The following is a 112492-nucleotide window of genomic DNA, read 5'->3' on the forward strand; positions in this document are numbered from 1 at the left end:
CGGCTCGGCGGCTCGGCGGCTCGGCGGCTCGGCGGCTCGGCGGCTCGGCGGCTCGGCGGCTCGGCGGCTCGGCGGCTCGGCGGCTCGGCGGCACCGTGCCGGAAACACCGGCACGCGGAGGACACCCGCCCGCTTCCGGCCAGCCCATCGCCGTCGCACGCGGCGCCGGCACGCCCGCCCGGCACCCATGCCAACTGCCTATACAAGCAAATCCTAATTAAGAACAAATCCTAGGCAATTCGGCGGAAAGCGTGGAAAATACAGGGTTTGCTCGATTCAGCCGAGGGGGCTGGATCGGCATCAGGACCACCAAGGAACGCTGTCATGAAAAACACCCTGAACGCCTTCTTCGCCTCGCGCGGCGGCATCGTCGCTGTCGGCGCCGTCATCGGCGCGCTCGCCGCCTGGCTCGTCTCGATGGGCAATCCGCCCAACATGGGCATCTGCGTCGCCTGTTTCGAGCGCGACATCGCCGGCGCGCTCGGCCTGCACCGCGCCGACGTCGTCCAGTACCTGCGCCCGGAAATCCCCGCCTTCGTCCTCGGTTCGCTGGCCGCCGCGCTGGTCTTCGGCGAATTCCGCGCCCGCGCCGGCTCGACGCCGCTGCTGCGCTTCTTCCTCGGCATGTTCGCCGCCATCGGCGCGCTCGTCTTTCTCGGCTGCCCGTGGCGCAGCATCCTGCGCCTCGCCGGCGGCGACGGCAACGCCATCGTCGGCATCGCCGGACTGGCCACCGGCATCTCGGTTGGCGCGCTCTTCCTCAAGAACGGCTTCACCCTCGGCCGCGCCCGCCCGGCACTCAAGCCGGCCGGCTGGCTGATGCCGGCGCTGATGCTCGGTCTGCTCGCGCTGGCGGTCGCCCAACCGGCCTTCATCTTCGCCAGCAGCAAGGGCCCCGGCTCGATGCATGCGCCGCTCCTCATCTCGCTCGGCGCCGGCCTGCTCGTCGGCTTCCTCGCCCAGCGCAGCCGCTTCTGCACGATGGGTTCGATCCGCGACGCCGTCCTGCTGCGCGACTTCCACCTGATCTCCGGCGTCATCGCCATGGCCGTCGCCGCCTTCGCCGTCAATTGGCTGCTCGGCCAATTCAAGCCGGGTTTCGCCATGCAGCCGATCGCGCACAGCAACCATCTCTGGAACTTCCTCGGCATGGTGCTCGCCGGCCTCTCGTTCGCGCTCGCCGGCGGCTGCCCCGGACGCCAGTTGATCCTCACCGGCGAAGGCGACACCGATGCCGGCGTCTTCGTCCTCGGCATGCTCGTCGGTGCCGCTGTCGCCCACAACTTCGCGCTTGCCGCGGCCGCCGACAAGCTGACCGACGCCGTGCTGCAGGTCGGCGGTCCCGGCTTCAACGGCCAGGTCGCCGTGCTCGTCGGTCTCGTCTTCTGCCTGATTCTCGGATTCTCGATGCGCGAGAAATTCGACGCCTGAAAGGACACACCATGAAAACACTCGATGTCTGCGGACTCTCCTGCCCCGAACCCGTCGTCCGTACCCAGGCCGCGCTCAAGGCGCTGCCCGCCGGCGAAAGCCTCGCGGTGCTCGCCGATACCGCCACCGCGCGCGACAACATCCTGCGCACCGCGACGCAGGCCGGCTGCCGGGTCCGCGCCGACAATGACGGCGATGCCTTCCGCATCGTCCTGACCAAAGCCTGATGCACCGCGCATGAGCGGATGCAGCACCGTCTACCTCGACAACGCCGCGACGAGTTGGCCGAAGCCGCCCGTCGTCGTCGACGCGGTCGTGCGCGCGCTCACCGAGGTCGGCGGCAACCCCGGCCGCGCCGGGCACGCCCGTTCGATCGCCGCCGGGCGCCTCGTCGATGCGGCACGCGAAGCCGTGGCCGAATTCTTCGGTGCCAACGATCCCTTGCGCGTCGTCTTCGGCGCCAATGTCACCGAGGCGCTCAATCTGGCCCTGTGCGGCCTGCTGCGTCCCGGCGATCACGTCGTCACCAGTTCGATCGAACACAATTCGATGATGCGGCCGCTGCGCCAGCTCGAAAGCGAGGGCGTCGCGCTCACCGTCGTCGCCTGCGCCGCGGACGGATCGCTCGATCCGGCGCAGGTGCTGGCGGCACTCCGGCCCGAGACCCGGCTAGTCGCGCTCAGCCAGGCCTCGAACGTCGCCGGCACGCTGCTGCCGGTCGCCGAGATCGGGCGCCGCCTGCGCGCCTGCACGCTGGCGCAACCGCTGCTGCTCGTCGATAGCGCCGCCTCGGCCGGCATCGTGCCGATCGACATCGAACGCGACGCCATCGACCTCCTCGCCTTCACCGGCCACAAATCGCTGCTCGGGCCGACCGGCACCGGCGGCCTCATCCTCGGCCGTCGCGTCGATCCGGCACAACTGCGGCCGCTCAAGCGCGGCGGCACCGGCAGCCTGTCGGAACAGGAGGAACAGCCGCGCTTCCTGCCCGACGCCTTCGAGAGCGGCACGCTCAACGTCGCCGGCCTCGCCGGTCTCGATGCCGGCCTGCGCTGGCTGCTCGCCCAGGATCACGCGGCACTACGCCAACAGCATGACGCCAACACGCGCCGGCTGATCGACGGCCTCGCGGCAATTCCCGGCGTGACGCTCCACGGCCCGCGCGATCCGGCCCGCCAGGTCGACATCGTCTCCTTCACCCTGGCCGGGCTGTCGTGTTCCGAAGCCGGTTTCCGCCTCGACGAGGAATTCGGCGTCGAATGCCGCATCGGCCTGCACTGCGCCCCGGCGGCGCACCGCACGCTGGGGACTTTTCCCGAGGGGACGATCCGCTTCGCGCCCGGCCTATTTACGCCGAGCGAGGGGCTGGAGATGGCGATCGACGCCGTCGCCCGGCTGGCGAGGAGCGCGCATGTCTGATCCGACGCCGGCCTACCTGCTCTTCCACACCAGCAACCACGCCTTCCGCGCCGAAAAATTGCTGGGCGCGCGCCAGCTCGCCGTCAAGCTCGTGCCGGTGCCGCGCCACCTGAGTTCCGACTGCGGCGTCTGCCTGCGCCTGGCCCCGGACGCGCGACATGCGGCCGCCGAGGCGCTGGCCGGCACCGGCGTCGAACTCGCCGGCGTGCATCCGCCGCTCTGATCCAACACGTTTCCGCACCGCGTTCCTCTCCTCCCGCGCCGATGCCATCGGCTTGAAGACCCACGCCTTCGCGCCTATCCTGAACGCAGCTCAACGCGTTTGGCATAGCGTCTGGCGCGAAGTTTGACGTAAGGACGGAGGCCGCATGGAAACCTGGCGGATCGACTACCGCTTCATTCTCGACAACGCCCCGGTCGCCAGTTTTCCGCTCGTTTTCGACGCGGCGACGATGCGCCCGCTGACGCCGCTGCCCACCGACGCGCCCGCGTGGTGCCGGCTCGACTGCCAGCGCTGTGCCGGTTGCCGCCAGGCCGACGACACGCCGTTCTGCCCGGCGGCGCTACGCCTCGCCGAGCTGCTGGCCTGGTCGCAGCATCTCGATTCCTGGCGGCCGCTGCACCTGGAGGTCCGTGCCGGCGGACGGACGACGACGGTCGACACCACGGCACAGCGCGCCGTCAGTTCGCTGATGGGGCTGCTGATCGCCACCTCGGGCTGTCCCGACACCGAATTTCTGCGCCCGATGGCGCGCTTTCACCAGCCCGTCGCCGACGAGATCGAGACCGCCTTCCGCGCCGTTTCGACCTGCCTGCTGGCGCAGTATGTCGCCGCCCAGGCCGGCCGTCGCGGCGACGAGACGATCGATGGCCTGCGCGCCCGCTACGGCCGGCTCCACGACATCAACCGCGCGCTCTGCGACCGCCTGCGCAACGCCGTCGACGCCGACTCGATCCCCAATGCCATGATCATCCTCGACTGCTTCGCCAAGGCAGTTCCGGGCATGATCGACGACGCGCTGTCCGAGCTCGCCGGGCTGTTCGAGGCCTATCCGCAAGACCTGCCGGGCGCCTGACGGCGGCCGGCACAAACACACGCGCTCAGCAACGAAAGCGACTGACCAGGCGCCCCAATTCGACGGCGATCTGGTTCATTTCGTCGGCCGTATCGGCGGTCGATTGCATCGCCGTGCTGGTCTCCTCCACCATCTGCGCGATCTGCTCGACGCGCTGGGCGATGGCATTGCTGGCCACGCTCTGTTCCTTCGTCGCACCGGCGACCTCGTCGATACTCGCCAAGGTCGATTCGGCACCTGCGCGGATCCGCCGCAAGGCGTCCGCCGCCTCGCCCGCCGCCTTGACGCCGGCCTCGATCTGCGGCAACGCCGTCCCCATCACGGCGACGACCTGGACCGTATCGGACTGGATACCCGAGATCATCTCTTCGATCTCGACCGTCGCCACGGAAGTCCGCTCGGCCAGCTTGCGCACCTCGTCCGCCACCACGGCAAAGCCGCGGCCCTGCTCGCCCGCCCGCGCCGCTTCGATCGCCGCATTGAGCGCCAACAGATTGGTCTGCCCGGCGATTTCCTTGATCACCCCGGCAATCGACGAGATCTGATTGGCGCGCTCCTCGAGCTTGGCAATCCGCGCCGAGGCACCGCTGACCGTCACCGAAATCTCGTTGATATCTTCGCTCGCCACCTGGATGCGCGCCACGCCGTCCTCGGACAATTCGGCCGACGCGCGCGAATGCTCCTGTGTTGCCCCGGCGCTGTCGGAAATATGATTGACGCTGACGGTCATTTCCTCGATCGCCGCCGCCATCGACTGTGTCGCATCGGCCTGCCGCTGCGCTGCAATGGCCACCTCGTGCGCCGCCGTGTTGATCCGTTCGGCACCTTGCGCCAGACGTTGCGCGCTGCCCATGATGTCGGCGACCATCGTGCGGATCGCGCTCACCATCTGGTCGGCCGAGGCGAGGATGCTGCCCGGCGTCGACGCCGGGAAGTTCACCGTCAGATCGCCGGTCGCCACACGCGACATCAGATCGATCGCCGTCGCCGGCTCGCCGCCGAGCTGCCGGACAATGCTGCGCGAAACGAAATACGCCACCACCGACACCACCGCAAAAATCAGCGCCGACAACAACAGGTCGGCGATCACCGCCTTGCGCACGGTTTCATCGACGTCATCGACATAAACACCGGTGCCGACGATCCATTGCCACTCGGGCACCGCCGCCAGATAGGCAAGCTTCGGCTTCGGCTCCTCCTGCCCGGCGCGCGGGAACCAGTACTCGACGTAGCCCTTGCCCGGCCCCTTGCCGGTCGCGACGAAGGCATCCCAGAGCTTGAAGCCCTTCTTGTCGGTCTTGCCGAGCATGATCTGGCCTTCGATCTTCGGACTGCCGGCAACCATCAAGGCGCGCCCGTCGAAGTCATAGACGAAAAAGTAATCGTCATTGCCGAAGCGCAAGGGCCGCAGCGCCTCCTTCGCCTGCTGCTGCGCTTCGTCGCGGCTCAGCTTCTTGTCCGCTTCGAGCTTCTGATACTGGAGCACCACGCCCTTCGACGATTCGACGAGATCGCGCAAGCGGACCTTGTGCGCCTCCAGCGCCTGTTCGCGCGTGTTGATTACGGTATTGGCCGCCAGCAGCGCCAACCCTGCCAGAACGACGACCCCGGCCACCAGCAAACGACCGCTGACCCGCATCTTGTCGAAATTGATCATCATTCCGCTCCTTCAGAAAGATCGCGTCCAGTTTCGCCGGCATTCATGCTGGAATGCCACCGTGATTTCGTCGCCACGATATCGGCATCGAAGGCAAAGCAACCGGAGATCGGTGCTTCCAGCCGCTTGCCGATGATTTTCAGTGTAGTCGCTTTTGCGACCCCGTCCCAAATGTACTATTTCCCGATGCCCGACTTCATTCGGAGAGCATGGCTCCGGGGACGACACCTACCGCCCCATAGCGAAAGCCATCGACATCGCCCGGGAGTCCCCTTACAGGGTGAAGCGATCGACGCTCGCCAGCGTCTGCGCGGCAATCATCTTCATGCGTTCGGCAACATCGGCCGCGCGTTGCGCCCGTTCCTGGTTATGCTCGGCCTGCTGGGCGATTTCCTCGACGTTGCGCGCGACGATTTCGCTGACCGAGGTCTGCTCGCGCAAGCCGTCCGAGATCCCGGAGACAGCCTGGCCGACCTTCTTCGACCCTTCCTGCATGTCGCGAATGCAGCTCCCCGCCTTCCCGGCAAGTGCCACGCCGGAATCGACCTGATTGACACCGTTGCGCATGCTCTCCACGGCATTGCTCGCGCCGTTCTGTATTTGCAGAACCGTTTCCGAGATCTCCGTCGTGGACACCGTCGTACGCTCGGCGAGTTTCCGCACTTCGTCGGCGACGACGGCGAATCCGCGCCCCGTCTCGCCGGCGCGCGCCGCTTCGATCGCCGCATTCAGCGCCAGCAGATTGGTCTGATCGGCAATGTCGCGGATGACACCGACGATTTGCGTAATCTTTTCGGTTTCCTTGCCGAGTTCGGATACCACCTGAGATGCCCCGCGCACTGTTTCGGCAATGGTGGTCATCGAACCGACCGCCTCGCCGATGACACGCGCGCCATTCTCCGAAACGACATTCGACTGATTGACGACGTTCTGGGTCTGCTCGGAATGGCCCGACATCTGCTCGATGCTCGTCGCCAATTCCTCGATCGCCGATGCCAGCGCCATCGACTCGTTGCTCTGATCGTGCGAACCGATCGACACTTCATCCGCCGCCTTGGCGAGTTCCACGGCTTCCGAAGAAATGCGATGCATGCCCTCTTTGACCTCGGCGATCATCGAACGCAGGTGACCGCAGGTTGTGCGGCAAGCGCTCAACAGCTGCCCGATTTCATCCCGGTTGCGAACCTCGATCGATACCGACAGGTCGCCCGCCGCCACGCGCGAAAACACCTGCTCCAGCTCGCGCAGCGGTTTGCGCAAGCAGATCCGCGTAATCAACTGGATGGCGACGCCAATCGCCAGCAACGTCACCAGGCAACTCCCGATCAAGGCGGTCGTCACAGCCCGGGCGTCCTGGGTGAACTCATCGACGAAGCTCCCCGAAATAACCAGCCAATCCCAGCGTTGGAACGTGTCGAAAACGGCGATCTTTTCCTTCGACAGGACTTGATTATCGACCGGTGTGTAGTTGACCTGCCCGGACGCCTTGTCGACCATTTCGCGGACGATGGCGCGACCCTTTTCCGCCTTGGCCTCGATAATGTTCTTACCCTCGAGCGACGGATGAATGACCACCTGCCCGGCATTGGCGCCGCGTTCGACGACAAAGACATAACCGGTATCGCCGACCTTGATTTCCCGGATTTGCTTCTTCAATGCGGCGAGGCTCTCGGTGAAATCGACCCCGATGAAACTTGCGCCGACGACAGTGCCTGCCTCGTTCTTGATCGGCACGTAGCGCGTCATGTAATTGCGCGAGAACAGCGTCGCCCGACCGGTGTAGCTTTGCCCTGTCGCAAGCGCCTTGTAGGCGCCCGAGTTCCGGTCCAGCGCGGTGCCGACGACTTTCTGGCCGGCGCTGTCACGCAGCGTACTGGCTTTCCGCACGAAATCGTCGCCCTCCTTGACGAAGATCGTGGATACCGCCGCTGCACTGCCCGAGAATTCCTCGACCAGTTTCTCGAACTGGGCCCCATTGCCGCGCTTGATCGCCTCCCCGGCATAGGCCGCGAACGCGCCGCCAAGCTGTTCCGATGAGCGCTCCAACTCGGTCGCGAAGGTATCGATCATGCGGATGATGCGCTGGTTGCTCCCCTTGAGATTTTCGGCGGCGGAAAGTTCCAGCCGGTCGGAGAGAAAGGAAATGAGAAAGGCCGTACAGAGGCCGAACACCATCGCGAACACCACCAAGGTGATGGCATTGATCTTGGCCGCAAGACTGCGATCCTGGAACCATTGATAAACCGCCGCCATCCCAGTCCCCTCTCCCATTTTTCAGTTCTCCCCTTTTGCAGCCAAGGCATCGCTACGGGTAAAAACCCGAAACTTCAATTGTTTCCAACAACGGCATACGAATGCGGCCGAAGCCGCCGCAATCAGAAAGCAAAAAGAGCACGTCAGAATTAATGCCAAACGCGTACCGATACGCCGTTTCCGCTAACACGTGTATGCGCATGTTGTTTCGCGGCTATGTTATCCATTTTCACGAATTCAACCTATAACACGCACATGGCAGAATTCACGCACTAACATGGTATTTGACCAATTCAGCTCATTGCCGAAGCCTGAAATAATGACATAGCAATGACATATCAACCGACACGACAAGAATCAGGTATAGACGATATTTGCGAGAATGACGAGCACAAAATTCGAAAAGGCTTCGGCAACAGCGAACAACACGACTGCCGGCGCCATCTGAATGACATCGCACGCAATTGTCCGGGCGGCGGCGACAAAGATGGTCTAGGATGTATTTTCGAAGCGCGGAACATCATGACAATGGCCATTCCGATGCAGAACACCTCGACCCGGCACGCACGTGGCACTGATCTTCACATAAATGTCCGGCATATTCTGTTCGCACTTTCCGATGCCCTCGACCTCGTCGGCATCGACGATGTCGCCCATGGAAAGCGCGTAGGAATCATGGCCGCCGAATGCGCGAGAAAGGCGGGCGATTCAACCGCCGAGATTTCCGCGCTCTTCGATCTCGGCCTGCTTCATGATATCGGGGTATCGTCGTCCATCACGCACGACCATCTCGTGCAAGAATTCGACTGGAACGACGCGCAGAATCACTGTGAAATCGGCTACGGCCTTCTCAACAACTATTCGCGCCTGACATGGGCGGCGTTGCCGGTCAAATACCACCATACACGCTGGGACTGCCTGCCGGTTGAACGCCTGGGAGAGTCAGTGGCGACCCGGGCGAATCTGATCTACCTGACCGACCGCGTGGACGGACTGGCCGCGGCGCATTATGCCGATGGCAGCTTGCTGATGAGCACGCAGGCGATCCGCCAGTTCATCGAAAAATGCGCAGGCAGCTATTTTTCGCCGGCACTCGTCGAGATGTTCCTCGACGCATCGCGGTCGGAAGCCTTCTGGCTGTCGCTCGAACCGCGTTCGATACAGGCCTACATGTCGGAGATGTTCGCGCTGGGAGACTATTGCTCGATGGCGCTCCCCGAACTGAAGCAGGTGGCCGAAATATTTTCCCGCATCGTCGACGCCAAGAGTCCATTCACCGCCGAGCACTCGCATGGGGTCGCCTCATTGGCAAAGCATATCGGCCAACGAATGAGCGTATCGCCGGAAAATTGCGACAAGCTCGAAATCGCCGGATTGCTGCACGACATCGGCAAGCTACGGGTGCCGGACGATGTCCTCGACAAACCGGGAAAGCTGGACGAGCGGGAACGCAAGATCATGAACTCCCACAGTTTCGAGACGTACCAGATATTGCGCTGCATCCCCGGACTCGAAGACATTTCCCGCTGGGCATCCTGTCACCATGAGGAACCGAACGGCAACGGCTATCCGTTCCACATCGACGCGAGGACACTGGAACTCGAAGCGAGAATTCTCCGCGTCGCCGACATTTTCCAGGCGATGGTGCAGAATCGCCCGTACCGGCGCGGACTCTCCCAGGCGGACGTGCGCCTGTTCATGGCGGATCTGTGCGCGCAGGGCGCCATCGAGCGGGAAATCTTCGATGCCGTCGACTCGGACTTGCCCGCCGCATACAAGGCGGCGCTTCCGTCGCTGGCGCCCGTCTGATCAGGCTCCGGGCGTCAAATTCAGCGTATCGGCGCACGCAAGGCGGCGCACCCGACAAAGCGCGTCAGCCTGCACTTTCAGGAGGGGCCGCGGATGGTTCACGCAAATCCGGCATCAGGTTTTCCTTGATGGCAAAGCGTGTCAATGCCGAAATGCTATGCATGCCCAAGGTTTTCATCAACGCCCGCCGGTGCGAGACCACCGTGGCCGTGGCCACATCGATGATGCTGGCGATTTCAGACGAGGTTTTTCCCGCCGCAATCAAGGGCAATATCTGCCGCTGACGTCGCGTCAGGCGATCGAGATCGGGCGAGCCTCGATTGGCTGTCGCAGCCGATTCCTCGGGGAGCCTGACGACATCGCGCAGGATCATTTCAATCTGCCGCAACATGTTCGCCGACTGGGTCAAGGCGCTCTTTTGCAGGCTGATATCCGAGGTTGCACCCAGCGCCATCAGCGGATTTCCATATTCATCCCGGGAGATGATTCTTCCGCGCGAATACAGCCAGACCCAGTGACCGAAGCGATGGCGAATGCGAAATTCGTTCACGAAATGACTGGTTTCGCCATTGTCGTGGGCCTGTGCCGCCGCTTCGTACTGCGGCAAATCCTCCGGATGAATCAACCGTCTGAATTCCTTGACGGAAATCAGCGTTTCTTTTTCATCGAAGCCCAGCACCTGGCTGAGCCTTGGATCGAGTCGGAACTCCGCCGTCGCAAACATCAGCTCCCACAACCCGGCCCCGGCACAACACAGGCCCAGGTCAAGACGCTCCTTCGCCTCGATCACGCTGTTTCGGGCGTCGGCCAGGGTCTGTTCCTTTTGCTTGTGTTCCGAAATATCCTGCAGGACCCCGATGCCGTGCAAGGGCGCGCCGGTTGGATCGAACTGCGTGACCTTGCCAAGCACCTTGATCCAGACCCAATGGCCTTTGGCATGCCGGACACGATACTCCCTGCCGAAATCGCTATTGCTTGCGCTCAGATTGAACTGCTGAAACCCGAGGCGGTCTTCCGGATGAATAAGCGATTGCCATAAATCGAATTCGAATACCTGATCCCGCTGGTCGAAGCCGACGAGCCGCGCCGCGCGGCTATCCAGACGTAACAAGCCGGTCGCATAATCGCGCTCGAACAGGCCGATCTCGGCGGCATTCAAGGCCAGTGCCAGTTTGGCCGCGGTCGTCTGCTGCAGATGCTGCGCCCGGACCAAGGCACTCTCGTTCTCCTGCCGCTCGCTGATGTCGATGCAGAATCCCGCCATGTATTCGGGTTCGCCGGAGTCGCCATACACGGTCTCGCCATACCCCTCGATCCATCGAATCTCGCCATCCGGACGCACGATGCGGTGTCGGGTAAACAGCGGCTTCCCGGTCTTGCGTGACTCCGCAATCTTTTCCCTTGCCGAACCGAGATCTTCAGCCGGAATGGTCGAGCACCAGCTCTCCCTGCTCGCGCTATGCTTCGAAGGATCGAGACCGTACAGCTTGAAAAATTGGTCCGACCAGAAAAATGTGTCGGTCGAAAAATCCCAGTACCAAGCGCCCGCCCGGGAGGCCTTTTCGGCAAGCGTCAGCAGTTTGTGCGTTCGACGCAGATCCTCGTCCTGCTGCTTGTGCTCGGTGACGTCGATCATGTACGAGGACACGCCGCCGAGTTTATTCTGGAAGCATCGGACGAAATACCAGGCGCCCCAGCGCGGAAAAAGATGACTCTGGCACATTTGGGCCTGACCCGCCGCGGCCGCCCGATAGGCCGCTTCGACCGGCGTCCCGACCAGTTCGGGGAACACCTCCCAAACGCACTTGCCAAGGAAAGTCGCTGCCGGCCCGCCCAGCATCTCTTCCGCTCTCTTGTTCAGGAAGACGAAGCGCCACTGTGCGTCATAGATGACGAAGCCATCGCCGATATTGTCGAGAATGTCTTTGAGCAAATCGCCGTCAACCGGCGTCGATTTGCGTTTCGCACTTGATTTCATGATGGACACAATGCCGAACTCATTCGTAATGAAAACGCCAGGGACACACCCCACGACAACACGCTTCAGGCATCAACGGAGGTGTCGTTCCGGTGCAAGGGTCACTACCATCCCACTCGAATCGAATGAATTCGGGAAGTCGACGAAACACGAAACTCCAGCAGCCATTTCTTTCGTTATTTTATGACGTAGCAAGATAGTTACGGGCGCTACTGTAGATCATTCCATACGCTTAGATAAATCCCCCAAACAGAGTAGTCATCACACCATACCATGGTAATTTTCGAAAACTTGCCCATAACACGGGGGCACACGCGCTAACGCTACCACGCGTGATCGACCTGTCATGGGCTACTCGCATGACGGTCGAGCCGACTGGCGCGCCGACCCGACTGTCTTGCCCGGGCCGATCAGGAATAGGCGGCGCTCAGGATGTCGACGGTTTCGTCGAACGACAAACGGTACCGGTCGAGATCGAACAAGCCGCCCATCGTCTCGCGCGCATTGCGCGCAAGCGTCGGCAACTCTTCACGACGAATGCCGAATTCCGACATCTTCAGGTTCGCCAGTCCGCACTCGGCGATGAGTTTCCCGAGCGCCACGAGGAAAGCCTGCGGCCGCTCGCTTTCGGGCAGCGCATCGACGTCCTGGCCCATCGCCCGGGCCATGTTTTCGTACAAGGCGCCGGGAATCTTGCCAAGGAAAAAGCCGAAATACGCCTTCGACAACATGGTCAGGCCGGCGCCGTGCGGCAGTTCGGGGTGATAGGCGCTCATGGCGTGCTCGATCGAGTGCTCCGAGGTGCAGCAGGAGGTCGTTTCGACCAGCCCGGAGAGCGTATTGGCAAAGGCCACCTGCGCGCGCGCCGCGACGTTGCTGCCGTCGTTCACGGCTAGCGGCAGCCATTTGGCCAGAAGCTCGATGCTCTTGAGCGCATAAAGATCGCTGATCGGCGAGGCACAGGCGGCGATATAGCCTTCGGCGGCGTGGAAAAACGCATCCATGCCCTGGTATGCCGTCAGCTTCGGCGGCACCGACAGCATCAGTTCGGGATCGACGATCGAAAGCGTCGGGAAGGTATCGTCGAAGCCGAAGCCGATCTTCTCGTTGCTTTCTTCCTTGGTGATCACCGACCAGGGGTCGGCTTCGGTGCCGGTACCGGCCGTCGTCGTGATGGCGACGATCGGCAGGGCGCGGTTAGGAATCGGCTGCGCCTTGCCCGAGCCGCCGCCGATGTAATCCCAGAGATCGCCGGGATTGGCGGCCATGACGGCGATCGCCTTCGCCGAATCGAGACTGCTGCCGCCGCCCAGGCCGATGACAAAATCACAGCCCTCGGCCCGTGCGATGGCCGCGGCTTCCATGACATGCGACTTGATCGGATTGGGCTGGACCTTGTCGAACACGACGCTCTTGACGCCTTGTTGCCCAAGCAGATCGGTGACCTGCCCCAGGTAGCCCTGTTTCCTCATCGAGGGGCCGGCCGAGATGACGATCAGCGCCTTGCAGCCGGGAAGTTTCACCTCGCCGAGTTTCTTCAACGATCCGGCGCCGAAAAAGACGCGCGTCGGCATGTAATAGCTGAATTGCATGTATTTCTCCTTTTTTTATTCGAAAATTGCAGTCCCACGAAACCGAACTCATGCCATTGCGACACGCCGAAGAGACACGCGAGCGTCATGGTTCGCGCTGGCGCAACGCATCGCTGCGAACAGCGCCAACCACGACAGGATAGACCAGGCGCAACTCCGGCGTGGATCGCAGCGACTTAGAACTCCTGCACCGTCGGACGCAGCACGATCTCGTTAATATCGACGTCGGCCGGCTGCTCGATGGCATAGGCAATGGCGCGGGCGATGGCGTCCGCCGGAATGGCGATCTTGTAGAAATCCTTCACGAACGCGGCGCTCTGCGCGTGTGCGCTGCCGTGCTTGAGTTCGGAATCGATGGCGCCCGGCTCGATCGTCGTCGTCCGGATCGCCCCGCCGACTTCATGACGAAGGCCTTCCGAGATCGCCCGCACCGCGAACTTCGTGCCGCTATACACGGTGCCGCCCGGGCTGAAGACCTTGAGGCCGGCAACCGATGCGATATTGATGAAATGGCCGCTGCCCTGCTTCTGGAAAACCGGGAGCGCGGCGGCGATGCCGTAAAGTACGCCCTTGATATTGATATCGATCATGCGGTCCCATTCCTCAACCCGGGTTTCGGACAGCGGCGCAATCGCCATCAGGCCGGCATTATTCACCAGCACATCGACGCGACCGAATCTGCGGATGGCTGTGTCGACCAGGGCATTGACCTCTTTCGGGCAGGTGACGTCGGTTTGAGCGATTTCGGCGTTTCCACCGGCGGCACGAATGTCATTGGCTATGGCCTCCAGCCGGTCGAGACGACGGGCGCCGAGCACCACCGAGGCGCCCAGCGACGCCAGATGACGTGCTGTGGCTTCTCCCAGCCCGCTGCTGGCACCGGTGATGACAACGACTTTTCCTTCAATATTCCTGCTCATGCATTTCTCCTATGGATGGGGCAGGCCGAACGGCCTTACAGGCGGGAGTATGGGGACGGCACTGCTCGAAATAAATGGAAGTAGTATGCTTTCACAATTCCAATTTATGGAATTGTGGAGAACGCATGCTGAACCGACTGGAAATGCTCAGGATCTTCTGCACGGCGGCCGAGACGGGAAGTTTCAAGGGTGCCGCCGCCAAGCTCGGGACCTCGCCGCAGGCGGTCACACGGGCGATTCAGGAACTGGAAGCCTTGCAAGGCGAGTTGCTGTTTCATCGCAACACCCGCGGCATTCGCATCACGGCGTTCGGCGAACAACTGGCGCGCCGCGCCCGCGAGGGGGTTCAGCAGATCGATGTCCTCTTCGCCCAGGAAAGCGCGCCGAGCGAGGCCGATCTGCAAGGCGTCGTCAGTCTGACGGCTCCGAATGCCTTCGGCCGCCATCACCTGATGCCCATTCTGACCCGGATCGCCAAAGACCATCCCCAGATCGCCTTCAACCTGCGTTTCAATGACCAGCGTCTGGATGTGGTCGACGAAAAAATCGACATCGGCCTGCGCATGGGATTCATCCGCGACAACCGCTTCGTTGTCCGGCCGGTCGCGAAGATGCCCTTCTGCGTCGTCGCCGCGCCGGAATTACTGGCCCGTCAGGGGGTACCGAGCGCCATCGAGGATCTGGATCGTTTCCCCTTGTCGGCCATGCACGACCGTACCACCGGTCGTCTGTGGCCATGGTTCTTCAAAGCGGGACAGCAACTGACGCCGCAACGTCCGGCCTTTGTCTGCGACGATGCGGAAGTCGAGTGTTCGGCGCTGCTGGCGGGAATCGCCATCGGTCAGGTCCCGGGATTCATGGCCATGCCCCATATCGCCGCCGGACGTCTGGTGGAAGTCCTGCAACGCTTCGCGCCAGACCCCTGGGATCTCTATATCTACCGCCCCCAGCGCACCCCCACGCCGGCCCGGATCCGCCTCGTTTTCGACACACTGACGCAGGCGCTGTCCGTCGATCAAATTCCCGAAGACAAGGCCCGCTGGCGGGATTGGACTTGATGTGAGCGCAACCGATGGCCCGGCATCACTGTGACGACCGGGCCATGACACTTATGAGCCTATCTCGATAGGGCTCGTGGGCCGCGAGCCCTACCGAAATAGGCTCTAAATCTACAGGCGATAGGCAGCGACGACCGCTTCGACCTTGCCGGCGACCTCGTCGAGATTCATTGCCAATGCGGCGCTGTTCTGGGCGGCCGCGCTGGACTCTTCGGCCATGTGCGCGATGTTCTCGACGCCGCTGGAGATCGTGTTGCTGGTCTGGCTTTGTTCCCGGATCGCCGCCGCAATTTCTTCGACCATCGCGACCGACTTCCGGCTCGCTTCGCTGATCCGGCGCACGGCAACGCTCGCGTCGTCAGCGCGCGCGACGCCCGAAGCGACCATCGCAACGGCGGCTTCCATACTCGCCGACGCCCCTCTGGAGACCATCCGGATCGAATCTATCGTTGCCGCAATTTCCCGTGTCGATGTTGAAGTCCGCTCTGCCAACTTGCGCACTTCGTCGGCAACCACCGCAAAACCACGTCCCTGCTCGCCAGCGCGCGCCGCCTCGATCGCTGCATTGAGCGCCAGGAGATTGGTCTGTTCGGCCACCTCCCTGATGACCGCCACGATCGATGATATCTGCTCGCTGCTCGCTTCGAGCTCGCTGATGCGATGCGACGCCTGATCGACCGATGCGGCAATCTGCTTGATATTATCGACCGTTTGCGCAATGACGGCTTCACCCTCGGCAGCGTACGTGCCTGATTCGGTCGACAAGGCATGCGCCTCAACCGAACGATCGCTGACGTGCGAAATGCTGACCGTCATCTGCTCGACGCTCGCCGCCATATCGGCGGCAGAATCTCTTTGTTGCGAGGAGGCGCCGGCGACCTGTGTCGAAGCCTGAGCCAAGTGGTTCGACGCCTCGGAAACGCGCCGCGTATTCTCCGAAATTACCGACAGGCTGGCTCGGAGTCGGTCCACCAATCGGTTGAGCGCGACGGAGACGGAAGCGATCTCGTCCTTGCCGATCACCTCGGCACGCGTTGTGAAGTCCAGATTACCCTCGATTTGGGCGATCGCGACCTGTACCGAATTCAACGAACGATTGACGCCGCGGGTCACCAGCAGGCTGACCGCACCGACCACAATGGATCCGGCCAAGGTAATCGCGAGCATCAGCATATTGCCCTGGCGCGACGTATCCTCGGCCTCCTTGGCCTGGCTACCCGTCAATGAGATATTGAGTTCGATGTGTTCGTTGACGAGTTTGGAAAGGATGTTGCGCTGTTCCGCCATGTTTTTGGTTTCGGCATAGGCGCTGGCCTTGTCGCCACTGCGCGACAGGCCGAGCACGCTCGGCAGGAAGCCCAGGTACTTGGCCGCGGCGGACTTCTCCGCCTCGAGCATTTCCCGACCTTTAGGCGTACGGACATACTTCCCATACTCCTCGAGACCAGCCTTCAACTCCGTCGCAGCGGCTTCGATGGCCTTCTCGTGTTCCGCCATCGCTTCCTTCTGTGTGCTGTTGAGGTGGCGGTAGAGACTCAGCCCGACGTCCTGCTGCGCCGACTTGATCCGGTACATGGTTTGTACGGCCGGCAAGGCCTTGCCGTTGGTGTACTCGAGCGCCTGCCCGTTCTGCTGGGCGACGTAACGCCCTAGCAGTCCGATCATCGCCAGAGTAGCCATCGAAAAAGCCGCCATGAGCTTCAGCTTGAGTGCGATATTCATTTTCCCCCCCAGAGGATGTCCCCACTTCGCGTGGAGATTATTTTCATGTATGTGATAAGCACATTCGCGTCATGTCATCGACAAGTAACAATCCCCATGCCATAAAAATGGCGCAGGGTGTTCGTCGAATTTGACGTCGAGTGTGATACCCCCAAAAAAACATCAATTTTATTGTTATGGACTATTACATGTACTACAGAACACCTGCTTCCGCCGGTTCATCAACACCGGCGAGAACCTGCCTGAGTCATATTGTTATGCAAAACGCGGAAGCGAATGTGCATCGTTTTCCACCAAGGCAGAATTCATATTAGTGCAAGGTTACTGATTTGTCGCTACATCAAACCACAATCGCGTATTTTTTCCGGGTATCTGCCACCCGATCGCTCACCGATACGGAACCGGGACACGCGGGCCAATGCGCCGAACCACGAATACCACCGGTGTAATCGCCTCCAAGCAACATCGACTCGGGTAACGAGAGTCGGCCCGCTTCGCTGCATACGGCAAGGCCAATGCCCACGGCCTGGTTGCTCACGGCCAGGGAAATCTGCCGTTCGGAACAGCCGAGACTCGCAAGCGCGGCAGCCGTCGTATTGGGACAAGCCGTTGGCGAAGCGGGCTGGGCGGTCAGCGGCGAACTCGTCGATCCAAGCACCGTATCAGCCGCATCGGCGATCGCCGGAGTGCCATCGGCGCCACACTACTGCATGTCACGCAGGCACCGGACCCATCGAGGGCGTTCCCGGCGAAGAACCAGCTGTCATCGAATCCATTCGGGCACCATACCCGAGGCACATACACCGGACGTCATAATCTTCCAGTCATAACATGCCAAGAAATTGCAAACCGCCGTCCAGTCGTGAAGCTGTCCCGCACGCCGCACCGGGCGCCTGCAATTTACAAGGCATTTCGGGGCGGCAGAGCGGTCCGGCACAGACATCCGGCAATTCCGCCGGCGTTCCGGACGCCCCGCCGCCGGGTACTGTTGCATTTCAGCCATACCCGGCCCGATGATGACGCGCGCTGAAACAACTTCGCGGCGCCAGCAGCGTTATGATGCGGGGTCCTCAAAAGCTGTCTCGAAACAGTGCCGAGCGCAGCAAACGGCGCGGAGGATGAAACCGCAACCGCATTACGGCAGGGAACTGGCACCGCGCAAAGCCCAAGGGCAAGCGCAGTAAATATTGAAACGGCTTCTTCGTTCGGAGCTTCACTGTGTCATTGGTTCAGATCGCGCTGCGTCGCCCCTACACCTTCATTGTCATGGCGATGTTGATCGTTCTCGCGACGCCATTCGCCCTGCTCAACATGGCGACCGACATCTTTCCCGAGATCAACATCCCGGTCGTCAGCATCATCTGGAACTACAACGGCCTGCCGGCACAGGAGATGGGCCAGCGCATCGCCGGACAGAGCGAACGCGGACTGACGACGACGGTCAGCGACATCGAGCACATCGAGTCGCAGTCGCTGGCCAGCATCACCGTCATCAAGGTCTTCTTCCAGCCGAACGCCAATATCCAGACGGCCATCGCCCAGGTCGTCGCAGCCATGCAGACGCAGGTGCGGCAACTGCCGCCCGGCATCACGCCGCCACTCGTCATCAAGTATTCGGCGTCGAGCATCCCGGTGCTCCAGTTGGGTCTTTCCAGCCCGACGCTGCCCGAGCAGGCCGTCTTCGACGCGGCCATCAACCAGTTGCGGCCGCAGCTGATCACCATTCCCGGCGCCGCCATCCCCTTTCCCTATGGCGGCAAGAACCCGCTGATCTCGGTCGACCTCGACCTGACGGCGCTGCAGGCGCGCGGACTGTCGCCGGCCGACGTGGTCAACGCCGTCAACCTGCAGAACCTGATCCTGCCCTCCGGCACGGCCAAGTTCGGCAGCACCGAATACGTCGTGCGCATGAACGGCTCGCCCGAGGTCGCCAACGAACTCAACGACCTGCCGATCCGCACCGCCGGCGCAACCACCACCTACCTGCGCGACGTCGCCCAGGTCCGCCAGGGCTTCGCGCCGCAGACCAACATCGTGCGCCAGGACGGCAACCGCGGCGTCCTGCTCTCGATCCTCAAGAACGGCGGCGCCTCGACGCTCGACATCGTCGGCAACCTGAAGGCGCTGCTGCCGCGCGTCACCCAGATCCTGCCGCAGGACGTCAAGGTCTCGCCGCTCTTCGACCAGTCGGTCTTCGTCAAGGCGGCGATCAAGGGCGTCGTCATCGAGGCGCTCATCGCCGCCGCGCTGACCGCGGCCATGGTCCTGCTCTTCCTCGGCAACTGGCGCAGCACGCTGATCATCGCCATCACCATCCCGCTCTCGATCCTGGCCTCGATCCTCGTCCTCAAGATGCTCGGCGAGACGCTCAACCTGATGACATTGGGGGGCCTCGCGCTCTCGGTCGGCATCCTCGTCGACCAGGCCATCGTCACCATCGAGAACGTCGAGCGCCATATCCACATGAACAAGCCGATCATCGAGGCGATCGAGGCCGGCGCCGGCGAGATCGGCGTCGCCAACTTCGTGTCGACGCTGTGCATCTGCATCGTCTTCGTGCCGATGTTCTTCCTCACCGGCGTCTCGCGCTTCCTCTTCGTGCCGCTCGCCGAAGCCGTCGCGCTGGCCATGATCGCGTCCTACATCCTGTCGCGCACGCTGGTGCCGACGCTGGTCATGCTGATGATGGGCAACCTGCAGCCGAGCAGCGGCACCAGCCTGCTGCAACGCCTCTACCGCGCCTTCGACAGCGGTTTCGAGCGCGTCCGCCGCGCCTATGCGCTGGTCCTGTCGGTGATGCTGGCGCACCGGCGCAACTTCTCCTTCGCTTTCATGGGCTTCTGCCTGCTCTCCTGCCTGCTCTACCCGGTGCTCGGCCGCGACTTCTTCCCGAGCGTCGATGCCGGCCAGATCCGCCTGCACTTCCGCGCCCCGACCGGCACGCGCATCGAGGAAACCGCGCGCCTTGCCGACGCCATCGAAGGCGTCATCCGCGAAGTCATCCCGGCCGACCAGCTCGAAACCATCCTCGACAACCTCGGCGTGCCCAACAGCGGCATCAACCTCTCCTACAGCAACGCCGGCACGATCGGCACGCTCGACGGCGAGATCCTGCTCTCGCTGCATGAGGACCATGCGCCGACCGAGGACTTCGTCACGACGCTGCGCGCCGAGCTGCCGCGCCGCTTCCCCGGCGTCGAATTCTTCTTCCAGCCGGCCGACATCGTCACGCAGATCCTCAACTTCGGCCTGCCGGCGGCGATCGACGTCCAGTTCTCCGGCCCCGACATGGCCGGCAACGCCCGCCTGGCGGCCGAACTGACCGAGGCGATCAAGAAGATCCCCGGCGCCGTCGACGCCCACATTCACCAGCGTCTCGACGCGCCGGCGGTGGCCCTCAAGATGGACCGCACGCGCCTGCAGCAAGTCGGCCTGTCGGCGGCCAACGTCGGCCAGAACGTGTTGATCTCGCTCTCGGGCAGCTCGCAGACCGCGCCGGCCTTCTGGCTCAATCCCAAGAACGGCGTCGTCTATAGCGTCGCCGTGCAGGCGCCGCAGTACTCGGTCGATTCGCTCAACGCCCTGCTCAACATGCCGGTCGGCACCGGCTCGGCGCTGACGCCGGCGGCCGGCGGCAACCAGCTGCTCGGCAACCTCGTCGACGCGGTGCCGGCGCGCATGATGTCGGTCGTCTCGCGCTACAACATCATGCCGGCCGTCGACATCTTCGTCGGCGTCCAGGGCACCGACCTCGCCTCGGTCGCCACCCGCGTCCGCGAACTCGTCGAGGAGATCCGGCCGAAGCTGCCGCGCGGCAGCCAGATCGTGCTGCGCGGCCAGGTCGAAACGATGCAGTCGTCCTTCATCGGCCTCGGCGTCGGCCTCGCCATGGCGATCGTCCTCGTCTATCTGCTCATCGTTGTGAACTTCCAGTCCTGGATCGACGCGCTCGTCGTCATCGCCGCGCTGCCGGCGGCGCTGGCCGGCATCGCCTGGATGCTCTTCATCACCGGCACGACGCTGAGCGTGCCGGCGCTGACCGGCGCGATCATGACCATGGGCGTGGCGACCGCCAACAGCATCCTGCTCATTTCCTTCGCGCGTCAGCGCCGCGAAGTCGGCGTGCCGCCGCTGGCCGCCGCGCTCGAAGCCGGCGCGACGCGTATCCGGCCGGTGCTGATGACGGCGCTGGCGATGATCATCGGCATGATCCCGATGGCGCTCGGACTCGGCGAAGGCGGCGAACAGAACGCCCCGCTCGGCCGCGCCGTCATCGGCGGCCTGATCTTCGCCACCGTCTCGACGCTCTTCTTCGTTCCCGCCGTCTTCGCGGGCATCCACCAACGCCTGGCGCTGCGCCGTGCCGCCAGAACACCATCCCCGGCCATCCCGGCGCCGCAGGAGCACTGAACCATGACCGAGCAACGCCATTCGGAACTTGATCTGCACCCGATCGATACCGGCAGCGACGAAGACCACGCGAACCTCGTCAAACGCCAACAGGTGATGCGCTACACCCAGCGCGCCGGCATCGTGCTGCTGGTCGTGCTGGCGCTCGGCGCCGGCCGCACGGTGTTCAGCCGCGTCGCCAACGCGCAGGTGCTCGAAAAGCGTACGGCCGAGCAGTCGAAGATCTACCTGCGCGCGACGCAGGCGCGCATGGGCGGCGCCGAGCGCGTCCTGACGCTGCCGGCGACGCTGCAGGGCTATGTGCAATCGCCGGTCGCGGCGCGCGCCGCCGGCTACGTCAAGCGCTGGACCAAGGACATCGGCAGCCGCGTCGAGAAAGGCGAACTCCTGGCCGAGATCGCCGCCCCGGAAATCGATCAGCAACTGAGCCAGGCGATCGCTGCGCGCGACCAGGCCGCCGCCAACCTGGCGCTTGCCAGAAGCACCGCCGAACGCTGGGAAGGACTGCGCCGCAAGGATGTCGTCTCGCAACAGGACCTCGAGGAAAAGCGCAGCGCCGCCGCCCAGTCGCAAGCCAACCTGGCTGCCGCCGAAGCCAACATGCAACGGCTGCGCCAGCTTGAGGAATTCAAACGCGTCGTCGCGCCGTTTGCCGGTGTCATCACGCGGCGGAACGTCGACGTCGGCGACCTGATCGACAGCTCCCGCGTCCTCTTCGCCCTCTCGCAGACCGACCCGTTGCGCGTCTATGTCAGCGTGCCGCAGGCCTACGCGCACCTCGTCAAGACCGGCCTGAAGGTCAGCGTGACGCAGTCCGAACTCGCCGGCCAGCGCTTCACCGGCAAGATCGCGCGCACCGCCGCATCGATCGACACAGCGACACGGACGATGCAGGTCGAAGTCTCGCTGCCCAATCCCGACGGCCTGCTGCTGCCCGGCGCCTACGTCCAGGTCGGCCTGCCACTCGCCGACAACCGCGCACTGACGGCGCCGACCAACACGCTGCTGATTCGCGGCGAAGGCACGCTGGTCGCCAGCGTCGATGACAAAGGCGTGGTCAGCCTGCGCCGCGTCACGATCGGACGCAATTACGGCGCCGACTTCGAAGTCCTCGACGGCATCAGCGCCAAGGACCGCCTGATCCTCAACCCGCCCGACTGGCTGGCCGACGGACAGGTGGTGACGCTCGTCGCCGACAAGGAGCAGCCGTGAGACCGTCGCCGCGCGCGCTCGCCTGGCTGATCGTTGCAGCCGTCGCAGGACTCGCCGGCTGCGACACGATCCCCGAGCAGGTCAAGCCGACGCTCGACCTGCCGGTCGCCTGGACGCTCGATTCGCCCTGGCGACAAGCCACGCCCAGCGACGCGCTGGCCAAGGGACAATGGTGGCGGCGCTTCGACGACGCCATCCTGGACGATCTGCAGGATCGCGCCAGCCGCAACAGCCCGACGCTCGAACAGGCCAATGCGCGCCTGGCGCAGGCGCGCTCGCTGCAGGCCGCGTCCGAAGCCGGCCTGTTCCCGCAGATCGGCCTGCTGGCGCGGCCGGCACGCCAGGAAATCTCGGCCAACCGACCGCTCACCAACTACAAGTCGCCCAACTTCGCGACGATCCAGAACGACCACATCCTGTCGATGAACGCGAGCTACGAAGTGGACTTCGCCGGACGCGTGCAGGCGACGATCGAAGGCGCGCGCGCCACCGCCGAACAAACGGCGGCCGACCTCGAAAACCTGCGCCTGCTGCTCGCCGCCGACCTCGCCAGCGCCTACTTCAACCTGCGCGAAATCGACACCGAGATCGACGTGCTGCGCCGCGCCATCGGCCTGCAGGAACGCGCGCTCGAACTCATCACCGCGCGTTACGACATGGGCGCCGCCACCGGTCTCGACGTCGCCCAGCAGAAAGCGCTGCTCTCGGCGACCCGCGTCCAGCAGGAATTGCTGCGTCGCCAACGCGGCCAGTTCGAGCACGTCATCGCCACGCTGATCGGCGTGCCGGCGCCGCAGTTCTCGCTGACGCCCGAACGCCGCGACATCGGCCTGCCGGCGGTACCGCTCGGCATTCCCTCGGATATCCTCGAACGCCGTCCCGACGTTGCCGTCGCCGAACGCGCCATGGCTGCGGCCAACGCGCAGATCGGCGTCGCCAACGCCGCCTTTTTCCCAAGCGTCATCCTGAGCGCGACCGGTGGCTTCGAAGCCAACCAGATGAGCAAGCTCTACGACGAACCGAGCCTGATCTGGTCTTTCGGCGTCGCCATCGCCAAATCGGTCTTCGACGGCGGCCGCGTCAAAGCCAATGCCAAGGCCGCGCTTGCCGGCTATCAGGCGACCGTCGCCAACTACCGCAAGGTCGTGCTGACAGCGATGCAGGAAGTCGAGGACGGCATCACCGGTCTCAGCGCACTCGAACGCGCCGCCGAACATGCCGGCGCCTCGGCCCGCACCGCCGCGCACGTGCTCGACATGACGACGGCGCGCTACGAGGGCGGCGCCTCGTCATACTTCGAAGTCATTGCCGCGCAACAGGCGCTGCTGACGAGCGAACGCCAGGTCGCGCAGATCAACGGCCAGCGCCTCGTCACCACGGTCTTCCTGATCAAGGCGCTCGGCGGCGGCTGGGAACGCGTCCCGGCGACGGACGCCAAGAACGCCGTCCCCGCGGAAAAGGAAAAAGCCTCGTAGACGACGCCGGCATCCGCCGCCGCGAATCAGGAGGGACGCACTTCCGAGCGCACCAACCAGGCGGCCGGATAGCGCTGCGCGCCGGGCCGCAGGCGGCTCCACACGGCGGCGATCGCCGCCAGCATCGTGATGCCGACGAGGACTGGCTGCCACAAGGCCGCGTAGCCGGCATGGCTGTGAATCATGATGAGCGGATTGGCTCCGGCGGGTGGATGCACCGAGCCGGTCACCCGCATGAACACCAGAGCCAGCGCCTGCGCCAGTGCATAGACCCAGAGCGCATCGCCGAAGGTCTGATAGCAGGCGATGCCGATCAGCGCCGTGCCGAGATGCCCGAGAAAAAGCGCGCGCGGCTGGGCCGCCTGCGCCGTCGGCAGCCCGAAGAGGAAGACCGCCGAGCCGCCCAGCGAAGCGAGCAGGAAAGGATTCACTGGCGGCGCCACCGCATACAGCGCGGCGACAATGCCAAGCCCGATGCCGAGCGCGCTCCAGAGCAGGCCAAAGCATGCAGTTCGCATTACTTCCCCCGGGCTGGCGGGCTGAAATGATCGCTGTCGCGCCCCGCCGGCGAACCCTGCATCCGCGGCTGTTCCGGTCGATTTCCCAGCCGGTCCGCCTGCATTTTCTCGCGACGCTCGCGCCGGACACGCCGGAAAGCGCAGGCGTACAACGAACCGACCACGCCAACCAGCCCGATCAGAATGGGAGTGTGCTCGAACATGCTCTTGATCATGAATCACCTCGCTATGAAAGACCGCCCCGCCCGCCAGTTTCAGCGCTCTCGCGCCATGACCCGGTCGAGCGCGTCGAATGCGCTCTCCTGGTTACGAGCATAGGCGAAATAAAACTTGGCATTGCCTTTTCCCATCGACCGGCCCGAACCGCTCTGGCAACTGTCCATCGACCATTGCAGCTTCATCGGCCGGCCACCGGCGCAGACGATGCTGCCGTGACCGCGGGTACCGGCGCACGCATCCGGATCGGGCAATTCCTTGATATCGAGTTCGCCGGTCAGCGTGCAGGCCTGCTCGCCGCGCTTGAGGTCGTAAACAAAGCGGAAGGCATTGTCGCGCTCGGGCAAGGCGACCTTGGCGACGAAGCGCACGACGCGCGCGCCGTTGCCGAACGCGGCGACCAGCACCCCGTGGCCGCTTTCCTGGTGCCAGGCGCTGATGATGAACGGCAAGGCGCAGGCGAGAATGATCAGGACAACGATCCCGACCGGCTCGCCCTTGTAGCCATTCGGCATATCCTTCATGCCTTGCATGAAAAATCCACGCGACGCAGCCGCTGGCGACAGGCTTCGTTGCTGCAGACGAAGCTGGCGATCTTGACGCTGTTGCTGCGGTGACGGCGGATCTGGCCGCGCTCGACACCGAGCGAGCGCAGCGCCGCGCTGACCGCCGCGAGGCGCTGCTCGGCGATGGCGATGTTGTAGCTGCGACTACCGAGGTCGTCGGAATAGGCGACCAGCAGGATGCTCCGGCGCGGCGACTGCTTGAGCACGTCGGCGCAGGCGCGCAGCTTGTCGACCTCCTCGTCGCCGAGCATCGTCACATCGGGCGGAAAGAAAATGCTCTGCGCCGCATCGTTACCGGAGGGCGGCGACAACTGCAAGGACGGGATCAGTTTGACCGGCGCCGATGCCGAAGCGCCCGAATCGCTGGCGGACACGTCGGTACGCGCTGCCGACGGCGCGCTCCCGGCCTCCTGCGCAGCACTCAGCGCTATTCCCTGCACCGGCCACGACACGGCCAACCCGACACACAGACAACAACGAACGAACACCCCACGCAAGCGCTTCATCCTTTCATGTCCGACTGAACGATCTCGGCCAGCGGCGTGCGGGCAAAGGCCTCGTTCTTGCCGGGAATATGACGGATCAATTCATCAAGATTGATTTGCAATGTTTTCAGTGCCACCTCGGGCAGCGATGACAAGGCTGCCGGCAGCACCCCTTCGGCCGGTCCGGGCAGTGCCTCGATTGCCGCCTCGCCCTGCGCCGCCAGGCACAGTCCGACGCGCCGCCGATCGCGGTGCATGGCCTTGCGCTCGAGACAGCCGAGCGCGACGAGCCGATCGACCATCAGGCTGCAGGTGGACTGGTGAATCCCCATCAATCCGGCGAGTTCGCTGACGCCGATACCGGGTTGGCGCTGCACTTCCTGCAGCACCCACATCTGCGCGCCGGGCAAGCCGCAGCGCGCCTCGACCTCGCGGAAATGCTGCCGCATCGCTCCGAAGATCAGACGGAACTGCTGCAGCACCTCAAGCGTCCGCTCCGGCGCGGCCGATGGCTTTTTCACGCTGAACACCCCACGACAGGCGACTCCGCAAAGAAATAAATTGTTTTGATTGTAAATGTTTTTTGGCGGGTGGTGTCGATACGAAAAAGAGCGACAAGATGCCTCACCAGCAGGCCTGCCGCCCCGGCGCCACATTAGTGGCCTATGCTAATATTCAAACTCGTCGCCTTTCCCGACACGGTCGCGGAAAGGCCCCGGCGGACGCCGACGGCGCCCGCGCAACGCGAGGAACAGCTCATGGAAAATGTCATCGTCGTCGGCGCCAGCAGCAACGAGGAGCGCTATTCCAACAAGGCCATGAAGATGCTGAGCGACTACGGGCATACGCCGATCCCGGTCGCGCCGAAGGATGCCGAGATCCTGGGCCGCACGGTCTACGCCTCGGTCGCGGCGGTACCCGGCCCGGTCGATACGGTCACGCTCTACGTCGGTCCGCAGCGGCAGGAGGGGCTTTTCGAGCAGATCATCGGCAAGGCGCCACGCCGCGTCATCTTCAATCCGGGCACCGAGAATCCCGGCGAATACGAGCGCCTGCGCGCCGCCGGCATCGAACCGATCGAAGCCTGCACGCTGGTGCTGCTGCGCACGGGACAGTTCTGAGACACCGTTTCAGGCATTGACGCGGCAGCCACCTGGCCTGCCGCCGATTCAGAACGGGTAATGGAACTGCGTCGGATCGCTTTCCGTCATTTCCCGGATGAAATCCCAGGCGGCGCGTACGCGGCGCAGCTTGAAGAGTTCGGTCGGCGCCGCGATCCACAAGGTCAGGGTCACCTTGCCCTCGCCGGGCAGGACCGGAATCAGGTTCGGCCGGTTGTCGACGACATAGGGAATGAGCATCCCCAGACCCAGCCCGGCGGCAATGGCATCGCGCTGCGCCAGCATGCTGGTGCTGGTGAAACGACGGCGCGGACGCGGCGTCAACTGCTCCAGATAGCGCAGCCCTTCGTTCATCAATTGATCCTGAACGTAATCGACGAAGTCATGCCCGGCCAGGTCGCCGAGCCCCCGGATTGGCGGATGCGCGGCCAGGTACTCGGCCGAGGCATGCAACTGGTATTCGAGATCGGTAAGGCGCGAGACGACGTAACGCCCGGTCCGGGGCGGCGCCAGCGTCACCAGAATATCGACCTCCCGCGCCGCCAGGCTCGGAAAATGCGGCAAGGGAAGAAGCTCGACGATCAAGCGCGGATGCGCCGCGTACAAGCGGTCGAGAAAACGCGGCAGGATGCAAAGACCATAGGCTTCCGGCGTACCGATGCGGACGGTGCCGCTCGCCCCGGCATCCCGTCCGGACGCCTCGGACAACGCCGTGAGCATCGCGCTTTCCATTGATTCGGCATAGGGCACGAGCGCCTCGCCGGCCTGGCTCAGTGCATAGCCCTTTCGCGTTCGCAGGAACAGCGAGGTATCCATCTCATGCTCGAGGCGGGCGATACGCCGTGACACCGTCGTATGCTCGACGCCGAGCTTTTTCGCCGTCGCCGAGAGCTTGCCCGTACGGGCGAGTTCCAGGAAGTACCGCAGATCGCCCCACTCCGGGCTGTCACTCATTGCGCACCCCTTGTGCAAATTTGCACAACAACACTGCAAAATTTCGGATTTTCATGGCATTTTGCTTCGAGCATACTTGTTTTTGTGCACCTATGGCAATCGCGGCAAAGCTTCTCCCGAACGTCGGGTCGAGATGCCGCCGGCAAGCGCGGACTTCCCGCCGACGTCGGCAAGCCGATGCCAAACGGGTGCGTTGCCGCATCGATGACAGCAAGGCGCAGGAAAGAATTTCTCCGCGGACGGCCAGTCGCCGGGCAATGGCCGACCCGTTCGCCGGATACGGGTTTTTTTCATTACCGCAAGGGGTTACTCGCATGAACGCACTCGCCAATCTCGCCGGCAAGAAAGGATTGATCGTCGGCATCGCCAACCAGGACAGCATCGCCTATGGCATCGCCCGGAAGGTCGTCGGCGCCGGCGCCACCATCGCCGCCACCTATCTCAACGACAAGGCCGAGCCCTTCGTCCGCCCGCTCGCCGAAGGCCTCGGCGCCGAACTGATCCTGCCCTGCAACGTCATGGTCGACGGCCAGCTCGAAAAGGTCTTCGAGGCGGTCACGGCCAAGTGGGGCAAACTCGATTTCGTCGTCCATTCCATCGCCTTTTCGCCGCTGGCGGACCTGCACGGCCGCATCGTCGACTGCTCCGCCGAAGGCTTCAAGATGGCCATGGACGTCTCCTGCCATTCCTTCATCCGCATGGCCAAGCTCGCCGAACCGCTGATGACCGACGGCGGCGCCCTGGTGACACTGTCGTACTACGGCGCCGAGAAGGTCATCCCGAACTACAACATGATGGGACCGGTAAAGGCCGCGCTGGAGAGCGTCACCCGCTATCTCGGTCACGAACTCGCGGAAAAGCGCATCCGTGCCGTCTGCATCTCGCCGGGACCGCTGCGCACCCGCGCCGCCAGCGGCATCAAGAGTTTCGACGATCTGGTCGAGGCCGCCAGCGCCAAGATCCCGCACTACGACGAGGTCAATCAGGATGACGTCGGCAACTTGTGCGCTTTCCTCGTCAGCGACGAAGCGCGCTTCCTGTCCGGCTACACCTATTACGTCGATAACGGACTGAGCCAGGTCGGCATCTGACTCTTATCCAGCGACTCAAACCCTATCTCTCCGCGGGCCGCTGATGAGGTGGAGACCTTCCCGGGTCTCCACCCATCCGTCCTGTCGCGTTCGCATCGGCAGCCCGTTGGCACGGAGCATCCACGTCGGAGGCAATCATGTTTGACCCCGCCACACACTGCGGCGAAGTTCAGCTCGGCTTGACGATCAACCAGATCAAGGTCGGCGACACCGCCTCGTTCGGCAAGACGCTGACCGAGGCCGATGCCTATCAGTTCTCGGGCATCATCGGCAATTTCAACCCCATCCATGTCAACAAGGAGTTCTGCGCGTCGATCGGACTCGGCAAGCGCGTCGTTCCCTCCATGCTGGTCGCCAGCATGGTGTCGAAGATTCTCGGCACGCAGTTGCCCGGCAACGGCACGGTGCACGTCGCGCAGGAGATGGAATTCCTCCAGCCGGTATTCATCGGCGATACCGTCACCTGTCACGTCGAAGTCAGCGGCGTCGATGGCAAGGCGCAACGCGTCCGGCTCGACATCGCCTGCACCAACCAGCAGGGCGAGGTCGTCGCCCGCGGCGAATCCGAGGCGATTCCGCCGGCCTGCGCGAAGGGGAGACCATGATGGACGCCCATATCGGCAAGACCGTCGCCGAGATCCGGGTCGGCGAAGAAGCCTATTTCGCCAAGACGATGACCGAGACCGACATGATGCTGTTCGCCGGCATCACCGGCGACCTCAACCAGTTGCCGATCAACGGCGAATTCGCGCGCGGCAGCCGCTACGGCCAGCGCGTCGCCCACGGCATGCTGACGGCAAGTTTCGTCACCAACATCCTCGGCATGAAACTGCCGGGCTTCGGTACCTTGTTGCGTTCTTTCAAGGTGCGCTTCACCGCCCCGGTATTCCTCGACGACACCGTCGAGATCGGCGTCCGCGTCAGCGCAACCGATCTCGCCGGCAATACGGCGACCTTCGAAACCTGGGCCGTCAATCAACGCGGCGAGACAGTGATGCGGGGCAGCTGCGTCGTCACGCCGCCGACAGCGCTCGCACCCGCCTAAGGAGCTACCATGAGCTTTCAAAACATCCTCGGCAAAGGCATCGACGAGATCGAGGTCGGCGACAAAGCCTACTTCGCCAAGACGATCTCCGAATATGACGTTTATCAGTTCGCGTCGGTCACTTGCGACTTCAATCCGGCCCATATCAACGAAGCCTATGCCGCCGACACCTTCTTCAAGCATCGCATCGCCCACGGCATGCTGACGCTGAGTCTCGTCTCGAACATCCTCGGCACCCAGTTTCCGGGACCGGGGACCATCTTCGTGTCGCAAAACGTGCGTTTTCTCGCGCCGGTGTTCATCGGCGACACGATCGAAATGGTCGTCGCCGCCGTCGAACTCGACCGCGCGCGCAATCGCATGACGTTCAGCTGCGCGGGCGTCAATCAGAACGGCATCAAGGTGCTCGAAGGCGACGGCATCGTCATGCCGCCGAAGAAGCGGAAACCGAAGCCACCGGCGGAAGCGCCGGTCGACACGCGCGCCGGCGCCGCCGCGGTGTCGGCGGCATAAGAGCCTATTTCGGCGGGGCTCGCGGGTCGCGTTGTCGATACGGGCGGAAGGATGCAAGGCGCGAGGCGCTGCGCATGGTTGTTCCATGCGCAAGCGGAGCAACGCCGCAGACGCCGCCCGTATCGGCAACCCGGAGGGCCGTTTCGTTGCGGGCGTATCGCTACGTTGTGGCCGATTCGTGGAGAATAACTCCACTTCATCGCCCACGCCTTGCGCTACATCCCGCAACGAAACGGCGCGGCCCACGATCCCTACCGAAATAGGCTCTGAACCGCGCCCGACATCGCGACGCGTGTCGCCGCGATGTCGGGGCCTTGGTTCTTCTACCCTACTCGGCCTTCGGCGGATACACCGTGCCGCGCGTGTCGCCGACCGGGCGGCTGTTGCGCGAGGGCTTGAGGACGAGCGAGGGCAGCGTCGTCGCGGCATCGGCGAGCGGCGCCACGGCGGCCAGGCTGCCGTGCTGGCGGCGCAGCTCGGCGACGTCGCCGAACTCGATCGCCCGCTGCGGACAGGCATCGACGCAGCTCGGCTGCGCGCCGGCGCTGATCCGGTCGATGCAGCCATCGCACTTTGTCATGCGGCGGATCGCCCGGTTGTACTGCGGCGCATCGTACGGACAGGCGTCCTCGCAGTCGCGGCAGCCGATGCATTTCTGCTGGTCGATCAGCACCAGGCCGTTGTCGGCGCGCTTGGCCAGCGCCCCCTTCGGACAGACCTCGACGCAGGCCGGCTTGGCGCAGTGATTGCACGCGATCGAAACGTAATAGGCGAAGACGTCCTGCTGCCAGGCGCCGTGGACTTCCTTCCAGCTGCCGCCCGCGTATTCGCTGACGCGCCGGAAGTTGCGCCCGACTTCGAGGTTGTTCTTGTCCTTGCAGGCGACCTGGCAGGTCTTGCAGCCCGTGCACTTGGACAGGTCGACGAAAAATCCCAACTGTGTCATTTGCATATTCTCCGTGTGCGTTCTCAGGCCTTGGCGACGTCGACCAGGTTGGTGTGCTGGGGATTGGCCTTGGCCAACGGCGACGGGCGATGGCTGGTCAGCGTGTTGATGCAGCCACCTTCATCGACGCCCTTGCCGTTCGGCTTGTACCAGGCGCCCTGCGGAATGGCGACGACGCCGGGCATGATGCGCGGCGTCACCCGGGCCGGCAGCAGCACGGTGCCGCGATCGTTGAAGACGCGCACCGCGTCGCCGGTCTTGAGCTTGCGTTTCTCGGCATCGACCGGATTGATCAGCACCGCGTCGGGATGCAGTTCGCGTAGCCAGGCGACATTGTGATAGGTCGAATGCGTGCGGCCGTGGCCGTGCAGGCCGTAGAGCTGCAGCGGATACTTGGCGGCCTTGGCGTCGAGGTGGCTCTCCCAGGTCGTCACGTATTGCGGCAGCGGCGAGATCACGTCGCCGGGCGGCAATTCCCACTCGGCGGCAATCTTGGCGAGCCGCGCCGAATAGATCTCGATCTTGCCCGAGGGCGTGCCGAGCTTGTTCTTGACCGGGTCCTTGCGGAAGCCTTCGAGCGCGATGTTGGCCTTGCCCTTGCCGTACATTTTGGCGATGCCCTGCTTCTGGAACTGCGCGAAATCGGGCAGTTCCGGGTTCTTCTTGCGCGTCTCGTTGTAGCACCACTCGACCCACTGTTCCTGCGTGCGGCCTTCGGTGAACTTCTCCTCCAACCCGAAGCGCTTGGCGATGCCGCGACAGATCTCGTACGAGCTCTTTTCCTCGTAGCGCGGCTTGACCGCCTGCTGCAAGGCGACCAGGAAGCTGCCGGTGCCGGAAGCATAACCGTCGGCGGCGTAGTCGAAATTCTCCTGCGCCATCAGGTCGGGCAGCAGGATGTCGGCATAACGCGCCGACGGCGTCATCTGGTTCTCGATGACGAGCACGAATTCGCACTTCTTCTCGTCGCGCAGGATCGCGTCGGTGCGGTTCAGGTCAGAATGCTGGTTGGCCAGCACGTTGCCGGCGTAGTTCCACATGAACTTGATCGGCGCCTTGAGCTTATCGACCCCGCGGATGCCGTCGCGCTTGGCGGTCATCTCGGTGCCGCGCGCGATCGCGTCGGTCCACAGGAAGAAGGGCAGCACCGCCTTGACCGAATTCTTGCCGACCGGCAGCCCGACGGCGCCGAGTTCGACGTCGCCCTCGCGCGCGCCGGTGTTGGTGCCGGGCAGACCGATGTTGCCGGTCAGGATCGGCAGCATGGCGATGGCGCGCACCGACTGTTCGCCGTTGGCCTGGCGTTGCACGCCGTAGCCCTGCGAGACAAACAGCGGCTTGGTATCGCCGATCAGGTGCGCCAGGCGCACGATCGTCGACACCGGCACGCCGGTGATCTGCGACGCCCATGCCGGCGTCTTGGCCAACTTGTCGGCGCCGTGGCCGAGGATGTAGTTCTTGTAGTCGCTCTTCGGCGGCGCGCCGGCCGGCAGCGTCTTCTCGTCGTAGCCGACGCAGTAGGTGTCGAGGAAGGCCTGGTCGACCTTGTTCTCGGTGATCAGCACATAAGCGATGCCTTCGCAGAGCGCCGCGTCGGTACCCGGACGGATCGGTACCCATTCGTCTTCCTTGCCGAGCATCGAATCGGTATACATCGGATCGACGAGGATCGTGCGTACGCCGCCGGCATCCTTGGCGCACTGCCACTCGTAGCCCTTGCCACCACCCGACTGACGGGTGTTGAGCGGGCTGTTGCCGAAGGAAAGATAGAGCTTGGCGTTGGCCACTTCGGTCATGTAGCTGCCGTTGCCGCCGCTGCCGTAGGTGTAGGGCATCGCCTCGCGGATCTGCGCGCTCGAATAGGTGCCGTACTGGTCGAGATAGCCACCGAGCAGGTTGAGCAGGCGGAAGTTCGGGGCACGACCGGCGACAAGCTGGTAGGTGCCCGACCCGTATTGGTAATAGATCGCATCGTTACCGTACTGGTCGATCGTTTTCTTGAGCGCTGCGGCGATCGTGTCGAAAGCCTCGTCCCAGCTGATGCGTTCGAACTTGCCCTCGCCGCGCGCGCCGACGCGCTTCATCGGGGTTTTCAGGCGCTCCTCGCTGTAGAGCCGCAGGCGCATCGAACGGCCGCGCACGCAGGCACGCACATGCGGCGTCCCGCAGCTATCGACACCGGTATTCTCCGGTTCGATGCGAATCACCTGGCCGTCCTTGACGACGACCTTGAGCGGGCAGCGACTGCCACAGTTCACCACACAGGAACTCCAGGCCGTCGTTTCGCCGGCACCGGCAGCACCGGCTGCCGCCTTGCCGGCGGCGGTTTCAGCCGCCTCGGCACCGCCACTGCGCAGCAGCGCCGGCAGCGTCATCGTCGCCGTCATCACCGAACAGGCGGTCATGAACTCGCGCCGCGACACGCCCTGGCGTTCGAGGTGCTCGACCATGGAATATTCGCCGTGATCCGCACACGGCAGCGTTTTCTCGGACATGATTTTCTCCCTTTAATCCCGACATCCTACACGCTCGTCATCGTGCCATACAAGATCATGCTTATGGCATTGACACGCCTCCGGCGCCGGAAAAAAACATCGCCGTCGTGCAGGCGCAGGACGGCGATGCGGACGGCCGGCGAGCGAGCGCCCGCCTTGACGTTTCGGTGACGCCTCCTCAGTCGGGCGTGCGTTCGATCTCGGCGGCGAACTGCTCGCGGTCGAGCGAGTTCTCCCACTGCGCGACGACGAGCGTGGCGACGGCGTTGCCGATCAGGTTGGTCGGCACCAGCCCTTCGGCCATCAGGCGGTGGATGCCGAGGATCAGCGCGACGCTGGTCACCGGGATCGTGCTGACCGTCGACAAGGTCGCGGCAAGCACGACGAAGGCGGCGCCCGAGACGCCGGCGGCGCCCTTCGAGGTCAGCAGCAGCACGGCGAGCAGACCGAGTTGCTGCATGACATCGAGCGGCGTGTTGGTCGCTTGCGCCAGGAAAATCGCGGCAAAAGCCAGATAGAGACAGGTGCCGTCGAGGTTGAACGAATACCCGGTCGGGATGACGAGGCCGACGACGCTCTTCTTGCAGCCGAGCTTTTCGAGCTTCTCCAGCATCCGCGGCAGCACGACTTCGGACGAGGTCGTCGCCAGGCAGATCAGCACCTCCTCGCGGAAGTAGCGGACGATCTTGAAGATGCTGAAACCGCAGTACTTCGACACGGCGCCGAGGACGACGAAGACGAAGATGAAGCAGACGATGTAGAAATAGCCGAGCAACTTTCCGAGCGTCAGCAGCGAGCCGGCGCCGTATTTGCCGACGGTGAAGGCGATCGCGCCGAAAGCGCCGATCGGCGCGGCGATCATGACGATGTTGACGGCGCCGAACAGGGTCTTGGCCAGCAGTTCGAGCAGGTGGATCACCGGCTTGCCGGCATCGCCGAGCGCCGAGAGCGAGAAACCGAACATGCAGGCGAGGAACAGCACCTGCAGCACATGCCCTTCCGAGAGCGCGCCGAACACGGTGTTCGGGATGATCGCCATGAGGAACTGGACCGTGCCCTGGTCCTTGGCCTGCGTGACGAAATGCTTGACCGAGCCGGTATCGACCGAGGCCATATCGACGTTCATGCCGACGCCCGGTTGCCAATAGTTGACGGCGACCATACCGAGAATCAACGCGACCGTCGTCATGACTTCGAAATAGATCAGCGCCTTGATCGCGACGCGTCCGACCTTGGCCATGTCGCCCATGCCGGCGATGCCGAGAATGACGGTGCAGAAGATGATCGGCGCGATCAGCATGCGGATGCCCTTGATGAAGGCATCGCCGAAAGGCTGCATCTTCGTGCCGAATTCCGGGAACCAGTGGCCGACGACAACACCGACGACCATTGCGACGATGACATAGAACCACAGTTGCCGATACCACGGCTTCTTCACCTTGCCGGCGCCGGCCCCACCCGAACGCCTGACGACCGCCGGCGCTCCCTGACTTTCCACGACGATGCCATCGCTGCTCATTGCTTGCTCCCCTGTATTGAAATGGTATGAAGATCGACGGTTCAGACTTCTTCCGGCCAGTACAAACGCATCGGATTCCCGACCAGCAGCTTCTGCTGCAGGTCCGGCGTCGGCGCGATCTGCGGAATGAAGTCGACCAGCAGGCCGTCGTCCGGCATGTGGTCCTTGAGATTCGGATGCGGCCAGTCGGTCCCCCAGAGCACGCGCTCGGGGAATTCCTCGACGAGACGACGGGCGAAGGGCACGACGTCGCGGTAAGCGGCGCGCTCGCCATTGAGGGCGCGTGGGCCGGTAACGCTGAGGCGTTCCGGGCAGGTCACCTTCGACCAGATGTTGGTGTGCTCGCGCATCAGGCGGACGAAGCCCTCGAACTCGGGACCGTCGACGGGTTTCGTCACGTCGGGCCGGCCCATGTGATCGACGACGACCGTCGTCGGCAACGCGGTAAAGAAGTCGCGCAATTCCGGTAGATCGGCCGCCTCGAAATAGACGACGACATGCCAGCCGAGTGGCGCGATACGGCCGGCGATCTCGAGCAGTTCGTCCTTCGGCGTAAAGTCGACGAGACGCTTGACGAAGTTGAAGCGGACGCCGCGCACACCGGCCTGGTGAAGCGCCTGCAGATCGGCATCGCTGATGTCGCGCCGCACCGTGGCGACGCCGCGCGCCATGCCATTGGAATGAACGAGCGCATCGACGAGGGCGCGGTTGTCGGCACCGTGGCAAGTCGCCTGGACGACGACGTTGCGGGCAAAGCCGAGGCGGTCGCGCAGCGCAAACAACTGCTCGCGCGAGGCATCGCAGGGCGTGTATTTGCGCTCGGGCGCAAACGGGAAGCGCTCGCCGGGACCGAAGACATGACAATGGGCATCGACGGCCCCCGCCGGCAGACGGAACTGCGGGATCGACGGATTGGCGAACCAATCCAGCCAGCCCGGCGTTTTCTCGAAACTCATCAACTCACCTTCTCTCGAAAATCAGGAAAAACCCCGGCCATCGCCCGCGTTCGGCGGGCGTCAGCGACCGGATGACAGAAAGACTATTCGGCCTTGATCTGCGCCTCGCGGATCAGTTTCTCGTAGCGGACGCGCTCGTTGTGAATCAGCTCCTTGAACTGCTGCGTCGAGCCCGGCGTCACCTCGCCGCCGACCGCCGCCATGCGCTCCAGCACTTCCGGCGACTTCAGCGCCTTCTGGATCTCGCCATGCAGCTTCTCGATGATCGGCTTTGGCGTCGCCGCCGGCGCGATGAAGCCGTACCAGACCGAAGCCTCGAAGCCGGGGAAGCCCGACTCGGCGATCGTCGGCGCATCGGGGAAGATCGTCGTGCGCTTGTCGCTCATCACCGCCAGCACGCGCAGCTTGCCGGCCTTGACGTGCGGCAGCACTTCCAGCGCATTGACGGCGACCAGCGGCAACTGTCCGCCGAGCACGTCGATGATCGCCTGCGCGCCGCCGCGATACGGGATATGCAGCAGCGATATGCCGGCCGCGCGCATGAAGAGTTCGACGGCAAGATGCGGCGTCGAGCCGTTGCCCGGCGTCGCGTAGCTGAGCGCACCCGGCTTGGCCTTGGCCGCCGCCATCAGGTCCTTGAGCGAACCGATGCCGGCGTTGGCGTTGGCGGCGATCACGACGGGCACGCGGCCGATCAGCGAAATCGGCGCTACCTCGCGTTCGGGATCGAAAGGTGACGGCTGGAACAGCGTCGGATTGGCGGCGAGCGCGTTGGCCGTCACCATCAGCGTATAGCCGTCGGGCGGACTGTCGATCATCGCCCGCACGGCGATGTTGGTGCCGGCGCCGGGCTTGTTCTCGACGACGACCGGTTGCCCGAGCGCTGTCGAGATCTTCTGCCCGACCGTGCGCGCGACGACGTCGACGGCACCGCCTGGCGTATAACCGACATAAACGCGAATCGGCTTGCTCGGATAGTTCTGCGCCTGCGCGGCCGAAGCCAGACACAGCGCCGCCGCAACGGAAAGACACCACCGCATGATGCTCATGATTTCGACCCTTTCATGACGTTATTGATCGTGTTCGCGGCCCAGTGCCGCTTGAAACTCTGCTGAAATGGAGATGCCATCGCCCTGCTCCTCACGGCACCACGGCGCCGCGCAGCCCGGCACGGGATATTGCCGTGGCGACCGTTCCCCCGCGTTTGGCCTGATCGACAAAATCGCGCAGGAACGGCAGTCCTGCCTCGCGCCCCTTGGGAATCGCGATGGCATGGCGTTCGAGACCCCAGTTGCCGGCCAGCACCCGCCCGCCGGGCAAGGTATCGGCCATCTCGAACAGCGTCGACTTGTTGGTGGCATAGGCTTCGGCAGCGCCGCTGGCAAGCAGGCGAATGCCCTCGCCGACCGTCGTCGCCCGCAGCACCGTCGCCGCCTTGAGGTCGCGCGAGAGCACGCCGTCCGAGGTGCTGCCGGCGGTCACGGCAACGCGCACGCCCGGCCGGTCGATGCCGGCAATATCGGCAATCGCGACACCCGGCGCGACGAGATACCCCAATTCAATATCGAGATACGGCGGCGAGAAATCCATTTCCTTCGCCCGCGCCGGCGAAGCGTTGGTGAACGCGACATCGGCCGCACCCGATTTCACCGCCGCCAGCACATCGGCATTCTTGGCATGGACGACCGGCTCGAAGGCGACCCCCAACCGCGCCGCCAACGCCCGGCCGAGATCATGGCCGACGCCACGCGCCTCACTGCCGTTGGCGCCGGGCAGGATCGAGGTCGGTGTGCCGGGATAGAGCGCGACACGCAGACGGCCGGTCGGCGCGAGGATCGCGGCCGCCTCTGCCGCAACACCGGAAGCACGCACATCCGACGCCGGCGCGGCCGCGTCCTTGCGCGCCGGACCGACCGCGCAGGCGGCCAGCAGCACGGCGGCGGCCAGGCACGGCAGCAGGCGCTTCAAGGCGATTCCATCGTTCATGCGCTCACCTCCTTCATTCCCCGGGATGCCGGTGCGATCCTTGTCCTTCAATCGCCGAGTCAGTCGATGTACTTCAACCCGGCCTTTTCGAGCGGCTCGCGCATCTTGTAGATGTCGAGACCCAGCTCGCCGGCGGCAAAACGCGCGCGCTTGCCCGCCTCGGCCGCTTCGCGCGCCTCGCCGGCATCGGCCACTTGCGCGGCGATCGCCGCCGGCACGATGACGACGCCATCGGCATCGGCAACGACGACGTCACCCGGATTGACCAGCGCGCCGGCGCAGACGACCGGCACGTTCACCGAACCGAGCGTCGCCTTGACCGTGCCCTTGGCATGGATCGCCTTGGAGAAGACCGGAAAATCCATCGCCGCCAGTTCCTTCACGTCACGCACGCCGCCGTCGATGATCAAGCCCTTGCAGCCGCGGGCGCGGAAGGAGGTGGCGAGCAGTTCGCCGAAGAAACCGTCGTCGCTGTCCGTCGTGCAGGCGGCGACGGCGACATCGCCGGCCTGAAACTCGCCGGCAGCGACGTGCATCATCCAGTTGTCGCCGGGCTGCAGCAGGACCGTCACGGCCGTGCCGCAGACGGCCGCACCGGGATAGACCGGGCGCATATAGGGCTTCATCAGCCCGACGCGGCCCATGGCCTCATGGATGGTGGCGACGCCGAGACGGCCAAGACGTTCGACGGCGGCCTTGTCGGCACGGACGATGTTGCGTTTGACGATACCGAGATTGTTCAGGCTCATGTCATTGCCCCCGCGCCTTGAGCGCCGCGTCGAGCCGCGGATAGACGCGGCGGGCGTTGCCCTCGTAGATCTTGTAGCGCTCCTCCGCCGAGAGGTTCGGCGTCGCCTCGATGTAGCGCTTGGTGTCGTCGTAATAGTGGCCGGTCTCGGGGTCGATGCCGCGCACCGCACCGATCATCTCCGAGGCGAAGAGCACGTTATCGACCGGGATCACCTTGGTCAGCAGGTCGATGCCCGGCTGGTGATAGACGCAGGTGTCGAAGAAAATGTTGTTGAGCAGATGCTCGCTGAGCAGCGGCTTCTTGAGCTCCTGCGCCAGGCCGCGGAAACGCCCCCAGTGGTAGGGCGCAGCGCCGCCGCCGTGCGGGATGACGAACTTCAGCGTCGGGAAATCCTTGAAGAGGTCCGAGGTCAGGCACTGCATGAAGGCCGTCGTGTCGGCGTTGAGATAATGCGCGCCGGTCGTGTGGAAACAGGCATTGCAGCTCGTCGACACGTGGATCATCGCCGGGATTTCCAGCTCGACCATCTTCTCGTAAAGCGGATACCAGTGACGGTCGGAGAGCGGCGGCTCCTTCCAGTGCCCGCCCGAGGGGTCGGGGTTGAGATTGATGCCGACGAAGCCGTATTCCTTGACGCACTTCTCCAGCTCGGGAATGCAGGTCTTCGGATCGACGCCGGGTGACTGCGGCAGCATCGCCGCGCCGATGAAGTTATCCGGAAAGAGTTGCGCGACGCGATGGCACAGCTCGTTGCAGATCGCCGCCCAGGTCGAACTCGTGTTGAAGTCGCCGATGTGATGCGCCATGAAACTCGCGCGCGGCGAAAAGATCGTCAGGTCCGAACCGCGCTCCTTCATCTTGGCGAGCTGGTTGGTCTCGATGCTCTCGCGCAGCTCGTCGTCGCTGATTTCCAGCTCGGCCGCCTTCGGCGCCACGCTCGCGTCCTTGAGACCGGCGATCTGCCGGTTGCGCCAGTCTTCGAGCGCTTTCGGCGCCGTCGTGTAGTGGCCGTGAATATCGATGATCATGCGGATTCTCCTGGGGTCCAGATCGATGACGGAATCATCACCTCGCCGCGCATGATCAGGCGCGCGGTGCGCAGCAGGGCAGCGCGGGTGACGCGTTGGGGATCGTTTTCGTCGGTCTCGAGTTCGACCGAGAACTCGCCGGTCGGGTGCTCGACCGACAACCGCCGCACGCGGCCGGGCGACACCGCGGCGATGCCTTGCGTGATCGAGCCTTCGAGCACGCAGGCGGTGGCGACGGTGACCGCCGCCAATACGCCAATGGCATCGTGGCAGACGTGCGGGATAAAGCAGCGCGTGGCGATCGCGCCGCCCTGTGCCGGCGGCGCCACCAGGCACATCTTCGGATAACTCTTCGGCCCGACATCGCCGAGGCCCATCGCCACTCCAGCGGCAAGACGCAGGCGTTCGAGGCGGGCCTTGAGTTCGCTGTCGGCATTCATCGCCGTCACGCTCTCGTCGCCGCGCCGGCCGACGTCGGCGGCACGCAGCAAGACCATCGGCATACCGTTGTCGATGCAGGTGACTTCGAGGCCATCGATGACATCGCGGACGCGGCCGGTCGGCAACAGACCGGAACAGACCGAGCCGGCGGTATCGAGGAAATTGATGCTGATCGGCGACGCAGTCCCGGGCACGCCGTCGATGCGCGCCTCGCCTTCGTAGGCGACGCGGCCGCCGGGCGTGCAGACGGTGATGTCGCAGGCCATGTCGGTATTGATCGTGCGCACGCGCAGCGTCGTCGTCTCGCCCTGCACCGCCGCGAGGCCGGTTTCGAGCGCAAACGGGACGACGGCGGCAAGCATGTTGCCGCAATTGGGGGTCGTATCGACGACGTCCTTGCCGGGTTGCAACTGCGCGAAAAGGAAATCGAGATCGACGCCGGGCACGGCGCTCGGACCGACGATGCCGACCTTGCTGGTCAGCGGATGGGCGCCGCCGAGCCCGTCGATCTGGCGCGCGTCGGGCGAGCCGATCGCGGCGAGCAGCACACGGTCGCGCGTGGCGACCTCCGCCGGCAGGTCGGCCGCGCGAAAAAAGGGGCCGCGCGACGTGCCGCCGCGCATGAACAAACAGGGAATTGCCGTCTGCATCCCGGTCTCCGAAGGTTTGGAATAACTCGATGACGGTATTGTGGCGGCATTGCGGGGCAGCGCCTAGGCGCCTGCCCGACTACTAGCTATAACGTTTTGTTATGGGGTGCGTCCATCGCCTCGGCGCCACTGATGATCAGTTGGCGGAGCACGCGCTGCACATGCCGGATCAGCGGTGTCGGCTGTTTATGCGAAGAACTGACGAGGCACAGCCGGCTGATCAGCGTCGGCGCCACGATCGGCGCTAGCACGAAATGCGATGACAGCCCGCTGACGGCGACGGCCGAGCGCGGCAGCAGCGCGTAGCCGTAGCCGGCCTGCACAAGATTGAGGATCGAGGCGATGCTCGAAATCTCCCAGGCGACCTCGAGCGGGATGCCGAGCAATGCCGATTGCGTCTCGATCAGCTTGCGGATGGCATGAGTGCGCGCCGGCACGATCAGCGGCAGGCGGGCGAGTTCGGCGAAGGCGACACCGCCCGGACCGGCGAGATGCATGTTCGCGGCCGTGCCGACGAGACAGATCGATTCGTCGATGACCGGCTGGATGTCGAGCGCCGGATTCGGATCGGGATTGAGCAGGATGGCGAGGTCGGCGCGACCGCTGGCGATCCACTCGGCGAGGTGCGCCGACAGGCCTTCGACAATCGAGAGCTGCGCCTGCGGCAGGTTCTTGCGGAATTCCTCGACGAGCGGCAGCGTGCACCAGCGGCCGAAACTCGGCGGCAAGCCGACGACGATGCGCCCGCTCGGCACGTCACGATTGGCCTCGATGTCCTCGCGTACGCTCGACATCAGCTGCAGGATGCCGACCGCATGGTCGTAGAGGCGCTTGCCGGCCTCGGTCATCATGACGCCGCGCCCGTTGCGGATCAGCAGCGTCGTGCGCAGGTCGGTTTCGAGCAGGCGCACATGGCGCGACAAGGCCGGCTGCGCGATGTTGAGCACCATCGCCGCCTTGCTGAAGCTGCCGAGTTCGGCGACCCGGACGAAATATTCGAGTTGCTTGAGGTTCATGAAAGTATTGTGGGCCTGGAGCAATGAGATTCAATCGAGGAACGGCATTTCATATGCGGTGAATCTGCCCAGGACGCTTCCTGCAGATACCGGCCCCAGGCGATTATTCTCTTTGGTTTCCATGCATTTGCATAGCCAGGGGGGTGTATCGATTAAGCGCCGGAGTGCTTTGCACCCTGCCCAGGAGCGGCGGCAGGGCGCATGCCATTGACCGCCGAGTGGCAGTCGTCAGCCAGATTCCTGACGCCAGACAGAATCAGATCCGGGGACCGGCCTCGTCCCCGTATTCCTTGTCGACCCATTCCTTCAACTCGGCAAGGGATACCGGTTTTCCGAAATAGTAGCCTTGACCGAATTCAACGCCGAGTTCTGCAAGCCGGTCGGCCTGCCTTTCATTCTCGATACCTTCTGCGATCACTTCGGCGCCCACCGCACGAGCGATCTGAATGATTTCCGGAATCAGGGATGAACGAACCGTGACGTCTTCCATGTCCCACACGAACGAACGGTCAATTTTCAGATAGTGCGGCGCAATCGACCTGACGCTCGACAGGTTCGAGAATCCGGTCCCGAAGTCGTCGACGGCGATGAGATAGCCATCCCCCTTGACGGCCTCCACTTCACTCTTGATTGCCTGCGATATCTGCTGCTCGGTCACTTCGACACAAACCCGACCGCCTCGATTTGCATATGCGGCGAAATGTGTGTTCAAGAGCATGCGCGCCTGACTGCTCTGCAGCGTGTCGGGAAAGAAGTTGACCGCCACCTTGAAGTGCTCCGGTAGCGGAAGCTTCTCCAGATCTTCGGCGGCTCTCATCACGACAACCCGGTCCATCTGCGCCGTCAGTCCCTGCGCAATCACTTCGGGAATGAATTCATCCGGAAAGAGTACGCGATTTCCATAAGCCAATCTCATGAGCACTTCACACCCGGCGATTTTGCGGGTCTTGAGGCTGACGACCGGTTGGAAGGCGCAGCGGACGTTTTCCGGCCTCAGCAAGTGTTTCAGATGTGCCCTGAAGGACAGACGGCTCCGAATCACCGGCAGGGTCGCAAAGTATGTCAGTCCTCCAAGGACCAAGGACATTGCGGCCAGGACAAGGATCAGCAGTCGATAACGCGTGGTGATAGCCAACCAAGGTATTGCGCTCTGCAGAATGTTGGCGGTTTCCGGAACTGCCGTTGAAACCCAGAAGATCCCCATCTCGTAATTCCATCCTGACAGCTTGCCTTCCACGGGGAGAACAGTACTCAGGAAAGCAACCTCGGCATCGGGAATTTGCGGCGCCCTGTACATGATCAAAGGCACTCGACTGGGCAAGCGTAGTCGTATCAGGGAAACGCCGGTGTCGTGGAGTTCGCGAAGCCTGAAAGGGGAAATGACGGCGTCGAAACGACCCAATACGGTAATCGATGATTTCAGCCCCTGCTCGCTGATTTCCAGAGGTCTGTTGAGAAAGAGATTGAAGATCTCTCCGCTTCGTTGGAGGACATACACGGCGTCGGGCGCGCCAGCGTCGACAGGCACCGACAAGATCCCGTCCGTGGTCGTGCATGCAAGTTTGCGGTTGTCATCAAATACACCGAATTCGCCGATGTATGAAGAACCCAGCGTCCATCGGCGCAAGGCTCTCAGGGTCTTGTCCGAGCAATCGGGTTCCAGGTCTTTCGCGGCAGTCCGCAGATAGGTCACCGAATCCCGCACCATGCCAGCCAGCATTTTCCCTGCCGCATCATGCACTTCGCGAACTCTTGCGATTTCCATCACGCCGACCATCGCGAAGCACACCATCAGGCAGGCCAATGTGACAAGGATGCTCGCCATGGCGGCCAGCAAGGGCGGCAAAAAATTGGCTTTGGCTTGCACTCGCATGCTTACATCACAGGCTGTTGTCCGTCGAAAAAGGGAGGTCTCGGGCTGATTCACCACATTATGCAAACAACAACCTGTGCCTATTCCAGCGACTTGGAACGCTGGTTGCTCATCAATGCCGAGCGATCATCTCGATATCGCCGCAACTTGATTGTGACCACCCACTCGTCACCGATTGTACGCATTCGGAATCTCGCCGGAAAGCCACCGGTGGTAAAAACCGCATGCATTATGGATGACGGCTTCCGCTGGCGGCGATACGGGTTGGCAATCGGCCGGCAGCGGTCTGTCCCGGAATCAGCGTCGGCGACATTCGCATAACCGCTTCGCATCGGAAAGCTGACACAGCATACACTTCGGGAAATCGGCCTTGGCCGACCTTGGCCTTGCGGCGAAACTCGGGCAGCAATGGGCCGCTTATCTGCCATTCAGTCTCAAATGATGCTGAACGACCGGTTTTCTCTCACGCGAACGCTAACTCCCGACCCTGAACCGACATTTTGCTCATTAGCCAATTGGAGGCAGCTTACTGATGCTGAGCAGTCGGTCGATTGGCGGCTTACGTGAATCCGGCACGACAGTAATTTGCGTGACACCTGACTCAGAGCGCCAACAGACCGAGTGATGGGGTGGTTAGCTAATTTTCTAGCGCGAAGAACTTGAAGCGGTTGCGGCCAGCCTGTTTGGCCGCATACATTGCGATGTCCGCCTTCTTCATCAATTCCTGAGCGTCGTCCTTACCGCTAACGGGGTATACGCAGATGCCGATAGTCGTGGTGATAACGAGTTCGTTTCCCCTGGTTCTAACGGGACCTTGGACTATCTAAGTGCAATGCTGGAGCACACGAAATCAGTGAAAAAAAGCGAGCACGGGGGGGCAAAACAGCGTAGCCAGGAGGTGTACGAAATGTTGATTAACATGCATGGAAAACTGCCGACTTTAAATGAATTGGCGGCCCAGTTCGGATGTTCCGCACGCTTATTGAACGATGATTTCGTCGCCGAATTTGGTGGCTCGATTTACGCTTTCATCACCAGCCAGCGCCTGGACGAGGCGCACGAGGCGATCCTGCAGAGCAATGTCCCGTTAAAAACCCTGGCCTTCAAATTGGGCTATGCCCATGTCAACCATTTCATCACGGCATTCCGCAAGAAATATGGCTACCCACCGGGAAGTTTGCGGAAACAATGAAAAAATGACCGGAGTGTCCAACCTGCGCAAAAAAATTAAATGCACATTAACTTCCCCGCCGATAACGGGACCACCAACTTACTCACGCCTCTGGCTTTATATCAGCTGCTTTCACAACCTTCGTCCATTTAGCAATTTCACTCTCGATCTTTGCCTTAAACTCGCTCGCTGTGCTACCCACGGGAATAAAACCTTGCTCAACGAGTTTCCCCTGTAATGGCCCACTGCGCACCGCTACTGACGCAATTCCGCTAATCTTATCTAGAATTGTTTTCGGCACTTGTGCCGGTGCAATCAACCCGAATAGCGGGGTGGCGTCGACACTTGGCAGTCCGAGCTCCGCCATTGATGGCACATTGGGTAGTTGGGCAGAACGCGTTGCACCAGTTACCGCCAGAGCTCTCACTGCCCCTGAGCGAATGTGTTGCAACATGGAAGGCACCGTCGTAAAACCAAACGCCACATGCCCACCGACCAAATCTGTAAGGGCTGAATTTCCTCCCTTGTACGGGACATGAATGACATCTGCGCCTGTTGCTGCTCGTAGTTGCTCACTTGCCAAATGAGGCGCACTGGCTACACCCGCAGAACAATAACTATACTTTCCTGGCTTTGCTTTGGCCAAGTCAATCAACTCTTTCAGCGTATTGGCGGGCACGGAACTGTGGACACTCAAGACCAAAGGAGCCGTAGCCATCAGAGATAAGGGGGCAAAATTCTTGACCGTATCGTACGGAAGCGCACTTCCGAATAACGCTGGGTTAATTACGAAAGCAGTATCAATAAAACCTAGCGTCATGCCATCTGGTGTTGCATCAGCAATCGCCTTTGTTCCAATTCTCGTGCCTGCTCCGCCCTTGTTATCAACAATGTGAACGACACCAAGTGTCTGTTGCAAGTGTTGAGCCATCATGCGAGCCAGCATGTCTGTTGCTGCGCCAGGAGCATAGGGAACGATGATTTTTGCTGTCCCCGCGCTTTGCGCATGAGCGAGATTCCCGATACCCAATAAGTCTACAGCCACGCATGCGGTTGCCGCCTTTAAGATTTCACGCCGATTAAAGTCTCGCATTTGGTCAGCTCCATCAGAACTATATGAGTTTTACAAAATTCCCTTGGATCAGATCTTCCTCTGGATCTGCCCCAAGACCTGGCAAATCCGTGAGTTGAAATGCTCCGTTCTTCATTGGAATTAGATCTCGATACGGCACGAAACCAAGGTCGCAATAGATTCGTTCGACTGTAACTTCTTGTGGATGTGCCGCCAATGCGTGAAGCGTCGCGAGAAAACCGGGGCCAAAATAGGACGAATGTGGCGCTAATCTGACCGACGAGCTTTCGCATTGCTTTGCGATCTTCCACAGCGCCGATAATCCTCCACACTTCACAGCACTCGGCTGCACAAAGTCGACTGCGTGAGACGTAACCATGTTAGAAAGTTCGACGACACTGCTTGCATTCTCACCAGCAGCCATCAGCACTTCTGTCTCGCTTCGAAGAGCCTGTAGCGTACGAATGTCTTCTGGCGGCCAAGTGGGTTCCTCGATCCAATAGGGATTTGAGGGAGCCATTTCACGCACGACTGAAATTGCATCCTCGATCGTCCAGGCACAATTGACATCGACCATGAGTGGCATTTCTGCACTCATTACCGAGCGTGCTGCATTAACCGCATTTGCAGTTTTTTCATGCAGCTTAATCTCCTGATAGCCATCATTGAGCGCTCGGGAAACATTTCTCTGAACGAAATCGGTATTCCCGTAATACTGAAGCAACGAGGCATACGCTGGAATGGTCGTACGCCTGCCTCCCCCGAGTAATTCGTACACGGGAACCCCTGCCAATTTTCCTCGGATATCCCAAAGAGCGATATCAAGACCACTCAGTGCATGGATGACCGGACCTGACCGTCCCATCAAGTGCAGTGCTCGCTCAAGCGACGGCATTAGTGTTGGATCAAGGGCATCACGCCCTTCTGCAAGGGGCGCTACGCGATTGCGAAAGATCGATGACAACGCATCAAGGTCGGCACTATAAGATTCACCCCAACCAACCGTACCATCAGCGAGTTCAATACGAATCCAACCACTGTCAAGAGTGGTTCGTGCCACTCCGGCAAATAACGGTGCCGGAGCTCCATGATCAAACGGCAGACGAACTTGGAAGCAGGTCACGGATTTGATAAGACTTGATGACATTAGATATGTTTGCCTAAGAATTATATGTGCATATAAATAGTAGCCTTGCAGACTAAGTTACTATGTCTGGTCTGCGTCTTTAGCCGCATGGTAATCTAAGCCGTTTCACCGGTCTAAGCCAAAAATTGTATGTTTTGATTCATTTTTTAAATGGCACTCGATATCAGTCAATTGAACTGCTTCGTTGCGGTCGCTGAAGAGCTGCATTTTGGCCGAGCGGCGGCACGTTTATGCATGACTCAGCCACCATTGAGCCGGCAAATTCAACTACTGGAACATGCTCTTGGCGTGCAATTGCTCGAACGTGGCAATCGTAGTGTTAGCCTTACAGCAGCAGGGCGAGTCTTTTTGCCCGATGCTCGCCAAATTTTGCATCTCGCTGAACGAGCCACCAGTACGGCGCGTCGCGCCGGTCATGGCGAAATGGGCCGTATCGTTGTCGGATTTACTTCGGTGATAGGAATAGACCTGATGCCTCAAGTGGTCGCATCGGCGCGGAAGGCATTGCCCCATATTGACATCATTCTCAAGGAGATGGTCTCGATTGAGCAGATTCAGGGGCTAGAAGCGAATACCATCGACCTGGGCTTCACGCGCTCATTGCCTATTCGAGGGAATCTAACGCGAGAACAGGTTGCCAGCGAAAAAATGGTCGTGGCTTTGCCAATTGAGCATCCATTGGCTGCCAAGCAGACCATCAGTTGGCAAGATCTGCATGGACAGCCATTCATCACGTACACCCCAAAAACTGGCAATTACTTTTACACGATCATAACCCGATTGCTGAACGAACTCGGCATCGTGCCTGAGTATGTCCAGCATGTTGATGAGTCGCACACCATTCTCGGACTAGTACGTGCCGGACTCGGCATATCGATTGTGCCGGAATCTGTAAGCGTTCTCTACACCGACAAAGTGGTTTTCCGTCCCATTGGACGTAACGAACTGAGGGCTGATACCTGCATGATCTGGCGGTCCGATTGTTGCAATCCGGCTCTGGTCACCTTTCGTGACTTCGCCTCGAAGCATTTTGCCCGCTTCAGATTACCCAGTTGATCTAGCCTACCGGTGACAGCAGTCGGTGGCATATCGGTCCTTTCATCCGTGGGCTGCCAATGTCCACTAAGGCCGACGAGTGTAAATTCGCACCGCCGGATCTCAGGCAAATCCTCGGCCTCAGCGGTCATTGGCGATCCGTCCAGGCGCTGGCGGAAATGTACCGATAATTCGCCGCTCATTCGAAAGTGACTTTGAACGGCAGCGTCTCAATCGGGCGAACTCGAACTTTGGACGGCGGATTCAAGCGATCGACGCGACAGATTGATGGAATCGTTCAGCGGTCCGTTTTGCGAAAAAGCTCGTTTATAATTCGCGCGCAAAACCCTACCGAAACGAATACGAACTCCTATGAATCTTCAACAAAACGGCGAAGAGCTGAAACGCGGCCTGAAAAACCGCCATATCCAGCTCATCGCACTGGGCGGTGCCATTGGTACCGGTCTGTTTCTCGGCATCGCCGACACCATCAAAATGGCGGGCCCGGCCGTGCTGCTCGGCTACGCCATCGGCGGCTTCATCGCCTTCCTCATCATGCGCCAACTCGGCGAGATGGCGGTGGAAGAGCCGGTTGCCGGCTCCTTCAGCCACTTTGCCCACAAGTACTGGGGAGAGTCGGCGGGTTTCGCCTCCGGCTGGAACTACTGGGTGCTCTACGTGCTGGTGAGCATGGCCGAGTTGACTGCGGTCGGTATCTACGTGCAGTACTGGTGGCCCGAGATCCCGACCTGGATGTCGGCGGCCTTCTTCTTCGTGATTATCAACGCGATTAATTTGACCAACGTCAAGGCGTTCGGCGAGATGGAGTTCTGGTTCGCCATCATCAAGGTGATCGCCATCCTCGGCATGATCGGCTTTGGCGCTTACCTGCTGTTCTCCGGCGGTGGCGGTCCCGAGGCCACGATAAGCAACCTCTGGGCTCAGGGCGGCTTCTTCCCCAACGGCTTGGACGGCCTAGTGATGGCCATGGCCTTTATCATGTTTTCCTTCGGCGGTCTGGAGCTGGTCGGCATCACCGCAGCGGAAGCTGACGATCCCGAGAAGAGCATCCCCAAGGCCACCAACCAGGTGATCTACCGCATCCTCATCTTCTATATTGGCGCCCTGACCGTACTGCTCTCGCTCTACCCCTGGGGCAAGGTGGTCGAAGGAGGCAGCCCCTTCGTGATGATCTTCCATGCCCTGGACAGCGATCTGGTGGCCAACGTGCTGAACCTGGTCGTGCTGACCGCCGCGCTCTCCGTCTACAACAGCTGTGTCTACTGCAACAGCCGCATGCTGTTCGGTCTCGCCAAGCAGGGCGACGCCCCCACGGCGCTGCTCAAGACCACCAAGAGCGGCGTCCCCCTGATGGCCCTCACCATCTCGGCCGCCGCCACCCTGCTGTGCGTGCTGATCAACTACCTGATCCCGGGCAAGGCCTTTGGTCTGCTGATGTCGCTGGTGGTCTCTGCCCTGGTCATCAACTGGGCCATGATCAGCCTGGCGCACCTCAAATTCCGCAAGGTCAAGGCCGCCGAGGGGGTGACCACCAAGTTCAAGGCGCTGTGGAGTCCGTTTGGCAACTACCTCTGCCTCGCCTTCATGGCCGCCGTCCTGGTAATCATGTACATGAACGACGGTACTCGCATCTCGGTCGAGTTGATCCCGGCCTGGCTGGTCGTGCTCGGCCTGGGGTCTCTGTTCAAGCTAAGACGTCAGGGCCAGGTTGCGACCGACCTGACCTGAGCATAGCTACGCTTTTCACGCACATGCCGGTCGATGATCGGCATTTTTCTTTCTGCCGTCCGAGCGTGCTGATGAAAACAGCCCTGGCAACCGTCAGCGCCCCAAGGGCAGATCACTTCCCTTTGCCCCAGGCGAATAATGTGGCGGCACTTCTGCCCCTGAGGCGGACGTCAACAGCGCCAGACACATCCGCTCCCGACGGCAGGTCCCATTACGCTGTCCGCATACCGGTCAGGAATGCGCCGTCCCGGCTTTCCGCAGTCTGGCGGTGAACCAGAAGGTACTGCCTTGGCCGAGCCTGCTTTCACACCCTGCCGTGCCCCCCATCAATTCGGCCAGTTTCCTGGTAATCACCAGGCCAAGCCCTGTGCCGCCATATCGACGCGTCGTGCTGCTATCCGCCTGTTCGAAAGCATTGAACAGCCTGTTCGCCACGTCAGGATCAATGCCGATTCCCGAATCTTCGACTTCGAACCGGACCAGGACAGTGTCTGGCGTTTCTTCTGCTGTCAGGGTTCTCAGGATCACCTGGCCTTGTTCGGTAAATTTGATGGCGTTACCGGCGTAATTGAGCAAGGCCTGTTTCAGCCGGGTGGGATCGCCGATCAGGCTACCCGTCCGAGGCTCGTTGTCGACAGAGATATGAAGCCCCTTCATCTCCGCCGCAGGCTCCATCATCGTGGCGACGTCTCCGGTGATTTTTTCCAGACTTATCCCGACTTCCTCCAGGGTGACCTTGTCCGCTTCTATCTTGGAAAGATCGAGGATGCCATTGATGACGTCGACCAGATGCGTACCGGACGCTTCGAGTTTATCCAGTTGTTCGAGTTGCTTTGGCGTCAGTCCGCCCCGCCGGATGAGATGTGCCATACCGAGAACGCCGTTCAGCGGCGTACGCAGCTCGTGACTCATGTTGGCGAGGAATGTGCTCTTGGCGCGGCTCGCGGCTTCGGCCGCCTCCTTGGCCTCCTTCAGGATGAACTCCGCCTCCTTCTGCAAGGTAACATCCATCGCGATGCCATGTAATCCCACCGGTCTGCCGGCATCATCGCAAGTGCGCTCACCCCGCGCCAGAATCCAACCGTTGCTGCCATCGGCGCGACGTGTCTGCAGTTCCAGTTCGTAGGGCTCTCCCGTCTGAGCCGTCTTTTCCAGCGCTGCGGACAACCGGGTCCAACTTTCCGGGGTGAATATGCTGTTGTGAATCGAGTAATTCGGCGGCGGCTGGCCGGGATCGGCATTGAACATCCGATAGAGCTCATCAGACCAAGTGACATTGTTTGTCGCCAGATCGAGTTGCCAACTCCCCATCGAGGCAATTCTTTGAGCTTCGTGCAAATCGGCGGTGCGTTGTCTTATCTGTGCTTCCAGCGTTTCCTTGTGACGTCCAAGGGCATTTTCGGCATGCTTACGTTCCGTGATATCGATCAGCGTGACCAGATGAATTGAATCCAGCCCCTCTGGAAGAGACGTCGCTGCCACCATGACGACTCGAACGTCGTTTGTGCGGGTCGTAATCTCGACTTCGATGGGGTCGACCTTGTCTTTCCCCTGCAGTACGGATTCAACATATGCCAGCCACTTCTGCTGAACCCGGGCTCGATAATCGGGATCCGGATAGGCTTTCTGCCACCAATCGGCGACCGTCGGAATGTCGTCGAGCGTATAGCCAAATGCCTTGGTAAAAGCATCATTCAAGTACGTGATGTCGAGCGCATCATCATTCAGCGCCATCGGAATTGGCGACGCTTCGATAATGGCCCGGAATCGTTCCGAGGCAATTCGCTGGGATTTTTCGAGTCGAACGTGTTCGCTGATGTCGCTGAAAATGGTGGCAAACTGGTCCGGCCCGGGTGAGACGACCGAAATGGAAAAAGTCTTGTCGAGGGGAGGAAAGTAGGTTTCAAACCGCAACGCTTGCCTGGTGGTAACGACCTGAGCATATTCAGCCAGGAAGGGCACACCGCCATAGGCTTGCGTCGCCGTCTTGCCGATCACGTCCTGCGCTCGCAGGCCTGTATGACCTTCGTATGCGGGGTTGGTGTCAAGTATCAGATAATCGATCGGGCGCCCTTCAGGGTCACGCATCAGGCGATGTAAGGCGACGCCCTCGGTCATGCTGTCGTAGAGCGAATGAAACCGCGCCTCGCTCTCTTCCAGCGCAATTCTCTGCGTATAGCGACGCCGAAGAATCTTATGCAGCGCAATGACCAGGGCGGAAAAGGCAATGCAGACCAGAATTGTCCAGACAATGCCCGGACGTATTCCGCCGATGATGAATTCATGCTTGGCCGAGATGCCGATATCCAGTCCGGTTTCGCCAATGCGACCGAAAACGAGGATGCGTCGCTGATTGTCGGTCACCACGTTTCCGAGGTAGCGTGTCAGTTTGCTACCTGAGCTGAGATAGGTCTGGAAGGCGTCTCCGCTGGCAATATTCTTGCCGATATGCTTTTCCGGATCGGGCAAACGGAAGAGAACATCGCCTTCCCGATTATGAATTGCCGCCGCATCGATCTCCTTGTTTGCCAGTACGTCAACCAGCAATGGCTCGAGAGACTGAAGCACCAGGGTTCCAACCACAACGCCGAGAAACTCCCCGGACGAGTTACGGATGGCTTGGGAGATTGCGATCGTCTGCTTGCCTGTGACTGCGCTGAAGACCCGCGATATATGAGTCCGATTGACATCCCCGGACTTGGCATCCCGGTGAAATTGAAAGTAGTCCCGCCCGGCGACGTTGAATCCCCGTAGCGCATCCAGGTCGTCACCTGCCTGAATGCTTTCCGCGCTGGTAATCGTGCCCGTGCGATCCGCGGTAAATACGGTATCGATTTCGGAAAACTGTTTCAGGAAGGCCCGCTGGCGTTGTGCCACGAAACTGAGAGAGGCGACCGGCACGACCGACTGATCGGCCACCAAACCGTGCAACCCGACATCCAGCCCGCGAAGGAAACCACTGACCTTGGCATCGGCAACCAGCGCATGGTTTTCCAGTGCATGGAACTCCGACTCAATAGCATCCTGATATGCCTGGAAAATATTGACGGCACCAATTGCATAGATCGCAACCAGCATGAACACCAGACCCGATACCGAGTTCAGTCGGTGGCCCGCATGGTCAATTGCACGTTGAAGTTTATTGCCCATTGCCGATTCTTATGGCTTCTGATTATTAGTGCATGTTAATCATACCTTCATATCGTCGAGCAATGCATCAGCAAGATGGCGATCGTGCAATGAGGCCAACCCGGCGGCTGACGGGAGCCGACTCCATTCCCCCAACCAATTCAATCGGATAAGCAAGACCCGGGTAGTGACCAGCGCTTGAATTTCGCGAGCGCGAACTCTTGGCAGCCAGAGGATCATTTCGAATGATGCCAATTGCACCTCGAACGCCCGACACATCGCGAGTCGTTGCGAATCCGACGCCGCTCATTTGCGCGTAGCGTGTTCGCCTGCTGCGAGCTTCCATTTTTCCGATTCCAGGAGGGCCTGTTTGTGCTGAAGAATTGGCGCACCGGTTCGGAGTGTCGAACGGCGGCTTGAGGTCGAAAGTGCGCGTTCACGGGGATCGGAAACAGACCTTAAAGCGCCGGGACGACTAAACTGACCCAGCGACTGCCGCCCAACACTTAAGACTGACCCAAGGCCACTTTGGCCGACGACAGGGCTTCGCGGCCAGAGCGATCATTCATGAGGGAGTTTTTTTGATGGACTGCTATCCCACTTATTGCCGCCGTTGATCGCCAGGGCTAAATGAATGGCGGCGTACGATATGCAAGGCCATGACTCTCAACGAATTCCGACAACAACCGAAGCGGTACCACGGATAATCTTGCGGCAGCGCGGAGAATTACACTGACATTCAAATGGAATCATGCCATCGTTACAGATCGTGGCGTAATCGAGCGTCAACTCTTCTCCCGCCGCGATATCACGTACGGCGACAACATTCAATCCCGAATAGCGCGTATTGGGATCACACGAATGGTTTTGTGGCGCCCAGTTTTCCGGTTGATCATCCCACAACAGCGAAACATGTGAATTGAGCGGAAGAGCATAGCGCCGGAATATCTCGATCTGATCGGCCGGCCAGTGTTGTTCAACATGAGGAAAACTGACGAGTCGTTGTGCTCTTTCCTCAAAGCGAAAGACAGTTTCTCCTTGTTGGATAGCCTCGCGCGCATAGATGCCATATCCGGAAATCGCGTTGCCACGACGAACCCAACGTCGCCGCCGGCTTCGATGTCGTGCTTTGCCTTCGTCGATGATCTGTCGCAGGAATCCGCTGGCGGTGAGGGCGTCACTTTTCAGTATGTAGTCGGCCGAACCTTCATGCCCCTCGGCGTAAAACACCGAGCAAGCAAAATTGATATCGATAAAAAATACCGAGCCTTGCGCATCAACCCGAAAATCCAGGCGAGCGTAACCTTCTCCTGAAAAACCCACGAAAATAGCCTTGGCGGCTTGTCGCAAGGATTGATCGAGTTCTTGATCCTGAAGCGGCACATTGGCCTCCGGATGATGTTCCCGAATCTTGAGATCGTAGGTCTTGAAGGCGTCAGGATGTTCGAATACAAATTCAAGCGGCCTTAATACCGTGGGGTCGAACGGTTTGTTCGGATTGGCGACGACCAGAACGGTAAATTCACGACCGGGAATGAATTCCTCGACCAGCGCACTGCCGAAACGGTCGATCACTTGTTGGCATTGCGCCCTTAACCCGTTGGCGTCTTGCACGCGCGAGTTCGTATCGATCCCGAGACTGTCTCCGGCGTGTGCCGGTTTGACGAACAACGGGAAACGCAACTGCGTCAATGCGGCCTCGCAGTCGTCTGGCGTATTCACCTCGACGCAAGGAGGCGACTTCACTCCTTGTGTGTATGCCACATACTTCATTAGCGGCTTTGACGGGTCGTACACGCGCAAGCTGGGGCCGGTGTAAGGCAACTCAAGGGCTTCCAGGCTCCATATGACATCCACCGAAGGAATATCCCAGTCGAGATAACCTTCGCACAGATTGACAAATATGGCGTACCCCCGACGACTGGCTTCACGTAACTGGCGATGGACGGATCGCTTGTCGAGAAAGAGGTGATCGACCTGGCAGTCCGGAAGCAGCGCCGACAGATCTCGCGGCGGATCGTACATCCCGTGGTCCTGGGAGGACTCGGGATAGAGGGGTTGCAGTACGCAGACTCTCTCGCGCATCAGATATTCATCCAGCTTGGGGTCGATCGAATGATGACATTGTCTTGGATATGATCGTACCTATCAAGTCTGGAAAGGAAAGACCGGCAAAATGCAGGATATTGCCGAGCGATGTCTGATCGTCCCCTGACAAACCGCAGTTCGCATTGACTTCGAGAACATGGAGGCGGCCACTGCGATGATCCTGGCGAATATCGATGCGTCCGTAACCATGCCCGCGAACAGCGCAGTAGGCGAGTTTTCCGATCGTCTCGAGGGTCGAATGCAAGGCCGCAGGCGCCGGCTGATAGTGGTAGAAGGCTTTTCCATCCGGCGGGGCGGACTCTTCCTGATAATGCCCCCAATAGCGATCGAAAGACAGGAAACGTTCTGCCGGCGGTATGTCCGGATGAAAAATGCGTTCGACGGGCGGCAGGCTCCACAGGCTGTCGGGCTGATGGTGTTCCCCACCGACGAACAACGTAAACTCCCTGCCCTCAATGTAGCGTTCGGCAATAAAAGTCGCCGTCGCAAAATATTTCGCGAAGCGTCCGGACTTCAATTCGTCACGGTATGCCAGCAGTTCCGACAGGGAATGCACCACGGAACGGAGCGAAATACCATAGCTGGCCGCCGAAACGTCAGGTTTGCAGAACAACGGCCAGTCGAAGTCCCCGGACGGCATGTCGGGGGGCGCGGCATTTGGGAGCACGCAGAACGGTGCGGTTGGCACGCCGGCTTCCTGGAAGAGCTGTTTCATCCGAATCTTGGAAGTGGAAATCCGGAAAAATTCAGCATTGGCGCCCGTAAAAGGCACACCGGAACGTTCCAGTGCGCTGACGACCGAGAGGCCGGGGCTCTCGTTTGGGTCGTCAACTCCGTCGCAGAAATTGAACACGACGACAGGGCGACTTCTGCCGCTTGCGACGACCTGCGCGATGATTCGATCCAGATTGCCATGGACGATCGGTTGCCAGACCCAGGGCAGACCGAGCTGTTGAAAGGTCTGCGCAAGTTCGACCTTGAAATCCGCGGTGTCGTAGCTGTCGCCGACCAGGCTGTTCTGTTCGATCCAGAACGGGATGAACGCCCAGACAAGCGGCGGCGAAGACGCCGATAACTCAGAGGGATGATGCGGTATGCAGGTTGGATCGGACATGACAGTTTTCTGACTTTGGTACTTCGTCATCGGAATTGCCGCAGGCCAGACGACCGTTGTTCAGGACGTAAACATGATCGGCAAGTGCGGCCAGGCTGAGGCGATGAGTGACGGCAATCAGCGTGATTCGCCGTGTTTCCGCCAGACGGCGCAAGGTGGCCAGCAACTCTGCCTCCGTAGCAACGTCGAGTGCTGACGTAGCTTCGTCCAGAATCAGAATTGCCGGGCGACGAACCAAGGCTCGTGCGAGAATCAGGCGCTGACGCTCTCCTCCCGAAAACCGCGCACCACGCTCGCCCACGAGCGTATCCAAGCCGGCCGGCAGAGCCAGGACGAAATCGAGGATTTCGGCGCTGCGTAACGCCTCAAGAATTTCCGTATCCGTGGCATCCAATTTGCCCATACGAATGTTGTCGCGCAACGAAAGATCAAATAGCAGCACATCCTGGGAGACAAGACCGAACTGCGTGCGAAGCGAATCAATCGAAGCATCGCGAATATCGTTTCCGTCAAAGAGGATCCGCCCCCGGCTGGGGTCATACAAGCGTAGAAGCAGTTGTAGCAGCGTTGTTTTCCCGGAACCGCTGGGGCCGACCAACACCGAGAACTCGCCTCGCCGGAAAACCACGGAGATATCTTGCAGTGCGGCAGAGCGGCTATCCGCAGCCCGGTGCGGATAAGCAAACGACACCGAGTCGAGGCGGAGTTCTCGCTGAAATGGCGGTAGGCAGACGGGGACTTCTGCCTCCGCAACCGTCGGTTGTTCCCTGAAAATCTCGTTGAGCCTTTCCATGCTGGCAGTCGCTTCGATCATGACCGGCGCCAACCAGGTCAGGTTGGAAATTGCAGTGTTCAGCCCCAACACCAGGATCTGAAAAGAGACAATCTCGCCGCTGCTGAGATGCCCTTGTAATGCCAGGACCGAACTGATGCCGAGAATGATCAAAGCGAGAATGAAAAATGAGACCGATGGAATGCGCTGAACGACATATGACAGAAAACTGGAACGGATCGATAACTTGATCAGAATATTCGTTTCGTCATTGAAGCGCCGATACACTTCGTGTTCCAGGCCAAACGCCTTGATTACCGATTGCCCTTGCAACCCTTCCTGAATCGTCGCGGACAAGCGCCCGGATTGGCGGCGGGTATCCAGAGAGGCTTGCCGAGCGCGCCAAAGCACAGTTCTTGGCAAGAGGAAGCACGCTGCTACGCCAAGAACCGCCAAAAGGGCCATCCATGGCTGAATGGACGCCATGAACAGGGTCGCGAATGTCACGCTGAACACACCGGTCAGCGCATAGGGAACGACCGTAACCAGGCAGTTTTCGACGGTTTCGGCGTCGGCAAGAAAACAATTGAGCACGTCGCCGGAAGAACGTTTTCCGAAAAATTCAATGGACAGACGCTGCACATGACGATAGAGATCCCGGCGCAGATCATTGATGACCAGGGTTCCAAGTTTGGCCCAGAGATAGTCGGCAACCAGGGCCAGGGCGGAAAACAGCACGGTGGCGACGCCAAGTAACGTCAGCACAAGAATCAGCATTGAACTATCACGAGGCACGATCGCCTCGTCGATCAGAATGCGAAAACTGTAACGGGTCGCGCTATCCAGTGCCGCCTCGAAAACGAGACTGCCCAACAGGGTCAGCGTCATCCACGGGTGTGGCCTGAGATACGCTGATAGCTGAAGAAAAAATGCCCGAATGACAAGCCTCCTGTTATCTGTCAGGCAGCTCGATTGCGTTGCTTCATCGCCTTGATGTGGTTGGAAAGCTCATATGATTCCAGGACCGATTCCTCCAAATGAGCGGCTCCCTCGATAAACCCGAGGCAATTGTCAGCACGACAATTGCATTGAAATGACTGATTCATCGACCATTCTGTCGACGGATAAAAAAAGCACAACTCTTCACCTGGAGCGATGGTGCGCAACGCGCGCAAATGCCGGGCATCAACGTCAAAAAAGACGTTGGGCGAGCAACTGTGGTTGATGTATTCGAGGTGCGCGGGAAAGAGCATGCCGTGCTCTGCTTCGCCAAATTGAACGGACAGGTAATTGGGCGCGATCACCAAGCTGCGAAAGCCAATTTCGGAAAGCACTTCGCCTTCCTGGAATGCCATGCTGGCATGCAAGGCCTTTTCGCCGGAGAGGAGAGATTCACGAATAACAAAACTGCCTTGGGCGACCGTGGTGGTTTTCGTATCTGTACTGTTTTCAGCGGCAGGGTGTTTTTCCGGAGACTGGCAATGGAGAATGTTTGTCATGAGAATATATTTTTCGCGCACAGGAATGCAGAGCATCCAACTTGAATAAATCGGCAGCAAGTATTCCATGTTGTCATATATCGTGGGGTAATGTCACTACAAATACCTAGTCCATGGCTTTGCAAAGAACATAACCGCACATCCAGGAGAATTCGGCGCGTGGCCGAACTTTGGATTGCGTGCATCTTCAGATAGCGAAAATTGTAGTTTGGCAATGCTTTCGACTGGATGGCAGGGGCATGCACATAACTGATTGAGTTTGACTGCGGCGCAGAGGTTCGGAATGGTCGACCGGTTTTCGATGAGCTCATTGCTGCCAATGCGCTCTGTAACCCTGAAACTTTCTGTTGACTATTCGGCAGGTCAGGCCTTTGCTGACCTTGAGCTCTCGGCCAGACTCGGGCTGCACTGGGTCAGTCAACAGCCATTCAGCCGAAAAATCCGCCCAATATCAGCTTGCCGATTCGGCGCCCCCCTCCGACTCACAAGAAACCATCATTGCCTTGGAGGTTGAGCGACGGGCTCTTGAGTGGAACGGTCGTCCGCAGTCGTGGCTGGCAGCGAACTGCTCGGCTTGAGCCGTCATCCGAGGACTGCAATTTGAACGGCAGCGGAGCTAACGTATTGAGGCTACCTCGACAAAGGCAGTGCCGTTGTAAGCATCGATCTGGATGCTGCCTTTCAGGTTACCGTGGCTTAGACAGTCGGCTTTGCCCGAGCAATTTGGCAGATTGTTCGCCCGTGCGAGCGCGGAGGCAAGGAGCTTCCTCGCTTGGTCATCCGTATGGCGGTGGATTAACGCCTCATTTCGACTGCTGCCATGCTCGTAGGTGTGGCCAAAGAAGATTCAACGCCAAACCCGCCATTACGAAACTGGCAGCCACCAGTTTCCATGGAGGAAGTGATTCGCCAAGCAGCAGCGTTGAGGCGCCTATGCCGAAGATGGGCACGAGCAAGGCCATGGGGGTAATCGTTGCCATCGGGTAACGTGCCAGCAGCCAACCCCAGGCTACGTAGCCGAAAAGCGTATTGCCCCACGCCTGCCATGCTACGGCGAGCCAAGAGCTGCCGCTAATCTGCCCGAAGGCAATCTGAATAGCTCCCGGCCCGTCGATAACGACAGAGAGCAGCATGAGCGGAGGTATCGCAAAGGCGCTGGACCAGACAACATAAGCCATCATGTTGGCTGGTCGCCCGAATTTTGCCGCCATGTTTGCACCGGCCCACGAAAGCGCCGCACAAATTACTAACCCCAATCCGCCTACAGTCGTTGTGCCGTCCGTGTGATAAATAATTAGGGCAATACCACCGGTGGCAAGAAATAGAGAAAGATATTGATAAATCCGGATACGTTCGCCCGCCAGCAACGCCGCCAACCCAATCGTGAAGAAAACTTGCGACTGAATGACTAGAGAGGCAATGCCCGGTGATATCAGGCCATTCATCGCGATGTAGAGCAGTCCGAATTGCCCCACTCCAATCAAGATGCCATACAAGGCCAGATTGCCCAGTGAAACAGACGGGCGCGGAAAAACGACAGCCGCCGGCAAAAAAACCAAAATGAAACGTAATGTAGCAAAGAGCAGAGGCGGCACATCGCCAAGCGCTATCTTGATGACGACGAAATTGGTTCCCCATACAGCGACAACAGCCAGTGCGAGAAGAAAATGGCGCAGCGACAGCGATGACGTCATTGGAAAAATCTCATTCGACTAAATTTCTCCAGGAGACCGGTCGGCGCTCTCACTTGAGTATTCTCATCAAAACCGACAGCCTTTCGCGAGCTAAAACCGCCACCGATTCGCGTTTCAAAATTGCCTGTCATTCGCACACCAAAACCGCCATATATTCTCATTTGCAATCCATCACCATCATGCTCAGGAAAATTGCTTGGCAGGTTACGGCTTATCGGCCTAAGCTGATCCCGGATCTTGGGCCAGATTCCGGCGACGATGCGTCATTTACCAGACGCTCAAACGTTGATAGCAGTCAATGGACTTTAACTCACCCCCCTCACTCTTACTCAATTTCTGTTCCACCTTCCCCAACGACTACGAATGGTGCCCAGAACATTGGATGTGCGTATTCAGGGCGATTCGGAGTGTTGATCAGGGCCAGCATCGCCTTGCGGTGAGCTTCTGCCTTTCCTTGTTCTGGGTGAACGTTGTACTCCTTTAACATGCCGGTCGTTAGCGGCACAGTGGCTTCTGAAGCAACTGGCCAGTGCGAAACGAGTAGCGAACGAGCGCCGGAGTAAAAGAACGCCTTGGCCAGTCCTGAAAAACCCTCTGCTCCTGGGCTGCCATCGGTCGCCGCGGTATTGCACGCTGAAAGCACTACCCAATCTGCATTGAGCCGAAGCTGCGCCACTTCACTAGCGGCAAGATAGCCGTCGTCCATTGCGCTGCCTTTTGCTGGAGGGGTTAGGATCAGTCCGGGCTCGCCAATGCCCTGGATTTCTCCGGCCATAACACCATGGGTGGCAAAGACGACAGTGCGGAAGCGGCTTAAATCCAGCCTCTTAACCGTTGCCTCGCTAGCCTGATGCTGCAGCCAAATCGTATCTGCTCCAGCCTTGAGTACTGTACCTATAGCACGAAGTTCATCTGCGGTTTCAGGCAGGCGTGGCGCACGTCGAATGACATCGACATCGGCGATTTCAGCCTGTACTGCGCCCGTCGTGGCATCAGTTTGAGTTGCCGGATTGCGGAAGACGGATGCCATGGTCAGTGAGCCCCGTTTGCCGCGAACCCCTCCCTCTGTTTCGCCAATAAGAGGATCGCCGAATCCGACGAACGGCTCTCGGGCGGCTTCGGTTTTCGAGAACTGACGAAATGCCTGGAGCGAGCCAACGGAAGGCAATACCGAGATGGCGTAGCGTTTGACCAGCCAATCGATCTTGCGGTAGTCAGCACTGGTCTTGATCGCTGGCGGTGGAGTCGCAATCAGCATACTGAACGACAGGCTCTGCAAAGCACCGACTGGCACGACCAGTAGATGCTTGACACCATCGAGATGCGGTTGAGCCGGCTTCATCAATGCCTGGTAAAGCGCGTGCAGCACACCCGCATCAAGGCGCATCAGTGCTCCGTTTGCATCGATCATCATGTTTGCACGCGCAGCAGCGACCTTGGCGCTGACATCATTGACGTCGGCAGATAGCGGCAAGAACATGGCCTTGTCCTGTCTCACCACCCAAAGATGATTTTTCTCACCCAAGGCATACACGAGCAATGCCTCCCCGTGCTTTAACAATGAGCGTATCCGGCCCAAATCAAGAGGCGCTTGCCGTGTCAGTTCCTGATATTGAGGAAAGCTGAGCGCCAGCTCAGCATTGATAGTCTCGATTTCCTGGCTGATGCTGACGATTTCACCACGGATCCGTTGCTCGTCGGCAACAACGCGTTGTGCGGAAGGCCTGCTGGCCACCTTCAGCAATTTCGCTTCGTGCCTAGCCCGACGCTCTGCTGCATCTTGTTTGCGTTTGATCAAACCGGCCAGCGTATCGTCGCCTGTGGCGAAACGAGCAGCCATCTTTGCGATGGCAGAGGCGGTACCGCTCATCTGTTCGAGCTGAACAATCTGCAGCGACTCATCCACAATGACATCGACTTCTTCCTGATTCGGGTTGAGTGAGAGCAAAGCAAGATGGTTCTGGAACCCAGTGCGATTTGTCACCGCTTCACGCAGAGCCGCGTCGTCTGTACCGCCATTAGCTATGCGTTGCCGGGCAATGGCGCTGGCTCGCCGCGCCAGAAGCAGTGCCTCAACATTACGGCCTTGTTTGCGATACATCTTGGCTTGGTTGTTGAGACTCAGCGCAAGACCAGGATGGTCTTCACCGACGATCTTCTCGACGACCAGGCGCGACCGCTGATAGAGGGCCTCAGCCTTGGCGTAATCCCCCTGCGCTTGATAGAGATCGGCCTCCTTGTGCAGGCTAGTCGCTACCAATGCGTGATCCGGTCCCAGACTGTCCTCAAGAACTTCGTGTGCCTGCCTGAACAACGGCAGAGCCTCCTCGTACCGCCCCTGCTTTCCGATGGCCTCAGCAAGGTTATAGAGGTTTGTACCCAGTTCGAAATTTTTCTTGGTCAGTGTCTTTTCGCGGATCAGCAGCGCTTGCCGATAAAGCACTTCCGCTTCGGCATATCGGCCCTGGTCGACCCACTGATAAGCCTGATCACTCAGCACTTCGGCCACTCGCGGGTGATCGGGGCCCAACGCGTCATTCAGTATTCGCCGCGCACGCTCTCTGAGCTCGTCTGCGAGTACGTATTTCTTTTCGGTGGTGTAGAGGGCTGCAAGATTATTTAGGCTAGTCGCCAAATCGGGATTGTTCGCACCAAGGGCCTGTTCGCGGATTTCCAAGGCACGCTTGAGCAATGCTTCAACCACGTTGTGTTGCCCTTGCGCGTAATGCGCCAGCGCGAGTTGGTTAAGTACAGATGCAACGTGAGGATGGGTTGGGCCGAGCGACTTTTCGATGATAGCAAGCGCTCGCCTGAAGAGTTTTTCCGCTTGTAAGTACTGGTCTTGCGCCAGATATGGCCCTGCCAGGTTAACCAGACTGACCGCGACGTTGGGGTGCTCTTGCCCTAAGGCTTTCTCTCGTAAAGCAAGAGATCGTTTCTGCACGGCCTCTGCCCGAGCATACTCACCTTGAGCGGTGTAGAGTTCGCCCAGGTTGTTCAGAATGTAGCCAAGATCAGGATGATTGGGTCCGAACGCTTTCTCGCAGATCGCCAGCGCACGCTTCAGAAGGGGCTCCGCTTGGGAGTAGCGTGCTTGGTTCATATAAAGAAAAGCCAGGTTGCTCAAGCTTACCGCCAAGGCAGGATTTTCCGGACCCAGCGCCTTTTCCTGGATTGCCAGCGCGCGCTGGGCGAGCGCCTCTGCCTGGATGAGACGTCCACGTTCAAAAGCTACTCCGGTAATTTTGATGAGCAACTGCGCTGTATTCGGGTGGTCTGGTCCGTACGCCCTTTCGTATACATCCAACGCTTGCTGATAGAGCTGTTCTGCCTGTTCATTGCGGTATTGGAGCTTATAAAGATCGCCGAGATTGGCCCGCACCGTCGCAGCAGATGTCATATCAGGCCCCGACGTTCTCTCGTAAATTTTCAGGGCACGCAGGTAGAACGGTTCCACCTGCGCATACTGCCCCTGGCTGACCAACATCAGCGCCAGGTCGTTGAGACTGGAGGCGACGCTTAAGTGATCGGGGCCGAGAGTATCTTCAGCTAGACGGACGGCTTGCTTTGCCCGTTCGGCGGCACGCGCATATTGCCCTTGCTGGTAAAGAGATGCCGTTTCTTTTCGGAGCATTTCCAAGTTTTGGGCCCCCACCGAAAAAACAACCAGAAGACATGCAGCAGTAAACGTAAGCGACTGTGTTAGCGTGCGCTTTTTTTGCATAGATACGATCATTTTGTTACTCCAGGTCGATCTGAAACAACGGGCCGCTAGTTTCATACAACGCAGACATGTTTTTTATGCGATCGTATGTCGCTGTAGAAGTAGTTCCGGCTCAACATCCTCTGCTCTCAGGATAGAACTCGGCATCGCTCTTTTTCGTATTTTTTGCCTCCGAGAGTAAAGGCTGCATACTCTTTCGCTGCGACTTCCATGTGATTATGGGCGTTGCGCGTGGCGAGCCAAGCACGACTATGACTGCCTCATCCCCCGTGTTGCCAGAGTCGGGCAAAAAAACAACCCAAGGTGCTACAAAAACACCGAGACAATCCTGTTGGTTCCTATAGCTACACCAGCACCCCGCAACGAAATACAGGTGCTAGGCAGGCCAATGCTCTTGGACTGATCTCGTGCAAGAAGCTGTCACTGAGTTGCTATTTACCAGCGCCCACTAAGGCCGAGGAGCAGTGACGGCCGAAGCTGACCTTGCGGGCACTGCAGTATCGGGCGGAAATCGGGCTGTAAGCCGCCTTTCAGTCTCGGACACCTACTCCGCACAGCCCCCCCAAAGCACATGCGCAAACCGCCATTGATATGTTTGATCAGTGCATGAGTACGGCATTGGAAAAACCAGACGGGGTTGTTCGGCGCCGGGAATTCCATCAATTATCATTCGGCAGCTAATCGAGGAATTACGGACTGTCGATAAATAATAGGTGAATGGCTGCTCAAGCCGATTAGTTGAAATTGGCGCTCAGGCGGTTCTTAGAGCGAAGCAGTCATTCCAACGTCGTTTGTCATAACACAGGTGCGACTGCTTCTGGCCGATTGCACTCATATATCATGTCACCGAAAAGCGGCCGGCAAGGCTGCGTGCTTCCGTGCAACTGTTCAGGCATCCGAGTTCAAAGGCTGACAAGAGATACGCCTGAAGGGAACATGGGTGTGTGGATCTTCCGGCTATGTCCGCGTAGATCGCCATTCCGCGGCCTTTCGAGGCTATGACTACCTGAAGGTCTTCGCTGCCTTTCGCCACTTCATCCTGGCCAGGTCGATGAGGAAAGGTTGAATTCGGCCTTTCTCCCAAAGGATGCGGGCGTACATCCGGTTGCGTGTCCTGGGTGGGATCGTATGCACAGGGCGCGGGACGAAGTGAATTGCCCCATTCTTGCAGGCGTCGATACAGGCGCCGCAGCCGAGACAGGTTCCGGCGTCCACCTCGGCATGTCGTTCGGCCTTGCTCCGATGGCGCGCCGTATCGGCAAGGCCAATACACTTGACGTTGCAAGTACTCAGGCAATCGCCGCAATAGTCACACTGTGTGGCGTCGACCTCTGCCAGGAAAGGTGTCTTGGCGACCCCGTTGGCGAACCCGCTCTGCACGCCCGCCATGAGTTCGCAACAGCAGCGGCAACAGTTGCACAGGAATGAGGGTTTCTCGCGCACGTTATCGGTGACGTGGGTCAAGCCAAGCAAGCGCGCCTGTTCCAGACCGGCCAGCAGCGTTGCCTTGTCGCGTTCCTGGGCGAAGCCGCGGCGTACGAGAAATCGCGCGCCTTCACCGAGGACCATGCACAGCCCGTCGACCGGAGCCCCCTTGCGGCAGATTTTGCCCAGATGTTCCTTCTTGTGGCGGCAGTAGCACAAGGTGACGGCGCAGTAGTCGGCGGCTTCGATGATCTGGCGAGCGTCTTCGTAGGCGGTAATGCGGGAAGTGACGGGGATGTGTTCGGGGTAAGCGAGTGCGCGGGTGAGTTGGGTCGGGCTGCCGAAGAACTCGCCGGTCTGGCCTTGGCGGCCATTTTCGTGGAGATACTCACTCATCAGCCGAGCCAGTTCCGCGGGAGAAACCGGGGATGTCAGGATCGGACTACGCCGCATGAATGTGAATTCGAAGAAGCCGATCAGGCCGGGAACGAGCAGGTAATACGTGGCGCCGCTGTAGGGAAGGTCCATGACCAGCCCCTTGTTGGCCATCGATTCCAGAATCGGGAGCAGTCGATCGATGGTAATGCCGGTCAGTTCGCCCAATTCGTCGCTGGTCGCCTCGTGCAGCGGGAATCGTGAGGCAACAAAGGCTTCTTCTTCACTAAACAGGAGCGACAGGATTTCACGCAGCTTGGCGCTATCGACCAGGCCGATCGGATAGCGATTAAGGCGGTCGATTAACGGAATCAGCGATGATTTGTCGCTCAGCAGATGACCCACACGATACTCCGGCGAAAATGTGATGCTGATTGTACGTCAGTGCCGTGGCTACGCGAGGAAGCGACCGTTCAGGGTGACCGGGGGCTGAAAGGCGGCTTAGCACAATGTTGCAGCCCGACACCGATCGATAGACAAATGGCCTGATTGGCCGAACAACCGCCCGCCCAAGACAACGCCCCGCGCGCCCCCAACGGTCCTTGCGCCGCAGGATCAGCCCGCCACCAGGAACCTTTTGAAAAATCCCAGGAGGCCCGAAAACCCGCCGCTCAGCACGCCCCGGCGCGCACTTCCACCTTGGCCAGCTTTTCGTAATACCGCACCACGGCACAGTGATCGTTCTTGGCCATGCCGTCGCCGATCAGCGCTTCGAAAATCTGCATCATGGCCCCGGTCAGCGGCAGCGACACATTCAGGCGATGCGAGGTGTCGAGTACGTTGCGCAGATCCTTGGTATGAAATTCGAGTCGCCCGCCCGGCTCGAAATTGCCGCTGAGAATCATCGGCAGCTTGGCATTCATGATCGTCGAGCCGGCCAGTCCGCCCTTGATGGCATCGAACACCGCCGCCGGATCGACGCCGGCCTTGGTCGCCAGCACGAAGGCTTCGGAAACGGCCGCAATGTTCAGGGCGACGATGATCTGATTGGCGAGCTTGGTCACGTTGCCGGCACCGATACCGCCGAGCAAGACGGCCGACGAGCCCATTTTTTCCAGAATCGGTTTGACTGTTTCAAAGGCCCGCGCATCGCCGCCGACCATGATCGCCAGCGTCCCGTCGATGGCCTTCGGTTCGCCGCCCGAGACCGGCGCATCGAGCATGACAACGCCCTTGTCGTGCGCCGCTTCGCAGATTTCCTGCGCCGCCGCCGGCGCAATCGAACTCATGTCGACGAGAATCGTCCCCGGCTTCGCGCCTTCCAGCACGCCGTCCTTGCCCATCACCACCTCGCGGACCTGCGGCGAATTGGGCAACATGGTGAAGATGACATCGCACTGCTCGGCCAGCGCCTTGCACGACGGCGCGGCCTTGGCGCCCAGCGCGACGAGATCGTCGGTCGTCGACGAGCGCGTATATACCGTCAGCGGATAGCCCGCCTTGAGCAGGTTCTTCGCCATCGGGCGTCCCATGATGCCCAGTCCGATAAATCCGATATGCATTTCCAGTCCCCGATTCGATCCTGTTGGCCAGGCCTTGCCCGCGCGTGCGCCGATGACGATGAAGAAGATGATTTGGGCGACGCCGGCGAACCGGCGTCGCCGCCGTTCATGCCTTCAGTGGTATCTTTTCGTCATCGATATACGAACGGATGATCGATTCGACGTTCTGATCGGCGGCGAAGCCCATGGCATTGGCCCGATCGGTGCGGAAACGGACCGGCCAGGACAGCACCAGCGCCTCGATGCGGGGATCGGGTTTGAGTTCGATCAGATCGGCCACCGTGTCGCCGGCGATGCGGCGCAGGGTGTCGATCATGTCGCCGACAACGGCGGTAAAGCCCGGCAGATTGATGACGCGCCGCAGCCCCCACGCCGAGGACGGCAGCTCATAGGCATGAATCAGCGATTCGATGATCTTGCGCGGCGACAGCAGCCAGATCATGGCGTCGCGGCTCACCGGACAAATCGCCGGAAGGCCGGCGAGCGGCTCGCGGATGATGCCGCTGGCAAATGACGAGGCGGCCAGGTTGGGCTTGCCCGGACGCACCGAGATGGTCGGCAGGCGCAGCGAACGCCCGTCGATATAGCCCTTGCGCGAACAGTCGGTGACCAGGTATTCGCACATCACTTTCTGGGCGCCATAGGAACCCTGCGGATTCGGCGTCGTGCCGTCATCGAGCGTTTCCGGCAATTCGCCGCCAAAGACGGCGATCGAACTGGTGAACACGAAGCGCGGCGGCCTGGCTTGTTTGCGACAGGCATTGAGCAAGGCACGGGTGCCGTCGAGATTGACCTTGTAGCCGAGATCGAAATCGGCTTCGGCGCCGCCGCTGACGACGGAAGCCAGATGGAATACGGCATCGGTATCGCTGCCAAGCGTCGCTTCAACGCAGGCCTGGTCGTTGAGATCGCCCTTGACCGCCTTCAGCCGGGCATCGACGTTCTCGGGGAACGCCATGTCAAATAATACGATCTGGGTAATCGGCGCCTGCTGCCCCTGCGGATCGGACAGCGTCCCCTTCTTCAAGAGCGCCTGCGCCAGACGATACCCGATAAAACCGCCACCTCCCGTAATCACCACTTTCACTTTAACTGTCTCCTATTCTCAATTCTCAATACACCGACATCGACAATGCTGCGATCCTGACGTCCCGGCTTCCATTGAGCCGGGACGATCATCCGCTTCATGCCTCCGGACTCGCCGGACGCAGCCGACTCACTGAATCTTCTTCAGGGTCGCGAAGACCAGTTCCGGGCCTTCCTTGCTGTAGGTCGCCAGGTTGCGCTCATACACCGGCTTGACCTTCTCGACGATGCGGGCCCGCTCCTGCGTGCTCAGTTCGCTGACCACCATGCCCTTGGCCTTGAGATTGACCAGCGCCTTTTCGTCGAGCGTCCGATTGGCTTCGCGCTGCACCTTGCGCGCCTCGACCGCCGCCTCGCGCAGGGCGCTGCGTTCGTCGGCGCTGAGTTCGTCCCAGAGTTTCTTGCTGTAGAGCACGAGCCACGGCGTGTAGGCATGACGCGAGGCGGTCATGTATTTCTGCACCTCGAACATCTTGTTGGTTTCGATGTCGATGAAGGGGTTCTCCTGACCATCGACGGCCTTCATCTCCAGCGCCGTATACAACTCGGACTTCGGCATCGGCACCGGATTGGCGCCCCACTCGCGGAAGGCATCGATGAAGATGTTGTTCTGCATGACACGGACCTTGAGGCCGGAGAGGTCTTCAAGCTTGGCAACCGAACGCTTGCTGTTGGTCAGGTTGCGGAAGCCGTTCTCCCAGTAGGCGAGATTGACGAGCCCGATTTCTTCCAGGCGCTTGTTGAAGTAATCGCCGGCCGGGCCGTCGAGAACGGCATAGGCTTCCTTTTCATTGGCGAAGAGGAAGGGAAGGTCGAAGATGCCCAACTCCTTGATCAGGCCGGCCAGCGGCGAGCTCGAGGTAATGACCATTTCCTGGGTGCCGGAGCGCAGCGCCGCCACCGCCTGGTTATCGTTGCCAAGTACGCCGTTGTAATAGCCGGTGAGCTTGATCTTGCCGCCGGACTTGGCGTTCAGGATTTCCTGCATCTTCCTGACCCCGACCGATGCCGGATTCTCCTCCGGCACGCCGGCTGAAATACGGATTTTCCGTTCGGCATATTGCGCAAACGAAATCGACGAAAAAGCGCACAGCGTCACTGCCAACATTGCAAGAACACTTCGACGAGCAATCATTTCTGTCTCCTGTTTTAACCCGATGTTATGAGATCCCAAAATGCCCTGATGGATGAGTCCTGGAACAACGCCTCGATCACGCCGGACCGCGCGGTCGGCGATCGATTGGCAAACATCCTAAGCGCTATAGATATAGGTGCATAATCGTTTTTTTGTATTGAACGATATTAAAATTAAGATACATTTTCCGTCACGCTCACAGGCCTTGCGATGCATCCGTTCGATGACTCCGAAATCCCGCTCAAGCCACTCAAGATCTCCAGCCGGCAAATCCTCTTGCTCAACGCGCTCGATCGCTACCGCAACATGCGGCGGGCCGCTGCGGCCATGCACACGACCCAGCCGACGGCGAGTCAACTCCTGCAGCAACTGGAATCGCGGCTCAAGGTCAAACTCTTCGACCGCCTGCCGCGCGGCATGGAGCCGACGCTCTACGGCGAGGTGCTGATCCGCTATGCGCGCAGCGTCAATCAGGATTTCGAACACGCCGAAACGGAAATTGCCGAACTCGCCAAGGGCGCCCTCGGCTTCGTCCGCATCGGCAGCGTCATGGGCGCCGTGCCGACGGCGCTGACCCGGCGCCTGCTCGACTTCAAGGCGGCATATCCGCGCGTCCGCATCTCGCTCGATGTCGGCACCAGCGACACGATCCTGCCCTTGTTGGCGCGCGGCGACCTCGACCTCGTCATTGGCCGCATTCCCGACGGCATGGACAGCCAGGATTTCGCCATCGACTTCTTCGACAAACCCGAACGCATGAGCCTGATCGCCCGTCCCGGACATCCGCTCAGCCGGAAAAAGAAGCTCCGCGTTGCCGACCTCCTGACGCAGACCTGGATCCTTCACCCGATCGGCAGTCCGATGCGACTACGCGTCGAATCGGCGCTCCGGCTGAGTCTCGAACCGGCCTTCCTCGACGTCGTCGAAACCACGTCCCTGCTGGCAACAACATCGCTGATCCAGGCGTCGGACATGGTCTCGGTGGTGCCCTTCGACGTCGCCACGCATTATGCCAACTGCGGCTTGGTGACGATCATCCCGATCGACTTGCCGATCTCGATGGTCAATCTCGGCGTCATCACCCGCAAGTCGAAGGCGCCGGCGCCCGCCCTGATCGGTCTTCTCGGCTATCTGAAGAGTTCGCGCATGAGCGACGCCGGCGATGCCGGTGGCGACTGAATGCCGGACCGGGCGCTTGGGCCACGGTCACGGCGCAGAATGACGTGTAAGTCGACAAACCTGCAAACGCCCCTCGGCGCCCGGCTCAAGCCCAGCGCAGGCTCGTCTGCGTCAGGGGCAGCTGGCGGATGCGCACACCGGTCGCGGCGAAAATGGCGTTGCAGACGGCCGGGGCCAGCGGCGGCAAGACAGGTTCGCCGAGTCCGGTGACCGGGTTGTCGGTCTGGAGGAAGTGGATCTCGATGGCGGTCGGCCGGTCGGCGATACCGGCCAGCGGATAGTCGCCGAAATTGCCCTGAACGATCCGCCCTTGCCGGATATCGAGTTCCTGCTGTGCCAGCACGCTCAAGCCGTCGATGACCGAGCCCTCGACCTGGGCTTCGGCGCCGCTCAGGTTGATGATCTGCGCACCGATGTCGACAGCGACAACGACGCGGTCGACCTTCAAGGCGCCGTGCGGCGCCACGCTGACCTCGGCCACCTGCGCGACATAGCCGCGGTGACAGTAGTGGAAGGCGATGCCGGCGCCCTGCCCGCGCGGGAATTTCTTCTTGCCCCAAGCTGCCTTGTCGGCGACATGCGCAAGCAGGCGGGTCATGCGACCGACATCGTAGCCGGTGGCGTTCGGTCGACGATTCAACAGCGCCAGCGAATACGCCAGCGGGTCCTGCCCGGCGGCATGAGCCAATTCGTCGATGAAGCTCTGGAACACCCAGGCGAAGGCGTTCGCGCCCGGCGCCCGCCATGGCCCCATGGGAATACCGCAATCGAGCGCGGTCTCTTCCATGCGGCAGTGGTCGATCCAGCGCCCGGGGAACTCGTCGGGGCTGAGGTGACCGCCACTTCCGGGTCGCAATTCGGTCTTGCCGTTGCGTGTCCGCGCGTTGGCGAAGGTGACGAAATGGTCGCGCCAGGCGACGACCCGCCCCTTGGCATCGAGGCCCACACGCAAGAAATGGAAGCCGCCGGGCCGATAGTGGTCGTGGCGCATGTCATCTTCGCGCGACCAGGTCAGCTTGACCGGTGCTGACACTCTCTGTGCGATTGCCGCGGCTTCGGCGATGTAGTCGGCGCTCAGGCGACGGCCGAAGCCGCCGCCACTGCGGATCAAGTGCAGCGTGATCTTTTCCTTCGGGATGCCGAGAACGGCGGTGACCAGCGTCTGGCCCGCGGCCGGGTTCTGCGTCGGCGCCCAGATTTCCAACGATCCGTCGGGTTTGAACCAGGCGGTGCAATTCTGCGGTTCGAGGCAGGCGTGAGCGATGAACGGATAGCGGTAGGACGCCTCGACCGTACGGGCCGCCGCGGCCATGCCCGCGGCGATGTCGCCGTCATCGCGCAGGCGCGTCGCGCCGGGGGCATCGGCCAGTGCCTCGGCTTGCGCGATAAATCCGCGCCAATCGTCATTCGCGTATTTCCCTTCGTCCCAGACGACGCGAAGCTGCTTGCGTGCGCTGAAGGCTGCCCAGGTCGACTCGGCGACAATGGCGACGCCCGGCATCAGTCCGGTCAGGTCGTCCGTGCCGGCGATGATGAAAGCATCGAGAACGCCCGGCAGCGCGCGGACGAGGTCGAGATTGGCGCTGACAACCGTACCGCCAAAGACCGGGCATTTCTCGTAGACGGCGTAGCGCATTCCGGGGAGGCGCACGTCAATGCCGAACAGCGCTTCGCCGGCGACGATGGCCGCATTATCGACACCGCCGATGCGTCGGCCCATGAGCGCGAAATCCTTCGCCGTTTTCAGCACGACCTTCGTCGCGTCCGGCACCGGGCGCTCGGCCGCTTTCGACGCGAGCGCACCGTAGCCAAGCGTGCGTCCGCTTGGACGATGCACGATCGTGCCCAGCGTGGCGACGCATTCGCCTTCCGCAACCTGCCAGATCTCGGCCGCTGCCTGCAGCAGCATCGTCCGGGCGGTAGCGCCGAGGCGGCGGAAGTTCTCGTAATTGACCGGTGTCGAGGTCGAGCCACCGGCGATCTGCCGGCCATAGACCGGGTCCAGGTCGCCCTGGACGATGACGACGTCGCGCCAATCGACTTCCAGTTCCTCCGCCAGAACCATCGGCAGCGCCGTCTTGATTCCCTGACCGGTTTCGGGCTGTTTGGAGACGAGCGTGACGACGCCGGTGGCGGCGATGCGGATGAAGGCGTTCGGAACGAATTCGTCGGGCTTCCGCCGCTGCGGCACATCGACGATGGGGGCCGCACTCGCGAGCGGTGCCAGATAGCAACCGAGCAACAGACCGCCGCCGGCGAGCGTGGCGGTGCGCAGAAAGGCACGGCGGTTGGGATCGGCCGGCACTGCGTGGGAAGGAAGCGTGTTCATGTCCGCTCCTTCTTGCCGGCGGGCGTCGCGGCGGCGATTTCCGCAGCGCGATGGACGCCGGCCACGATTCTCGGATAGGTGCCACAACGACAGAGATTGCCGGCCAATGCTTCTTCGATGTCCTTGTCTGTCGGCTGCGGGTTTTCCCTGAGAAGGGCGGCCGCGCTCATGAGTTGGCCGGGCTGACAGAATCCGCATTGCGGCACGTCAAGTTCGACCCAGGCCTGCTGCAAGGGGTGGCGCGTTGGCTGTCCCAATCCCTCGATCGTGGTGACCCGCCGCTTGCCGACCGAGGCGACCGTTGTCCGGCAGGATTTCGCCGGAACGTCATCGAGATGGACGATACAGGCACCGCATTCGCCGATCCCGCAGCCGAACTTGGTCCCGACCAGGCCGAGCGTATCGCGCAGCACCCAGAGCAAAGGCGTTTCGGGCGCCACATCGACGTCGTGGCGGGCGCCGTTGATCACCAGCGTGAATATGCCCATCGAAATATCCTGAGAGTTCGTCGCTCATCGGCAGGGCCGCAGCCTGTCACCCGTAAGGCAGGATAGAAGACGCTTTGGACGAAGTCCAGCGGGATGCGGCCAGGAACCGGTTGACCGGGGCGCGGCGGTTCCCCTGAGGAAACCTCATGCGCCCGGCATCGTTCGTGTTTAGAACGCGGTCATCAGCATGAAGGCAACGGCCAGGGCCATGACCCCCGTGGCGCCCCAGCCGAAGATGCGATGACGTCGGGAAATCGTCAGCGCCCCCATGAGTCGCACCGATTGGCCGACGTGCATCATGACGACCATGATCGGCACGGCGATGATGCCATTGATGATCGCGCTCCAAACCAGGGCCTTGATGGGATCGAGTTCGAACGATCCCATCACCGTACCGATTGCGGTCGCGGCGATGATGATGCCGTAAAAGCCGCGCGCCTCATGAAAACCGTGCGACAACCCGGCACGCCAGCCGAATATCTCGCTGACTGCGAAAGCGGCCGATCCCGCCAGGACCGGTACGGCAAGCAAGCCCGTGCCGACGATCCCGAGCGCGAAGAGCACGAAGGCGAATTCCCCGGCTATCGGCTTCAACGCTTCCGCCGCCTGGGCGGCCGTCAGGATGGTCGTGATGCCGTGTTCATTGAGCGTCACGGCCGTTGCAAGAACGATGCAAACGGCAACCGCGTTGGAAAACACCATCCCGACATAGGTATCCTGCTTGATGCGGGCGAGGTGTTCGGCCATGTATTCGGGATTGCCGCGAAGCTCGGCAGCCCCCGGACGGCGCACGCCCTCCTCGACTTCCTGCGAGGCCTGCCAGAAAAACAGATACGGGCTGATGGTCGTGCCAAGCACGGCGACGACGATCGATGCGTAGTCATGCAAGGAAATGCCATCGGGCATGTAACGCCATGGAGCGCTCGATTCGGTAATGACTTGTTGCCACGGAATCGCCACCGAGAGGATTACCGCGACATACGAGAAAAGTGCCAGCGTCAGCCATTTCAGGACGCGCACCGTGCCTTCGTAGGAAAAATAGACCTGGCCGGCGATCGAGAGAAGTCCGAAGCCGACGATGTACGGCGCGACGTGGCCGCCGACGAGCAGGCGCACCGCCTCGCCCATCGCCCCGAGGTCCGCGGCGATGTTGATCGTATTGGCCACCACCAGCAGGGTAACCAGGCTCAGCGTGAGCCAACGCGGGCAGATCTTCGCGATGTTCGCCCCCAGGCCCTCGCCCGTCACCCAGCCGATGCGTGCAGACAGCATCTGGATGCCGATCATCAAGGGCGTGGTCAGCAACAAGGTCCACACCAATCCGAAGCGGAATTGGGAACCCGCTTGCGAGTAGGTGGCGATGCCGCTGGGATCGTCGTCGGCGGCGCCGGTAATCAGACCGGGACCGAGACGGCGGACGATCCCCTGGATGGTTTTTGCATTCATTTCTGTGCTCCTCGCGCCGCCATGGGGCGTGCGATCACGCGGCCGATGGCAGGCGGACAGGCACCCTCGGGTGCCGATGTTCAAAACACAGGAGCAGAGAAACGATGAAGCGTCGCGTCTGCTCGCTGGGCGGTCGGTGTTGCGGTGTACGCCTTGACGCCCAGCGAAATTGAATGACAGCTCAGTGTCGGTTTAGAGCCTATTTCGGTAGGGATCGTGGGCCGCGCCGGCGGCCCTTCGGGTTGCCGATAGGGGCGGTGTCTGCGGCGGTGCTCCGCTTGCGCATGGAACAACCATGCGCTGCGCCTCGCGCCTTGCATCCATCCGTCCCTATCGACAACGCGACCCGCGATCCCTACTGAAATAGGCTCTTACGCGTTCGGGCGACCAAGGCCAGTGACTTGGGCCTGGGTTCATCATCGTCGATCGTTGTTGAGAAGGGGCGCATTATCCCCCTGTGACCGTCTCGATGGAAGCCCGAATTGATTTCCTTGCCGGCTCGCCGGCGACACGCCAGATTGCCGTCATTCAGGCGGCGTGGCCGCACATGAGCGCTGCCGGCAATCCCGCAGTGCCCGCGCGACATGACGTCCGGATACTGACGTCACGACCGTCAATCGAGGAACAGCGCCTCCCTCAGGGCAGCAGGCAAGAGCTGGCGATGCCAGTAGTCGTCGTGGCCGAAATTGTTGGGAACGCGGAGCACGACGCCCTTCTCGATCGCCAGTTGCGTCGGTTTGCCATTCTCGCGCAGCTTTGCCTTTGTCATCTTCTTGCCGAGCGCGACGGCCGAGAGGCCGAAGGGCTTGGCAATTTCCGAGATCTTCATCCACACCGCGCGATCGAGAGCGTCCGCATCGATCACCCCGAGCGCCCGTTTGCTGAGGACGTCCGCTTCGGTATTCTCGGTTCTCGCCACCCAGCACAGTTTGACGTTCGGGATCTGGGCCTTGAGCGACACCGCCGTCTGGCACAGCGGCACCAGTTCCTTCGCCTTGATCAGCCAGGCGCCATTGACCTGATTGATGACGAGCTGACTGTCGCCATAGACGATCAGGTCTTCGACCCCGGCCTGGATCGCCGCATCGAGCACGGCCATGAGCGCGGTATATTCGGCCTCGTTGTTCGTGCCGTGTCCGATCTCTTCGCAGATCTCGATCAATTCCCCGCCCGGCCCCTTGAGGACGCCGCCGATACCGCGAATCCCCGGGTTCGTTCCCTTGGTCGCACCGTCGAACCAGGCTTTCCAGGTGTTATCTTTCATGCACTCCCCGCTTCTCCGATAACGCGCGCGCCGCCGGCCGCAGGGAAAGCCCCCCGCCAAACCGTCAGCCCGCCAGGCTTGCGATGCTAGCCCGGGAAAGCCCGCCTGTGAACAGCGGATTGCATCGGCTGCGTCAGACCGGCCGCGGATCGCGCCATGAAAAAGGACGACGCCCGCAGAGGGCGGGCGTCGTCCCGGGAACTGCGTCGGAAGCGATCAGCGCGACGCGCGCTCGGTTTGTTCCAGCGTCGGGTAATCGGTGTATCCGGTCACCGGATCGCTCAGCCCGACGCCGTGAAAACTCTCCGGTCGCGCCGGATTGAGCGGCGCCTGCTTGAGCAGACGCAGCGGCAGATCGGGATTGGCGATGAAGTTCTGGCCGAAGGCGACCGCATCGGCCTCGCCGGCGGCGATCACCTGCTCGGCCGTTTCGCGGGTCAGGGACTCGTTGGCGATATAGACGCCGCCGAACGCCGCCTTGAGTTGCGGCCCCAGACGCGGCGCAGCGACCGATTCGCGCGCAAAGATAAAGGCGATCTTGCGCTTACCCAGCTCACGCGCAACGTAGCTGAAGGTCGCCAGCGGATCGCTGTCGCCCATGGTATGGGCATCGCAGCGCGGCGCCAGATGGACGCCGACGCGGCCGGCGCCCCAGACGCCGATGGCGGCGTCGGTGACTTCGAGAAGCAGACGCGCCCGATTCTCGATCGAGCTGCCATAACGGTCGGTGCGCCGGTTGGTGCTGTCCTGAAGGAACTGATCGAGCAGATAGCCGTTGGCGCCGTGCACCTCGACGCCGTCGAACCCGGCGAGCTTGGCATTCTCCGCCCCTTGGCGGTAGGCCTCGACAATGGCCGGGATTTCTTCCGTTTCGAGCGCACGCGGCACGACATACGGCCGCTTCGGGCGCAGCAGGCTGACATGCCCTTCCGGCGCCAGGGCGCTGGGCGCGACGGGCAAGGCCCCGTCCAGGAAGTCCGGGTGCGAGACCCGTCCGACATGCCACAGCTGCAGGAAGATCCGCCCGCCCGCCGCATGCACGGCCTCGGTCACCCGCTTCCAGCCGTCGATCTGCTCCGCCGACCAGATGCCGGGCGTATCGGGATACCCGACGCCCATCGGCGTGACCGAGGTCGCCTCGGTCAGGATCAGTCCGGCGCTCGCGCGCTGCACGTAATACTCGGCCATCAGCGCGTTGGGGACGCGCCCCTCGCTTGCCCGGCAACGGGTCAAGGGGGCCATGAGGACACGATTCGGCAGGTTCAGGTCGCCCACCTGAACGGGGGTAAATAAGACGCTCATCGGAAATTCTCCCTCTCGGATTCGATAGTCATGCGGAAACAAGTGACAAAAGACAACGCATCCGGCCTTAGGTTGCATCCATCGCGGCCGGGCTCTTCTTTTCACTCTGATGCAAACGATAGATCGTGATCGCGCTCATGACTGCGACGACACTTTCCATGATCGTGCCGCTGATCGACCCGGTCAGGAGGTTGTTGATCAACCAGAACAGCGTACAAGCGAACATCGCATAACGGAGATGCAGACCGCTCAGGCGAAACATCGAGACCGTGGCGATCGCCGTCGCCGCCAGGGGAAGGATGTTCCAGACCGCCTTGACGAGCCAGAATCCGAGCATCACGTTGGCGGCCACCAGCACGAGCGCCGCCCACATCGAGCGCGTGCGCAAGGACACCAGATTGCGCAGGGCCGACAGCAGGGTCCCCGCCATGCCGGCCGGATTGCCCATCAGGAACAGATGGGTCGCATAACAGAGGTTCTGAAGCGTCAGACACAGCTTGAATTGCTTGTCGTGCTTGCGGGAGAAAGTCACCATGCTCAGCATCAGCGTGGCATGGCCAAACATCTGAGCGGTCGAGAAAAAGTCATGGGGCATTGGTGGTCGGCGGAGGCGCCAGGGTTCCAGCAGAAACCGATAGCATAACCCCGGATGCGGCGCCCGGCGACCCACGCGCTTTCCAACGCGCTTTCCAACGCGCCTTCCAACGCGCCTTCCAACGCGCTCTCCCGCCCCCATCGCGATGGCCCCGAACCCCCGATGGTCCCGGCTTTCGTTCGCCGATCCGCGCGGCAACGGCAACTCTGCGACCAAAAGAAATGTCGAAGGAACAGGAATAATCCGGCGCGTGGGTGCGTTAACGGGGATGAAGGCGCAGTCCCCGAAACCCCACCCAGGAGGAAACGACATGAACATCGTCAAGACAAGCGCAGCACTGGTGTTATCCGCTTCGCTGCTGGCCGCATGCGGCGGCTATGGAACGCAGCCGGCCGGACCGGCAATGATTTCCGACGGAATACTCACCGGCAATAACGGCATGGCCCTCTACACCTTCGACAAGGACAGTGCCGGCAGCGGCAAGAGCGTCTGCAACGGCCCCTGCGCGACGAACTGGCCGCCTTTGTTCGTCACGGAAGGCGCATCGGCCGGCAGCGATTACAGCGTCGTGGTCCGTGACGACGGCATGAAACAGTGGGCCTACAAGGGCAAGCCCTTGTACTACTGGATCAAGGACCAGAAACCGGGAGACAGGACCGGTGACGGCGTCAACAACGCCTGGCGTGTCGCCAAACCCTGAGTCCCATGGACAGCCTCGCGATCCTGGCCGTACTGCCGCGTCTGCGCCGTTATGCGCGCGCGCTGGTCGGCAATCGCGAGGCGGCCGACGACCTCGTCCAGGACACGCTCGAACGCGCCTGGACGCGACTATCCCAATGGCAAGCGGGAAGCGATCTGCGCGCGTGGCTGTTCTCGATCATGCACAACCTGCGAATCGACCAGATGCGGCGCCCTGCCCCGCCGATGGCGTCATTTGAAGACGAAGCCATCGACCTGCCGGTGCGCGCCACCCAGTCCGACCGTATCGAAGTCTCGGACCTCGGCGCAGCGCTCGCCGCGCTGCCGGAGGAACAACGCGCGGTCGTGCTGCTCGTCGCGATCGAAGACATGAGTTATGCCGAAGTCGCCGCGACGCTGGACATTCCACTCGGCACCGTGATGTCCCGCCTCGCCCGAGGGCGCGAACGCCTGCGCCAGATCCTTGAAAACCGCGTACCCCCTGTTCAGCTTAAGATTGTGCGATGACTGCCAGCCCTGTCCCGACCTCCGATCTTCACGCCTATGTCGATGGCGAACTGCCGGCTGCGCGTCACGCCGAAGTGGCGACATGGCTGGATGAGCACCCGGAAGAGCGATTGCGCGTCGAATCCTGGCGGAAGCAAAAGGATGATCTGCGGCGATTGTTCGACCCCGTTCTCGATGAGCCGCTACCGGATCGCCTGACGGCGCTGGCCAGCGAGCTGCCACCGGCGCGAGCGAAGCCTTGGTCGATTTTCAGCGCCCGTTCACCGCGGTTCCTGCAACGCCTCGCCGCTGGTCTGGCCATCGCTTTCGTCAGCGGCGCGAGCGGTTGGCTGGCTCACGACCTATACCATCCGCCCGTGCACCTGGCGCAGTTGTCGCAATTCCCCCGCCAGGCGGCGATCGCCCACGCCGTGTTCAGCCCCGACATCCGGCGGCCGGTCGAAATCAGCGCCGAGCACGAGGACCAACTGATCACCTGGCTTTCCAAGCGGCTTGGCGCACCGATCCGCGCGCCGCGCCTGGCGAAGCTGGGCTATGAACTGATCGGCGGGCGCCTGTTGCCCGGCGACAACGGACCGGTGGCGCAATTCATGTACCAGGATGCCAGCGGCGAACGCCTGACGCTGTATGTCGGCACGGAGAATACGAACAACCGCGACACCGCCTTCCGCTTCGCGCAGGAAGGCGCGGTCAATGTCTTCTACTGGATCGACGGCAAGTTCGGCTATGCGATTTCCGCCGGCGTGCCGAAGGACGCGCTGGCGCGGGTCGCGACGGCGGTCTATGAGCAGTTCCAGCATGAATAGCGGGGCGGCGGCGTCCATCGGGTAGACAACACTGCCTCGATGACAAACAGATGACCGTCTGCGAGCGTTTCCGGAAACGCCTCTTCGCCGGAAACAGGCCTCCCGATCAGGAAATCGGTGCTCCAAGCCCCCGGGATCTGAACAGCGTTGTGACACGTTTGGCAATGCTGCCCAACGGCAGGACGTCGTCTACCCCGCCCTTGCTGACGGCCTCCTTGGGCATGCCATAGACAACGCAGGTTTCTTCATTCTGGGCGATGGTGAAGGCGCCGACCTCGTGCATTTCCTTCATTCCTTGTGCTCCATCGTTTCCCATGCCGGTCAGGATGATGCCAACCGCATTCTTGCCGGCTTGATTGGCGGCCGACCGGAACAGCACGTCGACGGAAGGACGATGGCGGTTAACCGGCGGCCCTTCGCTGAGCTCGATGAAGTAACCGGTGCCAGCCCGCTTTGCCAGCATATGCGCCGGCCCCCCGGGGGCAATATAGGCATGCCCGGGAAGAACGCGCTCTCCATGCTCGGCTTCCTTGACGGTGATCCGGCACAGCTTGTCGAGGCGCTGGGCGAAAGAACGCGTATACCCCGGCGGCATATGCTGGGTGATCAGAATTCCCGGTAGCGATGGCGGAAGTTCCTGGAGCACAACACGGATGGCTTCGGTGCCGCCGGTCGAGGCGCCGAGAAAAATGATCGGCTCGGTGGTAAAGCTCACGGTTCTCGGGATGGCCGGCAGAATCACGTCGGCCGAATATCTGTCCTGAACCACTTTTTCGCCAAGCGGACGCCTGAACGCGATGTTCCAGATCTGCGCCCGTGCCACCGCACGGATTTTCTCGGCGATTTCTTCTGCATAGTCTTCCAGCCCCTCGCCGACGTTCGTCCGGGGCTTGGCGACAAAATCGATGGCGCCCAACTCAAGCGCCCGCAAGGCCGTATCCGAACCTTCCTGTGTCAGCGTCGAGACCATGAGCACCGGCATTGGGCGCAAACGCATCAGGCGTTCGAGAAAATCCAGCCCGTCCATCTTCGGCATCTCGACATCCAGCGTCAGGACGTCTGGATTGAGATTGCGAATCATCTCGCGCGCGATGAGCGGATCGGGTGCCGTGCCGATCACCTCCATGTCCGGATGTCGATTGATGATGTCGGTCAGCACGTGCCGGATGAGCGCCGAGTCGTCCAAAACCAGAACGCTTATTTTCTTTCTCATGAGAATAGTTCCACATCGCCTTCGATCGGCGTGCGTCGCAGGCGCTGTTCATACGCGCGCTCACGTTCAAGAATGGTGTTGTTATGGATGGTTTTCAGCACCCGCACCATGACGCGTCCGCTCTTCGGAAAAAAATAGACCTTGCGTGGGTAGAAGCCCAGCAAATCGTGCGCAAGCACCGGAATGTTCTCGGCATCGGGTAGCGCAGGGCGAACTCGGCGTTCATTTCGCCGACCGAGCGGGTCGCCAGCCCCGGAAGCGCCACCGCACCGCCGAACAGCTTGGCTTCGAGATTGCTTCGCCGGCCGCCGAGCTTCTGGATCTGATTGATCAGGATTTCCATGGCATAACCGCCGTAGCGGGCGGACGCCGAGGTGATATCGTCCCCATCCTTCCCCGGAAGCATGAAATGGTTCATGCCGCCAATGCCCGAAACCGGGTCCCGGATACACGCAGAAATGCACGACCCGAGCACGGTGACAATCACCATCTCTCTCGACGTCACGTAATACTCGCTGGGCATTATCTTGACGGCATCGCAACCGAAGGTCGAGTCATGGTAGGCCCTGGGCTCGGGAGGGTGGTTACGGTGATGGGCATGCTTGCGTTTCACTGCCGCCCCCGGGGATTGACGAGGCGGTAGATGGTTCTCCCTACCGGCCTGAACAAGTGGGAAACGTGACTGTAGCTTTCCGAATGTCCGGCAATCAGCAGGCTGGTCGGCGCCAGCAAGGGGACAAAACGCTCAAGGATTTTCGCCTGCGTCTCCTTGTTGAAATAGATCATGACATTGCGGCAGAAAAGCACATCGACATGCTGCGGAACCGGCCATTGCGCCCCCAACAGATTGATCTGACGGAAGCTGATCATTGCGCGCAGTTCCGGCTTGACCTTGACCTTGCCTTCGTACTTTCCGGTGCCACGGAAGAAAAAACGCCGCAGCCTGTCGCGGGATAGCCTTTCGATCCGGTCGATGCCGTAGACGCCGGTCTCGGCGTGTGCCAACACCCCCGTATCGAGGTCGCTGGCGACGATGCGGATGCGCCTCGCCGCGCGCTCGCCGAGCGCTTCAACGGCGGTCATGGCAATCGAATACGGCTCCTCGCCGGTAGAGGCAGCCGCGCACCAGATGTTGATCGTTTTTCCGCCCGGCTGTTCGCGCAGATAATCGGCGAGCACGGCAAAATGATGTTCCTCGCGAAAAAATGCGGTGAGATTCGTGGTCAGTGCATTGATGAAATTCTGACGTTCCGGTTCATCCTGCTCGACCAGATCGAGATAGTCGTCAAAGTCACTCAACCCGAGGCAGCGCAAGCGCTTTTTCAGGCGGTTGCCGACCATCGACCGCTTGGAGTCGCTGAGCGATATGCCCCCCCACGCATGCAGGAGTTGACGTGTCCGCAGAAACGCCGACTCCGGCAGCAGGGGGGAGAGGTCCTCGACGACGTCCATGGCGCAGCATTCCGAGCTTAAAACTCTTTCCAGTCGTCGGCCTCATGGGCGGCCGACGCTTCGGCGCTGCCCATCGACGCTGGCACCGACTTCAGGGCCGGCCTGGGCGGCAGCTTCTTCGGCGCCACGGCTTGCAGTATGTGACGCGGCGCGGCCTTCCGCGCCGAAACGATCGGCGCGCTGATGCCGCTCTGATCCATCTTGAAGACCGCCACCGCCTCGGCCAGATTCTGTGCCTGACTCTCCAGCGATTCAGCCGCCGCCGCAGCCTCTTCGACCAGTGCCGCATTCTGCTGCGTGACCTGATCCATCTGGTTGATGGCCTGGTTGACCTGCTCGATGCCCGAACTTTGCTCCATCGATGCATTCGATATTTCGCTGATGATTTCCGAGACGCGTTTGACCGAGGAGACGATTTCCGACATGGTTTGTCCGGCTTCCTCGACCTGCTTGGTCCCATCGTCGACACACTCGACCGAGTCGTTGATCAGCGACTTGATTTCCTTGGCCGCCGCGGCTGAACGCTGCGCCAGATTGCGGACTTCTCCGGCCACCACGGCAAAGCCGCGCCCCTGCTCGCCGGCACGCGCGGCCTCGACGGCGGCGTTGAGCGCCAGGATATTGGTCTGGAAGGCAATGCCGTCAATCACCGAGATGATGTCCACGATCTTGCGTGAGGCTTCGTTGATGCCGTTCATCGTCTCGACCACGTGACCGACAACGGTCCCGCCCTTGATGGCGATTTCCGAGGCACCACGTGCCAGCTTGTTGGCGTTGGCGGCATTTTCGGCGTTGAGTTTGACCGTCGAGGTCAGTTCCTCGATGCTCGACGCGGTCTCTTCCAGGCTCGATGCCTGCTCTTCGGTCCGTTGCGAGAGATCGGAGTTCCCGGCAGCAATCTCCTTCGACGCGGTGTTGATCGTATCGATCGACGCTTTCAGCTGGGCGACCAGTTCCTTGAGATTGTCGACCGTCGTATTGATGCCGTTGCGCACATCGCCGAAAGAACCCGGGTATTGCTTTTCGATCGTCCGGGTCAGATTCCCCTTGGCCAGCGCATCGGCGACTTCAATGATGTCTTTGAACGCCGTGTCGATAGTCCCCGAAAGTTGGTTGAGCAGTTCGGAGAGCGTTCTCGGGAAGCCTTGCTTGCCATCGAGACTGAGTTTGACCGTGAAATCGCCCTGGTTGGCGGCCGTCGTGATTTCCTCGATTTCAGCAACGATACGGCGCAAATTGGCGCGCAACTGCTCGATCGTGTCGTTGATGAATTTCTTCTTGCCAGGGAATTGTTCGATCGGCGCGTCGAGATTGCCTTCGCCAAATTCCTTGATGCAGGCCATGGCCTTTTTCTTGACCGCGATGTGCCCGAAAACCATGGTGTTGACACCTTCGGCCATTTTGCGGAAATCGCCCTGGAATCTCGACTCGTCGATCTTGACGTCGATATCGCCTTTGTCGTGCTCGGCCGACATGTGATTCATGTCGGCGATGAACTGCATGAGCACGCCTTGCATCGCCTTCATCTTGGCCAGCAAGCTGTCGCTATCGCCGGCCTTGACCACCGGGACCTGCGAGAGATCGCCCTCGGCCACCCGGCGCACGGCGTCGGCCACATAGTCGGGTTCGCCGCCCAATTTGCGCATCAGCTCACGAACGATGAGCCACGCGACAATAGCGCCGATGACAATGGCGGCGAGCACCAGGGAAACGACGAGCACCAGAGAGCGCGCATACGTTTCGCTCGCCTGTTTTGTCGCGCTATCCATCAGGCTTTCCTGGAACGAGGCCATTTTTATCAACGCCTCGACGAATTCGTTATTGGTGACGGCGAAATCCTTGATGATGAACTCGGCGAAGCGGGCCTTCTCGGCTGCGGTGTTGGCACTGCGCGCCTGCTTATAGGCTTCCTCGTATTTCGGTGAGAGTTTTGCCCGGGTATCGCTTATCGCCTTGAACAGCTCTTGTCCCTTCGGCGTATTGATGATTTTTCCCAGCGCGCCAAGCGTCTCGGAATTTTCCTTGCGATTGCTCTCCATCCTGGCAATCGTTTTCTCGATGTCGGCGGCGCCACTCAGGAGCACGAGATTGCGCACCTGCCGACCATTGTCCAGCGTCAGTCGAATGGCATCGTTCGAATACTTGACCTTGACATAGCGATCCTGAGTGATCTCGGTTGTAATGTGATCGATATCGTTCAGGCTCTTGAGCGCGAAGACCGAGACGATGATCATCAGCAGCAGCACGGAGCCGAAACCCAAGCCCAAGCGGGTAGCAACTTTCATGTTTGACAGACTCATTTTGGGTTCTCCTAAAAGAAAGGCGGCTACTAGGCCAGTGCTTCGTCCATGAGCTCCATGTCCCGGCTGCTCATGAGTTTTTCGATATCGACGAGGATGATCATGCGCTGATCCACGGTGCCGAGACCCTTGATGTAGCGGGTATCGAGGGCAGCGCCAAATTCGGGCGCCGGCTTCATCTGCTCGGCCGGCAGAGTAATGACGTCGGAGACCCCATCGACAACGATTCCGACGACACGATTGATCACATTGAGAATGATCACGACAGTGAACTGGTTGTAATTCACTTCACTGACGTTGAACTTGATGCGCATATCGACAATCGGCACGATCACCCCGCGCAGATTGATCACGCCTTTGATAAAGACCGGCGCGTTGGCAATCGCAGTGACAGCGTCATAGCCGCGAATCTCCTGGACCTTGAGGATATCGACGGCATACTCCTCGGTGCCGAGGGTAAAGGTCAGGTATTGAGCCGCCCCATCGGCCGCCGTCGTCGCATCTGCCAGGACGCGGTTGCTTTCTTCCATCATGTTCACCATGGACTCCTTACGAAAAGGCGAAACCGCCTAGCTGCGACTCAAATGGATCAGCGCGACGACGTCGACGATCAGCGCCACCCGCCCGTCGCCCATGATGGTGGCGCCGGATATGCCACGCACTTTGCGATAGTTGGTTTCCAGGCTCTTGATGACGACCTGGTGCTGGCCGAGCAGGTCATCCACCAGCAAGGCCACACGGCCGCCATCGACCTCGAGAATCACGACGATGCCTTCGCAGGGATTGACCGTCTTCGCCGGGATGCGGAACACGCCGTGCAGCGCCACCAGCGGCAGATATTCGCCGCGCACATGCACCACCCGCTTCTGCCCGGAGACCGACGACACTTCGTCGGCCTTGGGCTGCAGCGATTCGACAATCATGTTGAGCGGGAGGATGAAGACCTGGTCGCCAACGCCGATCGACATGCCGTCGAGAATCGCCAGCGTCAGCGGCAGACGAATCGAAATGCGTGTGCCGCAGCCTTGCTGCGAGCTGATTTCGACGCGGCCACCCATGCCTTCGATGTTGCGCTTGACGACATCCATGCCGACGCCGCGGCCGGAAACATCGGTGATTTCGGCCGCGGTCGAGAAGCCCGGCGCGAAGATCAGCGGCCAGATCTCCTGATCGGGCGCCTCCGGATTGACCGGAATGCCCTTTTGTTGCGCCTTGGCAATGATGCGTTCGCGATTGAGCCCGCCGCCGTCGTCGATCACTTCGATGATGATGTTGCCGCCCTGGTGATAAGCCTGCAGGGAAAGTCTTCCCTTGGCCGGCTTGCCTGCTGCCAGGCGCACCTCGGGGCGCTCGATGCCATGATCCAGGCTGTTGCGGACGAGGTGGTTGAGCGGGTCGGAGAGACGCTCGATCAGACCTTTGTCCAGTTCGGTGTTTTCACCGACAAGCTTGAGCTCGACCTCCTTGCCAAGCTTGCCGGCGAGATCGCGGACCAGGCGGGGGAAGCGGCTGAAGACCGAACCGATCGGCAACATGCGGATCGACATCACCGCTTCCTGCATGTCGCGACTGTTGCGCTCGAGCTGGGCCATCCCGTTGAAGAGGTTTTCGTGCAGCACCGGATCGAAGCGCGATATCGTCTGGGCCAGCATGGCGTGGGTGATCACCAGCTCACCGATCAGGTTGATCAGCTGATCGACCTTTTCCACGCTGACGCGGATCGAGGTCTCGGCCTCACGGTCGCTGGCGCGACGCATCGGATGATCCGGCAGGACCGCCGACGTATTCTGGGCGCCACCGTTCCGGGGCGCTTCCGCGGCGCTGGCAGGCACGGGGACAGGCGGCATGGTGGCAGCGACCGGCGCGACGTGGGGATCGGCAAACAGCCCGTAGCCATCCTGATCTTCCAGGCCTGCGTCGGTGCCGTCCTTGATCGCCTCGACATCGACGAAAAAGCCGAAGCCGTCACTGTCTTCGGCGCTTGGCGTGGGGGGTTCGGGGTCAACGAAAAAGCCGAAGCTGTCGTCTTCGAGCACGGCCGACGTCGGGCGTTCCTGCCCATCTCCGTCGCCGTCCGCGTCGTTTGTCAGCGGATCGATCCGGTATTGCTCCGGCGCGGCGGCGAAGGCCAGAATGCTCTCGACCAGTTCGCGCGTTGCCTCCGTGTGAAGGACGATATGCTCGGTACCGCGCTCGTCGCTCCGCGAGGACACAGGCCCGAGCCGTTCGAGTTCGGCACGCAGAACATCGAAGGGCACCGGACAGGGCGGCGGCACCCGGTACTCGATGCGGAAGCCCTGTACCGACGATTCCGGCGCCGCTCTTGTCATGGCGTCGGCGACGCCGCCCAGCGTCGGAGAGGCCAGCAGTGGCACGTGCACGGGCAGGGCGGCGCCCATCAACTGCGTCAGCGTTGCAATCACCGGGGCCGCGTCGCCCGGATCGCTTTCGACTCCGTTGCGGTGATTGGCCAGTTGCGTATTCAGCACGTCGCCCGCTTTCAGGGAGGCGTCGATGATTTCCGGCGTCAACGGCTTGTCGCCGCGCCGCACGCGATCCAGCAGCGACTCCAGGACATGCGTCACCCCGGCCATGTCGGGGAAGCCGAATATCCCGCTGCCGCCCTTGATCGAATGGGCCGCGCGGAAAATTGCGTTGAGATCTTCGGGGTCGGGCGCGGCCAGATCAATGGAAAGCAGCAGACGCTCCATTGTCTCGAGATGCTCGCGTGCTTCCTCGAAAAAGACCTTTTCGAACTGGCTGAGATCGTAGCTCATGGGCCGTTCCTCAGCCGATGACCTTCTTGACCACCTCCAGCAGCTTGCCGGGTTCGAAGGGCTTGACCAGCCACCCCGTCGCACCGGCTTCCCGGCCCCGGGCCTTCATCGTGTCACTGCTCTCGGTGGTCAGAATCAGGATCGGCGTTCTGGCGTAAGACGCCGTGGCCCGCAGACGCTTGATCATCGTCAGCCCGTCCATGTTCGGCATGTTCTGATCGGTCAGAATCAGATCGAAGGCGCTTGCTTGCGCCTTGGCGAAGCCGGCCGCGCCATCGGGCGTTTCCTCGACCGAATACCCCGCCCCGTTGAGAACGAAACCGACCAGTTGCCGGATCGATGGAGAGTCATCAACGGTCAGAATTTTTTTCCCCATCTGCTCAGCCCCCTGGTCGGCAAGAACGATCTGCCGGACCCGAAAAATGCACCCTCTTCGGATGCGTACTTTGAATGGCCGTCAAACGAAGTCCGTGTGACGCACGTGCAGTGATAAGGAGAGAACGACCCACGAGGAAAAACCGGAATCACGGGTTCCAGAACCGTTCGACTTTGGCGCGCATCGGCGCCGTCCTGGACTTTGTCTTCCGGGCATAGCAATAGTTGCATCCATATGGCATACGTACGAACACGTATGAGGCAGGTGCGTGGATGCCTGGAGAACGCCGTCCGGCAAGAAACCGGACAGCCGGCTTCAGAACCGTTCGAGCGTGTCGAGCATCAGCGCCAGTCCTGTTTCTGCCGGGCAGAGGTCAAAAAAATGGGGCGCCTGCGCCCTTCGCAGACGACCCACTGCCGGTCGAAAAACAGACCGGATGCCCAGCAGCGCGCAAAAGCCTTCGTTACTTGCCGGGGAAACTCGGGCGACGCTTTTCCCGGAAAGCGCGCACGCCTTCCTGATAATCCTCGCTGTCATAAACGATCCGGCGCATGCCCTGGATGCGTTCGAACAATTCGGGCGTGACCGAATGCGCGCTCGACAGCAGGCGCAATGCATCTTTCATAACGCCGATGCTGAGCGGCGAGTTCGTCGCGATACGCTCCGCCATGCCAAGGACAAAATCCTCGATGTCGCCGGCCGGCTTGATGTAGTTGACGATGCCGAGGTTGAAGGCCTGGTCCGAGGACAGGGGCTCGGCGGTGAAGAGCATTTCCTTCATGATCGGCAGCGGGATCATGTTGAGCAGCGTCAGCAGGCCGCCGATGTTATAGGGCACGCCGAGCTTGGCCGGGGTGATGGCGAACGTCACCTCGGGCGTGATGACAAGGATGTCGCAGGCCATCGCGACTTCGCAAGCACCGCCCCAGACGCTGCCCTCGATCATGCCGATCACCGGCATCGGGCATTCCTGGATCGTGCGGATCAGGATGCGCAGCGGATCGTTCCAGCCCAGCGGGTCGCGGCCGCGGCCCGGCAGCTCGCTGACGTCGTGCCCCGCCGACCAGACCTTGACGCCTGGCCGGGCGCGCAGGATGACGGCCCGGACATTCTGTTTCTGGAAGGTCTCAAGCGCCTCGACCAACTCATGGACGAGCGCTTCGCTCAATGCGTTGCGTTTCTCGCTGTGGTCGAGCGTTATGACACCCGTGTAGCCTCTTTGCTCCGTCTTGATGAAACTCATCGCTTCCCCTTTTCATATTCGTCGATGGCAGTCGAATCGTACGACGCGGCGCGACAAGTTTTCATTCGCAGGCGACATTTCACTCTGAACTTCATTGCACGAAAACTCGTACGGGAAGCGTGCGCCGCCGAGGCCGACGGCGCTCGGCGAAGCGCGCTAGTCGACGACGATCGGCTTTCTTGCCATGAAGAACGAGATGGCGGCGCCGATGATGATCAGCAGTCCGGCGAGCAGGAAGGCGCTCTCGTAGTTGCCCGTCGACTTGACGAGGTAACCGGTCACCACCGGAGCGAAGGCGCCGAACAGGTTGCCACCGAGCAGGAGCAGGCCGAAGGCGGTGCCGGCATGTTTCGGATTGGCGACGAGATCGTTGGTCAGCGTCATATTCAGGCCGATGGTCGAGGACAGGAAGGTCTTGACCAGCGTGATGATGACGAAGATCGCCACGGCGCCCTCGACGAAGGAGGTGAACACGAAGATGCTGGCGAGGCACATGAAGATCACCACCATCCTGCGCCGCTGCCCCTGCATCACTTTTTCCGGCGTCAGCAGTTTGTCGCTGATCGCCCCCACGGCGATCCCCAGCACCCACGCCGTCACGAAGGCGAACGAACTGAACAGGCTCGCCTTCATCAGCGCCATGCCACGGACATTCATCAGGTAAGTCGGCAGCCAGGTCAGGATCAGGTACTGGGTGTACATGATGCAGCCCTGCGACAGCAGGAGGCCCCACATCGTCCGCGTTTTCAGCAACCGCCCGATCAGGCCGAGATCGACCGGCTTCTCGGCTTCCTTGGGTGCATCGGTGTTTTCCTTGATGTACTGGCGTTCCTCGTCGGACAACCAGGAACACTTTTGCGGATCGTTGTTGAAGAAGCGGATCCAGAAGAACAGCCAGATGAAGCCGATTGCCCCGGTGATGACGAACGACATGCGCCAGCCATACTCGGCCAGCAGCCAGGCGATGATCGGCATGCCGATCGCCGGCCCCGCCTCGGCGCCGGAACGCGCCAGGGCGGTGGCGAAGCCGCGCTCATGGATGGTGAACCACTGGCGGACCACCTTGCTGTTCGATGGCATGGTGGCGGCCTCGCCGGCGCCGAGCGCCAGACGCGATGCCATCATGCTGACGAGATTGAACGCGCCGCCGGTCGCCATCGCCGCCAAAGACCAGAAAGACAGGGCAAAGGTATTGAGTTTCTTGGCGCCCCAGCGATCGGTCAGATAGCCCATCGGCACCAGGGCCAGCGCATAGGTCCACATGAAGCCGGAAAGCACCAGGCCCATGGTCGCCGGATCCCAGCCGAACTCCTTGCTGACCGCCGGCGCCGCGACCGACATGCTGACGCGGTCGATATAGTTGATCAACGACGCCGTGAATAGCATCGACATAACCCACAGACGCCCGCCACGCCACATCGAGGCATACTTGTGCGACCCTTTTTCCATCAAAGACTCCTTCCCGTGAATCGTTATGAGTTTCAGCGCGCCATGACCCGCTGAAGGATGTAAGGAATGATTCCGCCGGCGCGCAATTGCGCCACTTCGAGCGAGGTTTCGACCGCCGCCGTGCCGGCGAAAGTGCTGACCGAACCGTCCTTGCGCACGATGCGCACCGGAATCGTCATGCGCGGCACGAAGTTCTCCGCCGGCGCCGCCACCTCGATGCTATCGTCAAAGCCGAGCGCGAGGCTGGCCGGCGTCACCCCGGCCGGCAGCTTCACCGGCAGCACGCCCATGCCAATCAGATTGGAGCGGTGGATGCGTTCAAAACCGACGGCGAGAATCGCCCGCGCATTGAGCAGTCCGGCCCCCTTGGCCGCCCAGTCGCGCGACGAGCCCATGCCGTAGCGTTCGCCGGCAACAATGACCACCGAGCTGCCATCCTTTTCGTAGCGTTGGGCCGCGTCGAACAAGGACATGCTCTCGCCGGTCGGTTGATAGCGGGTTTTCCCCGCCGGCAATGACGGATCGAGCAGATTGACCACCGATTTGTTGGTGAACAGGCCACGCACCATGGCCTCCCAGTTGGCGCGGCGCGAAGCATAGACGTTCAGGTCGTCGGGATCGTCGCCCTGCGCGATCAGGTAACGCCCGGCATCGCTCGCGGCCGGAATCTGGCCGACCGGCGAGATATGGTCGGTCGTCATATCGTCGCCGACCGCCAGCAACACGGTCGCGCTGTAGTTGCCCAGACGCGACGGCAAGCGCGCGCTGGCGAAGGGCGGACGGCGGATGTAGGTCGATGCCGGGTCCCACGGGAAGACCGTGCTGCCGGGCGCATCGAGCGCCTGCCAGGCCGGGCTGGCCTCGGCCGCGTCATAGGCAATCGCGATATCGGCAGGATCGATGGCCCTGGCCAGCGCGTCCTGTATCTCGGCGCTGCTTGGCCAGATGTCCGCGAGATACACTGCTTGCCCATCGCGGCCGAGGCCGAGCGGCTCGGTCCGGATGTCGCGATTCACATCGCCGGCGAGCGCATAGGCGATCACCAGCGGCGGCGAGGTAATGAAGCCGGCATCGAGGTCGGGATGCACCCGCCCGGGAAAGTTGCGATTGCCGGAGAGCACCACCACCGGAACGATGCCATGCCGATTGACGGCATCAATGACCGGCGGCGTCAGCGCGCCCGAGTTGCCGATACAGGTAGTGCAGCCGTAGCCGACGATGCCGAATCCGACGGCTTCGAGTTCGGGCAGCAGGCCGCTGCGAGAAAGATAACGATAGGCCGACGGCGATCCCGGCGCCATCGAGGTCTTGACCCAGTGCGGCGGCTTGAGCCCGGCCGCATGCGCCTTGCGGGCGAGCAGACCGGCGGCGAGCAGCAGTTCCGGATCGGAGGTATTGGTGCAGCTCGTGATCGCGGCAATGGCGACGGCGCCATCGGGCGGCGTCTGCGCATCGAAATGGCGCAGCGTGTCGCGCTTGCCGGCGCGCCGCAAGGCGCTGGCGGTATCGCCCAGGGGAATGCGGTCCTGCGGGCGACGCGGCCCGGCGATGCCGGGAACGACGGCATCCAGATCGATTTCGACGTGATCGCTGTAACGCGGGGTGGCAAGCGGATCGAACCACAGTTGCTGGCGCTTGGCATAATCGCCGACCAGCGCGATCTGTTCCGGCGTGCGACCGGTGGCGCGCAGATAGGCCAGCGTATTGTCATCGACCGGGAAATAGCCGCTCGACGCGCCATATTCGGGAGCCATATTGGCGATGCAGGCGCGGGCACCGGCCGACAAGGTGCTGACACCGGGGCCGTAGAACTCGACGAACTTGCCGGAGAGATCGCTCTGACGCAGACGCTGCGTCACCAGCAAGGCCAGGTCGGTCGCCGTCGTTCCCTCGGGAAGCCTGCCGCTGAGCCGGACGCCGACGATATCGGGAATGCGTAACATCACCGGCATATCGAAGATGACGCTTTCCGCTTCGAGGCCGCCGACGCCCCAGGCCAGCACGCCGATGCCATTGATCATCGGCGTGTGGCTGTCGGTGCCGATCAGCGTATCGGGATACGCCCAGCATTGTCCGTCGATCTCCCTGGCGGAGACGACCGTCGCCAGGCGTTCGAGATTGATCGTGTGCATGATGCCGGTGCCGGGCGGATGCACGCGCAGGCCCTTGAGCGTCGTCGACGCCCACTTGGCGAAGCGGTAACGCTCGGCATTGCGCCGCATCTCGGCCGCCATGTTCTGCTGCATCGCATCGGGCGTCGCGAAAAAATCGACCGGCAGCGAATGGTCGGTCGACACATCGACCGGCAGGACCGGATTGAGCAATGCCGGATCGCCGCCCTCCTCGGCCAGCACGCTGCGCATCGCGGCGATATCCGCCAGCGCCGGGCCGCAGGTGGTGTCGTGCATCAATACGCGCGTCGGGTAAAACTCGATCTCTTCCTCGCTCGTGCCGGCCTTCAACCAATCGACCAGCGCCGCCTTGGTGCGCAGGATGGCGGCCTCGTCAGCGCATTTGCGCAGGACGTTCTCGAACAGGATGCGCAGAATCCATGGCAGGCCGGCGAGTGCCTGGCCGGTCTCCGCCGGCAGGTCGATGATGCGGTAGGACTTTCCGGAACTCCGGAGTTCAGCGGTACGACTCATGAAAACGACTCCTCGAAACGGCGGCATGCCGCAGCGGTGATTTATCGGGCGAGCGACAGCGGCGCCTCGCCCGCCACGACGCGCTCGATGTTCTGCCAGGCAAAATCGGCGCGACGGAACCACGCCTCATACGAATGTCCCGCGGTATGCGGCGTCAGGACGACGTTGTCGAGGGCCAGCAGCCCGTCGTCGGCACGCAGCGGTTCGCGGTGAAAGACGTCGAGTCCGGCGCCGGCGATCCGCCGGCTGCGCAGCGCGTCGAGCAAGGCGGCCTCGTCGAAGACTTCGGCGCGACTCGTGTTGATGATCACCGCCGTCGGCTTCATCATCGCCAGCTGTTCGGCGCCGAACATGCCGCGCGTCTCGTCGGTCAGCGGAACGTGGATCGACAGCACGTCGGATTCGCGCAGGAGCCTTTCCAGCGAAACGCTTTCGCCGTCGAAATCATTGCCCGTGTTCTTGAAGCGGTCGAAATAGATGATCCGGGTTTCGAAGGCCTTCAGGCGTTGGGCGACCTTTCCGCCGATATTGCCGACGCCGAGCAAGCCGATCGTCTTGCCGGCCACCTCGAAGGTATTGGTGCCGCTCACCGGTTTGCGCCAGGTACCCGCCCGCACCGACGTGTCGCATTGGACCAAGCGCCGGTAGAGGCACAGCAACAAGGCGATTGCCTGCTCGGCGACCGCCCAGGCGTTGGTGCCGCCGTTGGTGGCCACCGTCATGCCGAGTTCCCGGGCGGCGGCGAGATCGACCTTGTCATAGCCGGCAGTCAGCAGCTGGATATGACGAAGCTTTTTTGCATTTTGCAAAACATTACGATCAATATCAGCCGGATGAAGAATCAGAAACTCCGCCTCCTCGATCCGCGCGATCTTCTCATCATCGCTCGTCGAACTCGGACACACCTCCAGGCAGAACCCTTCCGGCATTGATTGTTCAAGAATTTCCGCAACCTTTTCGGATTGCCCGCTAAAAAAGACCGCTTTATGCATTTCCCCTCCCGGCGATGATCGACACAAGAATTTCCGAAGCACTTATTGCATATTGAAACAGTGAAATGCAATAATGTCAACACATCGTGTGTCAATGGCGGTTTCATCGCCACCATCGGAAGAGAGGAGAAAGCGGCATGGAAATGAAACCCGGTAGTTATTTCGCTTACGTCGGCAGCCGTACGACGAAAGAGCGCAATGCGCGCGGCATCGGCCTGAGCGTGTATGCGGTGACGCCCGGCGAGACGGCCTGGACGCTCGTCCAGGTTCTCGACGACCTGGTCAACCCCTCGTTCCTGGCATTCGATCGGCATCAGCGCGCGCTCTATGCGGTGCATGGCGACCGCAGCGAGATCAGCGCCTTCCGCATCGACCCGCAGACCGGCCGCCTGACGCTGATCAACCAGGCATCGACCGAGGGCAAGAATCCGGTGCACCTGTGCATCGATCCGGGCAACCGCTTCATCACCGTCGCCAATCACATCACCTCGACCCTGGCGCTGATGCCGCTTGGCGAGGACGGGTCGATTGGGCCGGTGTGCGACCTGGTGAGCCTGACGGGCACCCTCGGGCCGCACCGCGTCGAGCAGCCGTTCCCGAAACCGCACCAGGTCCTGTTCGACCGCGCCGAGCGTTTCATCGCCGTGCCCGACAAAGGGCTCGACCGGACCTTCGTCTTCCGCATCGACACCGACGCGCAAAAGCTCGTGGCCGTCGAAGGCGCCACCGCGCCGGCGCAGGAAAACGCCGGCCCGCGCCACCTCGTCTTCAGCCCGAGCAACCAATTTGCATACATCGTCAACGAGCTAAATTCGACGATCACGGCCTGCCGGTTCGATGCGACGACCGGTGCGCTGTCGCCCTTCCAGGTGGTGCCGTCGCTACCCGACAGTTGCGTCGTCAATAGCCGCGCATCGGAAATCACCATCACCTCGGACTGCCGCTTCCTCTACGCCTCCAACCGGGGCTATGACAGCGTCAGCATTTATGGCGTCGATCCGGGCAACGGACGCCTGAGTTTCGTCGACTGCGAACGCATCGAAGGGAGAACACCGCGCTTCATCACCCTGAGTCCGGACGAGCGCCACCTGTTCGTGGCGAACGAGGACAGCGACGAAATCATCGCCTGTCGCATCGATCCTCGGAGCGGAAAGCTCATGCCCTGCGGGACCGCCGCGAGGACGGGCAGCCCGGTCTGCATCGTCTTCCGGCCGCGCGGCTAAATGCCGATTTCGGTAGGGGGCAAGCCCTGCCGAAACAGGCTCTAATTGACGGGCGGCGCCTTGGCAATCAGGGTGCGTTTCGATTCCAGCGCCCCCTGGATATGCTGGCGCAGGAATTCGGACGCGCCCTTGTTATCGCCTTTTTCGAGCAGGTCGATGATCTCGAGATGCTCGCTGCATTGCTTGAGCAGACGGTCGCGGCTGCTCGTGTAAGTGCTGCGGAAGTCGAGCAGACGGCGGACGCGATCGATCTTCTTCACCGCGTCGATGAAAAACGGATTATTCGAAAAGCCGACCAGCACCTCATGGAACTGTGAGTTGAGAGAGAACAATTCCGTCTGCGACAGTTTCCGGAAGCCGCCCTTCAACAGGGAAATCTGCTGTTCGCTCAAGCTCGCCAGCGCCGCCGGGTCGATGCGGAAGCTGGGTTCCAGCAAGGCCGCCGGTTCGATGACGAGGCGAAAACGATAGCCGTCTTCGTAAGCCTGCGGCGACACCATCACCGCCAGGAAATGCCAGCCGTGGCCGGGTAGACGCTCGACCCAGAGATCCTCGGCGGCGCGCTGGAGCACCTTGAGCAGGCGATGGCGCGTCACCGCGTAATGCCGCATGAGTTCGTTCTCGCTGACACGCTCGCCCAGGCGTCCGCTCAGCCAGTCTTCGGCGAGCTGATAGTAGAGCGGATCATCCCAGGGCGTCGTCGTTTCCGGGCTGCGGCCCTTGCGCTCGGGCAGGTCGGCACCTTCCATCGCCAGGAAGAAGCCGCGATTGCGCTCGGAAAATACCAGCCCTTCTTCGGCAAGCAGGACGAGCGCGGCACGCACCGGGATGCGCGAGACATTGAACAGATCCGCCAGGGCTTGCGCCCCCAGGTGCGCCCCCTTGGGCAAGCCGTTCGAGCGCGCGTGATCGACGATTCTGTCGGCGATGTGAGGAGGGAGAAGGTTAGCCACGAAACCCGGGATCAGTAAAAACGAATGCGCCCGACTATATTGGATTTACCGCTTCAGGAAAAGAGCGAAGGCATCGCAACGCCGGACATCGTCATGGTGCGCTCAAAAAGAAGAAGCCTCGCTTCACGAGGCTCCTTCCCTTCCCTGGCGGGCCATAGCGGCCACCTACCTCCCCGGACGGCTATTTCACGAAGGAAATGGCACCGGTCAGTACGGCCACAACCGTCATGACAACGGTCGAACCGAAGGCCCATTTGAAGACAAACCTCTGGTGCTCACCCAGTTCGACGCCGGACATGCCGATCAGGATGAATGTCGAGGCGGTCAGCGGGCTCAGCGGAAAGCCCGTCGTCATTTGACCGAGAATTGCGGCGCGGCCAATGTGCAGGGGATCGATGCCGATTGCCGTTGCCGTCTGGGCGAGGATCGGCAGGACGCCGAAATAGTAGGCATCCGGAGTGAAAATCAGGCTGAACGGCATGCTGGTCAGCGCAACGATTACCGGCAGGTAGTGCGTCATCGGCGCCGGAATCAGGGTGACCAGCACTTTCGACATTTCCTTGATCATATCCGTGCCGGTGAGGATGCCGGTAAATATGCCGGCAGCAAAAATCATCGAGCACACCAGGACAATTGCGCTGCCTTGCGCAGTGATCCGTTCAAGCTGCTGCTTCGGCTGCGGGAAATTGACAATCAATGCGATGGCATAGGCGATCATGAACAAGGTGGCCAAGGGCAGAATCGCCTGAATCAGTGCGACGACCAGCGCGGCCGTCAGCACGGCATTGAACCACAGCAAGTTCGGCCGCCGCAGCGCCGATTCTTCCTCGCTGAGCACCGGACTTTCGATCTGCTGCACGTCCATGATGCCGACGCGTGCGCGTTCCTTCTTGCCAAAATACCAGGCGACGAAAAACACCCAGACCAAGCCCGCGATCATTGCCGGGATCACCGGGTTGAAGATCGCTGCCGAATCGGCCTTCAGCACCGTCATTGCCCGTGCTGTCGGTCCGCCCCACGGGATGATGTTCATGACGCCGGCGGCCAGACAGATGGTGCCCGACAACACGAGGCGGCTCATGTTGAGCGCCTTGTAGAGCGGCAGCATGGCCGAAATGGTGATCATGAACGTCGTCGCGCCGTCGCCGTCGAGCGACACCGAGCAAGTCAGGAATGCCGTGGCGAGAACCACCTTGAGTGGATCGCCGCCGACGATTTTGAGCAGACGCCTGACGATCGGCTCGAACAGGCCCACTTCCAGCATCAGGCCGAAATACAGGATGGCGAACATGATCATGACGCCGACCGGCGCCACGTTCTTGATGCCGTTGATCATCATCGGCCCCATCTTCGGTGCGAAGCCGCCAATGAGCGCCGCGACGACCGGCACCACAATCAGTGCGAGCGTCACCGACACCCGCTTGGTCATGATCAGGACAAGAAATATTACGACCGTCAGAAACCCCAGTAATGCCAACATGAAAGACCTCCGTTTATTGTGTTTATCATGCGCCGGCTATATTCAGGAAGCCCTCCCGAATGCGCCGTCATCCTTGAGTGCTTCGATTTGCGTGGCCGACAAGCCCAGCACCTCGGCCATGACCCGCTCCGTGTGTTCACCGAGTTGCGGAGAGGTGCTGCGAATTGCCGTCTTGGTGGCCGAGAACTTGATCGGGTTGTTGATCACCTTCATCTTTCCTCGGGCGGGGTGATCCATTTCGACGATCATTTCCCGCGCACCAGCGATATGCGGGTCGTTGGCCAGTTGATCGACGCTGTAAATCGGCGAGCACGGCACGCTATGGGCGAGCAGCAACTCGACGATGTCGGCGACCTTCCGCGACGACGTCCACTCGGTCACCGTCGTCTTCAATCGCGCGTTATTCGCCACCCGCTCGCGGTTGGTCGCCAGCGTCGCGTCCTCCAATAGCGCAACAAGACCCGTGGCTTGGCAGAAGCGCTTCCAGACCTCGTCACCGCCAACGCCGATGACCACCCACCCATCGGCAGCCTGGAAGGAGTCATAGGGATAGATGAATTCATAGCGATTGCCGATTCTTTGCGGCACCCGCTGGTCGACGAGATAGAGCTGGATGATCGTTTCCATCGAGCTGACGACCGAATCGACCAGCGCCACGTCAACATGCTGACCTATGCCGGTCGCATCGCGCGAACGCAGCGCCGCGAGAATGCCGATGCAGCAATTCAATCCGCCGAGAATGTCGCCCATGGCGGTGCCGGTGCGTGTCGGCGGTGAATCGGGCCACCCGGTCACACTCATCAGGCCGCCCATTGCCTGGCCGATAATGTCGTAGCCAGGGCGATCCTTATACGGCCCGTATTGGCCGAAACCGGAGATCGAGGCGTAGACGATCCGGGGGTTCCGCGCCTTGGCCTTGTCATATGACAGGCCGAGCTTTTCCATCGTCCCCGGCTTGTAGTTTTCAATCACCACATCGACCGCTTCCACAAGCTGCATGAAAGTCTCTTTCGCTTGCGGATTCTTCAGGTCCAACGTGATGCTTCGCTTGTTTCGGTTGAGATTGGCGAAATACGCGCTATGGCCGTCGATAAACGGCGGGTAGCCGCGCGTGTCATCACCCTTGCCCGGCTCCTCGATCTTGATGATCTCGGCACCCATGTCGCCAAGTAACATGGTGCAGAACGGCCCGGCCAAGACGCGGGTCAGGTCGAGCACCTTGAGCCCCTTCAGCGCCCCGGTAGTGACTGCTTCCTGGATCGTATTCATCGTTGGCCCCGGTTAAATCGCGACCGGAAAAACCTGATCCGGCGCTTCGCCCAACTTGGCCTTTCTTTCCGCCAGGCCACGCTTCTTGTACGACTCGATCGGGTCTTTCGGAATCCGCCCGTGCAGGATTGCAGACGAGCGCAAGCGACGACCGACGGTGCGCTCCCACAAGGTGCCGAGCTTGAGTATCTTGTCGATATCGATCCCGGTCTCGATGCCCATCTCTTCCATCATCAGCAGCATGTCTTCGGTGCTGACGAGACCGACCGAGTTGGGATCCTTGTAGTAATAGTTGCCGGTCCCCGGAATCGGGCAGTCGTCCATGAAGTTGGCCGGTTGTCCTCCGATGCCGCCGAGCGTGCTTTCAAAGGTGTAGATGCCCGCCTGCAAGGCCGCGAGCACGTTGGCCAAGCCCCAGCCCCGCGTCGTGTGGAAATGCGCCAAATGCACCTCGGGGCGTGGAATCGCATCGAGCAACATCGAGTAATAGCGGTAGACCAGATCCGGTGTCGATGAACCGTCGTGGTCGGCATGTTCGATATCGGTGGCGCCGAGGTCGAGCCAGTTTTTGGTGAAGGCGATGGCATCTTCCATCTTCGTCGGCCCGGAAATCGGGCTGCCCCAGATGGTGCTGACCGTACCGTTGAACTTGAGGCCGGCGTCGGTCGCCTTCTTGATGCAGCGCTCGGCTTCTTTCCAGTATTCGGGCAGCGTCACGCCGGAGTTGGCAAAATGATGTTGCTCGTCGGTCGACACCATCATCAGGATGCGGTCCGGGCCGACGCCGCGCTTCTTGAGCTCGATCGCCCGATCGACTGCGCTCTCGCGAATCGTCACCGTCGTGATCTCGATCTCGTCCCAATTGACGCCGGCCTTGGCCAGGGTCTTGCTCTCGCGCACGCGCCTGAGCAATTCCTCGGCGTCACGAAATTGCGGCAAATTCCTCGGACTGCCGAGATTGGTCAGTTCCAGGCGCTTGACGCCGGCCAGGATCAGTTGCTCGGCGTAATAGACCTTGGCGTCGGTCGAGATGAAACGCTCTTCGTGCTGGAGCCCATCGCGGATCGAAATGTCGCCGACAACGACTTTCTTTGGATAGTTGAAGCTGAAGTTCATGGTTGTCTTCCTTTGTAGCGCTTGGATAAACGGGAAATCAAAGCTGGCAATCGGGGCTGATGCGGAACTCCGCCTCGGTGCATCGACGCACCTGATCGAGGGAAATGCCGGCTTGCAACTCTTCGAGCACCAGGCCGCCATGCCCCGGATCGATGCGGAACACCGCCAGCTCGGTGACGATCTTGTTGACCCTGCTCTTGGCGGTCAGCGGCAAGTTGCATTGCTTGAGAATCTTGGCGCCGCCGTCCTTGGTGCAGTGCTCCATGGCGACGATGACGTGGCGGGCACCGGTGACGAGGTCCATGGCGCCGCCCATGCCGGGCACCATCTTTCCGGGCACCATCCAGTTGGCGAGATTGCCCTGCTGATCGACCTGAAGCGCGCCGAGAACCGTGACATCGACATGTCCCCCGCGGATCAGGACAAAGGACATCGCACTGTCGAAGAAGACGCCGCCCGCCTGCATGCCGCAAGGCTGCCCGCCTGCATTGACAAGGCCCGGCACCGGATCTCCTTCGAGCGGTGCCAGCCCGAGAAAGCCGTTCTCGGACTGCAAGGTAATCCTGATATCCGGCGGCAGATGGTTCGGTACGAGCGTCGGCAAGCCGATGCCAAGGTTGACGACATCGCCGTCATGAAGCTCCCTGGCCACGCGAGCGGCAATGATATGTTTGGGGTCCATGGGCTTGGCACTCATCTCACAGCCCTCCGGTGACGACGATCTTGTGCACGACGACACCCGGCGTGACGATGCATTCGGGATCGAGTTCGCCGACGTCGACCAGTTCGTCAGCCTCGACCACCACCAGATCGGCGGCCAGTGCCATCAAGGGATTGAAATTGCGGGCCGCTCGCTCATAGACGAGGTTGCCCGACCGGTCTGCCTTGCGCGCTTTGATCAGCGCGATGTCGCCACGAATCGGGCGTTCGACGAGGTATTCCTTGCCGTCGAAGCAGAGCTTTGTCTTGCCTTCTTCGACGATGGTGCCGACACCCGTTGGCGTCAGCACACCGCCAAGACCCGCGCCGCCGCAGCGGACACGCTCGGCGAGCGACCCCTGCGGGACAAGTTCGACCTCGAGTTCGCCGGCAATCATCTGCCGACCGGTTTCGGGATTGGTACCGATGTGAGAGGTCACGAGTTTGCCAACCCGTTTTTTGACGATCAACGGACCGACGCCGGTATCGGGAAAAGCCGTGTCATTCCCGACCAGCGTCAGCTTGCATGCCCCGGAGTCGAGCAGGCATTTCACCAAGCCGGCAGGCGTTCCCACGCCCATGAAACCGCCATAGAGAACGGTCATCCCGTCCTTGAAGTGCTGCACAACCTCATTGATGCCAATGATCTTGTCCATGTCCGCCCTGAATATGTGTTGTTTTTGCTGAACGGAAAGTATTCTGGGGACGGACGATGAATCTCGGAAACGGTTTTATCAGATAGATTGATCTGATATCCTGATCAATAATCGATCGGGATAATCATGGCACTCAACGTCTCTCTGAAACTGCTCAAGGCATTTCTGGCGCTCTGCGAGCACCGCAATTTCACGCGCGCGGCCGAACATTGTCATGTCTCGCAATCGGCGTTCAGCGGCATGATTTTCCGACTCGAGGACGAGGTCGGTACGCGCCTGTTCGATCGGGATACGCGCAACGTCGCCCTGACCCCGGAAGGCGAACTGTTTGCCGAAGCCGCGCAGCATCTGGTCTCCGACATCCAGTGGACGTTCTCCAATTTGAATGACTATGTCACCAAGAAGAAGGGACGGGTCCGTGTCGCTGCCTTACCCTCGATCGCGGGAGAATGGCTGCCGCAGATCATCGCGGAATACCGGCGGCGCTATCCCGGAATCAATGTGGAGATCCACGACGTGCTTTCGGATCACTGCCTTGAACTACTGCAGAACGGCCTCGTCGATATCGCCATGGCCGCACCGAACGTTCCGCCCGAACAATATGCTTCCGAGCTATTTTATGCCGACAGCTTTTTCCTGATTTGCCGGCGGGACCATCCCTTGGCCACCAGGGAAATGGTTGCCATCGATGATTTGCGCGGCTGCGACTTCATCCACCTGGCCGGCACCGCAAGCATCCACCAGTTCGTCGTCAAGGCGATCGGCGCAACCGGCGTCAACCCGTCATCGTTCGAAATCCGCAATCTCGCGACAATGGCCGGGCTTATCCTGCAGGGACTCGGGGTCAGCCTGTTGCCGGAATTGACGCTGTATCAGTTTCGTCATCCCGAACTGACCACAATCCCGCTGGCGCCCCCCGGAATCAGTCGGTCAATTCATATCATCTGGCGCAAGGACAGGCCGCTTTCAGTCGCCGCAGAGGCAATGCTGGAACTGATTCGCGCGACAAAGCCGGTATTAAACCGCTAACCCCGGAGAACGTGGCGGCATTGCCGAGCGATCCTTCGGCGCGAGCATTCTTTCATCGCTGCGATAAGCGATGGCGACTGCGGCCATCGCCGCTTTATGCAACCTGCCAAACACTCGCGCCGCCCGAAACGCCGGCAGCGTATTTCCATGTCATCTTCTTTGACAACTGCTTCTTCTTCAAGTGTTTAAAACCTATAATGTGACATCGGTTCAACCGTCGAATCCACCGGCCCCATGTCAGAAACAAGCAAGCCACAAACGCGAAACAAGGAACGAACCCAGTCGCTGATACTGGCTGCGGCAACGGAGGAATTCGCGGAAAAAGGCTTTGCCGGGGCACGGATCGAGAAGATTGCCGAACGCTCCGGATCAAACAAGCGCATGCTGTACTACTACTATCAGAACAAGGAAGACCTTTTTCTGGCGGTGATGGAGAGCGCCTACAAGACGATCCGCGACGCCGAATCGGAACTGCACCTGCTGGACCTGCAACCGGTCGAAGCCATTCGCCGGCTGATCACGTTCACCTGGGACTACTACCTGCAGCACCCGGAGTTTCTCCGGCTGCTCAATACCGAGAACCTGTACCACGCGGAACACATCCGGCGCTCGAAGAACATCGGCTTCTACAACTCGAAGCTCATCGATACGCTCAATGAAATCCTGATCCGCGGACAGAGCGAAAAGCTCTTTCGCGGCGGCGTCGATCCGCTCCAGCTCTACATCTCGATCGCCGCCTTGAGCTACTTCTACCTGTCGAACAACGACACCCTGAGCGCCGTATTCGGACGCGACCTCAACACGCCGAAGGCGAAGGTCGAGCGCCTGCAGCACATGACGGACATCGTGCTCGGCTATCTGATGCTCTGCAGCTAGTCACGCTCAGGCGTCTTCCGCTCCCAGATAGGCCTTGCGGATGGCAGGGTTGCTGAGCAGTTCGTCGCCCTTGCCTTCCAGCACGATGACGCCGTTCTCAAGCACATAGGCATAATCGCACAAGGCCAGCGCCTTCTTCGCATTCTGCTCGACGAGCAGGATCGTCTTGCCGCTCCGGTCGCGAATCTCGCGGACCAGCTCGAATACCGCCTTGACCACCAGCGGCGCCAGACCCAAGGAGGGTTCGTCGAGCAGAATCAAACCAGGATCGGACATCAGGCCGCGTGCGATCGCCAGCATCTGCTGCTCGCCGCCCGACAAGGTTCCGGCCTGCTGATGCGTGCGTTCGGCGAGGATCGGAAAGCGTGCGTACATGGCATCGCGACGCTCGTCGACGAGCTGTTTGTCATCGACGATGTAGGCGCCGGCGAGCAGGTTCTCCTCGATGGTGAAACCGGGGAATATCTTGCGTCCTTCGGGCACATGCGCGATGCCTTCGCGAATGATTTTGCAGGCGCGCTCGGGAAGCGACGTGCCGCGAAACAGGATCGACCCGGATTTCGGCTTGACGATGCCGGACAGCGTGTTGAGCAGCGTCGTCTTGCCGGCGCCGTTGGCACCGATGATGGAAACGATCGAACCCGCCTCGACATTCAGGTTCACGCCACGCAGCGCTTGCACCGGCCCGTAGGAAACGTGGAGATTGTTGACTGCGAGTAAAGACACGGCTTACTCCTCTTCGCCGATGTAGGCTTCGATGACTTCGGGATTGCGACGCACCGTTTCGGGATCGCCGCTGGCCAGCAGTTTTCCGAAGCTGAGGACAAACAGCTTGTGGCTCAGATTCATCACCACTTCCATGCGATGCTCGATGAAGACGATGGTGAAGTTGAAGCGCTCGTGCAGGCGCCGGACCAGTTCGATGAAGTCGCGGACTTCGCTCGGGTTCAGCCCTGCCGCCGGTTCGTCGAGCAGGATCACCTTCGGGCGGATCGCCAGTGCGCGCGCCAGCTCGAGCTTGCGCTGCAGTCCGTAGGGAAGCGACTCGGGTCGGGCATCCTCCATTCCACCCAGCCCGACCATGTTGAGATATTCGCGCGCCTTGTCGGCGGCCTCGCGATCTGCCTTGCGTTTGCCCGGCAGGGCGAGGATCGCCGAAAAAAAGCCATAGGGCGCGTAGGGGTCGGAGGCGGTCATCACGTTTTCCAGCACCGTCAGACCCTTGAACAAGCGGATGTTCTGGAAGGTGCGGCCGATGCCGGCGCGTGCGATCACGTCCTGGCGCAAGCCCGAGAGCTCGACCCCGTCGAGTTTCACGCTCCCCTTGTCGGGCGCATACACCCCGGTGACCAGATTGAAGGCCGTGGTCTTGCCGGCGCCGTTCGGGCCGATGATGCCGACGATCTCGCCCGGCTGGGCATTGAAGGAAAAATCGCAGACCGCGCGCACCCCGCCGAAGGATTTGCTCAAGGAAGACACTTCCAGCAGGCCGCATGATGTTGTCGTGATGGCATTCATGCTTTGGACGCTCCGGCAGACGTTTTCTTTTTCCAGAGGCGGCTGATTTCCCAGTCACCGAAGATGCCGTTTGGCCGGTAATTGATGATGAGCAGCACGATGACGCAGTAGATGAGAATCCGCCACGAAGACGCGAAGCGCAGCAGCTCCGGCAGCGTCGTGAGAACCAGCGCGGACAGCATGGCGCCGGTCAGGCTGTTGATGCCGCCGACGAAGACGATGATCAGCCACTCGGCCGACACGGTCCAGTTGTAATAGCCCGGTTCCAGATATTGCGAGTAAAAGGCATACAGAACGCCGGCATAACCGGTGATGGCGCTGGCGAAGAGAAAGGTCACCAGTTTCATGCGATTGACATCGATGCCCATCGAGCGGGCGGCCAGTTCGTCGGTTCGCAGGGCCAGGCTCTGGCGGCCATAGCGCGAGTTCTTGTAACACGCGACCAGGAACAGGCAGCAGATGACGCTGACCAGCACCAGCGGCAGATCGACGCGCTTGGGAATGCCGACCAGCCCTTCGGCGCCGCCGGTCAGCTGCGCCGAATTGTTGAGGACCGAGATGATCGCTTCGCCGAAACCGAAAGTGACCAGCGAAATATAGTCGCGACGCAAGCGGACGGTCGGCAGGCCGACCAGCCATCCGGCCAGCGTCGCGGCGGCGGCACCGAGCAGCGCGACCACGGGGAACGGCAGGCCGAAGCGCAGCGTCAGCATGGCCGAGACATAACCGCCGACGGCCATGAACGCCGCCTGCCCGAAGGAGAATTGACCGGTCAGTCCGGTGACCATATAGGTGCCCATGACGCCGATCATGGTGATGCCGGTGAGGGTGAGAATCGAATAGATGTAGTCCATATCCGGTCAGGCCTTTTCCTGAACGATCTTGCCGGCAATGCCCTGCGGGCGAACCAGCAGAAAGACGAGCATGACGACGAAGACGCAGGCGGGCATCAATCCGGAACCGACCATGCCGATCAGTCCGACCTCGACGATGCCGAGCAGGAAGGCGCCGATCACCGCGCCGGTGATGTTGCCCAGCCCGCCGATGACGGAAGCGATGAAGCCCTTGACCACGAGTTGCCCGAGTTGCGGATAGAGCGAGTAGTTCATGCCGAGGAAAACGCCGCTGATGCCGCCGAGCGCGCCCGACATGGCGAAGGTGGCCATGACGACGCGATCGGCATCGATGCCCATCAGGCTGGCGGTGTTGACATCGAAGGAGACGGTGCGCACGCCAAGACCGAGCTTGGTGCGATACAGCACGAACAGCAACAGGCCCAGCGCGACACAGGAGAACAGCAGGGTGACGAAGTCGGCAATCGAGAAGGAGGTGCCGAAGATCTGGATGTTGCTCGACGAAAAGAAAACCGGGTACGAATAGAAGTTGCTGGACGCAAAGATGGTGATGATGTTTTCGAGCAGGATGCCCAGCGTGATCGACGAAATGAAGTAGTAGATCACCGGCGCCTGATTGCGGCGCAGGCGGCGGAAGCCGACGCGTTCGATGCCGACGGCGGTGACGGCGCCGACCAGCGCGGCGACGAGGACGACGGCGACGAACATGGTGACGCCGGTAATCTTGCCGTCGAACAGCAGGATGTACGCGAGATAGCCGGCGTAGGCGGTGAACGACATGACACCGCCATGAGAGAAATTGGAGAATTTCAGGATGTTGAAGACCAGGGCGAAGCCGACGGCGATCAGCGAATAGACCGCGCCCAGCGACAATCCGAAGAAGATGTTCTGCAGCATGGGTTTCCTTTTAGGGAACGCGCGCGCCCGGCAACGGCACGCGGCAGCGTTGCCGCCGCGTCCGTCTTCTGCCCCAACGCGTCAATCGAGCGTTATTACTTGTGCGATTCCGGCACGTAACGTCCGATTTCCTCGTACTTGCCCTTGACGATCTTGTACATGACCATCGACAGACCCAGCGGCTGGTGCGTCTTCGGCGACAGCGTGATGACGCCGGTGGTGCCCTGCACGTTCTTGATCTGCGAGAGTCCGGCAATGATCTGCGGGCCGGTGGCGCCGCCACCCAGTTCGACCGCCTTGGCGATCACCGTCACCTTGTCGTAGCCGAGATAAGCCTTGTTGATCGGCTCTTCGTTGAACTTGGCCTTGTAGGCGTTGCGGACCTCGGTCAGTTGCGGTTCCTTGTCGGAAATATTGTTGGCGAAGAACATGTTGTCTGCCGCGTCCGGGTCGCCGACCAGCGTCGCAAACGGCGGCGCCGCATCGAGGCCGCTGAACATCGGCATCGTCATGCCGATCTGCTTCGCCTGCTTGACGGTGATCACCAGATCCTGCGTGTAGTTCGGCACGTAGAGCGCTTCGGCGCCCGAGGCCTTGATCTTGTTCAACTGGGCGCGGTAATCCTTGTCGGCCTTGGTAAAGGTTTCCTCGGCGACGATCGTGCCGCCGCGCTTCTCGATGTAGGCCTTGAACGGCTTGTACATCGACACGGCGAAGGCGTTCGACTGGTCGTAGAGCACCGCGAATTTCTTGTAGCCGAGCTTTTCATTGGCATAACTGGCAATGATTTCGGCAAACTGCACGCTGGTCGGCTGGATCAGGAACATCGACGGCTGCGCCTCGCCGTTTTCCTGCACGGTGACGCGCGGGTCGATGAAACTGCCAATCACCGGAATCTTCTTTTCATTGGCGATCGGCGCAATGGCGAGGCCGATATTCGACACGGGGGGCCCGAGCACCACCACCGATTTTTCGTGGTCGATGAGCCGGGTGAAGGCCTTGATCGCTTCCTGCACGTTGCCCTTGGTGTCCGCCGTGATCAGCTTGATCTTGTCGCCCTTGATGCCGCCGGCAGCATTGATCTTCTCGACCGCGACTTCGGCGCCGCGCGTCACCGCGTTGCCGAGCACCGAGGTCGGACCGCTCAGATCCTGCAGATTGCCGATAACGACTTCCCCTGCCATGACGAGACCCGAGCCGGCCAGCATCAGGACGAACAGCGATTTTTTCAACACTCCCTTGTTACGCATGTCATTTCCCTCCAATAGCTTTTTCAATCGGACACGCGACCCGCCAGGCCACCGCAGCGCGCTGCGATGACACCGCTCAGGTCGGGGAAAACGGCTCCCGACGCGCCCTCCGGTTCACTACTGCAATTACTTCAAATCCCATGTGTCGCATTGCGTGAATGCTTTCCAGCTTGATGAAGTTGCGGCCGTATGACTTGCGGGGAATTCTTCTTTTAATTAACGGCGTGGTAACACTTTGCATGATTTCTGAATTTATTCGTCCGGTCAACCCCGTCACCGCGAAAAACCGCGATGAATTCGCTTTCGGTTTTCCACATGTTCAAAAATTCATACACTACATTAGCAAGTTGAGTTAATGAGAAGCACTATCAAGCATGCCGCACTTATGCTCTTGACGAATTCCATAGCGGTTGACAGAGCGCGTGCCGCTCCGATAAATTTCCATCCTAATTAACCGTCCGGTAACATTTATCGGCGAGCAAGACGATGTCCGGTTTCACGCCCTGGCGTGCCGCCGTGCCACACGCCTATGCTGGATGGTTATACCAGACGACAGGATCGATGCGCGGGTTTTCTTCGATAGCGGTCTGGATTTCTCTGTTTCATGACGCCACACAACGAGATCGGGAGAGAGAACATGGCACAGCAGCGCATCGGCATCATCATGAACGGCATCACCGGACGGATGGGGATGAACCAGCACCTGATCCGCTCGATCGTGGCGATCCGCGAACAAGGCGGCGTCACGCTTTCCAACGGCGATCGCGTGCTCCCCGACCCGATCCTGATCGGACGCAATGCCGAAAAGATCGCCGCATTGGCCGCACGCTACGGCATCTCCCGCTGGAGCACCGATCTCGACGCCGCGCTGAAGAACAAGGACGACAGCGTCTTCTTCGACGCCGCGACGACGCAAATGCGCCCCGGCATGCTGGCGCGTGCGATCGCCGCGGGCAAGCATATCTACTGCGAAAAGCCGGTCGCCACCAACCTGAAGGAAGCGCTCGAGATCTACGAACTGGCCAAGAAGGCCGGCATCAAGCACGGCGTCGTCCAGGACAAGCTTTTCCTGCCGGGGCTGCGCAAACTCAAGCTGCTCAACGACGCCGGCTTTTTCGGCCGCATCCTGTCGGTGCGCGGCGAGTTCGGCTATTGGGTTTTCGAGGGCGATCTGCAACCGATCCAGCGGCCCTCGTGGAATTATCGCGCCGAAGATGGCGGCGGCATGATTCTCGACATGCTCTGTCACTGGCGCTATGTGCTCGACAATCTCTTCGGCGAAGTGAAATCGCTCTCCTGCCTGGGCGCGACGCACATCCCCGAGCGCTTCGACGAGCAGGGAAACAAGTACCGCGTCACCGCCGACGATGCGGCCTACGCGACCTTTGAACTCGAGGGCGGCATCATCGCCCAGATCAACAGCTCCTGGACGACACGGGTACGCCGCGACGACCTCGTCACCTTCCATGTCGATGGCACGCACGGTTCCGCCGTCGCCGGTCTGACCGACTGCCTGACGCAGGCGCGCGTCAACACGCCCAAGCCGGTCTGGAGTCCCGATACGAAACAGCCGATCGACTTCTTCGACGGCTGGACGCCCGTGCCCGATACCCAGGTCTATGACAACGGCTTCAAGCTGCAATGGGAGATGTACATCCGGCACCTGGTCGAAGACGCGCCCTTCAAGTGGAACCTGCTCGAAGGCGCCAAGGGCGTGCAACTCGTCGAATGCGCCCTGGAATCGTGGAAGGAACGCCGCTGGATCGATGTGCCGGCGCTCAAAGCCTGAGCGCCTGACAAACAAGGGAGGCACTATCGATGCGCGATTTTTCAGCGAATCATGCGGCGCTGTCGATCAATACGGCGACCGTCCGCAAACAGTGGACGCTCGACCGTATCATCGAGGAATGCGCGAAGCGGGAGATTCGGGCGATCAGCCCCTGGCGCGACCAGGTCGCCCAGGTCGGGATCGACCGCGTCGAACAACTGCTGCGAAGAACCGGCATCGGGCTTTCCGGCTATTGTCGCGGCGGCTTTTTTCCGGCCGCCGACACCGCCGGATTGAAGGCGGCGCTGGAAGATAACCGACGCGCCATCGACGAGGCCCGGCAGCTCGATGCGCCCTGCCTGGTGCTCGTCGTCGGTTCCTTGCCGGGCGCACTGAGCGGCAAACCGCTCTATCACGACATTGCCCGCGCCCGCAGCGAAGTGCGCGACGGCATCGCCGCCAGCCTCGACTATGCCCTGCAGGTCGGCATGCCGCTGGCAATAGAACCGCTGCACCCGATGCAGGCGGCCGAACGCGCCTGCATCAACACCCTGGAGCAGGCGCTCGATCTGTGTGATGAACTCGATCCGGGCCGTACCGGCATGCTGGGGGTTGCGGCCGACCTCTACCACATCTGGTGGGATCCAAAACTCGGGGAACAGATCGCCCGCGCCGGCGCCGACAGACTCCTGGCCTATCACGTCTGCGACTGGCTGACGCCGACGCGCGACCTGCTCAATGACCGCGGCATGATGGGCGACGGCGTCATCGAACTGAAGAAGACCCGTTCCTGGATGGAAGACGCGGGGTATGCCGGATTCGCCGAAGTCGAGATTTTCTCCGAGGACTGGTGGAGCCGACCCGGCGAAGAAGTCCTCGACACCTGTATCGCCCGGCACAAAACCGTCGCCTGATCCACTACAAGGGGAGAACCCATGAGCGAAAACAAGCTTGCTATCGTCACCGGTGCGTCACGCGGCATCGGCAATGCCATTGCCACCCGACTGGCGACCGAAGGCTATGCCATTGTCGCGGTGGGCACGTCGGCGCCGGAGAGCATCGCGCCCAACTTTGCCGGCATCGAGCAGGCCGGCAATCCCTGGGTCTATGTCCAGGCGGACGTCTCGACGCCGGCCGGTCGCGAGAAGATCGTCTCGACCGCGATGGCGCGTTTCGGGCGCATCGACGTGCTGGTCAACAACGCCGGCGTCGCCCCCAAGGTGCGCATGGACTTGCTCGAGACCAGCGAGGAAAGCCTCGACCGGCTGCTCGACATCAACCTGAAGTCGACCTTCTTCCTCTCCCAATCGGTCGCCAGGATCATGGAAAGCGCCAAAGCGGAGGATCCGCAGCGGACGCCGAAGATCATCAATATCTCGTCGGTGTCGGCCTATACCTCCTCGACGATGCGGGGCGAATACTGCATCTCGAAGGCGGCGATCAGCATGGTGACGCTGCTCTTCGCCGATCGCCTGGCGGCGGCCGGCATCAATGTCTATGAGATCCGGCCGGGCATCATCGCCACCGACATGACCTCGGTCGTCAAGGACAAGTATGACGCGATGATTGCCAACGGACTGACGCCGATCAAGCGCTGGGGGCAACCCGAGGATGTCGCCAAGGCCGTCTGGGCGGCCTGCTCCGGCCTGCTCGATTTTTGCACCGGCGAAGTCATCAACGTCGATGGCGGATTCCACATCCGGAGGCTCTGAGATCATGGCAAACCCGATTCCCCAGCACATCCTGGATGCGATGACCGACGTGCATCTGCCGCGCGAGGTCACGGCGCCAAAAATCGACGAGATTGTCGAATTCGACGGGCTCAGGATTCCGGTCTACCGTGCGCCGGCCGTCGTCCTGGG

The 112492-nt window shown here is 61.1% G+C and carries 92 protein-coding genes and 3 pseudogenes; 28 read left to right on the forward strand and 67 right to left on the reverse strand.

The genetic code is table 11. The features are described 5' to 3' along the window. The first annotated feature begins 324 nt into the window (after positions 1 to 324). The 5 genes from yedE (at position 325) to BLR25_RS15415 (ending at position 3926) form a co-directional block, all read left to right on the forward strand. The gene (gene yedE, locus BLR25_RS15395) at positions 325 to 1431 is read left to right on the forward strand and encodes a YedE family putative selenium transporter (RefSeq protein ID WP_091938791.1); all 1107 of its coding nucleotides are present in this window, start codon (positions 325 to 327) and stop codon (positions 1429 to 1431) included. A gap of 11 nt (positions 1432 to 1442) precedes the next feature. After that, complete coding sequence (locus tag BLR25_RS15400; RefSeq protein WP_091938792.1) at positions 1443 to 1658, forward strand: sulfurtransferase TusA family protein; 216 nt, start codon at positions 1443 to 1445, stop codon at positions 1656 to 1658. Between the two features lie 10 nt (positions 1659 to 1668). Beyond that, on the forward strand, positions 1669 to 2850 hold the full coding sequence (locus BLR25_RS15405) for an aminotransferase class V-fold PLP-dependent enzyme (RefSeq protein WP_091938793.1): 1182 nt from the start codon (positions 1669 to 1671) through the stop codon (positions 2848 to 2850). Next, positions 2843 to 3073 (forward strand): putative Se/S carrier protein, encoded by a 231-nt coding sequence (locus tag BLR25_RS15410; protein ID WP_091938794.1) that lies wholly within the window; start codon positions 2843 to 2845, stop codon positions 3071 to 3073. Before BLR25_RS15405 ends, BLR25_RS15410 begins: the two co-directional genes overlap by 8 nt. Before the next feature lie 145 nt (positions 3074 to 3218). Further along, positions 3219 to 3926, forward strand: coding sequence for a DUF6901 family protein (locus BLR25_RS15415; RefSeq protein ID WP_091938795.1), 708 nt, complete (start codon positions 3219 to 3221; stop codon positions 3924 to 3926). A gap of 25 nt (positions 3927 to 3951) precedes the next feature. Here the strand turns inward: BLR25_RS15415 and BLR25_RS15420 are convergent, their stop codons facing one another. Together BLR25_RS15420 and BLR25_RS15425 are read right to left on the reverse strand one after the other, a co-directional pair. Continuing rightward, positions 3952 to 5586, reverse strand: a complete 1635-nt coding sequence (locus tag BLR25_RS15420; RefSeq protein ID WP_091938796.1) for a methyl-accepting chemotaxis protein — start codon at positions 5584 to 5586, stop codon at positions 3952 to 3954. 270 nt (positions 5587 to 5856) lie between these two features. Next, positions 5857 to 7854 (reverse strand): methyl-accepting chemotaxis protein, encoded by a 1998-nt coding sequence (locus BLR25_RS15425; RefSeq protein ID WP_091938797.1) that lies wholly within the window; start codon positions 7852 to 7854, stop codon positions 5857 to 5859. A 504-nt stretch (positions 7855 to 8358) separates the two neighbouring features. Here BLR25_RS15425 and BLR25_RS15430 point away from each other — a divergent pair. Next, a complete protein-coding gene (locus BLR25_RS15430; RefSeq protein WP_245715583.1) occupies positions 8359 to 9645 on the forward strand; it encodes an HD-GYP domain-containing protein in 1287 nt (428 codons plus the stop codon). Positions 9646 to 9709: 64 nt separating this feature from the next. Here BLR25_RS15430 and BLR25_RS15435 read toward each other — a convergent pair whose 3' ends face one another. The 4 genes and pseudogenes from BLR25_RS15435 to BLR25_RS15445 all read right to left on the reverse strand — a co-directional run bounded on the left by BLR25_RS15435 (position 9710) and on the right by BLR25_RS15445 (position 14135). Continuing rightward, the gene (locus BLR25_RS15435; protein ID WP_245715584.1) at positions 9710 to 11281 is read right to left on the reverse strand and encodes a helix-turn-helix transcriptional regulator; all 1572 of its coding nucleotides are present in this window, start codon (positions 11279 to 11281) and stop codon (positions 9710 to 9712) included. Between the two features lie 18 nt (positions 11282 to 11299). Continuing rightward, positions 11300 to 11623, reverse strand: a pseudogene (locus BLR25_RS21985) (PAS domain-containing protein); the annotation flags it as partial. 410 nt (positions 11624 to 12033) lie between these two features. Beyond that, a complete protein-coding gene (locus BLR25_RS15440; RefSeq protein WP_091938799.1) occupies positions 12034 to 13215 on the reverse strand; it encodes an iron-containing alcohol dehydrogenase in 1182 nt (393 codons plus the stop codon). A 176-nt stretch (positions 13216 to 13391) separates the two neighbouring features. Further along, positions 13392 to 14135 carry an SDR family oxidoreductase gene (locus BLR25_RS15445; protein ID WP_091938800.1) on the reverse strand — a complete coding sequence of 248 codons (744 nt, stop codon included), beginning with the start codon at positions 14133 to 14135 and terminating at the stop codon, positions 13392 to 13394. Positions 14136 to 14260: 125 nt separating this feature from the next. Here BLR25_RS15445 and BLR25_RS15450 point away from each other — a divergent pair, with 125 nt between their 5' ends. After that, on the forward strand, positions 14261 to 15193 hold the full coding sequence (locus tag BLR25_RS15450) for a LysR family transcriptional regulator (RefSeq protein WP_091938801.1): 933 nt from the start codon (positions 14261 to 14263) through the stop codon (positions 15191 to 15193). Positions 15194 to 15304: 111 nt separating this feature from the next. Here BLR25_RS15450 and BLR25_RS15455 read toward each other — a convergent pair whose 3' ends face one another. Then, positions 15305 to 16915 (reverse strand): methyl-accepting chemotaxis protein, encoded by a 1611-nt coding sequence (locus tag BLR25_RS15455; RefSeq protein ID WP_091938802.1) that lies wholly within the window; start codon positions 16913 to 16915, stop codon positions 15305 to 15307. A 1218-nt stretch (positions 16916 to 18133) separates the two neighbouring features. On the opposite strand from BLR25_RS15455, the gene BLR25_RS15460 reads away from it, so the two are divergent. Genes BLR25_RS15460 through BLR25_RS15470 form a run of 3 tightly spaced genes read left to right on the forward strand, consistent with a single transcriptional unit; the run spans position 18134 to position 24012 of the window. After that, a complete protein-coding gene (locus tag BLR25_RS15460) occupies positions 18134 to 21325 on the forward strand; it encodes an efflux RND transporter permease subunit (RefSeq protein WP_091938803.1) in 3192 nt (1063 codons plus the stop codon). A 3-nt stretch (positions 21326 to 21328) separates the two neighbouring features. Next, a complete protein-coding gene (locus BLR25_RS15465) occupies positions 21329 to 22537 on the forward strand; it encodes an efflux RND transporter periplasmic adaptor subunit (RefSeq protein ID WP_091938804.1) in 1209 nt (402 codons plus the stop codon). Further along, entirely contained in the window at positions 22534 to 24012 is a 1479-nt protein-coding gene (locus BLR25_RS15470) for an efflux transporter outer membrane subunit (protein ID WP_091938805.1), read from the forward strand. The genes BLR25_RS15465 and BLR25_RS15470 overlap by 4 nt, the downstream gene beginning before the upstream one ends. 26 nt (positions 24013 to 24038) lie before the next feature. Here BLR25_RS15470 and BLR25_RS15475 read toward each other — a convergent pair whose 3' ends face one another. The 5 genes from BLR25_RS15475 to BLR25_RS15495 are packed head-to-tail and all read right to left on the reverse strand — an operon-like array spanning position 24039 to position 26318. Next, a complete protein-coding gene (locus BLR25_RS15475) occupies positions 24039 to 24530 on the reverse strand; it encodes an HPP family protein (RefSeq protein WP_091938806.1) in 492 nt (163 codons plus the stop codon). Beyond that, entirely contained in the window at positions 24530 to 24745 is a 216-nt protein-coding gene (locus BLR25_RS15480; RefSeq protein WP_091938807.1) for a hypothetical protein, read from the reverse strand. Before BLR25_RS15480 ends, BLR25_RS15475 begins: the two co-directional genes overlap by 1 nt. A gap of 39 nt (positions 24746 to 24784) precedes the next feature. After that, positions 24785 to 25279 carry a hypothetical protein gene (locus BLR25_RS15485; protein ID WP_143009887.1) on the reverse strand — a complete coding sequence of 165 codons (495 nt, stop codon included), beginning with the start codon at positions 25277 to 25279 and terminating at the stop codon, positions 24785 to 24787. Then, on the reverse strand, positions 25267 to 25818 hold the full coding sequence (locus BLR25_RS15490; protein WP_091938809.1) for an OmpA family protein: 552 nt from the start codon (positions 25816 to 25818) through the stop codon (positions 25267 to 25269). Before BLR25_RS15490 ends, BLR25_RS15485 begins: the two co-directional genes overlap by 13 nt. Beyond that, entirely contained in the window at positions 25815 to 26318 is a 504-nt protein-coding gene (locus tag BLR25_RS15495; RefSeq protein ID WP_245715586.1) for a MarR family winged helix-turn-helix transcriptional regulator, read from the reverse strand. The genes BLR25_RS15490 and BLR25_RS15495 overlap by 4 nt, the downstream gene beginning before the upstream one ends. A gap of 237 nt (positions 26319 to 26555) precedes the next feature. On the opposite strand from BLR25_RS15495, the gene BLR25_RS15500 reads away from it, so the two are divergent. Next, a complete protein-coding gene (locus tag BLR25_RS15500) occupies positions 26556 to 26918 on the forward strand; it encodes a CoA-binding protein (protein ID WP_091938876.1) in 363 nt (120 codons plus the stop codon). 48 nt (positions 26919 to 26966) lie between these two features. Here the strand turns inward: BLR25_RS15500 and BLR25_RS15505 are convergent, their stop codons facing one another. After that, on the reverse strand, positions 26967 to 27872 hold the full coding sequence (locus BLR25_RS15505) for a LysR family transcriptional regulator (protein WP_091938810.1): 906 nt from the start codon (positions 27870 to 27872) through the stop codon (positions 26967 to 26969). A gap of 314 nt (positions 27873 to 28186) precedes the next feature. Between BLR25_RS15505 and fabI the strand changes: the two genes are divergently transcribed. From fabI to BLR25_RS15525, 4 genes are all read left to right on the forward strand, one after another. Further along, positions 28187 to 28963, forward strand: coding sequence for an enoyl-ACP reductase FabI (gene fabI / locus BLR25_RS15510; RefSeq protein ID WP_091938811.1), 777 nt, complete (start codon positions 28187 to 28189; stop codon positions 28961 to 28963). Between the two features lie 137 nt (positions 28964 to 29100). Beyond that, positions 29101 to 29568, forward strand: a complete 468-nt coding sequence (locus BLR25_RS15515; RefSeq protein ID WP_091938812.1) for a MaoC family dehydratase — start codon at positions 29101 to 29103, stop codon at positions 29566 to 29568. Further along, the gene (locus BLR25_RS15520) at positions 29565 to 30008 is read left to right on the forward strand and encodes a MaoC family dehydratase (RefSeq protein WP_218122770.1); all 444 of its coding nucleotides are present in this window, start codon (positions 29565 to 29567) and stop codon (positions 30006 to 30008) included. The genes BLR25_RS15515 and BLR25_RS15520 overlap by 4 nt, the downstream gene beginning before the upstream one ends. A 9-nt stretch (positions 30009 to 30017) precedes the next feature. After that, positions 30018 to 30521 carry a MaoC family dehydratase gene (locus BLR25_RS15525; RefSeq protein ID WP_218122771.1) on the forward strand — a complete coding sequence of 168 codons (504 nt, stop codon included), beginning with the start codon at positions 30018 to 30020 and terminating at the stop codon, positions 30519 to 30521. A gap of 328 nt (positions 30522 to 30849) precedes the next feature. Here the strand turns inward: BLR25_RS15525 and BLR25_RS15530 are convergent, their stop codons facing one another. From BLR25_RS15530 to BLR25_RS21990, 12 genes are all read right to left on the reverse strand, one after another. Further along, the gene (locus BLR25_RS15530; protein ID WP_091938878.1) at positions 30850 to 31467 is read right to left on the reverse strand and encodes a DMSO/selenate family reductase complex B subunit; all 618 of its coding nucleotides are present in this window, start codon (positions 31465 to 31467) and stop codon (positions 30850 to 30852) included. 23 nt (positions 31468 to 31490) lie between these two features. Next, on the reverse strand, positions 31491 to 33962 hold the full coding sequence (locus BLR25_RS15535; protein ID WP_218122772.1) for a DMSO/selenate family reductase complex A subunit: 2472 nt from the start codon (positions 33960 to 33962) through the stop codon (positions 31491 to 31493). A gap of 178 nt (positions 33963 to 34140) precedes the next feature. Further along, on the reverse strand, positions 34141 to 35481 hold the full coding sequence (gene dctA / locus BLR25_RS15540) for a C4-dicarboxylate transporter DctA (RefSeq protein ID WP_091938814.1): 1341 nt from the start codon (positions 35479 to 35481) through the stop codon (positions 34141 to 34143). Between the two features lie 41 nt (positions 35482 to 35522). After that, positions 35523 to 36437 (reverse strand): amidohydrolase family protein, encoded by a 915-nt coding sequence (locus tag BLR25_RS15545; RefSeq protein ID WP_091938815.1) that lies wholly within the window; start codon positions 36435 to 36437, stop codon positions 35523 to 35525. Between the two features lie 83 nt (positions 36438 to 36520). Further along, positions 36521 to 37486 carry a tripartite tricarboxylate transporter substrate binding protein gene (locus BLR25_RS15550; RefSeq protein ID WP_091938816.1) on the reverse strand — a complete coding sequence of 322 codons (966 nt, stop codon included), beginning with the start codon at positions 37484 to 37486 and terminating at the stop codon, positions 36521 to 36523. A 91-nt stretch (positions 37487 to 37577) separates the two neighbouring features. Then, a complete protein-coding gene (locus BLR25_RS15555; protein WP_091938817.1) occupies positions 37578 to 38423 on the reverse strand; it encodes a transporter substrate-binding domain-containing protein in 846 nt (281 codons plus the stop codon). 59 nt (positions 38424 to 38482) lie between these two features. Then, on the reverse strand, positions 38483 to 39172 hold the full coding sequence (gene ligK / locus BLR25_RS15560) for a 4-carboxy-4-hydroxy-2-oxoadipate aldolase/oxaloacetate decarboxylase (protein WP_091938818.1): 690 nt from the start codon (positions 39170 to 39172) through the stop codon (positions 38483 to 38485). A gap of 1 nt (position 39173) precedes the next feature. Further along, complete coding sequence (locus BLR25_RS15565) at positions 39174 to 40202, reverse strand: amidohydrolase family protein (protein ID WP_091938819.1); 1029 nt, start codon at positions 40200 to 40202, stop codon at positions 39174 to 39176. Beyond that, positions 40199 to 41293 (reverse strand): 4-oxalomesaconate tautomerase, encoded by a 1095-nt coding sequence (locus tag BLR25_RS15570; RefSeq protein WP_091938820.1) that lies wholly within the window; start codon positions 41291 to 41293, stop codon positions 40199 to 40201. The genes BLR25_RS15565 and BLR25_RS15570 overlap by 4 nt, the downstream gene beginning before the upstream one ends. 86 nt (positions 41294 to 41379) lie before the next feature. After that, positions 41380 to 42309 carry a LysR family transcriptional regulator gene (locus tag BLR25_RS15575; RefSeq protein ID WP_091938821.1) on the reverse strand — a complete coding sequence of 310 codons (930 nt, stop codon included), beginning with the start codon at positions 42307 to 42309 and terminating at the stop codon, positions 41380 to 41382. Between the two features lie 256 nt (positions 42310 to 42565). Continuing rightward, positions 42566 to 44182: an EAL domain-containing protein gene (locus tag BLR25_RS15580; protein ID WP_091938822.1), complete on the reverse strand. Its 1617-nt coding sequence runs from the start codon at positions 44180 to 44182 to the stop codon at positions 42566 to 42568. A 637-nt stretch (positions 44183 to 44819) separates the two neighbouring features. Beyond that, the gene (locus BLR25_RS21990) at positions 44820 to 45005 is read right to left on the reverse strand and encodes a diguanylate cyclase domain-containing protein (protein ID WP_091938823.1); all 186 of its coding nucleotides are present in this window, start codon (positions 45003 to 45005) and stop codon (positions 44820 to 44822) included. An 84-nt stretch (positions 45006 to 45089) separates the two neighbouring features. Here BLR25_RS21990 and BLR25_RS15590 point away from each other — a divergent pair, with 84 nt between their 5' ends. Next, positions 45090 to 45374 (forward strand): helix-turn-helix transcriptional regulator, encoded by a 285-nt coding sequence (locus tag BLR25_RS15590; protein ID WP_176785930.1) that lies wholly within the window; start codon positions 45090 to 45092, stop codon positions 45372 to 45374. Positions 45375 to 45456: 82 nt separating this feature from the next. Here BLR25_RS15590 and BLR25_RS15595 read toward each other — a convergent pair whose 3' ends face one another. Continuing rightward, entirely contained in the window at positions 45457 to 46446 is a 990-nt protein-coding gene (locus tag BLR25_RS15595) for a tripartite tricarboxylate transporter substrate binding protein (protein WP_091938825.1), read from the reverse strand. Positions 46447 to 46465: 19 nt separating this feature from the next. Then, a complete protein-coding gene (locus BLR25_RS15600) occupies positions 46466 to 47572 on the reverse strand; it encodes a mandelate racemase/muconate lactonizing enzyme family protein (RefSeq protein ID WP_091938826.1) in 1107 nt (368 codons plus the stop codon). Between the two features lie 150 nt (positions 47573 to 47722). Here BLR25_RS15600 and BLR25_RS15605 point away from each other — a divergent pair, with 150 nt between their 5' ends. Together BLR25_RS15605 and BLR25_RS15610 are read left to right on the forward strand one after the other, a co-directional pair. Beyond that, entirely contained in the window at positions 47723 to 48628 is a 906-nt protein-coding gene (locus tag BLR25_RS15605) for a LysR family transcriptional regulator (RefSeq protein WP_091938827.1), read from the forward strand. A gap of 351 nt (positions 48629 to 48979) precedes the next feature. After that, the gene (locus BLR25_RS15610; RefSeq protein WP_091938828.1) at positions 48980 to 50356 is read left to right on the forward strand and encodes an amino acid permease; all 1377 of its coding nucleotides are present in this window, start codon (positions 48980 to 48982) and stop codon (positions 50354 to 50356) included. A gap of 231 nt (positions 50357 to 50587) precedes the next feature. On the opposite strand, the gene BLR25_RS15615 is transcribed toward BLR25_RS15610, so the two are convergent. The 11 genes from BLR25_RS15615 to BLR25_RS15670 form a co-directional block, all read right to left on the reverse strand. Next, positions 50588 to 53506, reverse strand: a complete 2919-nt coding sequence (locus tag BLR25_RS15615) for an ATP-binding protein (protein WP_091938829.1) — start codon at positions 53504 to 53506, stop codon at positions 50588 to 50590. A 645-nt stretch (positions 53507 to 54151) separates the two neighbouring features. After that, positions 54152 to 55510 (reverse strand): SET domain-containing protein-lysine N-methyltransferase, encoded by a 1359-nt coding sequence (locus BLR25_RS15625; protein ID WP_176785931.1) that lies wholly within the window; start codon positions 55508 to 55510, stop codon positions 54152 to 54154. Positions 55511 to 55577: 67 nt separating this feature from the next. Continuing rightward, positions 55578 to 56708, reverse strand: a complete 1131-nt coding sequence (locus BLR25_RS15630) for a D-alanine--D-alanine ligase family protein (protein ID WP_176785932.1) — start codon at positions 56706 to 56708, stop codon at positions 55578 to 55580. Next, positions 56671 to 58368 (reverse strand): ABC transporter ATP-binding protein, encoded by a 1698-nt coding sequence (locus BLR25_RS15635; RefSeq protein WP_091938833.1) that lies wholly within the window; start codon positions 58366 to 58368, stop codon positions 56671 to 56673. The genes BLR25_RS15630 and BLR25_RS15635 overlap by 38 nt, the downstream gene beginning before the upstream one ends. A gap of 71 nt (positions 58369 to 58439) precedes the next feature. Continuing rightward, complete coding sequence (locus BLR25_RS15640) at positions 58440 to 59048, reverse strand: SET domain-containing protein (protein WP_218122773.1); 609 nt, start codon at positions 59046 to 59048, stop codon at positions 58440 to 58442. A gap of 734 nt (positions 59049 to 59782) precedes the next feature. After that, entirely contained in the window at positions 59783 to 60673 is an 891-nt protein-coding gene (locus BLR25_RS15645; RefSeq protein ID WP_091938834.1) for an EamA family transporter, read from the reverse strand. A gap of 325 nt (positions 60674 to 60998) precedes the next feature. After that, positions 60999 to 64409 carry a CHAT domain-containing tetratricopeptide repeat protein gene (locus BLR25_RS15650; RefSeq protein WP_176785933.1) on the reverse strand — a complete coding sequence of 1137 codons (3411 nt, stop codon included), beginning with the start codon at positions 64407 to 64409 and terminating at the stop codon, positions 60999 to 61001. Positions 64410 to 65399: 990 nt separating this feature from the next. Beyond that, on the reverse strand, positions 65400 to 66602 hold the full coding sequence (locus tag BLR25_RS15655) for an ATP-binding protein (RefSeq protein ID WP_091938836.1): 1203 nt from the start codon (positions 66600 to 66602) through the stop codon (positions 65400 to 65402). 266 nt (positions 66603 to 66868) lie between these two features. Beyond that, positions 66869 to 67759, reverse strand: a complete 891-nt coding sequence (gene garR / locus BLR25_RS15660) for a 2-hydroxy-3-oxopropionate reductase (RefSeq protein WP_091938837.1) — start codon at positions 67757 to 67759, stop codon at positions 66869 to 66871. Positions 67760 to 67865: 106 nt separating this feature from the next. After that, the gene (denD, locus tag BLR25_RS15665) at positions 67866 to 68846 is read right to left on the reverse strand and encodes a D-erythronate dehydrogenase (RefSeq protein ID WP_091938838.1); all 981 of its coding nucleotides are present in this window, start codon (positions 68844 to 68846) and stop codon (positions 67866 to 67868) included. A gap of 129 nt (positions 68847 to 68975) precedes the next feature. After that, positions 68976 to 69980 (reverse strand): TRAP transporter substrate-binding protein, encoded by a 1005-nt coding sequence (locus BLR25_RS15670; protein ID WP_091938839.1) that lies wholly within the window; start codon positions 69978 to 69980, stop codon positions 68976 to 68978. A gap of 210 nt (positions 69981 to 70190) precedes the next feature. Between BLR25_RS15670 and BLR25_RS15675 the strand changes: the two genes are divergently transcribed. Beyond that, a complete protein-coding gene (locus BLR25_RS15675; RefSeq protein WP_091938840.1) occupies positions 70191 to 71159 on the forward strand; it encodes a LysR family transcriptional regulator in 969 nt (322 codons plus the stop codon). Between the two features lie 85 nt (positions 71160 to 71244). Here BLR25_RS15675 and BLR25_RS15680 read toward each other — a convergent pair whose 3' ends face one another. The 6 genes from BLR25_RS15680 to BLR25_RS21355 all read right to left on the reverse strand — a co-directional run bounded on the left by BLR25_RS15680 (position 71245) and on the right by BLR25_RS21355 (position 78583). Beyond that, positions 71245 to 73488: a xanthine dehydrogenase family protein molybdopterin-binding subunit gene (locus BLR25_RS15680; protein ID WP_091938841.1), complete on the reverse strand. Its 2244-nt coding sequence runs from the start codon at positions 73486 to 73488 to the stop codon at positions 71245 to 71247. Beyond that, positions 73485 to 73976, reverse strand: a complete 492-nt coding sequence (locus BLR25_RS15685) for a (2Fe-2S)-binding protein (protein ID WP_091938842.1) — start codon at positions 73974 to 73976, stop codon at positions 73485 to 73487. Before BLR25_RS15685 ends, BLR25_RS15680 begins: the two co-directional genes overlap by 4 nt. Positions 73977 to 74144: 168 nt before the next feature. After that, positions 74145 to 75422, reverse strand: coding sequence for an NRAMP family divalent metal transporter (locus tag BLR25_RS15690; protein WP_091938843.1), 1278 nt, complete (start codon positions 75420 to 75422; stop codon positions 74145 to 74147). Between the two features lie 613 nt (positions 75423 to 76035). Next, positions 76036 to 76686 (reverse strand): ribonuclease HI family protein, encoded by a 651-nt coding sequence (locus BLR25_RS15695; RefSeq protein ID WP_091938844.1) that lies wholly within the window; start codon positions 76684 to 76686, stop codon positions 76036 to 76038. A gap of 216 nt (positions 76687 to 76902) precedes the next feature. Next, positions 76903 to 77988 (reverse strand): alkene reductase, encoded by a 1086-nt coding sequence (locus BLR25_RS15700; protein ID WP_091938845.1) that lies wholly within the window; start codon positions 77986 to 77988, stop codon positions 76903 to 76905. A gap of 67 nt (positions 77989 to 78055) precedes the next feature. Further along, positions 78056 to 78583 (reverse strand): YgjV family protein, encoded by a 528-nt coding sequence (locus tag BLR25_RS21355; protein ID WP_176785934.1) that lies wholly within the window; start codon positions 78581 to 78583, stop codon positions 78056 to 78058. 310 nt (positions 78584 to 78893) lie between these two features. On the opposite strand from BLR25_RS21355, the gene BLR25_RS15710 reads away from it, so the two are divergent. From BLR25_RS15710 to BLR25_RS15720, 3 genes are read left to right on the forward strand one after another with little or no spacing between them, the layout of a single operon-like run. After that, the gene (locus tag BLR25_RS15710) at positions 78894 to 79283 is read left to right on the forward strand and encodes a COG4315 family predicted lipoprotein (protein ID WP_091938881.1); all 390 of its coding nucleotides are present in this window, start codon (positions 78894 to 78896) and stop codon (positions 79281 to 79283) included. Between the two features lie 5 nt (positions 79284 to 79288). Next, positions 79289 to 79789 (forward strand): RNA polymerase sigma factor, encoded by a 501-nt coding sequence (locus tag BLR25_RS15715; RefSeq protein ID WP_091938847.1) that lies wholly within the window; start codon positions 79289 to 79291, stop codon positions 79787 to 79789. Further along, the gene (locus BLR25_RS15720) at positions 79786 to 80595 is read left to right on the forward strand and encodes an anti-sigma factor family protein (protein ID WP_091938848.1); all 810 of its coding nucleotides are present in this window, start codon (positions 79786 to 79788) and stop codon (positions 80593 to 80595) included. The genes BLR25_RS15715 and BLR25_RS15720 overlap by 4 nt, the downstream gene beginning before the upstream one ends. A 106-nt stretch (positions 80596 to 80701) precedes the next feature. Here BLR25_RS15720 and BLR25_RS15725 read toward each other — a convergent pair whose 3' ends face one another. The 12 genes and pseudogenes from BLR25_RS15725 to BLR25_RS15775 all read right to left on the reverse strand — a co-directional run bounded on the left by BLR25_RS15725 (position 80702) and on the right by BLR25_RS15775 (position 95042). Further along, positions 80702 to 81808 (reverse strand): protein-glutamate methylesterase/protein-glutamine glutaminase, encoded by a 1107-nt coding sequence (locus tag BLR25_RS15725; RefSeq protein ID WP_091938849.1) that lies wholly within the window; start codon positions 81806 to 81808, stop codon positions 80702 to 80704. Further along, a pseudogene (locus tag BLR25_RS21995) lies at positions 81805 to 82014 on the reverse strand (chemoreceptor glutamine deamidase CheD); the annotation flags it as partial. The gene BLR25_RS15725 and the pseudogene BLR25_RS21995, both read right to left, overlap by 4 nt. Positions 82015 to 82028: 14 nt before the next feature. After that, positions 82029 to 82331 (reverse strand): annotated as a pseudogene (locus tag BLR25_RS22035) (chemoreceptor glutamine deamidase CheD); the annotation flags it as partial. 86 nt (positions 82332 to 82417) lie between these two features. Continuing rightward, the gene (locus BLR25_RS15735; protein WP_091938850.1) at positions 82418 to 83260 is read right to left on the reverse strand and encodes a CheR family methyltransferase; all 843 of its coding nucleotides are present in this window, start codon (positions 83258 to 83260) and stop codon (positions 82418 to 82420) included. Positions 83261 to 83277: 17 nt separating this feature from the next. Beyond that, a complete protein-coding gene (locus BLR25_RS21820; protein WP_091938851.1) occupies positions 83278 to 85560 on the reverse strand; it encodes a methyl-accepting chemotaxis protein in 2283 nt (760 codons plus the stop codon). Between the two features lie 29 nt (positions 85561 to 85589). Then, on the reverse strand, positions 85590 to 86102 hold the full coding sequence (locus BLR25_RS15745; RefSeq protein ID WP_245715588.1) for a chemotaxis protein CheW: 513 nt from the start codon (positions 86100 to 86102) through the stop codon (positions 85590 to 85592). A gap of 27 nt (positions 86103 to 86129) precedes the next feature. Further along, positions 86130 to 88337, reverse strand: a complete 2208-nt coding sequence (locus tag BLR25_RS15750) for a chemotaxis protein CheW (RefSeq protein WP_091938852.1) — start codon at positions 88335 to 88337, stop codon at positions 86130 to 86132. Between the two features lie 10 nt (positions 88338 to 88347). Then, positions 88348 to 88713 (reverse strand): response regulator, encoded by a 366-nt coding sequence (locus BLR25_RS15755; protein ID WP_091938853.1) that lies wholly within the window; start codon positions 88711 to 88713, stop codon positions 88348 to 88350. 463 nt (positions 88714 to 89176) lie between these two features. Beyond that, positions 89177 to 89956: a methylmalonyl-CoA decarboxylase gene (scpB, locus tag BLR25_RS15760; protein WP_091938854.1), complete on the reverse strand. Its 780-nt coding sequence runs from the start codon at positions 89954 to 89956 to the stop codon at positions 89177 to 89179. Positions 89957 to 90112: 156 nt separating this feature from the next. Next, positions 90113 to 91405 carry an MFS transporter gene (locus tag BLR25_RS15765; RefSeq protein ID WP_091938855.1) on the reverse strand — a complete coding sequence of 431 codons (1293 nt, stop codon included), beginning with the start codon at positions 91403 to 91405 and terminating at the stop codon, positions 90113 to 90115. A 32-nt stretch (positions 91406 to 91437) separates the two neighbouring features. Beyond that, positions 91438 to 94050 (reverse strand): aconitate hydratase AcnA, encoded by a 2613-nt coding sequence (gene acnA / locus BLR25_RS15770; RefSeq protein ID WP_091938856.1) that lies wholly within the window; start codon positions 94048 to 94050, stop codon positions 91438 to 91440. Positions 94051 to 94091: 41 nt separating this feature from the next. Continuing rightward, complete coding sequence (locus tag BLR25_RS15775; protein ID WP_091938857.1) at positions 94092 to 95042, reverse strand: 2-hydroxyacid dehydrogenase; 951 nt, start codon at positions 95040 to 95042, stop codon at positions 94092 to 94094. Positions 95043 to 95179: 137 nt separating this feature from the next. Between BLR25_RS15775 and BLR25_RS15780 the strand changes: the two genes are divergently transcribed. Further along, complete coding sequence (locus tag BLR25_RS15780; RefSeq protein WP_218122775.1) at positions 95180 to 96265, forward strand: lactonase family protein; 1086 nt, start codon at positions 95180 to 95182, stop codon at positions 96263 to 96265. Positions 96266 to 96306: 41 nt separating this feature from the next. Here the strand turns inward: BLR25_RS15780 and BLR25_RS15785 are convergent, their stop codons facing one another. From BLR25_RS15785 to atoD, 6 genes are all read right to left on the reverse strand, one after another. Next, entirely contained in the window at positions 96307 to 97218 is a 912-nt protein-coding gene (locus tag BLR25_RS15785) for a GntR family transcriptional regulator (protein ID WP_091938858.1), read from the reverse strand. A 181-nt stretch (positions 97219 to 97399) separates the two neighbouring features. Further along, on the reverse strand, positions 97400 to 98698 hold the full coding sequence (locus BLR25_RS15790; RefSeq protein WP_091938859.1) for a CitMHS family transporter: 1299 nt from the start codon (positions 98696 to 98698) through the stop codon (positions 97400 to 97402). Between the two features lie 42 nt (positions 98699 to 98740). Then, entirely contained in the window at positions 98741 to 99967 is a 1227-nt protein-coding gene (locus tag BLR25_RS15795) for a CaiB/BaiF CoA transferase family protein (RefSeq protein ID WP_091938860.1), read from the reverse strand. A 12-nt stretch (positions 99968 to 99979) separates the two neighbouring features. Continuing rightward, positions 99980 to 101083, reverse strand: a complete 1104-nt coding sequence (locus BLR25_RS15800) for a beta/alpha barrel domain-containing protein (RefSeq protein WP_091938861.1) — start codon at positions 101081 to 101083, stop codon at positions 99980 to 99982. A 37-nt stretch (positions 101084 to 101120) separates the two neighbouring features. Beyond that, entirely contained in the window at positions 101121 to 101780 is a 660-nt protein-coding gene (locus tag BLR25_RS15805; RefSeq protein ID WP_281245594.1) for a 3-oxoacid CoA-transferase subunit B, read from the reverse strand. A 1-nt stretch (position 101781) separates the two neighbouring features. Beyond that, positions 101782 to 102438 (reverse strand): acetate CoA-transferase subunit alpha, encoded by a 657-nt coding sequence (gene atoD / locus BLR25_RS15810; RefSeq protein WP_091938862.1) that lies wholly within the window; start codon positions 102436 to 102438, stop codon positions 101782 to 101784. 126 nt (positions 102439 to 102564) lie between these two features. Between atoD and BLR25_RS15815 the strand changes: the two genes are divergently transcribed. Further along, on the forward strand, positions 102565 to 103467 hold the full coding sequence (locus BLR25_RS15815) for a LysR family transcriptional regulator (protein WP_091938863.1): 903 nt from the start codon (positions 102565 to 102567) through the stop codon (positions 103465 to 103467). A gap of 234 nt (positions 103468 to 103701) precedes the next feature. Continuing rightward, a complete protein-coding gene (locus tag BLR25_RS15820) occupies positions 103702 to 104343 on the forward strand; it encodes a TetR/AcrR family transcriptional regulator (protein WP_091938864.1) in 642 nt (213 codons plus the stop codon). 6 nt (positions 104344 to 104349) lie between these two features. On the opposite strand, the gene BLR25_RS15825 is transcribed toward BLR25_RS15820, so the two are convergent. The 5 genes from BLR25_RS15825 to BLR25_RS15845 all read right to left on the reverse strand — a co-directional run bounded on the left by BLR25_RS15825 (position 104350) and on the right by BLR25_RS15845 (position 108862). Then, positions 104350 to 105069 (reverse strand): ABC transporter ATP-binding protein, encoded by a 720-nt coding sequence (locus BLR25_RS15825; RefSeq protein ID WP_091938865.1) that lies wholly within the window; start codon positions 105067 to 105069, stop codon positions 104350 to 104352. 3 nt (positions 105070 to 105072) lie between these two features. Next, the gene (locus BLR25_RS15830) at positions 105073 to 105861 is read right to left on the reverse strand and encodes an ABC transporter ATP-binding protein (RefSeq protein ID WP_091938866.1); all 789 of its coding nucleotides are present in this window, start codon (positions 105859 to 105861) and stop codon (positions 105073 to 105075) included. Continuing rightward, a complete protein-coding gene (locus BLR25_RS15835) occupies positions 105858 to 106715 on the reverse strand; it encodes a branched-chain amino acid ABC transporter permease (protein WP_091938867.1) in 858 nt (285 codons plus the stop codon). The genes BLR25_RS15830 and BLR25_RS15835 overlap by 4 nt, the downstream gene beginning before the upstream one ends. A 6-nt stretch (positions 106716 to 106721) precedes the next feature. Continuing rightward, entirely contained in the window at positions 106722 to 107612 is an 891-nt protein-coding gene (locus BLR25_RS15840; protein WP_091938868.1) for a branched-chain amino acid ABC transporter permease, read from the reverse strand. A 95-nt stretch (positions 107613 to 107707) separates the two neighbouring features. Then, positions 107708 to 108862, reverse strand: a complete 1155-nt coding sequence (locus BLR25_RS15845) for an ABC transporter substrate-binding protein (protein WP_091938869.1) — start codon at positions 108860 to 108862, stop codon at positions 107708 to 107710. Between the two features lie 637 nt (positions 108863 to 109499). Here BLR25_RS15845 and BLR25_RS15855 point away from each other — a divergent pair. Genes BLR25_RS15855 through BLR25_RS15865 form a run of 3 tightly spaced genes read left to right on the forward strand, consistent with a single transcriptional unit; the run spans position 109500 to position 112342 of the window. Then, positions 109500 to 110651: a Gfo/Idh/MocA family protein gene (locus BLR25_RS15855; RefSeq protein ID WP_091938871.1), complete on the forward strand. Its 1152-nt coding sequence runs from the start codon at positions 109500 to 109502 to the stop codon at positions 110649 to 110651. Positions 110652 to 110680: 29 nt separating this feature from the next. Beyond that, entirely contained in the window at positions 110681 to 111544 is an 864-nt protein-coding gene (locus BLR25_RS15860) for a sugar phosphate isomerase/epimerase family protein (protein WP_091938872.1), read from the forward strand. Between the two features lie 21 nt (positions 111545 to 111565). Continuing rightward, the gene (locus tag BLR25_RS15865) at positions 111566 to 112342 is read left to right on the forward strand and encodes a 3-ketoacyl-ACP reductase (protein WP_091938873.1); all 777 of its coding nucleotides are present in this window, start codon (positions 111566 to 111568) and stop codon (positions 112340 to 112342) included. Positions 112343 to 112492: the final 150 nt, after the last annotated feature.

Source organism: Propionivibrio dicarboxylicus, from assembly GCF_900099695.1.
Taxonomy (GTDB): Bacteria; Pseudomonadota; Gammaproteobacteria; order Burkholderiales; family Rhodocyclaceae; genus Propionivibrio; species Propionivibrio dicarboxylicus.

Coding starts and splice junctions, on each gene's coding strand:
- BLR25_RS15775 (WP_091938857.1), bottom strand. CDS start 95,042: ATGCATAAAGCGGTCTTTTTTAGCGGGCAATCCGAAAAGGTTGCGGAA.
- BLR25_RS15765 (WP_091938855.1), bottom strand. CDS start 91,405: ATGGAAAAAGGGTCGCACAAGTATGCCTCGATGTGGCGTGGCGGGCGT.
- BLR25_RS15840 (WP_091938868.1), bottom strand. CDS start 107,612: ATGCTGCAGAACATCTTCTTCGGATTGTCGCTGGGCGCGGTCTATTCG.
- BLR25_RS15565 (WP_091938819.1), bottom strand. CDS start 40,202: ATGATCATCGATATTCACGGCCACTACACGACGGCGCCGAAAGCGCTC.
- yedE (WP_091938791.1), top strand. CDS start 325: ATGAAAAACACCCTGAACGCCTTCTTCGCCTCGCGCGGCGGCATCGTC.
- BLR25_RS15600 (WP_091938826.1), bottom strand. CDS start 47,572: ATGTCATCAAGTCTTATCAAATCCGTGACCTGCTTCCAAGTTCGTCTG.
- BLR25_RS15605 (WP_091938827.1), top strand. CDS start 47,723: ATGGCACTCGATATCAGTCAATTGAACTGCTTCGTTGCGGTCGCTGAA.
- BLR25_RS15845 (WP_091938869.1), bottom strand. CDS start 108,862: ATGCGTAACAAGGGAGTGTTGAAAAAATCGCTGTTCGTCCTGATGCTG.
- BLR25_RS15645 (WP_091938834.1), bottom strand. CDS start 60,673: ATGACGTCATCGCTGTCGCTGCGCCATTTTCTTCTCGCACTGGCTGTT.
- BLR25_RS15715 (WP_091938847.1), top strand. CDS start 79,289: ATGGACAGCCTCGCGATCCTGGCCGTACTGCCGCGTCTGCGCCGTTAT.
- atoD (WP_091938862.1), bottom strand. CDS start 102,438: ATGGACAAGATCATTGGCATCAATGAGGTTGTGCAGCACTTCAAGGAC.
- BLR25_RS15575 (WP_091938821.1), bottom strand. CDS start 42,309: ATGAACCTCAAGCAACTCGAATATTTCGTCCGGGTCGCCGAACTCGGC.
- BLR25_RS15690 (WP_091938843.1), bottom strand. CDS start 75,422: ATGAATGCAAAAACCATCCAGGGGATCGTCCGCCGTCTCGGTCCCGGT.
- BLR25_RS15455 (WP_091938802.1), bottom strand. CDS start 16,915: ATGAATATCGCACTCAAGCTGAAGCTCATGGCGGCTTTTTCGATGGCT.
- BLR25_RS15415 (WP_091938795.1), top strand. CDS start 3,219: ATGGAAACCTGGCGGATCGACTACCGCTTCATTCTCGACAACGCCCCG.
- BLR25_RS15700 (WP_091938845.1), bottom strand. CDS start 77,988: ATGAGCGTCTTATTTACCCCCGTTCAGGTGGGCGACCTGAACCTGCCG.
- garR (WP_091938837.1), bottom strand. CDS start 67,759: ATGCATATCGGATTTATCGGACTGGGCATCATGGGACGCCCGATGGCG.
- BLR25_RS15625 (WP_176785931.1), bottom strand. CDS start 55,510: ATGTACGATCCGCCGCGAGATCTGTCGGCGCTGCTTCCGGACTGCCAG.
- BLR25_RS15865 (WP_091938873.1), top strand. CDS start 111,566: ATGAGCGAAAACAAGCTTGCTATCGTCACCGGTGCGTCACGCGGCATC.
- BLR25_RS15635 (WP_091938833.1), bottom strand. CDS start 58,368: ATGACGCTGACCCTGTTGGGCAGTCTCGTTTTCGAGGCGGCACTGGAT.
- BLR25_RS15710 (WP_091938881.1), top strand. CDS start 78,894: ATGAACATCGTCAAGACAAGCGCAGCACTGGTGTTATCCGCTTCGCTG.
- BLR25_RS15520 (WP_218122770.1), top strand. CDS start 29,565: ATGATGGACGCCCATATCGGCAAGACCGTCGCCGAGATCCGGGTCGGC.
- BLR25_RS15405 (WP_091938793.1), top strand. CDS start 1,669: ATGAGCGGATGCAGCACCGTCTACCTCGACAACGCCGCGACGAGTTGG.
- BLR25_RS15835 (WP_091938867.1), bottom strand. CDS start 106,715: ATGGACTACATCTATTCGATTCTCACCCTCACCGGCATCACCATGATC.
- BLR25_RS15855 (WP_091938871.1), top strand. CDS start 109,500: ATGGCACAGCAGCGCATCGGCATCATCATGAACGGCATCACCGGACGG.
- BLR25_RS15725 (WP_091938849.1), bottom strand. CDS start 81,808: ATGAGAAAGAAAATAAGCGTTCTGGTTTTGGACGACTCGGCGCTCATC.
- BLR25_RS15815 (WP_091938863.1), top strand. CDS start 102,565: ATGGCACTCAACGTCTCTCTGAAACTGCTCAAGGCATTTCTGGCGCTC.
- BLR25_RS21820 (WP_091938851.1), bottom strand. CDS start 85,560: ATGAGTCTGTCAAACATGAAAGTTGCTACCCGCTTGGGCTTGGGTTTC.
- BLR25_RS15780 (WP_218122775.1), top strand. CDS start 95,180: ATGGAAATGAAACCCGGTAGTTATTTCGCTTACGTCGGCAGCCGTACG.
- BLR25_RS15400 (WP_091938792.1), top strand. CDS start 1,443: ATGAAAACACTCGATGTCTGCGGACTCTCCTGCCCCGAACCCGTCGTC.
- BLR25_RS15430 (WP_245715583.1), top strand. CDS start 8,359: ATGACAATGGCCATTCCGATGCAGAACACCTCGACCCGGCACGCACGT.
- BLR25_RS15790 (WP_091938859.1), bottom strand. CDS start 98,698: ATGTTGGCATTACTGGGGTTTCTGACGGTCGTAATATTTCTTGTCCTG.
- BLR25_RS15615 (WP_091938829.1), bottom strand. CDS start 53,506: ATGGGCAATAAACTTCAACGTGCAATTGACCATGCGGGCCACCGACTG.
- scpB (WP_091938854.1), bottom strand. CDS start 89,956: ATGAGTTTCATCAAGACGGAGCAAAGAGGCTACACGGGTGTCATAACG.
- BLR25_RS15800 (WP_091938861.1), bottom strand. CDS start 101,083: ATGAACTTCAGCTTCAACTATCCAAAGAAAGTCGTTGTCGGCGACATT.
- BLR25_RS15610 (WP_091938828.1), top strand. CDS start 48,980: ATGAATCTTCAACAAAACGGCGAAGAGCTGAAACGCGGCCTGAAAAAC.
- BLR25_RS15555 (WP_091938817.1), bottom strand. CDS start 38,423: ATGAACGATGGAATCGCCTTGAAGCGCCTGCTGCCGTGCCTGGCCGCC.
- dctA (WP_091938814.1), bottom strand. CDS start 35,481: ATGAGCAGCGATGGCATCGTCGTGGAAAGTCAGGGAGCGCCGGCGGTC.
- BLR25_RS15500 (WP_091938876.1), top strand. CDS start 26,556: ATGGAAAATGTCATCGTCGTCGGCGCCAGCAGCAACGAGGAGCGCTAT.
- BLR25_RS15425 (WP_091938797.1), bottom strand. CDS start 7,854: ATGGGAGAGGGGACTGGGATGGCGGCGGTTTATCAATGGTTCCAGGAT.
- BLR25_RS15675 (WP_091938840.1), top strand. CDS start 70,191: ATGCATCCGTTCGATGACTCCGAAATCCCGCTCAAGCCACTCAAGATC.
- BLR25_RS15755 (WP_091938853.1), bottom strand. CDS start 88,713: ATGGGGAAAAAAATTCTGACCGTTGATGACTCTCCATCGATCCGGCAA.
- BLR25_RS15820 (WP_091938864.1), top strand. CDS start 103,702: ATGTCAGAAACAAGCAAGCCACAAACGCGAAACAAGGAACGAACCCAG.
- BLR25_RS15485 (WP_143009887.1), bottom strand. CDS start 25,279: ATGCAAGGCATGAAGGATATGCCGAATGGCTACAAGGGCGAGCCGGTC.
- BLR25_RS15695 (WP_091938844.1), bottom strand. CDS start 76,686: ATGAAAGATAACACCTGGAAAGCCTGGTTCGACGGTGCGACCAAGGGA.
- BLR25_RS15720 (WP_091938848.1), top strand. CDS start 79,786: ATGACTGCCAGCCCTGTCCCGACCTCCGATCTTCACGCCTATGTCGAT.
- BLR25_RS15440 (WP_091938799.1), bottom strand. CDS start 13,215: ATGCAATTCAGCTATTACATGCCGACGCGCGTCTTTTTCGGCGCCGGA.
- BLR25_RS15475 (WP_091938806.1), bottom strand. CDS start 24,530: ATGCGAACTGCATGCTTTGGCCTGCTCTGGAGCGCGCTCGGCATCGGG.
- BLR25_RS15580 (WP_091938822.1), bottom strand. CDS start 44,182: ATGCGAGTGCAAGCCAAAGCCAATTTTTTGCCGCCCTTGCTGGCCGCC.
- BLR25_RS15735 (WP_091938850.1), bottom strand. CDS start 83,260: ATGGACGTCGTCGAGGACCTCTCCCCCCTGCTGCCGGAGTCGGCGTTT.
- BLR25_RS15550 (WP_091938816.1), bottom strand. CDS start 37,486: ATGAGCATCATGCGGTGGTGTCTTTCCGTTGCGGCGGCGCTGTGTCTG.
- BLR25_RS15860 (WP_091938872.1), top strand. CDS start 110,681: ATGCGCGATTTTTCAGCGAATCATGCGGCGCTGTCGATCAATACGGCG.
- BLR25_RS15450 (WP_091938801.1), top strand. CDS start 14,261: ATGCTGAACCGACTGGAAATGCTCAGGATCTTCTGCACGGCGGCCGAG.
- BLR25_RS15505 (WP_091938810.1), bottom strand. CDS start 27,872: ATGAGTGACAGCCCGGAGTGGGGCGATCTGCGGTACTTCCTGGAACTC.
- BLR25_RS15490 (WP_091938809.1), bottom strand. CDS start 25,818: ATGAAGCGCTTGCGTGGGGTGTTCGTTCGTTGTTGTCTGTGTGTCGGG.
- BLR25_RS15530 (WP_091938878.1), bottom strand. CDS start 31,467: ATGACACAGTTGGGATTTTTCGTCGACCTGTCCAAGTGCACGGGCTGC.
- BLR25_RS15465 (WP_091938804.1), top strand. CDS start 21,329: ATGACCGAGCAACGCCATTCGGAACTTGATCTGCACCCGATCGATACC.
- BLR25_RS15595 (WP_091938825.1), bottom strand. CDS start 46,446: ATGCGAGACTTTAATCGGCGTGAAATCTTAAAGGCGGCAACCGCATGC.
- BLR25_RS15410 (WP_091938794.1), top strand. CDS start 2,843: ATGTCTGATCCGACGCCGGCCTACCTGCTCTTCCACACCAGCAACCAC.
- BLR25_RS15685 (WP_091938842.1), bottom strand. CDS start 73,976: ATGGGCATATTCACGCTGGTGATCAACGGCGCCCGCCACGACGTCGAT.
- acnA (WP_091938856.1), bottom strand. CDS start 94,050: ATGAGTCGTACCGCTGAACTCCGGAGTTCCGGAAAGTCCTACCGCATC.
- BLR25_RS15435 (WP_245715584.1), bottom strand. CDS start 11,281: ATGATCGACGTCACCGAGCACAAGCAGCAGGACGAGGATCTGCGTCGA.
- fabI (WP_091938811.1), top strand. CDS start 28,187: ATGAACGCACTCGCCAATCTCGCCGGCAAGAAAGGATTGATCGTCGGC.
- ligK (WP_091938818.1), bottom strand. CDS start 39,172: ATGAGCCTGAACAATCTCGGTATCGTCAAACGCAACATCGTCCGTGCC.
- BLR25_RS15590 (WP_176785930.1), top strand. CDS start 45,090: ATGTTGATTAACATGCATGGAAAACTGCCGACTTTAAATGAATTGGCG.
- BLR25_RS15480 (WP_091938807.1), bottom strand. CDS start 24,745: ATGATCAAGAGCATGTTCGAGCACACTCCCATTCTGATCGGGCTGGTT.
- BLR25_RS15650 (WP_176785933.1), bottom strand. CDS start 64,409: ATGATCGTATCTATGCAAAAAAAGCGCACGCTAACACAGTCGCTTACG.
- BLR25_RS15515 (WP_091938812.1), top strand. CDS start 29,101: ATGTTTGACCCCGCCACACACTGCGGCGAAGTTCAGCTCGGCTTGACG.
- BLR25_RS15670 (WP_091938839.1), bottom strand. CDS start 69,980: ATGATTGCTCGTCGAAGTGTTCTTGCAATGTTGGCAGTGACGCTGTGC.
- BLR25_RS15795 (WP_091938860.1), bottom strand. CDS start 99,967: ATGAATACGATCCAGGAAGCAGTCACTACCGGGGCGCTGAAGGGGCTC.
- BLR25_RS15745 (WP_245715588.1), bottom strand. CDS start 86,102: ATGGTGAACATGATGGAAGAAAGCAACCGCGTCCTGGCAGATGCGACG.
- BLR25_RS15680 (WP_091938841.1), bottom strand. CDS start 73,488: ATGAACACGCTTCCTTCCCACGCAGTGCCGGCCGATCCCAACCGCCGT.
- BLR25_RS15805 (WP_281245594.1), bottom strand. CDS start 101,780: ATGAGTGCCAAGCCCATGGACCCCAAACATATCATTGCCGCTCGCGTG.
- BLR25_RS15830 (WP_091938866.1), bottom strand. CDS start 105,861: ATGAATGCCATCACGACAACATCATGCGGCCTGCTGGAAGTGTCTTCC.
- BLR25_RS15445 (WP_091938800.1), bottom strand. CDS start 14,135: ATGAGCAGGAATATTGAAGGAAAAGTCGTTGTCATCACCGGTGCCAGC.
- BLR25_RS15535 (WP_218122772.1), bottom strand. CDS start 33,962: ATGTCCGAGAAAACGCTGCCGTGTGCGGATCACGGCGAATATTCCATG.
- BLR25_RS15640 (WP_218122773.1), bottom strand. CDS start 59,048: ATGGAATACTTGCTGCCGATTTATTCAAGTTGGATGCTCTGCATTCCT.
- BLR25_RS21355 (WP_176785934.1), bottom strand. CDS start 78,583: ATGCCCCATGACTTTTTCTCGACCGCTCAGATGTTTGGCCATGCCACG.
- BLR25_RS15545 (WP_091938815.1), bottom strand. CDS start 36,437: ATGAGTTTCGAGAAAACGCCGGGCTGGCTGGATTGGTTCGCCAATCCG.
- BLR25_RS15750 (WP_091938852.1), bottom strand. CDS start 88,337: ATGAGCTACGATCTCAGCCAGTTCGAAAAGGTCTTTTTCGAGGAAGCA.
- BLR25_RS15525 (WP_218122771.1), top strand. CDS start 30,018: ATGAGCTTTCAAAACATCCTCGGCAAAGGCATCGACGAGATCGAGGTC.
- BLR25_RS15570 (WP_091938820.1), bottom strand. CDS start 41,293: ATGCAGACGGCAATTCCCTGTTTGTTCATGCGCGGCGGCACGTCGCGC.
- BLR25_RS15420 (WP_091938796.1), bottom strand. CDS start 5,586: ATGATGATCAATTTCGACAAGATGCGGGTCAGCGGTCGTTTGCTGGTG.
- BLR25_RS15630 (WP_176785932.1), bottom strand. CDS start 56,708: ATGTCCGATCCAACCTGCATACCGCATCATCCCTCTGAGTTATCGGCG.